This window comes from Paenibacillus naphthalenovorans, assembly GCF_900099895.1.
Classification (GTDB): Bacteria; Bacillota; Bacilli; order Paenibacillales; family NBRC-103111; genus Paenibacillus_G; species Paenibacillus_G naphthalenovorans.
Genome location: NZ_FNDY01000009.1, coordinates 1 through 115,343 on the forward strand (window position 1 = coordinate 1; position 115,343 = coordinate 115,343).

The window sequence follows — 115,343 nt, forward strand, 5'->3', positions numbered from 1 at the left end:
TTGAATTGTTTTGGCCAGAGCATTATTTAATGCTTCTTTGGGTTACACCCAGACCAGAACTTTACCAGGTCTTACCACGAACTGCATAGGTCATGATTTTTATAAGAATCATTTGTTTTCTGCATCATTGGACAGGAGGGGATCTCCGTGGAGCTCCGGCAATTGCAATATTTTCTTACTGTAGCCGAAGAGCTGAATTTCAGTCGCGCGGCGGAACGTCTTCAAATCACGCAGCCACCCTTGAGCTTACAAATTCAACATTTGGAGAGGGAATTAGGCGTTCTGCTATTTTACCGAAATAATCGGCATGTGGAATTAACTGATGCCGGGAAAGTCTTTGCAGACGAGGTTCGCAAAATGCTGGACTACCTGCGGCGTGCCATAGAAAATACGAAACGTACCCATCACGGTGAAATCGGCAAGCTAACGGTTGGCTTTGTCGGTTCTGCCACTTACGACATTCTCCCCATGGTTCTGCGGGAGTTCCGCAGTCTGTACCCGGATGTCCAAGTGCATCTTCTTGAATTGCCGACACCTAAGCAAATCGAAGCGCTGCGAGAAGATGAAATCGATGTAGGGGTGTTAAGACCGCCCGTTCATGACGAAAACATACGTACCGAAATCGTTTCGTCCGTCCCCTGTGTGTTGGCCGTGCCAAAGCAGCATCCGCTGGTGAATAAAAAAGACATTTCACTTACCGATCTCGCCCCCTACCCCTTTGTCATGTTATCCAGAAAAACGTGGGCAGGTCTTTATGATGAAATTCTGGGTTTATGCAGCCCTACCATCCAGCAGGAAGCTTTTGAGTTTCAAACCGTGATCGGTTTAGTCGCAGCGGGTATGGGGATCGCCGTAGTTCCCCAATCGGCCATGAATTTGCATACTCAGGACGTGGAATACATTGATCTCAACAATCAATTTCCTGCAGCTTCCATGGGTGTGTCGTGGCGACGGAACGATCAATCCCCTTTGGTGAAGGCATTTATCAAGATCGCGATGGAAACGGGTTGAATTCTTTATTTTTGAATTTGAATATTTGCTGCCAGATATCTTCTGCTTTGGGCGGCATAGTGCTCGGCAGACGATCGCAATGACTTCCACTCCTGCTCCGTTAATTCCCGTACAACTTTACCCGGATTACCCATCACTAAGGTTCTTGGAGGGATGACTTTACCTTGCGTAATCAGGGTGTTTGCAGCGATCAAGACTTGTTCGCCGATCACCGCATGGTTCATAATCGTTGAACCCATGCCAATCAATGCGCCATCTTTAATCGTACATCCGTGCAGGATGACGTTGTGGCCAACAGTGACTTCATTACCCACGTTAAGGGGAACATTGGCGTCTACATGGAGAATGCTCCCGTCCTGAATATTGGACCTTTCTCCAATGACAATGGGGGCGTTGTCTCCCCTGATCACCGCATTAAACCATACGCTGGACTCTTTACCTATCTTGATATTCCCGATCAACTGCGCTCCAGGGGCAATATACACGGTTGAATCCAACTCGGGATGATGATTCTCCAACGGAAAAATCATAGGGTCCTCTCCCTCCTTATTTTAAAATTTGACTTCCTAAGCAGATTGATAAACGGCTTCAACCAAGTCAATACGATCAATGGAGGAAAACCCTTTTTACCGGGTTTCCCTCCGAGCCGTTTGGATAATTTTTTCCACCAAGGCTTTCGCATCATTGGCTTCAATGGTTGTTAATTGAATCCGGCAAAAGGGCTTCTCTCTGCATTGTAAACAACGTCTGAAGCAATCGACGACGGCAACGCTCACCTCATCCCGGTAATCCCGTTGAAGCATGTCTATGGCTTCGCCGCTCCCTGCCGATTTGATGTTCCGTTCACAAAACTTGGCCACCCTCATGCCCGCTGCTCCTGTCTGTTCCTGTTATAGAGGATTCACGGAAGGGGTTTCTCTTCCTCTTGATCGTAAAAGGTAAATTGGATATCCAGGGTGCGAAGGTAGGTTTGAAGACCGGCGTCCTGGATCGGGATGATATAGGCGGGCTCCCCGGATTCATTGTGATGGGAATGCCATAATCCCGGAGGCGTCACGAAAGCCTTTCCTGTTTCCCAATCCACACGAACGGGATCGATGATCTTGGCGGTAACGGGGTCAATCTTATCGCCGACCAGCGTATACGTCCCCGGGGCGGCATAAGCTACGAAGTCGAGAGCCACCGACTTATGACTGTGCGGAGCCTGATTGGCTCCCACGGGAACGATGCCAAACATGGCCCAAAGCACATGCGTAATCGTTAAAGTCTGGTCAAATTTCCGGTTGTTTAACAAAATGGAAATCCGGTTCTTTTCATGCGCGTCCGGTGCATCAGTCACTTCTTTCAATTTGGCATTGGCTTCTTCCGCCGTAAAGAGGACCGGCGTGAATCGCGGTTCCGTCGCTTTAGCCCCAAGATAATCGAGAAGCGGGGTATCGAGAATGTAATAGATCGTCGTATCTTCCGTCGCGGTATGCCGGCTGTTCGATCCGGAAGGAAGCGTCATGAAATCGCCTTTCTTCCAGCTGATCGTCTTCCCGTTTAACTCCGTTCTGCCGGCACCCGAAATCACATAGTATAATTCACTGGTTGCGTTGGGGTGTGTCGTGATGGAATCTCCAGCATTGATTCGAATGAAATGGGCGAGAAGCGACGGACTCGTTGCCGGATATTCCGTTCTCAATTCGCTGGAAAGATCCAGCTTAACGATACGGGTTGCGCCTGAGTTATGCAAGTCGGGAGGGAATTCTTTGACGGGTATCGGACTGATGATACCGCTTCCAATCGGGTCCGCCGCGGTACTATATTCATAGAACCGGGCATCCCCCGTCCAATTTTCATTCAAGGTACCGATGGATAAATTTCCTGGCTGTGCAGTTTTAGACATATACAAAACCTCCTGCCATTTTTTGATAATCCTATCGTACCTTTATTCAGAAAAATTGTACAATATATAATTTGTATCATGATGATATGCTTGCTGTATAACTCCGCAGCCGGAAGTCAGACGTTGTCCTTCAACCCCCTACCCTTTCCCTCGGAAAATGAAAGTCAAAATCGCAGCCTTGATCCGCTTGAAGAACATGCCGTCGATACAACCACTTATAACCCGTATCTGTAAATTGCGGCGGACTCCAGCTTTCTTTTCTCCTGGTCAGCTCTTCTTCTGAAACAAGCAGCTCGAGAGATCCTCTTTCCGCGTCCAGCTCGATCCAATCTCCATCCTTCACCAGCCCGATAGGCCCGCCTACCGCCGCTTCCGGTGCAATGTGGAGAACCACCGTGCCAAATGCCGTACCGCTCATTCTGCAATCCGACAGCCTCAGCATGTCTCTGACGCCTTGTTTGAGCAATTTCTGAGGGATAGGAAGCATCCCCGCCTCCGGCATACCCGGCGCCCCTACAGGACCGGCATGTTGAAGCACAAGGATGCTATCCGGAGTCACCTCTAAATCCGGATCATGGATGCGCTGTTCCATATCCTCGATGGATGTAAAGACGACAGCCTGACCCTTATGCTTCAGCAGCTTCTTGTCGATCACAGCCTTCGGCTTGATGATCGCTCCGTCGGGAGCCAGATTCCCCCGCAGCACGGCAATTCCGCCGTTAGGATGTAATGGCGCCTTCAAAGACTTGATAATATGACTATAGTGAGGCTTCGACTGTACATCCTTCAGATTGTCCTTAAGCGTTTTTCCGGTAACCGTCAATTCATCCAGATGCAAAAGAGGAGACAATTCTTTCAGGACTGCCGGAACCCCGCCGGCATAATAAAAATCCTGCATTTGATACTCGCCTGCCGGTCTTAAATTGGCGATAAACGGCGTGGTTTGACTCAACGCTTCAAAACGGTCCAATGTAAGTCCGATCCCCAGCCTTCTGGCGATCGCGATCAAATGAATAACGGCATTGGAAGATCCCCCGACAGCCATCAGGGTACGAATGGCATTATCGAAAGCTTTTTCCGTCATGATATCCGATGGCCGGATATGCTCTTGGACGAGCCGGACAATCGCCTTACCGGTTTCCTTGGCAAGTCTCATCCGCTCATGGACGGTGGCCGGGGCCGCCGCTCCACCCGGCAGCATCATTCCGAGCGCCTCGGAACAGGCCGCCATGGTGCTTGCCGATCCCATCACCATACAGTGTCCCGCTGTCGGAGCAAGCTGTGCATTGATTTCATTGATCTCTTCTTCACTGACGGTTCCGGCTTTATACTCCTGCCAAAAGAACCGGCAATCCGAGCAGGCGCCAAGCGTTTTTCCATTATACTCTCCATTGTTCATCGGACCGCCGGTAAACATAATGGCGGGCTTATTGGCACTGGCGGCTCCCATCAGCTGGGCGGGAGTCATTTTATCGCATCCGCCGATCAGCACTACTCCGTCAATAGGCTGAGCCGTGATCATCTCCTCGGTATCCATGGCCGCCAAGTTCCGATAAAGCATGGTCGTCGGACTCGTAAACATTTCTCCTATCGAAATCGTAGGGAACTCAAGCGGAATCCCCCCGGCCATAATGACACCTTGCTTTATTGCATCCACCATAGGCTGGATGTGACTGTGACACCGGTTAATCTCACTAAAGGTATTGCAAATGCCAATGACCGGTTTGTCAAAATCCTGTTCGTCATAACCCAGATGCCGCTGAAACGCCATTCGTATGAAATGACTGAAGCCGGAATCGCCATAAGATGTATTCGTTTTCACAAATGAATCCCTCCTCATGCAAACGAAAGTTTTATGATACGCGCCATGCCTTTATATCCTGAAAAGCCGGCCAGCAATATAAACTGGTCGGCTTCTATATCATTATTCATGGACTGATTATTTTATTATTCAACAAGCTTCACCCGCAGCCCATGTTCCCCAAGCACTTCAAGCATGGCGGCCTTCGCTTCTTCCTCATCCGGACCGTGGACATGAAGCTCATGTTCTCCGGAATCCGTAAGGGTGGTATACAATCCGAGAAGGCTTTTGGCATCGACAAATTTATTATTATACTTTAATACAATAGAAGATTTGAATTGATTTGCGGCTTGGACTATCCTAACAATAGTTTCTGTATGAGTCGCCATTACCGTTACCTCCCCAATAAAATGAAATTGATCAATCTTTCAAGACCTACCCTTCCACTCCCGTGCCTGTGTTCCGCTGAACAAATTGAAGCAGCTCACGATCCGGTCCGTAGAAGAAAATGGTCTTTCCCCCGTCTGGAGCAGGTTGAGGTTGTTCGCTGTTGAATTGAATGCCTTTTTGGCGGTAATAGTTCATCGCTTCTTCCATATTGTCCACCGTAAAAGCCAAATGATTGACGATTCCCTTAACGGAGTAATCCCCCTGCGGCTCGCGATCCTGAATCAACTCGATCTCAAAGCCCGGCTGATTTTCGTGATATAGGAAAGCCATTTCCCGTACAGGGTTTTGTCCTTTGAGCCGCAGCTTATATCCGAACATATCCCTGTAATACGCGATGGACCTTTCCAGATCGGTAACGATAATCGCTACATGCTCCGCTTTTTTTATCATGTTCTTTTTTCTCCTTATCAGGGTTTTGTGAATTGCTGCTCCAATGCTTTAAGACAGTTTAATCGTACAATCGCCGAGCGTTTGTTCTCCCCATAATAGAGCCAGCCGGTCGCCGTCGGAAACAGGCCCTACTCCCTCCGGGGTCCCGGTAAAAATAATATCCCCTTCACCAAGTCCAAAATGAAGCGCAGAATAATCGACGAGCGTCTGCAGATCAAAAATCATATTTTGAATATTGCCGACCTGAACCTGCTCCCCATTCTTCAAGAGAGCAAAATTGGTAGTTTTACACCCTTCTACACCCGGGAAAGCAATAAATTTAGTCAGCACCGCAGAATTGGGAAAGCCCTTGGCCAAGAGCCAAGGATAGCTTTTTTTCTTCAGCTCGTTTTGGACATCGCGCAAAGTAAAGTCGATGCCGACAGCCATGCCGTCCACAATATCGTCTACTTTGATGCCTTTTTCATAGGGTCTGCCTATCCGAATGACCAACTCGACTTCAAAATGAATGGATCCGCGATCCCCCGGCAGAATGACCTCCTGTCCCTTCGCTTCTGCGAGTGCGTGCGTAGGTTTGGAAAACAGAAAAGGGGCTGTGGGGACTTCATTTTGTAATTCCTTTGCATGTAAAGCGTAATTGCGTCCGACACAATAAATGTTTCGAATCGAGTTCATATCGATTACACCTCTTCATCCTTTATAACTTCATTTATGATGGCGGCATCAATACATTCATACCAATGCTTTGAAACAGATGAAAGCAATTGGAAACGATAGTTCAACATTATCACAGGGTTCATTCGTTGTAAACGCTTGATTTTCCTTGAAAAACCAAACACAAAAATCCCCTTCAGGCAACCGAATCGCATCGTTCTGGCCGATGTCCTTCTTGGATACCTCAAGGGGAATGAATCTACAGCGGATAGGAGCGGTTTATTTCACGAAACGGACGCGCGCTGTCAGCGGCTGGAATTCCTTATCTCCCGGTTCCGCCGTTTTCTTGCCGAAAGGCAGTTGTGCAATAAGATTCCATTGCTGCGGAATAGTCCATGTTTGTTTGACATCCCCGTCAATCAAGGGATTATAGTGCTGCAGACTGGCGCCGAGGCCTTCCGCATCCAGGGCGGTCCAGATCACGAATTGAAGCATACCTGATGACTGGTGAGACCAGAGCGGAAAGTTGTCTTTATAGGTTGGAAACTGATTTTGCAGCGAATCGATGACGGTCTGGTCCTCGAAGAAAAGGACGGTTCCATATCCGTTGCGGAACCCGTTGATCCGCTGCTCGGTTGCCGAGAAGTCTCCGGTCACGATTTTGCGCAGCGCTTCCTTCGTGATGTCCCAAAGCCTGTTATGATGGTCACCGAACAATACGACAACGCGGGCACTTTGGCTGTTGAACGCGGAGGGCGTATGTTTTACCGCTTCATTCACGATTTCCTGAATACGTACATCGGGTACGGGAGACGCTTTGCTAATGCCATAAATGCTCCGGCGATGTTGGACTGCCGTTAAAAATTCGTTCGCCTTGACTTCAAGGGCCATCGGTAAATTCCTCCTTGGTAGTTATCCTTCATAATCTGACCAAGCGCAGGCTTTACTATTCATCAAGATTTGGCAGTTCATCGTCACGCTGCAATGCTATTCCACCCCGCTAACCAAAGGAACGGAAGGCTTATTCAGGGCTTGTAAATCCAATCCTGAAGATCAAAATCCTTCTTGATAATCCCATTATCGAACAAATATTTTTTGGTGCCTTCAAGCAGCTTCAAGCCATCCTCGGGCAAATCCTCCACAGGCCATTCGCCAATGTCAAAGGAGGCTTTCACAACGTCGACCGGATAACCGGACGATTCGGCATAAAGCTGGTAAAACTCTTCGGCGTTCGACTGAACTTCTTTCGCCGCCCTTTGGCGAATCCCGTTCCACACTTTGACGAATTCAGGGTTTCTCGAAAGATAGTCCTCGCTGACAACACTGACGCTGGAACCGCGAAGATCCGGATGGTTCTTCGCTTCATCAATCGCTTTGTAGCCTTTGCTGATGACCAGCGGACCAAAGCCTGTCGGATAAGCATAGGCTTCAATATCGCCGCGGGCCAACGCCGCTTCGGCGTCCGCCGGAAGCAAATGAACGACCTTGATATCTTTATCCAGCCCTTTCTCAAGAAGCAGGCCTCTGACATAACGGCTCATATATGAACCGTCGGCGGTAGCGATTTTCTTGCCTTTCAGATCTTCCACGGTTTGAGGGCCATCCTTCTTGGCTACAAGCCAGGCATTCATGCCGGATTGACTAATATTAATCAGCTTGGTCTTCAGCCCGACGGAACGGGCATTAATCGCAGGCGTATCCCCATAAATGCCTACATCCAGTGCTCCAGAAGCAAGGGCTTCGTTCAGGTTCGGTCCGTTCGGAAATGATTTAATGGTAATCTCGGTCACACCGTGTTTTTTTAATTCCGATTCCAGATATCCTTTTTTCTGCGCCCAGCCTTCCACCCCGGTAATGGTTCCCTTGTTATTTGGAGAAATATAACCGATACGCAGCGTCGGTTCGAGCGAGGTCCCGGATTCCTTCGTTGAAGCTTGACCGGAGGTTCCGCCTGCCTCGGGCGCTTCCGGCGCTTTGGTGCCGGAAGTTCCGCATCCAACAAGGGCAAAAGCAAATACGGCAGTAAGAAGCAATGTAAAAGTCCATTGTTTACGGAATGGTTTCATTTTCATTTCGATAACCCCTTGTCTGTCTCTTTCTAATGGCTGTGCATACGTTTGAATAAAATATAAGATTCGTCTTCAGAAGCGGTGGATCTGGCTCCTTTATTCCAGCCCACGTTTTTACGATAGCTCCCCAACAAACCGCCATGGATCAGCTCCGATTCATTCAAATCGGCGTCCCGTTCCGCGAACGGCGCTACGTATAAAGCATCCGCGGGGCAGTACAATTCGCACATAAAGCAGCTTTGGCAATCGGATTTCCGTGCGATGACAGGGACGCCGTCCGGTTCGGTTGCCGGATCGAATACGTTCGTCGGGCAAACGGTTACGCACTGGTTGCAGTTGACGCAGCGGTCTTTATTCAGAATTTCGATCACTAGATCGCAGCCTCCTTTTTAGGGTATTGCGAATATTCGGATAATGGTTTGACCCACAGTTGGTCCAGGCCTCCACTGATCAAACGATAATGCTGATTGGGGTCGGAACCCGGATAATCCTCCCGCCGGTGCATTCCGCGCGTCTCGCGGCGAACGCTCGCGCTGGCAAACATCCAGCGGGCCGTTGCTGTCATCGCTGCCGCCTCCCTGATCCGGACGATATCGCCGCCGTCTGTTTGTACCCCGCGTTTCAATTCGTTCCAGACATGGTTGAGGCGCTGAAGTCCCTTCTCCAGGCCAGCTCCCGTTCTAAACCAATTACGGTCGTATGGAAACACTTCGTTCTGGACAGCCTGAATAATCTCTTGGGTATCCGCGGCTCCTTTTTGTCCCGTTGTAACGGTCACAACTCCTGTCCGTTCGGATACTCTTTGCGCATTGCGCCTGGAAGCGTGAATCCCCTGCTTCAGCGCATAGCGAGCCGCCCCCTCGCCCGACCAATATCCTGAAGACATAGCCCAAGCTGCATTATGGCTTCCGCCGCCGGTAAACCCTCCGCATATCAATTCACGCGTTGCCGCATCCCCGGCTGCATACAGTCCCGGCACTTTGGTCGCACAGGTTTCATCAACGACGTGAATCCCGCCCGTTCCGCGCACCGTTCCTTCGAATCTTAGCGAGACAGGAAACTTCTGTGTGAACGGATCAAGGCCAAGCCGGTCGAAGGAGAGAAAAAAGTTCGGCTGGGCCTTGCGCATCGTCCGCTTAAGCTCGTCATCCGCTTTATCCAGCCGCGCATAAACCGGCTGCGTGAGCAGTGTTCGCGCAATGACCGAACGGCCGCGCTGTGAACCTGCGCCTTCGATGACCCGGCCGTCTTCATAATAAAAGGTAGCCCAGGTATAGAAGGCTGACTTGGTCACCGGGGAGAACGCAGGGCACAAAGAGTAGGCCGTCGAGAACTCCATTCCTGAAAAATCGGCGCCCGCTTCACCAGCCATGAGGTACCCGTCCCCCGTCAGTACATTCGTACCCAGCGCCTTGCTCAGAAAAGCACAGCCGCCTGTAGCGATGATCACTGCCGCGGCGTCGACACGCCACGACTGCTTCGTCTGAATATGGGTTCCTACGGCTCCGGCAACGCCATGCTCATCGGCAAGAAGCTCTAACGCCGGGCTGTGATCGAGGATTCGCACCCCTGCCTTCTTCACCTGTTTTCTCATCAGCTTCATATATTCCGGCCCTTGAAGGCTATTGCGCTGGGAAACTCCCTTGTCATCGGTAGGGAACGGGTACCCCCAATCCGCAACTTGATTCATATTGATATACGTACGATCAAGCACCCGCTTCATCCAGCCTCGGTCGGCCAAATAGCCCCCCAGGGCTTCCCGGCTTTTCATCGCAGTCTCCTGCTCCTGAGGCGTCGGGTTCACATACCACACGCCTGTACCGGACGGGGCCGTAGCTCCGCTCGTTCCGCAGTACCCTTTGTCAACCAGTATGACCTTGGCTCCTTCTTTCGCTGCCGCAACCGCCGCCCATGTGCCGGCCGGTCCTCCGCCGATCACCAAAACATCAGCACTAAGATGGACATCATATCCGCTCATTGTAATCCCGCCTTTATTGTAATAAGATTTTTTATGTGAATAAAAAAGCCCGCAGTGAACTTCCAGCTCCCCTGGTTCTTTCAATTACAGCCGGTCTAACATCCGTTATTCCAAATGAGCGAACCTGCCGCTATCCGGCGGAGCAGGCGGATCTTGGCCTCCATGACCACGCTCTGGCGATCGGCACAACACGGCCCATTTCTTTCATGACCATCGCTTCTTCCTCCTGTTCTACGCTTTATTCGCGAAGTTATGGTGCCACTGAAGCAGCCGCCGTTCGAGAAACTTGGTTACAAGATCAGAGCATTTGCCCAGCAGTGCATATAAGATGACACACAAGACGACGACATCCATCCGCATGAACTCGCGGGCATGGGAGGCCATGTAGCCAATGCCGGAATCGGCGGCTATCGTCTCTGCAACAATCAGCGTGATCCACATGATGCCTAGAGAAAACCGCACGCCAAGCAAAATATGGGAGAGAGCCCCCGGCAGGATGACATGGGTGAACAAGGAGACTCCTTTTAAGCCGTAAACGCGTCCCATTTCGATTAACCCCGGATCTACGGAACGAATACCGTGAAAGGTGTTCAGGTAGATCGGAAAGGCGACGCCCAGGGATACAAGAAACAGCTTTGACGTTTCACCAATTCCAAACCAAAGAATGACCAAAGGAATAAGAGCCAAATGCGGAATGGTGCGGAGCATCTGGACGGTTGTATCGATAAACCGTTCCGCCACCGGAAACAGCCCGTTCAACAAACCGATAAGGAAAGCAATGCTTCCGCCGATGATAAATCCCAGAAAAGCCCTCTGGGTGCTGGAACCTACATATTCCAGCAGCGTTCCGTCCAGCACGACCTCGATCAGCGCCTCCACTACCTCAAGCGGAGTCGGAAGGATGCGCTGTGAAAGAAATCCTGTGACGCCGAGCACTTGCCATACGGCCAATATAAGAACCGGCAGTACCCAGGGCTGCCAGGCGGTTGTGAACTTGCGTTCTGTCATATTCCATCCTCTCCTGGTTTAAAATCGTGTTGATAAAAACAAAGCGACTTCCTACCTTTTTAGTAACAACCTAAAAAGGTGAAGTCGCCTCTGTGTCGGGTGGACTTACTGATGTTGTCATATAATAAACAATTCTTATTGACTAACTCGGATTAATATGTTGACACTAATATATCACCCCGCTCACAGACAGTCAATATTTTTTTTACAGCAGCGGAATCCATCCGCTTCAATGCGGTACCGAAACCCTTTTAACACCTTACCGACGCCCTGCAGCCCGCCTTTATTTTCGATTCAGCAGATGGCTTGTTTCAGAATTCGTCAAAAAGTAGTAATATAGAACTTGGCAAGCATGACTTAGGAATGGATGAACAGGTTCAGACTAAGGAAAAGAGACTAGATTTTTTGGAGGGTAGTTCGTGAACAAGACGAATGATTTAATGACTGATGCCATGGAGATGCTGGCGGCAACCAGCCGGACCTTTTACATACCGATCAGCGGTTTGGTTCCCGGTTTAAAGGAAGCGGTAGCCTCTGCTTATTTATGTATGCGGGCGATTGATGAGATCGAAGACCATCCGGAGATGGCCCCTGATGTGAAAATCAAGCTGCTGCTCGGGATAAGCAAACACCTGCATGAGCCTACCGAGCTGGAGTCTCTTTTCTCTCCATATCGTCATACTTTAGATGATGTTACTCTGCGTATTAGCGATTGGGTAAGTCTGTGCCCGCCTTCTATTGCGCCGCGCGTCCTGCAAGGTACGGCGACCATGTCGGAGCAAATGGCCGAGTGGGTGGGCAGAGATTGGAATATACGAACGGAAGAGGATTTGGATTACTACACATACTGCGTGGCCGGAGCGGTTGGGGAACTTCTTTCCGACCTGTGGATGTGGTATGACGGTACCGAAACGGATCGCGCCAAATCGGTAGCCTTCGGCCGCGGCCTTCAGGCTGTAAATATTCTTCGCAACCGTATTGAGGATTCCACCAGAGGCGTGAACTTTTTCCCCGATCATTGGGGCATGGATGAAATGTTCGTCTATACCAAGCGCAATCTGAAACTGGCCGATGAGTATATCGCAGATATTCAGCCCGGCCCGATTCTCAATTTTTGCAGTATTCCGCTGGCACTAGCCCATGCTACCGTCCAGGCTCTGAGCGCCGGTGAAAGCAAGCTGAACCGGGCCGCAGTATTGGAAATCGTAAGCAGGCTGACCGGAGGAGCAAAAGCCTAGAGACTCATTCATATCGGAGAACGGAAGAGCGCGGGCCCGATGCCCGCACCCGCCATATGATGCTCCGGATGATATTTCCCGGTCAATATTCCCCTTAGGAAATTAACAGATAGAAAGCCATAAGATGGGATGCGGAATCCGAGCTGACACGCGGGTCATCGGATTCCTGAATTTCCCCGGCAACGCTGCGTTCCGAATGTCGAACCGCACAGCCGCGGCCCATCTTTGGGAAACCGCCACCTGTCTCTTTTCCCTCTTATAATAAACGAGCAAGCTATGCCGTAAGGCCCACACAGAACCTCCGGACAAGTTCCCCCGGGACGTCCGCCACCGACGGATTGCCTCCGCTAATTATTCAACCGCTGTACAAAAACTTGAACGATGACCTCTCCAGCTGTACACCTGCGTAAACACCAATAACTCCCATAAATTGTTGAAGATGATGGCTTCACGATCAATTCCGCCCCTTGTCTCTTTAAATCTTTTTTATTTCAAGTTAACAATGTTATACATCTCCGTTAACAGCCTTCTGACAAATGCTATTTATAATATATAAAAAAAGTGTGGGAGAGAGTCAGATGAAAAAAGGATTCTTGATCATGAGTTTGGCGGCATTACTGATCTCCGGCGGCTGCGGCACAAGCGGACAGCCTTCCTCTGCGCAAGGAGCGCAAGCCACTCCGCAAACAGAGCCGGTTCCGGAAGCAACCAACCCGGTTTCCGGAAAGCTGTCGTTCTATACTTCCCAGCCGGAAGGCGATGTGACCAAGCTGATTGCCGAATTCAACAAGAAATACCCTGATGTTCAAGTCACAAGCTTCCGGTCCGGAACGGAAGAAGTGACCGCCAAAATTGCGGCGGAAAACCAAGCCGGAAAAGTGCAGGCGGACGTACTTTTGCTGGCCGATTCCGTAACCTTCGAAGGCTTAAAGAAGCAGGATCTGCTGTTATTCTACAAATCGCCGGAATTATCTAAAATTCCAAAGGATTTTACAGATCCGGATGGAATGTATTCCGGCACGAAGGTCATGGCCACCGTGCTTGCGATCAATACACAAAAGGCAGCAACCCCGCCGACCTCTTGGAAAGCGCTGGCTGCCGCCGAGACCAGGGATGCCGGCATCATGCCAAGTCCGCTCTATTCCGGCGCCGCCGCATATAATGTGGGCGTCTTTACCCGCACCGAAGGATTCGGATGGGATTATTTCAAAGGCTTGAAAGCAAACAACATTGCCGTTGTCAAAGGGAATGGAGCCGTTCTGAACGCCGTAGCGAGCGGTGAAAAATCGTACGGCATGGTCGTTGATTATCTTGTAGCCCGCGAGAAGGCCAAGGGTGCTCCCGTCGATTTGATCTACCCCGCGGAAGGTGTACCTGTGATTACCGAACCGATCGGAATTATGAAACAAACGGCAAACGAAAAGGCGGCCAAAGCTTTCGTCGATTTCGTTCTGTCCGAGGAAGGCCAAAAATTAGCCTCCGATATCGGATACACGCCGATTCGCGAAGGCATTCCGGCGCCGCAAGGATTAAAGAGCATCTCCGAACTTAAAGTCATCTCCTCGGATATTTCCCAATTGACCAACGACCGCGACTCGGATAAAAAACAGTTTACAGAATTGTTCGGACAATAAGAAGCGGAGATTATCCATCATGATCGATTCGAAAAACGTTCAGCTGGCAAGGGAGGAAATCGGGGAACCCTCCCCCCTCCTCTCTTCCTTCCTTTCACTTACTAAACGAGCGGCTGTTCTGCTGGCCATTCTTTCTCTTCTCGTGTTCTTTATCGTGCCTATAGCAAAATTAATAGGGTTAAGCGCGCAGAGCAGCACCGGTTTTTCGCTGGAACATTATGCGGATATTTTACGGCAGGAACGGTTATGGAAGACGTTGAAGGATACGTTTATTATCGTAGCAGGTTCCTCTTCGGTATCTATGCTGTTAGGCGTCCTAGCCGCATGGGTGATGGCTTACACCGACCTAAGACATAAAAAAGCACTGCATATGGCAATGATGCTTTCCTTTATACTTCCTTCCTACGTGTTGACGTTATCCTGGTCTTCCTTCATGGGCACCCAGGGGATCGCCGCACATGTACTGCAATGGTTTAACCCCAATGCCAAGCCATGGAGCATGTACAGCTACGGCGGAATTATTTTCGTCATGGGCATTCATCATTTTCCCCTGGTTTATCTTTTGACCGTTGACGTGCTGAAGAAAATTCCCCGTGATTTGGAGTGGGCGACAAGGGCCGGCGGCGCGGGAAAGCTAAAGACATTTTGTCTGATCACGCTTCCCTTGGCCTTACCCGGATTGACGGCGGGAGGACTGCTTGTATTCTTATCCTCTTTGGACAATTTCGGAATCCCGGCTTTTCTCGGCATTCCGAAAAACATATCCGTATTAAGCACGCTGATTTATGAGGAAATCGTCGGCTTTGGCCCCTCCGCCTTTGCAAGAGGAGCGGTATTATCCGTTATGCTGGGAATGATCGCCGTCATTGTCACCCTTCTGCAATGGCTTGCCGTCAGAAAAATCAAAACGGCGGATACCGTTATGATCGATAACCATCCGCGCTACTCGCTTGGAAAGCACCGGACATGGATAACTGCCGCCGTTTGGGCTTTTCTCGCCATGATAACGGTTGTCCCATTGGTTTCCATGGTCGCCACTTCCTTGAAAAAAGCATACGGGCTTCCTTTTCATCCGGCCAATTTGACGCTCTCCAACTACAGATACATTCTGTTTGAAAATCCAAAAGTATGGCAATCGATTCAAAACAGCCTGATGCTTTCCGTAACAACACTGGCCGTCTGCCTGGTGCTCGGCTCTCTGCTTGCTTATGCCCGGGTGCGCAAGCCTTCATGGATAACCAAATCGGCAGAGTTGGCGGTCGCCGTACCTTACACACTGCCCGGAATTGTATTTGGTTTAGCCATGATTTTTGCCTGGATGGAGCCGATTCCCGGATGGAATCCCGGCATTTACGGCTCGATCCGCATTTTGTTTATCGCTTATGTGTGCCGTTTTCTCATTTTGCAGGTGAGGGCGGGGATCGCTTCCTTTATGCAAATCGATGTTTCGATGGAAGAAGCGGCCCGCATTTTTGGCGCCGGTTTCTGGAAAAAATGGACTTCCATCCTGCTGCCGCTTCTGCTTCCGGGACTGCTTAGCGGCGCGTTTCTTGTCTTTTTGACGGCTTTTACCGAGCTTACCGTGTCTGCATTGTTATGGTCGACAGGCTCTCAAACCATCGGGGTGACCATATTCAGCTTTGAGCAGGCCGGCGATACGCTGTACTCAACCGCCCTGTCCAGCTTGATTGTCATCATGATCATTGTGGGAATGGCGGTTCTGCACACGCTGAACAAGCGTCAATCCAAAAAAGGAGTTCAGCAGCCATGAGCATTCAATTCATCGAAGTCAGCAAAGCGTTCGGCAGCTTTCAGGCCCTGAAATCTTTAAATTTAACGATAGACAAAGGCGAATTCCTCGCGATTCTGGGCCCTTCCGGCTGCGGGAAGACGACACTCCTGCGGCTGCTCGCAGGCTTTGAACAGCCTTCGACCGGAGAAATCTACATGAATCAGACACTCGTGGCAAAGCCGGGCTACAGCCTGCCACCGGAAAAAAGAAGAATCGGGATGGTTTTTCAAGCCTTTGCCCTGTGGCCGCACATGAACGTGGCGGAGCACGTCCGTTTTCCCATCCGTCATCACAAGGAGACACCATCCCATATCCGGAAAAATGAGCAGCACCGGATCGCCAGCGTCCTGCAAATGGTCGGCTTGCCGGAGCACGGTTCACGTATGCCGCATGAGCTGTCCGGAGGCCAAAAGCAGCGGGTCGCTATCGCAAGAGCCATTGCCGCAGAACCCTCGATTTTGTTGATGGACGAACCGCTCAGCAGTCTGGATGCGATGCTTCGCATGGATATGCGCCGTGAAATCCAGTCCGTCCACAGACAAACCGGAACGGCTGTCGTGTATGTAACGCACGACCAAGGCGAGGCCTTGGCGATGGCGGACCGGATTGTCGTCATGAAGGACGGGAATATCGAACAAGTCGGGACGCCGCAAGATATTTATCTGCGGCCGCAAACGGAATTTGTCGCCAAATTCGTATCCAAAGCCAATCTCATCCGAGGCCGGTGGCATAACGATACGTTCGTACCGGCAGGCTCCGACGGTACCGTGCAATGGAGCGGCAGCCGTGTGGCAAGCTATTTTAAATCGCGCGGTCTATATCCGGCAAGACCGGATCAATTGCTGCTGGGCCCGCCCAATCAGACAAGTATTCAGGGCAAGGTGATGAACGTGCAGTTTCAGGGCAGGGAATTTATTTATCATATTCGTTGCGAGGACGGACAATGGGAAATTTGCTCTCCGCTTCACTTTCAGTTGAACGACAAGGTGTCCATTCAATTAGCGGCCGGCGAACAGCATTTGAAATATAACCATATCGGGGTGTTTGCGTGACGAAAAGGCGAAGTTAATTTGTTCGCTGCAAGATGGGATGCCGTTAGTTCGTCCGGGCGATTCAAAAAATACGTTCTGGTCTTCGCGAGAGGAAGGGGCGACTTGTGCCGGCGAAGAACTCGGCGCTTCGGCATACCCTTGCGGCTTCACCGCTGCTCTTTGCCGGAAGCTCTCTTGCGAGATCTTCGGCTGTCTGTGCTCTTCGCGCGAACGCATCGGTTTCCTCTCTCCTTTCCCGCGACTACCCAAGTCTACAGCGTCAGCCCTTGGCGGCTTTGGATTTTGCCTTGGTGTGGAGGCTCATCCGACTAACACTGCCTCAAATTGGGCTCGTGTACCTTGGCCCGTGCTTTTGCCTCCGGCATCCTTCAGATTCCGCCTCGCGGCGGACGCCCTTGCCCTTGGCTAACGGTAGGCGCTCGCCAGCCCCCGTTCGGGACTCTCACCCTAAAGATGACGCCCATGCCATGCTGGGCGTACACAGCAATAAACTGGAGGCCGATGTCCTCCGGTTTATCATCATGGCGCACTATTTTCGACGACTTCCAAGTAAAAGCCATCCACCTCTTGTTCCGCTTCTCTTAGAAGATCAAGCAATTGATCCGCGTATTCACCCAGATGACGTCTGCTGGCTTCTGGATCTATCCATCGGATCGTCAAGGGGAGCCGTACCCATCCCGTCAGGCAATCCCACAAAGCGTCCAGATTGCTGCCATAGGTGTCGGGCAGCTGCAGTTCTTTTTTTAGAAAGTCGTGTAATTGCTGCCGTTCCTTTATGTGACTTCCTTCTAACTGTACCGTATGCACATGCGTCCTCCCCTTGTTATTTTATCCGGGTAAACGTTCGATAATGATCTGTAGTCTTATAGATGAGCCCATCGTTGGAAAAGACGATCCGGTCGCTGCCGCGGGCTCCCTTTTTATAATTGATATCGGCCTCATACCATATTCTCCCGTTCTTCTTGGGAAGCAAGCCTTCGCGGTTTTGAAATACATCGCCGCCTATGCTTTTGCCGGGCGCGACTTCCGCCAGATTGCCCTTTTGCGGATCCCATCCTAATTTTCTGGCTTCATTCTTGGTAATAAAATTATCCGGAAGCTTACCGTGCTTCGAGATGTATTCCGCAACCTCATCGAAACCGGTTAGTGCTGCAGTTTGCCCCGCCTGATCTTCACGGTCAACTGCAGGTGCACAGCCGCTCAAACCTATGAATAATGAAACGATGAGCACTGTGCAAAGCCATTTCCATAACTTCATCACTTTCCTGCTTTCCCCCAAACTGATTTGATCTTCATTAATAATGTGGCATATTTTGATCATAAAAACAATTTGTGTTTCAAAGATGTCACATCATCATTAAGGATCGCAAAGTCAAAAATAATATTTGACAAAATTGTGAACAGGCGTAGAATGGAAATAAAGGAGTGAAGATCATGAACGAACCTCAACCGAAAGCGATGAAATTCACCAACACCGTTTCGGCCGCATCCGCCATTTTAGGGCTTATCGTTATTATTATGAGCTTCTTTGTAAGCGGTATCCAAACGGAATATCTTTTATTCAGCGGCATAGGCGTTATCGTCTCGTCTGTATTCGTGTATCTTTTCGGCTTAGTTCTGGGTCTGATGGAGAATGCGGCCCACGAAAGCAGCCGGAGCCTTTCCACCTCGAAAAAAAGGGCTACCCCAAGTCTTTAAGACGGGGCGCCCTCTTTTCTTGTTAATGGATATGGTCTCCAAACGACATGACCCATATGGTCCCGAGTACAATGATAATGGCCATGAAAATACCATAAAAAATATTAATGAGCTGCGATTTTCGATCCTCACCCTCATTGACATGCATGAACATGAATAATTGAAGTCCGGCTTGGATTACCGCCAAAGTGCCGATAATCCACATAATGGTATGAAACGGCAAGGATGTTTTTAAGGCCACGCCGGCTGCGGCAAAGGTGAGCACCAAGGATAATATAAATCCAAAGACATGCCCCAAGGGAAAGCCTTTCGCTTTGTTATCCATTTAAGCCACCATCCCTTTTAAATACACGAATGTAAAGATAAAGATCCAGACGACATCCAGAAAATGCCAGTACAAACCGATAATAAATGTTTTTCGAGCCGTTACCGGAGTCAAGCCTCTTTGCAGAAGCTGAATAATGATCATGATCCCCCAGCCGATCCCCAAGGTCACGTGCGCACCGTGAGTTCCGAGCAGAACGAAAAAGCTGGACAGGAAGGCGCTCGTTTGCATGGTGGCGCCCAAATGAACGTAGTGGATGAATTCGTTCACTTCCATATAGAGAAACCCGATCCCCAGCAGGAAAGTAACTGCCAGCCAACCGATCAAGCCTTTGAGATGATTTCGGCGCATTTCGAAGATAGCTAAACCGCAGGTAAAGCTGCTGGTCAACAGCAATAGGGTTTGAATCATGACTTCTTTGATCATAATAATGTCCTGATGGGTCGGACCCCCTGCATACCGTTCGTAAAGCACGCCGTACACACCGAAAAGCGTCGAGAACAAGACGATCTCAGCCCCGAGGAAAATCCAGAATCCGAGAACATTCATCCGGTTTTGTGCGGTTTGATATTCCAAAGGCTGCGTTGTGTTGACATTAGCCGACATACCGGTTCACCTCTCCTTCCCTGTTTCTCCAAGCCTGCTCCGTCATTTCAATTTCTTCCTTATGCACGTGATAACCGTCGTCGTAGTCGAAAGAGCGGACGATCATTCCGACAATAATGCCTACAGCCGCAACTGCCGCCGCCATGTGCCATTCGAATACCAGAAAGAATCCGGTAATGCCGAACACCACGCACATGATAAACGGAAGTCCCGTATTGCTGGGCATATGAATCTCTTCAATATCCTCTTTTTTAAGTGTCAGGCCTACGTTGTTCTTTTTCATATGCCAGAAGGCATCCTGTGTCGTTACTTCCGGAAGCTTGGTGAAATTATAATGCTGAACCGGCGAAGCGGTAGCCCACTCCAGCGTTCTCGCATCCCACGGGTCACTGGATACGTTGCGGTCCGCATAGCGAATACTCCAGTAAATGTTATAACAAAAGACGGCAAAACCTATCGCCAGGATCACGGAGCCGATCGCCGACACCAGGAACAGCGGAGCGAAGCCCGATTCCGCCGAGTAAGTGTAAGCCCGTCTTACCGCACCGTCCAAACCAAGGAAGAACATCGGAAAGAACGTAATATTGAAGCCGATGACAAACAGCCAGAAGTGCCATTTGCCGATTTTTTCATTCAGCATGTGACCGAACATTTTGGGCCACCAGTAGTATAGGCCGGCAAATACGGCAAATACTACACCTGGAATCAGAACGTAATGGAAATGCGCGACCAGAAAAAGCGTATTATGATACTGATAGTCGGCCGCACCCATGCCCAGCATCACGCCTGTGACCCCGCCGATCACAAAGCAGGGCACAAAAGCCAGCGCCCACAGCATCGCGGTCGTCATTTTGATGCGGCCTTTGCGCATCGTAAACAACCAGTTAAACATTTTGACGCCTGTCGGAACGGCAATCAGCATCGTCGTAATCGAGAAGAACGAGTTGACCAACGCTCCCGCGCCCATGGTGTAAAAGTGGTGCACCCACACGACCATACTGAGAATGGCAATCCCCAGAATGGAAAATACCATCGATTTATAGCCATAAAGCGTTTTGCGGGAGAAGGTCGCAATGACTTCGGAGAAGATTCCGAACGCCGGGAGTATGACAATATATACTTCCGGGTGAGCCCAAAGCCAGAACAGGTTCGCCCACAGCATATCCAGACCGCCGCCGGATAAGGTAAAGAAATGGGTGCCGTACAACCGGTCGAACGTCATCAGGGCAAGCGCCACCGTAAAGATCGGAAAGGCAGCCACAATGATCACGGATGTGATTAATGTCGTCCAGGTGAACATCGGCATTTTCATTAAAGTCATGCCTTTGGTTCTCATTTTGAGAATGGTGACGATAAAATTGATCCCTGTCATCAGCGTGCCGATCCCTGCGATCTGCAGAGCAATGGCATAATAGTTGTTGCCTATGCCGGGACTGAATTCTTTACCCGCAAGGGGGAAGTAGGAAGTCCATCCCGCATCGGGAGATCCGCCGATTACAAACGAGATGTTAAACAGCATCGCACCGCTGAAGAACAGCCAGAAGCTCCAGGCGTTCAATTGCGGGAAAGCCACATCCCTCGCTCCGATTTGCAGAGGAATAATGACGTTCATCAATCCGATCAGGAACGGCATCGCCATGAACAGAATCATAATCACGCCGTGCGTCGTAAAAATTTCGTTGTAATGCTGAGCGTTCAAAAACTGCAATTCCGGCCTGGACGTTTGCGCCTTCATTAACAAGCCGTCCATGCCTCCGCGGAAAAACATCAGAACAGCGGAGATGATATACATAATTCCGATCCGTTTATGGTCGACGGTGGTCAGCCATTCCTTCCACAGCCATCTCCACCTTTTGAGATAAGTCAGTGTTGCGACAATCCCGATTATGGTCAAAAGAATGGCAATCTGAGAACCTAGAATTAACGGATCCCCCGTTATAAAAAACTCATCCCATTTAATGCCCATGATGCCCACCTCCGTCGGTGTTACTCTGTTCTTTCTGCTCTACAGGACTGGTTTCTTTGTTCCCGGGATTACCTTTGTTCCCGGTGTTATCTATGTTCCCTGCGTTCCCTTTGCCTTTGTTCTGATAATTATCTTCTTCCTCAAACACTTTGCCCTGATAACCGTGATACCTGTACAGCTCAGGATGGGTGTACGTCAAGGAATCGGGCTCCGCATGGTTAACCCATTCCAGATGCGTATTGGAAAAAGTCAATCGTCCCAAATGAGTCGGTCTCAACAGCTCTTCATATTTTTCTTCCGTCAGCTTCGGAGCGGTATTGGCGACATCCTTTACCCATTGGTCAAAATCCTCTTGGGTTTGAGCCAACACCTCAAATTCCATATCCGCATATCCCCGGCCGTTGAAGTTGGTGTTCCGGCCTAAATACGAACCGGGATGATCCGCGACAAGATACAATTGCGTCTGCATTTTGCCCATCGTATATTTTTGTCCGCCTAAAGCCGGAACCCAGAAAGACTGCATGGTGCTGGCCGACGTTAATTTAAACAAAATAGGCGTATCCTCCGGTATATTGACATAGTTGACGGTCTCGATCCCCTGCTCCGGATAGCTGAAGATCCATTTCCAATCCGCCGAAGTGACATGAATCGTAATCGGCTTTTTTTCCTCATAGCCCTTGGGGACTTCCTCCAAATCATACAGCGTTGTTACCGTAGGGATCGTCAAGGCGACAACGATGAGGATCGGAATCGCGGTCCAAATGACCTCCAGCAGCGTACTGCCGTGCTCCTCCGGCGGCTCATAATCTTTATTTTCAGGCCTCTCGCGATATTTCCACACAATATAACCGAACAGCCCGAACACGACAACAACGACAAGCAGCATCCAAATCAATGACCAGTTAATCAGCTCCATAATGCTTCTGGCCACAGGTCCCTGGGGTTGAAAAACAACCAGATTCGGTTCGCAGCCGCTTAGCAGCACAACCAAAATGATTGCCAGTGGAGAAAATAGCAGCTTGCGGTAATTCATGGTGGCTCATCTCCTTTCAGAAACAGAGATTGCGAAAAATTTCACAATCTGTTCAAAATCTTTGTGATTCATTTCACTTGATAACTAGATCATAGCACGGCTTTTTCAAGGAAAGTGTTACAGATCGGTTAAAACTGTGACAAATCCGGGAATTCACTTGTTTCATAAAAATTCTGAAGGGAGCCAAACCGATCGAGAAAATGCCGTGTTCATGCGGATCGCCAAAACGGCAAAAAGACATCCTCTCAGGGATGCCTTTATTCTCAAATAGCCATATTAATCTACAGGTGTATATAACCCGGATCGTTCCTTCATCCATTCGAACAAGTGAGAAACAATGACTTTCAATACGGCATAGCCGGGAACGGCCAAGATCACGCCAAGCACTCCGAATAAGTTGCCTGCCGTTAAAATAACAAAAATGATCGTAATCGGATGAATCTGCAGCGTTTTGCCCATAATTTGCGGCGAGATGAATTTGCCTTCAATTAACTGAACAATGGTCCAGATCACGATCATTTTCAGCAGCATGACCGGTGAAGTCACCGTGGCCACGATCAGAGCCGGTGTGATGGCAATCGCCGGACCCAAATAAGGTACGATACTCGTACAGGCCGCTACGATCGCCAGGACAAGGGAATATTCCAAACCGATAATGCGGTAGCCCACGTATAATAAGAAGCCGATGCAGCAGCTGACGATGATCTGTCCCCGGATATAAGAACTGATCTGATTATTCATCTCGATCATCACCCGGTGCGTTTCATCGCGAAGCGCTGTAGGTATGAAGCCCAAAATATATTGTGGGAGCTTTCGTCCGTCCTTCAGCAGATAAAACAATATAAACGGTACGATAATGACAGCCAGAATGGTTTCCGTTACAGCCCCCACAAAGCTTCCGATACTCGCTCCCGCACGATTCACAATTGCGGAAACTCTGGATGACAGGCCGTTCATCCAGTCGGTTGAGCTCGTACCCAGCGTTTGCTGAAGCTGATTGAAAATCGGACTGCCTATGAGCTGCCTGAACCTGGTTTCGAACTCTTTGCTGTATCTGGGGATGTTATCCATCAGCCCGAGTACTTGTTCGCGGATAAGCGGTACAACCGTCACCAGGAGCAGGGTAATCCCACAAATAATGACCAGATACAGAAGGAAGATCGCATAAACCCGTTTGATCCTCTTTCTCTCCATCCAATTGACAATAGGATTGAGTAAATAAAAGGCGATTCCTGTGAGGAGAAGCGGAAGCAGCACGGTCTTGACCAGCACAACGAGAGGCGCGAATACGTAAGGGATTTTGTTTAGTACCAAAATGTTTAAGCCGATCAAAAGCAAGATCATTAAAAACAAGACGAATTTATTATTTAGAAAGAAACGTCTAAACGTATTCGTCCTATAACGCGGATCCCCCATGCGGTTTAATCCTCCTGACTATTCGGCAATGGTTAACTGCGGCATTCACTTTCTACATAGAATAACTTTTATTTGAGGAAAGAACAAGCGACAATTCACAAGAGCCGGAAAGCAGCATGAAATGTGCATAACTTCCATTGTGGATATGTTAGTATGTTTCAAAAAACGAACCACAGCCTCTATAGATAAGATGTTAATTTTGTGGATAAGCCTGTGGATAATGCAGCTTAAAACCCGTTATTTCTCCATAAAACAAACAGACCGCCCCAAAAGGGACGGCCTCGACAGCTATCATTTTAGACCAATGGGTTTATATGCTCACGACCGGGCCTGATCCGATGATTCCATCGGCTGCCGGATCAATCGAGCGGTTTGGTTGGGCATTTGGGCATCGCCTGATTACCCCGACTTCCTCTCGATTTTCCATTTCCATTTATCGAGGGTCATCGCGGAACCCGACATGGAAGGAACCATATGAAAGCGAACGGCCAGCATAGTCCCGAACACAATCAAAATCATGCCCGTCGCGACAAAAATCCAATGAATATTAACGAACATCCCCATGCCGCCTCCAAGCAGCGGTCCGATCATCGATCCCAATTGATTCGCGCTCTGGGTAAAACCGAACGACCTTCCACGAAAGTCCGGGTCCGTACTGCGAACAGCAAGAGTATTGACCGAAGGCACCACCGCAGCGATAAATAAGCCGAACAGGAACTGAATAACCGTAAAAAGCCATAACTGCTGGACGAAATATTGCAGGCAGACGACCCCGCCTCCGATAATCAAGCCCAGATGCAGCACCGTCCGGTAGCCGTATTTCTCTCCAACCTTCCCCCAATACGGTGAAGCGATAATACCTGCAATCCCAATAAGAGAAAAAATAATGCCGGAGGTCAGTACGGTGCCTTGCAAGTTGCCTTGAAGATCGGCAATATGAAGCGCCAGCATAGGCTGGATCATATTGATGCATAACTGAAAAACGACAAGCACGGACAACAATTGAAGAAATGTGCGGTTGCGCACAGCCATTCTGAAGCTGTCGGCCAGTTTGACACTTTCACCGGGAGCCGCTTTGCCTGTTTCCTTTATCCAGATGAGCACCGCTACCGTTGCGAGGAAGATGATGGAGGCGGAAACGACAAATGACATCCGCATTCCAAACCAGTTGGCAAGCAGCCCGCCGAACAAGGGACCGATAATCCCTCCCGTCATCGTTCCCGCCTGCATCAAACCAAGAGAGAAGCCCATCTTGTTCTCCGGAACGCTTGAAGCTACGATAGCCATGGAAGCCGGGACGAACCCTCCCACAAAACCGTGTAATAAACGGGCTCCCATAAGCTCCCATGGATTGGTTACGAGCGCGAACAGCGCATAAACGATTGCAAGAGAGAAGCCTGCCCGTATGACCATTCGCCGTTTTCCGTATTTATCCGCCATGGAGCCCCAGAACGGAGCCATGACCGCACCTACCAGGAACGATGATGAATAGATCACACCGGCCCACAAATGAACATTGCCCTGCTCCACACCCAAATCAAACAGAAACAAAGGCAGGAACGGCACCGCCATCGTATAGCTGGAACTGCAAAAAAGCACTCCTATCCACAAAATGATTAACGTTCGTTTCCATGATTCCAACATACTTCACTTCCGATTTTATAAATTGATGGACTATAATGCAAAACCCAAACCAACAGATCCAGCGATGGTTTTTGGAACTGGATCAGTATATTCCCCTCTATATTTCTATATCTTTTCAAAAGAAATTGCGTTTCTATAGTTTATGCTAACTCGAACTGTAAAAAGAAGCCATGGATATCCTTACTATGAATCATGGACAATATTACTTTTTGTAGGTAAATGCAAAAAAACCGAAAGAGACCACCTTTATCCAGGTGTTTCATCTTTCGGCTCATCAGAAATTCGTTGATGTATTTTTTTCAACCCCTTCGGAAAGTATAAAAACAGCACTTGAGGAATACGCCGCTTTTCGGGCATATTGCTAAAATAAGGTCAGGCCTGGTGAACGCTCCGTCAAATTACGCTCCAGCCTCACTCATTTTTGCCAAATGCGCAAACCGGACGCAGTTTCACGCCTATGACACTGCCGAGCATGGCGCCAATCATCCACTCCCAGCCATGCAGGCTGAAGGAAGCAATTCCTCCGAAATAGGCTCCAATATTGCAGCCGAACGCGATCCGCGCCCCATACCCCATCATAATACCGCCGATCAATAAACCTGCAATCATTCGCGGAGGAATGTTTCGGAGAAACCGATTTGGTTTGCCGCTTAGACCCAGGGCAAGCAAAGCGCCCAGCATGAGTCCAATATCCATTACGGACGTCACATCTTTGAATATACTACTGTTCAATGCCGCAGCATTGGCCGGGGTCTGCCAGTAGCCCCAATCCGTAACCTGAATACCCAGCGCCTGCGATATTTTGGCTCCCCACAAAGCAAAAGCCGATGTCACACCCCAGGGCTTGCCGGAAATATACAGCACGACGGCGTTTCCGACCGCAAGCACAACGCTCCCGATAATCAAAGGCCAAGGCCCTCTATAGACCGTCTTCCATCCGCTTTTCCAATCCAGGCGAAGCGATTCTACATTTCCATTCCGGCGTCTCTCAATATAGATCGTTGCCATAAATACAAACGCAAGCAGCGCTAAATTCAGTAAAAAGCCTCCAAGGGCGCCGAATGTTTCAATGAAAGACACAGGACCGATATTCGGAGTAGCCATCCACCATGTGAAATGAGCACTGCCTATGACCGATCCGGCCACAAAGCCGATTAAGGTCAAAATACCGCGGGAGTCTCCTCCGCCTATGTGGTAGAGTGTGCCTGATGCACATCCATCCCCCATTTGCATCCCTATGCCAAAGATAAAAGCGCCGATCAAAACGGACATGCCAACAGGAGATACATATCCCGCAACCGGATTGTCAGTCACCCCCAACAGCAGCGGCAGGAACAAAAGATTTGCAATGAAAAACAAAATCATCTGGGCCCGGATTCCAAGTCCGCGACCCGAGACAAGAAAAATGCGAAATGAGCTTGTAAAACCATAGTGGGCATGATACAAAGCCAATCCCAACACGCCTGCAATTAAATATAATGAAGCCTGCTTATAGGAAACCGTACTGCCAAGAAATACGAATCCAAGCGCGAACAGCATCAAGGCAATCATCGTGATCCGACGATTCACGCCTGGTTTTTCTATCTTGCCAGCTGGATTAAGGTTTATAATATTTGCTTCTGACGTACTCATCTGTCATTCCCTCCTGTAATGATTCCCTCCTGTAATGTAGTATTTTATACTATCACTATCCGATCGGATTTGTAAACTTTTTAAACGGCAATTCCATATTTTGATTAAACTCCAAATGAAAAAAGCTCAAGCTCCTCATCCAAGAAGTGCTTAAGCTTTTTTATGCTCGTCTTTTAAGAAAAACCCGGCTGCCTTCCCTTATCTAAACTGCATTGGGAGAGAGGGGCATGGGTTCCAGCCGCTAAGCCGCTTACAGATCACGACCCTCGGTTCGAGCCGCACACTGGCCACTGCGCTGAAAATCAACCTTACAAGTGGCCATTTTACTTTGCTGCTGGCTGTTACACTGAAATTCAACTTATCAGCCGACGATTTTACTTTTTCGCTCTCTGCTGCGCTGATTTTCAACTTTACAGCACGTTAATGTCCCGCCATCCAGGGACGGTTTGCTGTGTGATGATGGCCTCCTTGGCGATGCGGGGAATGATTGTGGCTGTGTCCATGGTGATGAGCGGCCTGTTCCCGCCTGACCACCTTCGGTACTGCGCTTTGTTCCACACGGCGGCGCAGCGCATAAGGCGTCAGAATAACACCGGGCGGCGTATACATCCGATTGGCTGGATTGTCGCAGGTGACACAAGGAATACTTTCCTTGACGCTGCTCATGCTCATCCACTGTACGAACGGTCCACAGTTTTGACATACAAACTCATATTGCGGCATATCGTCATCTCCTCTTCAGCCTGTTCATCGGTGGAGCCAAGGGGCTACCCATCGGATGGTGCCCCGCGCATTCACGATTGGTTTTGCTTTCCTCCTACAACCTTACTAACTGGGGAGAATATCCCTGTCAAAGATGGAGGTCGGTATCCAAAGGGTGCAGCAGGCATTCGGAACATCGACGATACCGCTGATCCGGCCTTCAACCGGGGCCGTACTGAGCAGCATGTAAGCTTGTTCGCCAGTTAAGCCCATTGTCGTTTTCAGATAGTCGATAGCGTTCAAGCACGCTCGGCGGTACGCGATGTGGGCGTCAAGGTAATGCTGCTCCCCCGTTGTCTCATGGACGGAAATGCCCTCAAATACGAGAAACTCCGAGTAATGAGGATCAACCGGCCCAGGCTTAAATACGGGATTTTCGATGATATTGTATTTGGCCATCCCTCCTTTGATGAGATCGACATGGAGATCCACCCAACCGGCCATTTCGATGCCGCCGCAGAAGGAGATCTCACCATCCCCTTGTGAAAAATGAAGATCGCCTAATGAAAGCTTGGCACCGTCAACGAAGACGGGGAAATAAATTCGCGTGCCCTTGGACAGATTTTTAATGTCACAGTTGCCGCCATGCTCCCGAGGCGGAACCGTACGCGCCGCTTCCCGGGCAATCCGGTTGAATTTCTGCCCCTTCAGCGAGCCGAGTACAGCGCTATCCGGTGAAGGCAGGTTAGCTAATCCGGGCACTCGGTCAGGATTCTTAGCAACAAGCTCCTTTTCCCGTTTGTTCCATTTATCCAGCAAGGCATGGGAAGGGGCGGTTCCGATTAATCCGGGATGTAAAATTCCGGCAAACTTAACGCCCGGTATATGGCGGGAGGTAGCGTAAATCCCGTGGAAATCCCATATCGATTTTGCCGCATCAGGGTAATGATCCGTCAGAAACCCGCCGCCGTTTTGCTTGGCAAAAATGCCGTTAAATCCCCATTGCGACTCCGCAAAGGTACCTATATCCAGAATGTCCACAACAAGCAAATCTCCCGGCTCCGCACCGTTGACCCAGACCGGTCCGCTTAACACGTGTACGCGATGCAAATTCACATCCCGAATATCAGACGGATCGTCGTTGTTCTGAATTTGACCATCCGTCCAGTCTTTGCACTCCATACGAAATTCCGTTCCCGGATTGACTGACACGGTGGCCGGGATATCGGGATGCCAGCGGTTATGCCCGGGAGTCTCCTGCTCCTCCATCGGTTTGTTTAAATCTACACGAAACAATACATCAGCCATTCAAATCTCCTCCTTAACGAATGAAGTCAATGAAAGGGAACGATACCATGATCAAAAAGGGGCAGGTCGAAATGAAAAGTTCGTCTGCCCCTTATATCGATCAACTCATACAAGCCCCTCTTGCCTTTCCGACATTCTCGCCCCTCAAACTATATATAGAGAATGACGGAGATATTATTTCTGTCCAATCAAATTTGTTTTTTCGTTAGGAAGTCCTTCGATTGGACATTCTTCGGTTCCAATGGTTGATCTAGTGATCGCTTCTACTTGTTCACGGGCTTTTACAGGGTCGGATACCCATGTTTTATAGAATTCGAACGGGCATTCCGCAACCCCTTTGTCTCCTTCTCCGGAATGAATGATCCCTGTATATCCTCTGTGCAGAAGTTTAAAGAGATGGTTTTGAGATTGAGCCGTTTTCCTGAAATCCCGGATCTGGGACATCGAGATCTCTGCATATTGAATACCATTTTCTTCGGTACCGCACTCTCCCAGCGTACGGCCGTCAAAGCCAATGATCGATGAATGGCCAAAATAAGAATATACTCCATCAAATCCGGAAGCATTGGCTACGGCTACATAGGTGTTGTTAGCCCAAGCCATGGACTTGGCGATCAAAATTTGTTGTTCTTTGGCAGGATACATATATCCCTGGCATCTTACGATGAGTTCCGCTCCCTTTACGGCACAATCACGCCAAATTTCCGGATAATTTCCATCATCGCAAACAATTAAACTGACCTTAAGCCCTTTAGGTCCCTCGCTTACATAGGTCTTATCTCCAGGGTACCAGCCCTCGATCGGAGTCCACGGTATAATTTTTCTATACTTTTGGACAATCTCTCCCTTGTTGTTCATAAGAATAAGTGTATTGTACGGTCTTTTATTCGGATGCTCTTCGTGTCTTTCTCCTGTTAATGAGAACACTCCCCATACATTGGCTTTTCTGCAAGCTTCCGCAAAGATTGCCGTTTCTTCGCCGGGAATCATCGATGCCGTTTCATACATTTCTTTCTCGTCATACATAATGCCATGCGTGCTGTATTCCGGAAAAATGACAAGATCCATACCGGGCAAGCCCTGCTTCATACCAACGATCATTTCTGCGATTTTCTTGCAATTCTCCAATACCTCAGATCGGGTATGCAAACGCGGCATTTTGTAATTCACAACCGCTACCCCTACTGTGTCATGACTGCTGGAAATATCCCCATGTCTCATACTGAAAAACCCCTCTCATCGTTTGAAATTTAATTGGGACCTGCTTTAAGGAACAGCTCATGCATGCAAAAACTTTTTTTTCATTTCAAAAGCTCTTCAAAGGAAAAGCTGTCCCGTTCAAGTTTTGTTCGGGTAAGAAGCTGAACGGCATTCCATGCTTCATCAAGCGACTGTACCCACACCACATGAATCGTCGGAGGAACCTCGATATGCTTGTTGGCAAGCGGGGCAAGTATCGTGCGAATGCCTCCATGCTTGGCGGTCAGCATTTTCCGACCAAAAAAGGCGCATTCTCCGACCATTCCCGCGACATTCAAACTTCCGCATACCGCTATATCCTCGGGTATGAAAACCCCGTGTTTAGCCGACAACGCCGATAGGGCCATGGCCAGGGTAAAGTCCTCCGTCCTTTCGCCGGCTGCCGCACCCTCGGTTTCAAAATAATACCGGCCCGATAAGCAATAACGATTCAAGGCTGCTTCTATAGGCAGCACATTCCATTCCCCAGACTCCATTTGAGGTACTCTGATTTCGACTTCTGCAGCGGGAACAACGGCAGTCCAGATCTGTATGATTTGACCGGCGGTTTCCTTATAATTCGACAGGACTTTGATCTTGCCCGGGGATGGCTGACGAAGCAAAGGCTTTAATCCGTTTCGTTCACGCCATACCCTCTGTTCTTCAATAGAGCGGGAAAAATGTCCGGCTCTCTTCACATGTTCCGCAAGCACAAGCGCTGCTCCTGACTGTACGGCCAAATCCCCGGCCGAACGGATCCGCCCGCCCAATTCACGGAATCGGGTGGACAAACGGTCGGGACATTCCGCTATTCGCCTCGCACACTCGATCACGGCCTCGACGGCCTCCCGTGTAAAATGCGGAATTTTGCCATCCCTTCGAATTTCCTGGGCGACAAACAAAGCCAGCTTATACCGGTTCTCCTCCGTATCCGACATCGTCTCATTCATATAGACCTCGTACCCATAACCGCGGATTCTTGACCGCAATGCGGGATGGATCTTGTCGACATCAGGCACATTTCCGGCAATCACCATCACAAAATCACTGGGAACGGGCTCCGTGCGAACCATGGTTCCGCTGGAACCGGGGGAACGCCCGGTAATGGCCAGCTTCTTTTCCTGAAACGCCGTAAGCAAAGCCTGCTGCGATTCTAACGAGAGCATCGCGACCTCATCGATGAACAGCACACCTTTATGGGCAAGATGAATGGCTCCAGGCTCAACCAAGTGATGGGGCTTGGATTCCAAGCCGCCGGATTGATACGGGTCATGGCGAACATCTCCAAGCAGCGCTCCTGCATGCAGTCCCGTTGCATCGATAAATGGCGCTTTAACCTTGCCGGAGTTATTCACCAGATAGTTGGGAATTTGCTCCGAAGGCTTAGCCTTCAGCGATTTTGCAAACCAAACGATCATGACCGTCAGAATCAGGCTGCCCATGATGTAGACGGGATTTTCCCTGGTATAAGCATAAAAGGCACCCACAATCAACGTAACGGCCCCGGCAAAGCCTAATATCCAGCGCAGAGAAGAAACATTCGTCCGAAATTCCCGTTCCCGCTGCCTGACTACCGCTTCTCCATGTCCCGCCGACAAGACCTTTACCTTGGGCATGTTGTTCGCTTTTCCCCTTGCCTCCACGATGATGTCCTCTAAGTTGGAGGCCGGCAAAAGCTCAGCCATCGCCTGCCCCAGCATACTTTTACCCGTTCCGGGTTCGCCGATGAGCAAAACCGACCGTTTTTGCCGTGCCGCCAGCCGAATGATGGCTACGGCTTCATCCTGGCCAACCACTTGATCGATCAAACGGCTGGCAACGGGGAGATCGGCAGTTGTCTTGAAATCCATGGCGGGTACAGGGAACGGTTCCTCTTCGAGTAAATGAGGAGAGAGATAGCGTTCGAACAAGGCTTTTACTTTCGGCGAAGCATCCCTGCCCATGGGTTTGACCAACGGCAGCAGCCGCTTGCGCAAAACAGGATTTTGCAACAAAGGGATTAACGTCATGGCGGCCGTCTGGCGGACTTCAGCCGAATCATCGTGAAAGGCGCTTTCCCAAAAACGCCACACCCGATCAAAATCTGCCTCCATAGCCGAGACCATTCCCTTTGCCGTTGCCTCTCTTACATAAAGGTGTTTATCCGCCGCAAGCCGCATCCAGATCCGGATCACTTCTTCCGCTTCATCATCCAGAAAACGGCCGATTTCCCTCCCCACAACATAACGAAGCACCCAGCGCGGATCATTGGCAAAATGGCGCAGCGTTTGGTACAATTGGCCCCGTTTTTCCTGATAACGGATGAATGATGAAATGGTATGTTCCAGCTGCGCGACTTTTCGTGCTTTAGCAAATCGGTCCATGACAGCAGCAAACAGATGATTGACGAAATCGCCCACGGGTAAAACCACCTTAATGGCAGGGAATAAACATTAACGCATGCCGCAATTCATGGAGCGCATCATGGACGGGAGCATATCCGGATAAGAGTGCGGTATAAAGCACCATCCCGGCCAAGAAGGCAACGGCGGTCAATTGTGCCGGAAGGGACAAAAATACCTTTTCGAAGGCATGCTTCTTTTCATGCGTGTAGCTCTGTGACATGGGAATCCCCTCCTTTGGATAAACGTTGGGCTTTCCATATGGCGGATAAGCCTACACCCGCTGCCATCCCGATGGCAATCGTCGCCAGCAGAAAAATCATGGTTTTGATTTTGACCGACATCGGAGGATGAAACGCCTCCACTCCCACGGTTGTTTTCTTTTCAGCCAGCACGGAACCATTCGCCGGATGGATCGCCTGAACGGTTATTTCATGTTCGGTGCCGTCGAAAAATTGCATCCCGAATTTATAGCTGCCATCATTCGAGCGATTTTGGAGAGACAGGATGTGCGCCCCATCTTCGAGTTTGACGGCCTGAAAACGAACTTCAACGGGGTCACTGCCGATATGATCAAAGGTGCCTTCCAAATAAAAGAGTTGACCGACCCGGGCATGATGCTCGCTCGCATGTGTCTCTTGGGATTCATGGGCGAGGACGGTTGCAGACATGAGCATCATCAATAAAACGGAACTCAAACCGAACCAATGCCTACGCCGCATGGATACCCCTCCTTCTTCTCGATAGTCCAAAACCGGCGAGCAATCCGAAGAATGCTAACATCGCCATGAAGATCAAAGCATTTTGAACCTCTTTGGGATTTTCCTCAATGGTGACGGCAAATTGACGACTGCCTTCAGGATGACCGTTCTCATCGAACCATTCGACCGATAAAGGATACTCCCCGCGAATCGGAAACATATATTGAAACGACGCCTTTCCATCCCGGATGGCCACCGTAGAATCGATTAATTCCGTCCCTTCCACCCAAGGAAAATCGGTTGAGACAAACTTCTTCTCCGGACTCCGCAGGCGAATATGCGCTGAACCGTCCCGAATGGCCGGTATGCTCAGTTCTACTGTGGCATTATCCAAATCCGGACGAACCGCTCCCGCCGGTCCATTTTTCACTTCTACATTGACTTCCTGCTCTGCAAATGCCGATGATAAGGAAATCATTCCAACCGCCAGCACCGCCAGGCATCCCACGATTAAGCCTTTTTTCATCCGCCTCAGCCCCTATAAGTCATGATTTGAGTGACATCATTAGAAAGAGAACTAGCCCATTACAGTGGCGGAACCGTTCAACATTTGCGCCTGATCCCCCGTTATGCAGCTTTCTCATTCAACACGCTCGCAAGCGATCTCCCGGAGTCTGGCTGCAGCTTGGTCGGCGCCCACAGGCTGCTCGCAGGCAAACCCCCGGCAAAGATAAACGGTCGTTCGCCCGTTTTGCAGCCGGTACTCCTTTAACCAGGGGATGGCCTCCGCCATGCGCTCGCCCTCCGCGTCCGCGGGCTTTGCAATCCACACGGCCCGGGGCAAAAACAGCGAACGCACCTCTGCCAGCAGCCTCTCTTGCTCCGGATCTTCCCGCTCGCCGACCACCACGACCTCCTGGGATGGCCCGAGAGCGATATCCCAAGCCGATAAGAGAAAGGTGTGAGCTGCGGGGAACCGTTCCACCTCCCCGGCCAAGGCCTTCAATTGCGCATCCGCCCTCTCTTCCCACCGCGTATTCCCGGTCATCCGGGCGAGCCACAACATATCCATTGCAAAGACAGCGTTGCCGGACGGCATCATCCCGTCATGACTTACCTTCGGCCGGGCCCAAAGAGACTCCGCGTCCGAACCGGTCAGAAAACAACCGCCGCTCTCGTCATCCCAGAAAAGCCCCCAGACATCTTCCGCCAGCTCCTCCGCCTTTACAACCCATTCCACCTCCCCGGACGCCTGATAAAGCTCAAGAAGCCCCCAGATATAAAAGGCATAGTCGTCCAAATAGCCGGGAATCCCTGCATCGCCGTCCCGATACCGGGCCAACAGTCGACCGTCGTTCCGACGCATCGCCTTCCACAGCCACGAGGCCGCACGGCAAGCCGCCGACAGATACCGGGGATCGCCCAACACCCGGTACCCCCGCGAAAAGGCGGCGATCATCAATCCGTTCCAGGCCGTGAGGATTTTGTCGTCCTTGTGCGGGCGCTCCCGCCCCTCGCGTGCCTCCCACAGCTTCCGCCGCGCTTGTTCCATCCGCTCCTCCAGGACTTCCGGCGCCAGCCCGAATTCCCGCGCCACCGCCTCCGAATCCGTGTCGATCGTGTGAAGCACCGAAGTGCCGCGCTCAAAATTCCCCTCCTCGGTCACGCCGTAATACCGGCAGGCCATCCGGCCCGCCTCCTCTCCCAGCACGCGGCAGATATCATCCGGCGTCCAAACATAAAACTGGCCCTCCTTGCCCTCTGTATCGGCATCCTCCGCCGAATAAAACCCTCCTTCCGGGCTCGTCATGTCCCGCAGCACATAGCTGAAAATCTCCTGTGCTACCTGAGCCCAACGGGACGTTCCTGCCGCCTGATACCCTTCCAAATAGGCCAGCGCCAATAGGGCGTTATCATAGAGCATCTTCTCAAAATGCGGGATCAGCCACAGCTTGTCGGTGGCGTAACGGGAAAATCCGTAGCCCAGATGGTCATAAATGCCTCCCCGCCACATTCCCCGCAGATTGCCCTCCACCATGTTCAATGCATCCTCACGCCCGGTTCTGGCGTAAAACCGGAGCAGAAACATCAACTCGTGGGGACGCGGAAATTTCGGCGCCCCGCCGAACCCGCCGTAAGTCTCGTCATACCTAGAACGAACGTAATCGAAGGCCAAAGCCATCGCCCCGGTGTTTACCTCTCCGCGAGCCGCCGGATGCATCCCCGTGGTCAGCTTGCGCACAACGTCACGACCGGTCTGCCGCAGGCGATCCCGATCGGTCTTCCACAGGTCGGCCGTCCTCTGCAGCAGATCCATTAACCCATGCCGCCCGTGCCGGCTCTGTTTCGGAAAATAGGTCCCGCTGAAAAAAGGTTCCTTCTCCGGGGTCATGAACACGGTCAAAGGCCAGCCTCCCTGCCCGGTCATCCCCTGGCATACTCTCATATAGAGATGGTCCACGTCCGGCCGTTCCTCCCGGTCCACTTTGATCGACACGAAATGGCGGTTGAGCAGCTCCGCCACCTCCGGGTCTTCGAAGGACTCCCGCTCCATCACGTGACACCAGTGGCACGTACTGTACCCGATGCTGAGGAAAACGGGCCGATCCTCATCCTTCGCCTTCTCAAAGGCCTCTTCCCCCCATGGATACCAATCTACGGGGTTATGCGCATGCTGCAGCAGATACGGGCTTTTTTCACGAATCAAGGGGTTCGTGTACCGGTGTTTGCGGCTGTCTTGAGCCATCTTGGTCTGCCACCTCCCTGAACGCTTTTCTTATATTCCGGCACCCGCTTGCCAAAAGAGCCATGTCTTCCACCAAAGCGAAGACGGAGCTTATCGATCCGGACAGCGGTCCTTCATTCGCTGGACACAACGCATTGGGCAAAGCCCTGCATAAACTTATCCCGGTCCAGATTGCGCCCGATGACCACGTACTCGCTATGCCGGGGTTCTTCCGGCTCCCGGTTCTCTTCCCGGCGCAGAGACGTCAGCATACGCACACTCTGGAAGACCAGCCGCTCCGAATATCCCCGGGCCCGGAAGATGCCTTTTGTACGATAGACATCCTCGCCGTGTTCCAGAAGAACCCCGTTGAACCATTCCATGAACCGGTTCATATCGACGGGACGGTCCGTCCGCAGAACAAAAGACGCCACTTCATCGTCGTGCTCGTGTTCCACATCGTCCAAAAACGCGGGATCGACCTCCAGCTTGGCGGCCAACTCGAAGGCGCTGACCCCGAGAATCTTGTCGAGTTCGATATTCGCGAATTGAGTGTGATACAGTCTGGCCATCGGATTAAGGGCTCGGATCCGCTGTTCCACGCGCTCTAATTGGGGTTTCGGCACCAGATCGGTCTTGTTCAGCAGGATGATGTCGGCGAAGGCCGACTGTTCCCGGGCCTCGACGCTGTCTTCCAAATTGCGCTCCAGGTTGACTGCGTCGGCTACCGTAATAAACGAGTCCAGTTGAAACCGGGACTTGATCTCATCGACAATAAAGAACGCAGAAGCGACCGGGGCGGGGTCCGCCAGACCCGTCGTTTCGATCAACACGGCATCGAGTTCGGAGCGCCGGGCCAGATCCGTCAGGGTCCGGACCAGGTCCTCCCGAACGGTACAACACAGACAACCGTTATTAAATTCCACCAGCTCCTCGTTATCCTCGGTGACCACCAGCTGTCCATCTATGCTGATCTCACCGAACTCATTGACGATAACCGCCACTTTGTACCCGTGCCGACCATGCAGGATATGATTGAGAAGGGTTGTTTTTCCCGACCCCAGGAATCCCGTCACTACGGTAACCGGAATCCGCTCCGGTGAATATAGCTGTTGTACCATTATCGCCACCGCCTCCATTAGCTCATTAACTTGCCTCTATCCGCCGCCACGACGCTTCCCCAAGCGGAATGGAGGATAAGCGCCGGACACGCGGGCGGCATAGGTTAGCCGCCTGCGTATCCAGCCGTTTCGGTTTACATCTCCCTGTGGGGCTAAGGGGTAGGAACCACCGTCTTGGCCATGGCCGCAATGCCCTGCTGCAGAATCTCCCTGCGGGTTGCCGGCGGAAGGACGTCGCCCTGCAATTGATCGTAAGGCACGGCAACCCAACTGTCGTCGCCCCACAGGCGCTCCCCCGCCATATCTTTCATCTGGCTGGATCGCTCCGACAGCAGAACGCCCAAGTCCAGCAGCCACGAGTGATTAAGCAGCTTTTCCTCCCTTGCCGCATTGGCGTACCGCTTGCGGGACTCCCAGAACAGACGCAGGTCTGTCTTCGCAAGACCTGGCAGAAGGATGTCAAGATAGCTGGTCAAGTGATCGAAAAATTCATGATGAAAAGTCCGCAATGTGGCTTCATCCGAGTCGAGGAGGTGCTTGTTCATCGTATCCGCCAGCTTTCGGTCCACGGACTCATTCCATACGTATCGCGGCGCGTGAATATGGACCTCGGCGTAATCCGTCTTGAACCCTTCCACTAGCCCCGACCATTCTTCCGTATGGTCAAGCCAGTCGGATAAGATCTGACGCCACTTGTTAAGCGGCTCACCCGGCAGTACCTGCACCCCGGGATGGGTCAGCTTGGCTAGATTGTAAAGCGTAAAATTCCGGGCCTTCGAACTGACGGTTTCGTGCGGCGCCCCCGTGAATCCGCACGGACGCAGAGCCCTGAATAAAGTCCGCCCCGAGTCGTGAGCGGCAAAGCGTACGAAGGAGTCGGCCAGAAACTTGTTGGTCACCTGCAGCCGCAGCCCTTGCCGCACCGCCGGCACGCCCAAGTCTGTATACCGGCTGATTCGCTGCCAGACGTGCTCCATATTGGCTACGAAGAAGCCTCCGGTGAAAGGGTTGGCGTACAAGTCTCCCCACACTTGCGTGACGCCTTTATTCTTGTCATCGTCAATCATGCAGTCGAGCTCGTTAAGGGTGGCGAATAGGCTCGCACCCCGGTACTTCTCGTCGTCGGCGCTGCACGGCATCACGCCAACGCCAATGACAGGCACACGCCGGCCGAAGTGAACCGTAGAGAGGTGCCGTGCCAAATCTACAGCGATTCCGCTGCCGGTGCCGCCTCCCATGGAAAAGCAGACCAGCACCATCGACGGCAACCGCGTCTGGTCCACACTCTGGACGAAGTCCTTCAGCTCCCGCTTAAGAAGCTGCGGACCATCATAGTAGTTTTTACCGTAAATGGCTTTGGCCAATGCCCTCGGAAAATGCTCGCCGGGCTTAGGAATCTCGATGTTATCCGGAAGCCAGGGTTCGTAGTCGGGATTCCAATCATACCGGAGAAATTCGCGCTTGAGAAATTCAGGATAGCGCGCCAGCGAGCCGAATAATTCCTCTTTGCTTGGTACCTCGAGCGAAACCGTGCGGATACGGGCGCGATCCCGCGGAATGTTGCGCTCCTCCAGGCGTTCCAGAAAGCCTTGGGCATAGTCCCGGGCCCGAACCATGTCCTGCTCGCCGATATCGATGGCCAGCGCCGAAAAACGGGCGCGGGGATCCTCCAGAAGATCCTCGACCTCCCCCTCGCGCAGCATCGCGTCCACAAAACCTACCCCCGTTCGACCGATTCCCACGACGTGTATGCTGTGAGGGGACTGCATACCGGAAGCACTGTGATACATTGAAAAACTCATCGTTTAACCTCTCCTTTCGTTCCTGTGGTACAGCGTTGAGAAACTCATGATTTCGCATCTCCTGTCCATTGGCGAACGGGCGGCAGCTTTCGTTGTCTCAGCACCACGCGCTCCTGGAGGTAAAGCCCGTATCCTCATCGAGAAACCCGAGGTCGTGAAGGATATGGGCAGCGGAGGTCGCACGGTCATCCACGATGTACACCCGGTAATCCTCAACAAACAGGCCCGGATCTCTTGAAATGACGCCTTCCTCGATTAACCTCACGCCTTCCTCCAGGTGGCTGCGCTTCACAGCGGATGTCCACAGGGGGGTTCGAATGTAAATTTGTTCATCGTCCACGCCCGTCACCTGCAGCGTCTTCCTCCCCGCGACGGTGGGAACCTGGGCTCCCTTGCCGTACTTTTGCTTCACCAACGACCAGTTTAGCGGCATGGCAGATACCTCCTTACAAGATGGCCTGGGGCAATTCTTCTCCCCGAATGGCTTCGTAGGGCACGACAATCCAGCAGGCGCAGCCCCAAAGACACTCACCGGCCATGCCTTCAAACCGCAGCGCCGGCTCGCACAGGAGCACCCCCAGGTCCAATAGCCAGGAATGAACCATGAGCTTATCTGTCCATGACAGCTGATCGTAGTCTTTCCGGGCGGCATGGAAGACCTGCAGATCCGTTTTCCTGACCCTCGGAAGCACGTACTGAACGAACGTGCCGCCCTTGCTCTTCGACCGCACCATTTCCGGCGGGTTCACAGGCGCGAAGACTTCGTTTAGCTTTCCGGCGACAGCGGCCAGTTCACTATCCAGATTCGCACCCTCCGGGGCAGCCACCCGCATTTCCAGAAAATCCGCCTTGTAACTATCCTTCAAGCCCAGTTGAGAGGCCGATACCCCTTTTTCCGGATCTCCATATCCAAGCACGTGTATCCAGCGCTCGCCATATTGCGTGCGTGCTGCCGCGTGTTGGGTTGGCGGCGCCCCGATCCAGTTGAGCAGACGGAGCGTTTCCCAGAGGTCGGTACCCTTATTCCGGGTAAGGAAACTGGCGATTTCCCGGTCTACCCGCTGGTGGGTTGCCTGAAGATTCCCGGTGCTTTCCCAAGCCGGCTGCTGCGGCACCATAATAAACCCGGCGGTAAAGGGGTTTCGATACAGGTCGCCCCAAACCTGAATAACCCCTTCGTTCTTATCCTGATCCAGCATGCAATCCAGCTCATTGAGCGCCGGAAAGAGCTGGCTGCCGCGAACTTCTTCGGGATCGCCTTCGCACGGCGCAATGCCTACACCCAGCACAAGGCTGCGGCGTCCGAACCGGACGTTGGACAAATGGCGGGCAAGATCCACTACGATACCGCTGCCTGTACCGCCGCCCAGTCCAAATACAACGCACACGACAGATTTACTGTCGGCGGCCTCCACGCTCTGCGCAAAGAGGTTGAGTTCTTCCAGCAGGGGCCGTGACTCATTGTAATAGCCATGTCCATAAATAGCCTTGGCCAATGCCCGCGGAACGTGCTCTCCGGGCTTGGGCATCTCGATGTCCGCCGGAAGCCAGGGTTCATAGTTGGGATTCCAGTAATACCGTGGATATTCCAGCTTCAGATACTCCCGATAGCGGCGCAGCATGGCAAAAAGTTCGTCCCGGGAGGGAACCTGCAGGGCGCATGTCCGCACCTGCACCTGGTCTTGCGGCAGCTTGCCGGCCAGTTCCCGGATGGGCGCCAGGTTCTCGTCACTTGTGTCGACAGCCAGAGCCGTAAAGCGTACACGACTGTCTTCAAGCAAGTCGTCGACGCCATCATGGAGCATCTCCCCGATGACGTCGGCGCCGGCCTTACCCAGGCCGATGACATGTACGGCTACGGGAGTAGAGTCCTCCTTGGCAATCCGGTGAAAGCCGCGCTTGAGCGCATCGAATCGCCGCTTCTCTACTTGAGAGATTTGTCGTTTTTCCATGGTATCTCCTCCTGAATCTTTCGTTTAAAATTTGAGTTCATCCGATCGAATAAACACCAGCCCCCGCAACCTCCATGCATCACCCCTTTTCAAGTTCGTGTTCGGGTTCTGCCGCGTCTACTGGATCATAGTATGGTCCCCCTCCTCCGGCATCGACAATGAAAGGCCGGTATTTAGGCTTTCAGTATATTTATATAGCAATTTTCATGCCAAACTTTTTGGAATCCCTTGTTTTCAAATCTTTTTTTGAAAAAAACAAAAAAAGAAATCTTAAAATACGCCAATTTTGAGATAATTTTTATAACATATAACGTTATATATTTATTATTTTTTCTTTTTTACATCCTATAAAAAACAAAAACCTATGTATTGGACAATTTTATGTTATAATAACTGACAAAGTGTTCCGTTGTTGTTCTAAATGATGATACACAGTTAATACAATGAATGGACACTTCCGACTATATCTGCACACTTTAAACCACTTTATATTTTTAAAGGAGCGTGAATAGATATGGACACAAAGGGTAAGGAACTAAAGGTTGGCATTCTATTCTCCCTCACAGGGCCTACGAGCATAACAGAGCGGGGCCAATGCCAGGCCAGTTTGCTGGCGATCAGACAAATCAATGAACAAGGCGGTATTCATGGCAAGCGGCTGGTCCCTATCGTTGAAGATATTGCGTCCGATCCTTACCTTGCAGCGCAAAAAGCGGAAAAATTAATCTTGTCGGACCAAGTCATCGCCATTATCGGATTATATACCTCTGCTTGCCGTAAAATGGTCATTCCCGTTTTGGAAAAATATGATAGACTGCTTTTTTATCCAACCCTATACGAAGGAGCGGAACAACACCGGAACATCTTCTACTGCGGTCCACTTCCCAATCAACAGCTGCTTCACTTCATCCCCTGGATTATCACCCACTTGGGCAAAACGTTTTATTTAATCGGTTCGGATTATATATACCCAAGGGAAACCAACCGGTATATCAGAAACTTGGTCCAAAGCTATGGAGGCACCATATTGGATGAAAAATATGTCGGCTTGGGCGATCAAAAATTCAGTCCGCATATGCAGCAAATCCGCCGGATCAATCCGGATGTCATCTTTTCGACTCTCGTTGGAAACAGTGCAGGCGCTTTTTATCAACAGCACCATCAATACGCTTTAAAACAGCACATTGCCAGCTCCATTACGGCCGAAACCGAAATTACCGCCATCCAGCCTTCCTATACGGTCGGTCTTTTTTCAAGCTTCCCTTACTTTAATACGGTTGAAAACCCGGTCAATCAACAGTTTGTCGCGGAATATCGCCGCACTTACGGTACAGATACGATAAGCTCCGTTATGGAAAACGCCTATAACTCTGTTTTTTTGCTGGCAAAAGCACTACGCAGCACCCGGACGGTTTCCACCGACGCGATCCGTCGTTCATTATCCGGTCTCGCTCTCGAAGCGCCGCAAGGCCAAATTATAGTCGATGAGAAAAATCAGCATTTATGGTTGAACTCGCGAATAGGCCGGGTCGATGAAAAATGCCGGTTTCAAATTGTGTGGGAATCCGATTCCCCCCTGCCCCCCGTTCCGTTTTTTGAAATAGAGGAAAAGAAAACGAAAACCGTTCCGAACGAGCTGCCCAAGGACATGCTGGAGAAACGGCTAACCCGGAATGAATTTCTTTTGAAAGAGTTAAAAAAGGCTACCCATTTCTATCCTTTTACTTTTGCTTTTTTTGATTCCGAAGGCGTTCTGTTGGATGTATTCCAAAACGGAGCGTCAAAGCATTCGGCAGCCGTTCCGCAGCTGAAAATCGGCAGCAGCAATTGGATACGCCATCCGCTTAACAAATCAGGCATTGGCCTCGCCCTGACTGGACATACGCTGTCTTATGCATGCTCGGATGAGCACGAAATACAGGAACTTCAAGATTGGATTACCACAGGGCTGCCCGTGAAAAGTAAATCAGATTCCAGCCGCATGGGGGTACTCGGTGTCTTTATACATAAAAACAAGGAAAATGCCATCCCTTTCCTGCTTGAGAGCATGTCCCGTTTAGCGGCCTATTGCGCCGAGCTTACCCATAAACACAACGATTACCTTTCCTTATCCACGATTCTGCAGGACATATCCGGTCAGCTTTCCAAAAGCTTGTTCGTACTCAAACAGGGGAAAATCCTGTTCCATAATGCATCGGCACAGGATTTGCTTGCAAGAAAAGGGGATCTTGTGCACATGTCGCTGGCGGAAATCTCATCGGACAACCGGGAAGAGGCCAACTATATCATGAGGACGGAAGACTCCGACAGCTTATTCGAAATCGAAATCACCAAAAGCCTCGATTGTCACTATGTTTATTTTAAGCAGCTGGCCCACCGCACTTCCGCCGGTCGAAAGGATAAAACCAAAATGACGACAAAGGATCTTATCGGTTCCAATGAACATTTTCTTCGAACCGTATCATTGGCCAAATCCGCTTCCAAAACCAACGCGAACGTACTGCTTCTCGGAGAAAGCGGAACCGGCAAAGAGTTGTTTGCACGCGCCATTCATAATGAAAGTTCAAGAAAGGAAAAGCCCTTTGTGGCTATTAACTGCGCCGCCATTCCAAAAGAGCTTATCAACGCCGAGCTATTCGGATATATGGAGGGGGCTTTTACCGGGGCGAAAAAAGGGGGAAATCCCGGCAAATTTGAAGCCGCGAACGGAGGAACTCTATTTCTTGATGAAATAGGAGACATGCCTTTTGAACTTCAGGCTACTCTGCTGCGTGTTCTTCAAGAGAAAGAGGTGATCCGGGTAGGAGGACATAAACCGATTCCGATCGATGTCCGCATTATTGCGGCAACCAATAAAAATTTGAATCAGGAAATTGCCTATAACGGTTCATTCCGTAGTGATTTGTTCTACAGATTGAACGTTTTTACCATCGAGCTTGTCCCTCTGCGCGAACGACTGCAGGATGTCGCCGAACTCTCATCCTATTACATTCATGAACTATCCGTGGATAACGGGGTGCCGGTTAAAGAAATTTCTCCGGAAGCATTAAAGGTGCTTACGCAGTACAAATGGCAGGGTAACATCAGGGAACTGAACAACGTCATGGAGAGAGCCTTCTATTTATCCGACAGATCTGCGTACATTACGGTCGAGCACCTGCCCTCATATATTGTGCATAATCTGCAGAACGAATTTCCTCATCAACCGAATTCGGTAGAAACCTTTCAAAACCTGGAACATATCAAGGAAATCAAGCAAAGAGAAAGAGACCGCGAACGGAATTTTTATATCCAGGCCTTGATCCAAAGAAAAGGAAATATCAGCCGGACCGCCAAAGAGCTGGGCATCTCCCGAACAACCCTTTATCGAAAACTGGATGAAAATAATATCAAATTCGATAAATAATCAAGCTGCGGCTCTGCAAAAAAACACCGTCCTTTACAAAGAGCATCGGGACGGTGCTTACAGGGATTAGATTTCCATTTTATTCATTAAAAGTCACTTAATTACTTCTTATAATAGCCTCTTTGCTCCAATAAATCCTGGATCGATCGGTTCGCTATATCCAATGCCTCTTTCGGCGACTTTTCGCCGGCCAATGCTAAAGAGATGGCTTCAGAGATCGATTCATGAATTCTCGGCCATTCCGGCAGGTTCGGTTCCGTTTTGGCTTTTTCGACGGACTTGATAATGTCCGGGAATTCCGGACGGGCTTTGACCACCTCGCTATCCTCCAGGACGCTTTTCACTGCAGGAATGCCTCCGGCAAGAGCATACTTTTTGGCTCCTTCCCCTGTCACCCAGTCCACAAACTTGAAGGCCGCTTCCTTGTTTTTGGAAACCGAATTGATGGCCAGCGTCCAAGTGTGCGTGAACGAAACGCCGCCCGGTACCTCGGCGATGCCGAATTTATCCGAAACCTTGGGCGATTTGGCTGCATCGGCCAACTGCGGGTAAGCGGCATTCCAGTTAATCGCCATTGCCACCTTCTCATTTTGGAATGCGGACAGCACTTCCGGGAATTCATAAGTCGTGATGTCCGGCGGCATCAGCTTGTTCGTACGGAAGTTATTCACCACGTAAGTCAAGGCTTTTACCCCCGCTTCGCTGTTCACGGTCGGCTTCATATCCTGATCAAAGAAGCTGCCGCCCATGGACCAGAAATATTGGTACCAATCTTTCGGCTGGGTTTCCCCGCGCTTGCCTTGGAAGGCGATACCGAATTCCGTCGGAGATTGAGGGTTCTTGCTTTTGGTGAACTTCTCCGCTAATTGTCTATACTCTTCCCATGTGGTTGGTGGCGTAGGAATGAGATCCTTCCGGTAAATCAGGAACATCGTGCTCACGTCAAACGGCATGGCATAAATTTTGTCCCCGTATTTCACGGATTCGGCGGATGCCGGAAGGAAGCGGTCCATCGACGAATTGCTTTTCTTCAAATAATCGTCGAGCGGCTCGAACTGGCCCCCGGCGCCGAATTGTCCAATGTAGTTGTTGAGCATCAGCACCACGTCCATGCCTTCGCCTTGGCCCAGAAGCTGAGTCGACACTTTCTGCAAATAGCCGTCGCGTCCGATTTCCTGAACGGTAACCTTAATCCCGGTTTCCTTCTCGAATTCCGGCGCGATTTGGCTCAGCGCATTGTAATAAATCCCGGAACGGGCCGCTACCGTAATGGCCTCCTGCTTGTTCTCTCCCTGGCCGTTCGCGCCGCCTGCGGATTGCTGTTCCGGCGCCGGTGCGCAGCCAGCGGCACTCAAAACGAGCGCCAGCAAACTTGCTATGGTTCGTTTACGCATGAATAAATTCCCCCTGTTTCATTAATTTTATGTTATTTCACGGCACCCATCGCAAGGCCTGAAACAATATGCCTTTGCACAAGCAGCGTGAAGATAAACATCGGAATCATCAGCATCGTGCCCGTTGCCGTAACCGGTCCCCACAGGATCGCGTCCTGCGTGACAAAGTTGGCGGCCATCACCGGAAGTGTTTTGGCCTTGATCCCGGTTAAGCTTAACGCAAATAAAAACTCGTTCCATGAATTCATCGCCGCGAAAATGGCCGACACCGCTAGCCCCGGCTTAGCCAAGGGAAGCACAATACGGCACATCGCTCCAAATCGGGACATTCCGTCGATCAGGGCGGCTTCCTCCAGGCTCTCAGGCAGCTCCCTCAAGAACCCCCACATTAACCAGGTTACGAACGGCAGGTTAAATGCGATGTACGCCAGCGTTAGTGAATACAAGGAATCGGTCGCGCCGATGCTGCGGAACATAATAAAGAACGGTACGACCAGAACGACCGGCGGAAACATCTTGGTGAAAAATACCGAAAAGCTGATCCACTTCTGCCCCTTGATCCGAAAACGGGCGAGACTGTATCCGGTTAAGGTACCAATCAGAAGCGATAATCCGGTAGAGAGCACGGTGACAATCAAAGAGTTCAACAAATAATAGAAAAAGGGCTGCGAACGAAATACATACACATAATTCTCGAACGTCGGCTTAAAAATCCATACGGGAGGAATTTGAAAAGCCTGTGTCGATGTTTTAATCGATGTGAACATCACCCAAAAAATAGGGAACAAAAATAATACCAGCGCAGCGTAGACAAAGCCGTTGATCCATATCTTTTTACCGGGCATTTCGATTTCCCCCTATTTTTCCGAATACAATGCGCGAATGGCAAACCAGCACAATATCCCCACAACGACCGTCAGTACAATGGCCAATGCCGCCGCGTATCCGAAATCAAATTCGACAAACGCTTTCTTATGCAGGATCATGGAGATCGTTTCCGTCGCTGTTCCCGGACCGCCGCCGGTCAGAACGAAAATCTGGTCGAACACTTTGACCGCCCCTGCAATCCTCATCACCAAAGCCACGATAATCACGGATTTCATCAGCGGAAGCGTGACATGAAGCAAGGTTTGCCACTTGCTCGCGCCGTCCATTTCAGCAGCCTCGAACGGCTCGCTCGGAAGCGATTTCAATCCCGCCAGCAGTACAATAAACATAAATGGCGTCCACTGCCAGGTATCTACCAAAATCGTGGCCGGGAGCGCGAACGCGTTGGATGTGAGCAGCGCTATTTTCTCCAGACCCAATACCGTCAGAAAATAATTGAAAATCCCGAAGTTATAATCGAAAATAAACTTCCACATCAAGCCCACGACGACCGGAGTAACCATCATCGGGAAGACAAATAATGTGGTGATGGAACCGTGCCCCCGCCGGATTCGGTTGACGGCCAAAGCCAGCGCGAAGCCGAGCACAAACTGCAGACCCACACCGCCTGCAACAAAGAGAGCCGACAAATACATCGAATGGTAAAAGCCCGCATCGCCAAGCACATGCATAATATGCCTCAAGCCCACAAAAGGAGGATCATGAAGCGTCAGGAAGGTCCAATCGTGAACGCTCAGGTAAACGTTGTATAAAACAGGATAAAGAAAAACAAGCGTCATTAGCAGTAAAGATGGAATCAGCAGAATAAACTGCAGCCGGTCATCGAGCCAGACGAGGATGCTTTTCTTTTTTTGGGTTGACGGTCGATGAGCTGCATGTTCCAATGTTTGCAGGTTCAAATTGATCACTCCTTTATTCCAGATTGCTGTGCCGATGGAAAGCAGAGCTGTGATCCTCGAGCTTCGAAGCAGCATAGCCTAGACAAATCGCATCGAAAACAATATGTGCGCACTGGTCGAATAGCGAACCCAACGGTTGGATGCTGGCACTTTCATTGGCCCTGCGGTATTTGGTTGCCGCCGGGATATGAAGAAGCAAGCTGGCCAGGGCGCCTAACTCCGATGAAGGCTCGGTCGTGACTGCAATCACCGTACAACCCAGTTCCTTGGCTTTCCTCGCTGCCCAAACCACGCTTTGGGTCGTACCGGAGCCGGAAACCGCAACCAGCACATCCTCTCTGCCGATGGAAGGCGTGATGGTCTCCCCGACAACATACACGTCGGCGCCCAAATGCATCAGCCGCATGGCAAACGATTTGCCCATCAAACCCGATCTTCCTTCGCCTATAACGAAAATCCGTTTATTTTGAAGAGCGGCGACAATCCGTTCCATCCCGCCCGCTTCCTGGCGCTCCAGGACTGTTCCTATTTCCTCGAGAATGGACCTAATATAACTCATCCAGGTTTACTCCTTTTTCAATTGATAGAATGTCTTTGCCGCTGCCGCCGGATCCTTCGCCTTCGTGATCGCAGAACCGATAATCATCACATGCGGATAGATTCGAGTCAGCGCCTGAGCCATATCAACGGTAATTCCACCGGCGAAGGCCAGCTTTCGCCCTTCCCCAGATAAACTAGGCGGCACATAAAAACCTTCCGTCCCTTGGGTACTTCCCTGCATTTCCTGCTGATCCTTGCTCACGTGAAGGCAAAAGATCGCATCGGAATATATTTGCAAGGCTTCCAGCTGCTCCTCCGATGTGTGAAGCAGGTCAATCATCACCTTCTTTCCCGCTTTGGCAGCCGTATTCATGCAAGCTTCAATCGTGACAAGCGGTGCCGCCCCCATCACAGTAGCTATATCGGCCCCTGCAGAGAAGCACATTTCAAATTCATAAACGGCATTGTCAAATGTTTTCATGTCCGCTACGATGACATGATCGGGATACGCATTCCGCAAAGCTCTCACGCTGTCCATCCCGAATTCCTTAATTAAAGAGGTTCCCACTTCAATCCAATCGATATATGGAGAGACCGGCCTCGTGACAGCGACCGCCTGCTCGATGGTCAACCGGTCCAACGCTAACTGAATCTTCATTTCTGCTGAAAGCCCCCCTTCATCTATGTAGGAATTCAATAACTGCAAGGTTCCATGCCCTTTTGCTCATCCATAAACGCTTCCAATTGAGCTTTGCTCGGTAATCCGTCGGAATCGCCGGGGGACATGACCGCAAGGGCGCCGATGGCGTTAGCCCGGGTTACAGCTTCCTCGATCGTTAAGCCGTCCAGCATGCCGCTGACAAAGCCGACTGCAAAACCGTCGCCCGCTCCTACCGTGTCGACTACCTTCGCCACCTTAAACCCGGGGATACACCCTTCAATTTCCGCAGTCCGGTAGTAGGCGCCCTCCGCGCCAAGCTTTACAACGACCACCTTTACCCCTTGTTCCAGGTAAAAAGCAGCGATATCCTCGGGACTGTCGTATCCGGTAAGTATTTTGCCTTCCGAAATGCCGGGAAGCACCCAATCGGCTTGTACCGCAAACTTGTTAATCTCCCGTACCATCCGATCTTGGCTGCTCCATAGCTTTGGCCGCAAATTCGGGTCAAAGGAAACCGTCCGGTTCGCCGATTTCATCACGGACAGCGCTTTTTCGGCGAAACCGTACATGCTTGGCGATAAAGCAGGAGGAATTCCTGTCATATGCAGATGGGCGGCGGACAGAAAACGTTCCGGCAGCAGATAGTCCACTCCTATTGTGCTTGCCGCGGAATGCTTCCGAAAATATTGGACCTGCGGATCGCCCGCCAATACCTTCGATTTCATTTGAAAGCCCGTCGGATGATTGGGATCGCTGCCGATATAGGAAATATCGACTCCTTCTTGCTGCAAAGCGTATTTGATGTATTCCCCGAGCGCATCCTCGCCTACTTTGCTTACCCAGCATACATCGTAACCTAGACGGGCTAACCCGACTGCAACATTCGTTTCCGCCCCTGCCAAACCTCGGGTAAAACGCTTCACTTTGTAGAGCGGTCCGACCTCATCGGCAATAAACATCCCCATGGCTTCTCCGAATGTAATCACATCCAAAGTCTTCATCTGCTTCGTTACTCCCATCTTTCGATATTACAAAGCTTTCATTATACCTGGGCTATAAGCTTGATATAACCTGCCGCGGTTTCCGTTAGGTTTTCTCCTTCAATAGGGAACTCTATGGCCCGCGGGATATCTTTATCGAACATGAACAGCAGCGCTCTCCAATCCTCGCCCGGGTCCGATGGAAGAGGCACCGTATGAAGCTCTCCCCGTAAGCTCTCCACATGCTTGCAGTGAACATACACCACACTGTCTTTCAGCTTCTCTGCGGCTTCGAACCGATCCGATCGCGTCCAATGCCAATTGCCGATATCAAAGGTCATCCCTACCGGAACATGATGGGCACGGCAGCTTGTAAAAAAGCGGTGAAGGTTTTCTATCGTTCCTCCCCAAGGGGTTTGGTCATTCTCTACTGTAAACTGAATGCCACGATGTCCGAGGTCGAATTCCTCCAGTAAGTGTTTCAGTTGGATGATATCGGATTGCTGCGGGTTGTAATGTCCCAGCGATACTTTGATATATTGAGCGCCGAGAGTAACCCCCTCCTCCAAGATGACCGGCAAGTCAAGGACATTCAACTGGCCGTCACTGTTCCATAGGGGTACCGGTGCCGAATAAACGGTTATGAGCGGGTACTGCCGAAGCATTTCCCTAAGCTCTTGCAAAGGATACGGAGGATTGGCAAAAAACTCCCTGCGAATTTCAATACCGCTTCCGCCCGCCTGGGCGACGACTGGAATAAAATAATGCTGTCCTAGCGACTTTACCTTATCCGCACCGAAAGCGGAGGTTGTTACAATCACTGATGTCATCGGTTTTCCCTTTCTCTGTACATATACGGTATCGGTTTCGGGAACCGGTAAACGGAACCGGTTCCACAAGAGTTCAAAAATAAACTCTCTAAAGTGAGAGAGTCCGCTTCCAAACGTTACTTCGTTTTGGACGGGGTCGATCCCCGGATGATTAATTTACCCGGAAGTTCAATGGTTTCCGCGGGGGATTGATCGCCCATAATCCGCTTAAGCACACGCTCCATGGCATTGACACCGATTTCATAGGTAGGCTGTGCAATGGTTGTAATTCCGGGAGGAATGACCGGAGCCCAGTCCAGATCGTCAAAACAGGCTACTGCAATATCCTCAGGGATCCGGAGCCCCTTCTGCTGCAGGACGTTCAGTATTTTCAGCTGCATGACACCGTTTACCGCAAACAATAATCGGAATTGGCCCTGGGAGCTTGACAGATAGGCCTCAAGCTTTTGCTCCAATTGTCCATTCTCCCGGAAATCAACGACATAAACATCCGTGATGCTGGGATGGTTCGCTTGTGCAAGAAACTGGTGAAAGGTGTTGGATCGTTCGTTGCGTGAACTCACCTTCTCAACCGGCTGTGTAAAGAACGCTATTCTTTCATATCCTTGCTGCAGGAAAAAACGCATGGCTTCCGTGGTGGCTTGAACATTATTCGTAACGACCGTATCAAAGCCGAGCTCCGGCATTTTACGGTCAACCAGTACGACCGGCGTTTGTTCCTCAGCCAGTTCGTGCAAGTACTCATTATTGTGGCCGGTTGAATTGATGATCAATCCGTCAATCCGATGGGCTTGAAGCATCATGATGTATTCCTTTTCCTTCACCGGGTCATTATCTGTATTGCACACCATCAGGCTGTATCCATGCTTCGTGCAAACATCCTCCACGCCGCGTAATATCGAAGTCGAAAAAGGGTTGGTGATATCGGCGACAATCATCCCGATGGAGAAGCTGCGATCCCGTTTTAACCCGCGCGCCATCCGGTTTGGTCTGTATTTCAGATCGGCAATCGTTTGTTCAATTCTTTTGCGGGTTTGTTCCGATATCGAATCGAATTGCCCGCTTAAATATCGCGATATGGTCGTCTTGGATACGCCCGCCTCACGTGCCACATCACCGATTGTCGACCGGTGGGATTGTTGTTTAGACGGTTTAGAAAGGCTCTTCACTGAGTTCACCAACTTTACGATAGCCATGATGTAACCGGTTTACGGAACCGGTTACATTTCCTATCTTATTTTCTTTCCGTTTATTTGTCAACCCATATTTTTGACTCCCGTTGCTATAATAGAAAAAGCCCCCTATGTTAAGGGAGCTTTTGTTGGGTACCGAGTTTGTGATGCATATTGTATCAGCGGCAAACTGTTTTTAGAAATTAGATGATAAAGCCTCTGGAAACAATGACCAGGAGAATGAAAAGAACAAGAATCACTCCAATACCAATACCAAAACCTCCGCAACTAAAACCACCACCAACAAAACTCATGGATCAGCACCTCCTTGCTCTAATATCACTACATCAACAAGTTATGAACGGATAACAAAATATGATTGGACATATGAACTATTTTTTTAAAACAAGAACAAGTCCGCCCTAAAAGTTCATATAGTGGATTAACCCGAATGCCTGCCTTTGACCTTTGATCAGCATAGGCACACTACTTTTGGAGGATGTGTTCAAATGAAAGCTGTTATAGCCATCATCGGAGAAGGCCGGTTGGCTGCCCTCGTGACCGACGAATTGTCGGAGCACTGCAAAATCGTTCATCAGGCCGATTTGAACAGAGGAGTGCCAAGAGCAGCTGAACTCGTTCTGGTGATCCGGGATGACCGGCATACCTTCGATGATCACCAGTCGGAAGAGATCCTGCAGCAGGCCGGGATACCTTGCCTCTACGGTTCCGTTTCGTTGGATGAGGGGGTAGTCGGACCGTTTGTTTATCCGGGCAGACCGGGGTGCTCCGTGTGTGCGCAGACCCGTCGTTATATGGCGGGAAGCGGCGAATCCAACGCAATGACAAATTTATTCAATAGGCCGCCGCTGTCCGGGGAGATCCCCCGCAAAACAAGAAGTTCCCCTGCAGGATTGCTTCATACGGCCCGCCTGTTTGTTTTAGAAACGATGAGAATACTGCAGAGAAGCCAAGCTTATACAAAAGAACATATGTATATCATTAACCTTGAGACGCTAAAGAGCTCGCGGCATTTCTTTCTGCCTGACCCGTTGTGCCCCGTATGCGGCCGGTTGCCTGACGATTCATCCGCTGCAGCCCGAATTTCACTGCAGCTCCGACCCAAGATAAGAGACGGAAGTTATCGCTGCCATCCGATAGAGGTGCTGAAAGATGTTCTGGACAAAGACTATCTGGACTCCAGAACAGGGCTATTGAATGCAAAAATGCATGATCTCATCTCGCCCTTTGCTTCTGTAACTGTGAATTTGCCGACGTTCACTACGAGAGACGAGGTCGCTGGGGGACGGAGCCACTCTTATGCGAAAAGTGAATGGACCGCCATTCTGGAGGGGTTGGAGCGCCGGTGCGGATTGGCCCCCCACGGTAAACAAACCGTAATCTGCGACAGCTTTAACCGTCTTGCCGATCAAGCCGTCGATCCCGCCAAGGTGGGCTTATACACCCGGGAACAATACGCTCGGCCCGATTTCCCTTTCGAGCCTTTTGACCCTGACAGCTCGATGAATTGGGTATGGGGTTATTCGTTTTTGCACGAGCGGCCCATTCTTGTTCCGGAGTCTCTAGCCTATTATAGCCCGATCTACGGCGGCAGTTTTGTGCAAGAAGGTTCCAACGGATGCGCTTTAGGGGGAAGCATAGAGGAAGCCATTTTCTACGGAATGCTGGAAGTGGTTGAACGGGACTCGTTCCTGATGACCTGGTATGCTAGGCTGGCTGTCCCCCGCCTTGACCCCTATTCCGCGAATGACCAAGAACTGCAGATGATGATCCAAAGGATACAGGCTGTCGCAGGATATGATATTCACTTATTTAACATCACGATGGAGAATGGAATTCCAAGCATTTGGGCATTGGCGAAAACCGGGGATCCGGAGAAGATGAATATCATCTGTGCGGCCAGTGCTCATATAGATCCGATACGGGCGGCAAAAAGTGCGGTTCACGAATTGGCCGGCCTGATGTGCATTCTTCAGAAAACATTTAATGCACGTCGGGAGGAATGCTTGAACATGTTCCTTGATTCCTATCGAGTGCAGCAAATGGAGGACCATGTCATGCTGTACAGTTTGCCTCAGGCGGAAGAACGGCTGCACTTCTTGTTAGATACCCATCGTCCGCTGCGTACATTTGATGAGGAATTTAAGCGAAAGGACAGTCCCCCGGATCTGACCGATGATCTAAAGGGCTTGATGCACGTGTTTCGCCGGCTGAACCTCGATGTGATTGTAGTAGACCAGTCATCCCCGGAAACCGTGCGAAACGGACTGTACTGCGTCAAAGTGCTGATTCCGGGCATGCTGCCGATGACGTTCGGACATCACCTTACCCGCTTGTCAGGGCTGGAAAGAGTGCTTAGGGTGCCTATGGAACTCGGGTATGCGAAGCAACCGCTAACGCCTGAACAGCTTAATCCATATCCGCATCCTTTTGTATAAGTCGCTCCCTGAACGAGCTGTCCTTCTTACAAACCGATAGCGTCGTCTTACTAACTTCGATAGGCTGAATGTATTCACGCCATCATTCCTTTATAAGCTTTAAATCCCCTACCTCGCCTTCGGCATCGGCTTTTGCTCCTTGTACTGCAGCTCGTACAGCCGATAATAGTAGCCGCGCTGGGCAAGCAGCTGGTAATGATTGCCGATCTCGCGGACCTTGCCCTTATGCATGACAATAATCTGATCGGCGTGCTGGATCGTGGACAACCGGTGGGCAACGATCAGCGTGGTTCGGCCGGCCGAGATATTGTGCAGCGCATCCTGGACGACCAGCTCCGTCTCCGTATCGATATTGGAGGTGGCCTCGTCAAGAATAAGGATCTGCGGACGGAACGCAATGGCGCGGGCGAAAGACAGCAGCTGGCGCTGACCGAGCGACAGATTGATTCCGCGCTCTCCCAGCATGGTCTTGTAGCCTGACGGAAGAGCACGGATGTAATCGTCCATATGCACCATGCGGGCCGCCTCGACCACCTGATCATCGGTAATGTCTTCCTGGTTCAAGCGAATGTTCGAAGCAATATCGCCCGTAAACAGAAAAACATCCTGCTGCACGATGCTGATCGCCCTCCGCAGATCGTCCAAGGGAAGCTCTCGGATATCGATGCCGTCCAGCTTGATGCTGCCCTTCTGTATATCATAAAACCGGTTGATCAGCTGGATGATCGAGCTCTTGCCCGCTCCGGTAGCGCCAACGAACGCGACGGTCTGTCCCGGTTCAATCGTAAAGCTGACATCCTTCAGCACCCATTCGCCTTCATTATAAGCGAACCAAACATGCTCGAACGCGATTTCGCCGCGAATCTTCTGCGGAAGCTTCTTCGGCTGTGCGCTATCCACAATCGCGGGTTTCTCATCCAGCATATCGAAAATCCGCTCCGCCCCGACCATCGCCGTCTGGATTTGGTTATATTTTTCCGCGAGGCTCATGAGCGGCTGGAAAAACTGCCTTACATAATGGGTAAACGCATATACAATCCCGAAGGTAATCTCTCCGTCGATCACGCTCGCACCGCCATACCACAGCAGCAGCGCAATGGCCAGGTTGCCGAGCAAGCCGATGGCCGGCTGGAAAATCGAGTTGATTACCGTTCCTCGCATCCCCGCTTGGTAATGCTCCGTATTATGCTGGTCGAACTGCTGCCCCTGCCGTTCTTCACGAATGAACAGCTGCGTGATCCGAATGCCGGACAAATTTTCGGCCAGAAACGAGTTCAACCGGGACAAGAGGGCCCTCGTCCGCCGCTGTGCATCCCTGATCACGGAACGATACCAGAAGGTCAGCACGGCGAGAAACGGCAGCACCGTGAAGGACAGCAGCGCCAATTCCACGCTGAGCTGCAGCATAACAACGACAATTCCGATAAGCACGATGACGTCCTTGATCAGATTGACGACCACCTGGGAGTATAATTGGTTGAGCGACTCGGTGTCCTGCGTCACACGCACCACCAGCCGGCCTACCGGGTTCCGGTCAAAATAAGACATCGACATCCGGCTTAAATGATGAAATAGCTGCTCCCGGATATTAAAAATAATCGTTTGGCCGATATACTGCAGCAGGTTGCTTTGAAGATAACTCAGCAGCGCGGCACCAACGACCGCAGTAAGGAATACGGCCCCCAAGAGAAAGAAGCCGGTATAATCCTGGCTGCGGAACGTTTCCATTGCCGTTGAATCCAACGGCTCGGCGCTCAGGGTCGCGCCTGCCGCCCGAATCGCAGGCCTGCCGCCCTCCTCCATTATCGCGGCCTGCTCCTGCCCTTCCCGGAGCCAGCCGGCAATCAGCCAATCCTTGCCCTCGATGCGGACGATTTGAGCTTTCTCCGTACCCGGAGGCATAGCAGCCGCGGCGGCTTCCGCTTCTTCAGGCTCCAGACGCACATAGGCTTTTCCGTTCCATTCCGTCACGCTGCCGTATGCTTCGAAGAGCTCCGATCGGGAAGCTTCTGCCGACAGCATCGGTTTATGTAACCCGTTGATGTGTCCGTCAATGGCCACTTTAATGAGATAAGGCCGCGCAAGGTCGGCGACCACAATTAAAAAAGACAGGAAAATACAAAACAGCACCATTCGCCAATACGGCTTGGCATAAGAGAGCAGCCGGACCAGCAGCTGTCTGTCTTTAAATGTTTTGACGTCTTTCTCTACATGAATATTCATGCACCCGTACCTCCCTGAAGCAAAACAGAGGAGCCTTGCCGCCGGGTCTTCACGTCCTGGCGTTCGGCTTCCTGATCCAGGAGCTGTTTATGATACATATCCGCATAGATGCCGTTTAAGGCTAAGAGCTGCTCATGATTGCCTTGCTCGACGATCCGGCCCTCATCCATGACGATAATCCGGTCAGCGTGCTGCACCGAGGAGATCCGGTGACCGATAATAATGGTTGTCCGTTGGTTCATAACGGATTTCAGCCCTTCGAGAATCCGATCCTCCGTAATCGTATCTACAGCAGACAGGCTGTCGTCGAAGATGAGCACCGACGGCTTCTTGATGACCGCCCTGGCGATGCTGACGCGCTGACGCTGTCCGCCGGACAGCGAAATTCCCCGCTCCCCGAGAGGCGTATCGAACTGATGAGGAAACTCAACGATATTATCATACACCTGTGCGATTTTGGCCGCTTCCGCCACCTGCTCGTCACTGTACGGCTTGGGGTCAAAACCGATATTGTCGCGGATCGTAGAAGAGAACAGGAACTGGTCCTGCGGGACGATGCCAATCTGGCCGCGCAGCGTTTTCAGCGGTATTTCATGGATGTCATGACCGTCGATAAACACCGTGCCCCTGGGCGGATTGTAGAGCCTTACGAGCAGATGCACGAGCGTGCTCTTGCCGCTGCCTACCCTTCCGACGATCGCAAGACTGGAGCCTTTGGGTATCGTCAAGGATATATCCCTCAACGCGGGACGTTTGGCTTCCGGATAGGCGAAGGTCAGATTACGGATCTCAATGTCCCCGTGAATCCGGTCAATGTCCGGTTTGGCGATGACATCATCCACAATATCCGGCTGAGTATTGAAGATTTCGAGCAGCCGAAGCTCGGACGCTTTGCCGCGCTGCAGCAAATTGACCACCTTGCCCAGGTTCTCGATAGGTCCCATGAGCAGCGACAGGTAGGTATTGAAAGCTACGAATTCACCTAGCGTGATGACATCTTTGAGCACCATGATGCCTCCGACGACGACGGAGACCAGAAAGCTGAAGCCTACAATGCCGGCGCTAAGCGCCCCGAACAGCGAATTCGAACGGACGAACCTCCGGTTCATATTGACCGCATGCTGGTTGTCTTGGGCAAAAAGCTTTCTCACCGCCTGCTCCTGTACAAATGCCTTAATCACCCGAATACCGGCCGTAAATTCCTGTACACGGCTGGTTAAATCGGAGATGGCCGCCTGCATGTCGGCCGATTGCTGCATGATTTGTTTATTGAAACGGTACGCAAGCAAGCTGAGCAGCGGCAATGGGAGCATCGTAAGCAAAGTCAGCCACGGATTAACGAAGCTCACCATGGCCGTAACCGATACGACGATCAGGAAAAGGGCCTCCATGACGTTATAGTACCCCTGCATCGTCACCTCTCGAATGACACCCACATCACTGATGGCGTGGGACATCAGGTCCCCGATCCGGCGATTGTTGAAATATTGGGCCGACAGCTTTTCCCAATGCGCAAACAACTCTCCGCGCACACGCATCTCCAGCTGACGGGATAAACGAAACATGTAAATGCGGGACGCCGAACGGAAGAATGCGATACCTAGACCTGCTGAAGCCATCCATACCGCAAAGTTGACGGCCTGCCCGTAAGTTAGTCCCCCGATTTGCAGGCTATCGGTAAAGCGGCCGAGCAGCCATGGAATAATCAGTTGAAGCATGGATGATATGGACAATAATGCAAACCCTATGACATAAGGCCAACGATTGGCCTTAATGTGATCCCAAAAAATATTTTTCCTCTCCATCGGTATCCTCCGGCGGTATGATCATATCTATAGTAAGGTTACCGTGATCGTGATAAAGAAACCATGGATTTCTTTACTACAAACAATGGACTATTCTACTTTTTTAAAATGCCATATATGCAGTTTGGCTCTTCCTCCCTTAATCCAATGATCAAGAGGCTTCCAGAGATTCGAATCATCCTCTGCAGCTTCAGCGCCGGCTCTCGCCTGCTTCATCGAATGGTACTCCTCCTCGCTGAGCCCGTTCCAAATCTCCACAAACAGGTTCGGCTGGTCGGTCCCTTCATACAGCTCCAACTGCTGATGCTGCCGCCTGATTCCATCCGACCACTCAAGATATTTGTTCCTGCAAGCCTCTTCAATCCGGTATTCAACAAAAACGATGTACATTTTTTCACCTGCTTTGCTTTATTTTGTTGAAGAAAATGATACACTAATATTGGTCGGCTGCAATAAACTAATGAAAAAAAGTGTTTGGAGGTTAGACATGGACACCGGAACCCATCTAGTGGTTGGACTTGGACTGGCAGGCCTCGCCTATGTCGACCCCGTCGTTGCCGCCAACCCGTCCGTTGCCACGGCAGTATTAATCGGAACGGTGGCAGGCTCGCAAGCCCCCGATTTAGACACGCTTCTGCGGTTCAAAGGGAATGCCGTGTATATCAAGAATCATCGGGGGTTGTCACACTCGATTCCTGCGCTTTTTATATGGACAGCGCTCATTTCCGGCTTGCTGTGGCTTTTTTTTGACGGCTTGCCCATGGCTCATGTCACGATGTGGGTATTCATCGCCGTTGCCTTTCACGTATTTACGGATTTGTTCAATACCTACGGTACGCAGGCGCTGAGGCCGTTCTCGGACCGCTGGGTGTCATGGAATATTATCCATATTTTCGATCCCGTTATTTTCCTGTCCCACATACTGGCGATATTTTTATGGGCTCTCCAGCTAGCAAGGCCGGAGGTTCTCTTTCCGTTATTGTATGTATTTATTGCCGTCTATTATATATGGAGGTCCTGGGTTCACCACGACCTGGAATCACGGCTTTACAAAAAAGATGCGTCTTACAAGCCCGGCGACCGTTACACGCTGATTCCGACGGTTCATCTGCACCATTGGCAAATCATTAAGCAGGGATCGGATGGCTGGTTCACCCTAGGCGAGTACAAAAATGGTATCATTAAATGGATTGACCGGGTAACCTGTGATAACCATCCCGCCGTCGATGCCTCCAAAAGTCATCCGAATATTGCGTCGTTCCTGTATTTTACCTCTTTCGCCTGCGCGGAAGTCAAAGAGCATCCGTGGGGGTATGAGGTCCGTTGGATGGATGTGAGATACCGGCACCGCAAGCAGTATCCTTTTGTTGCCGTTCTGATGATGGATACCAAGTTCAGGACGCTGGATTCCTATGTCGGCTGGGTCAGCGAATCCCGGCTGGAGAAAAAACTGCGTGTGGACTTGTATTAGGCGTAGGCGTAATATGGAGATGGTGATTCAGATGCTTATTGCGGGGCTTTGGAGGGATTTCCAGCGGAATCGTCGAATTCTTTTTTGATCCACGATAAAAAAGCTCAAGGATTTCTCCTTGAGCTTATATTGATGAAGCTTCTCACTATTAGCGAGCTTGGCCGCCAGCAATGGCTTGCTCGGCGATTTGCACCAGGCGGCGAGTGATGTGGCCACCGATTGCGCCGGTGTCGCGAGTTGCCATATAACCGTAGTAACCGTCTTGAGGAATTTGGATGCCTAATTCTTGGGCTACCTCATACTTTAATTGATCCAATGCCTGAGAAGCTTGTGGCACTACCAAAGCGTTGCTGCTGCGGGATTGTCCTGCGCCCATGTTCAGCACTCCTTTCAATTGAATGATTTCTTTGATGTAATTTTGCAAGCTTGCAAGCTTATTATGTGTTACAGCTTTAGAACTATACGCATCTTTTGAAAAAAACTTTTTAAGTTTCAAATGTTGTTGCGAAAGGCAGGTGTTATGCGTTATGAGTAAAGGGCTCGCATTGTTTTTTGCAATCGTCGGGACGGCCCTGCTGGCGGCCATCAGCTACTTTATGTCGGCGGGAAGACCTTGGATGGCGGTTCTTTTTGCGTTCATTTCATTAGCGTTTATCGGCTCGGGATTTGTAGTAAAAGCAAAGCAGAGAAAATCAAAAGAATAGGAGCCTGCCGGCGGACAAAAACCGTCGTCCGGACAGACTCCTTTATCCAAAAAACTACAGCACCACAAATCCCATTTTTTCTTTGACCTGACGAAGTACCCGGTTTGCTTGCACTTCGGCCTTCTCCTTGCCTTGACGCAAGACCTCATACAGCTCGCCGGATCCTCTGATTTCGGCGTACCGCCGCTGAATCGGCTCAAGCACCGCGACAACGGCTTCGGCTAAATCTTTTTTGAACGGCCCGTAGCCTTGTCCCTCGTACTGCGCTTCGATTTCACTGATCGATTTGCCAGCGCACTGCGAATAAATGCTGATCAGGTTGCTTACTTCCGGCTTGTTTTGCGGGTCGAATTTTACCTCGCGCCCTGAGTCGGTGACGGCACGGCTGATTTTTTTGCGGATCACATCAGGAGCGTCCAGCATGGCGATATAGCTGCCTGCATTCGGATTGCTCTTGCTCATCTTCCTGGAAGCATCGTCAAGTGACATAATGCGCGCTCCCACCTCCGGAATGTAAGGCTTGGGTATGGTGAACGTCTCCCCATAGCGGCCGTTAAATCGTTGGGCCAGATCACGGGTTAGCTCCAAGTGCTGCTTTTGATCGTCACCTACCGGCACCAGATCCGCGTTGTACAGCAAAATATCGGCGGCCATCAGCGACGGATACGTGAACAAGCCCGCGCCCACGGATTCCTTGCCCGCAGATTTGTCTTTGAACTGCGTCATGCGCTCCAGTTCGCCCATATACGTGAGCGTCGTCATCAGCCATCCGAGCTCGGCATGAGCGGTCACCGTCGACTGAAGAAATACCGTCGCCTGCTTAGGATCGATCCCTGCCGCCAAATAAAGCGCCGCGACCGCCTCCGTCTGCTCCTTGAGCGCGGCCGGGTCCTGCGGTACCGTTACGGCATGCAAATCCACCACCATAAAATAACATTCGTGCGAATGCTGAAGCTTGACATAGTTTTGAAGCGCACCGATATAATTCCCCAGCGTCAGCTGGCCGCTCGGCTGCATCCCTGAAAGTACTCTTAGTTTGGACATGTTTCGTTTGCCTCCCTTTCATTATGCGACCTCATTCCATTGACAATACAAAAAGGCCTTCCGCCGCAAGGGACGAAAGACCGTGGTGCCACCCTAATTCGCTCGACCAGCCATCCGGTATAATAACGCAGGCATAGGACGAGCCTTGATCTCCTGTAACGGGGAGAAGCCGGAACGGCATACAGGTGTACCGGATGCATAGCCATGACTGCCCCGACAGGGGTTCTCCAGCGCACGTTCAACCGTCAGCTCAAGGATCCATTCGTACGGCCGCCGCCCGCCGGTTCACACCTCCCACCGGCTCTCTGGAGGGCTTGACTCCGTCTACTTGTTCCCGTCATCGCTTATTAGAGGTCATTGTACCTAACCGCCATTCCTCTGTCAACCGTAACTCCCAAATTCTTGTCCTATATACGTCTTCTCCGGCATACGATATAATAATTATTACGAAATACAAGGAGACATGACCCGTGCAAACGATTATCACCCGATGGATAACCAACATCCTTGCTGTTCTGTGCATCATGATGCTGTTTCTTATTTATACCCAAAAACAACCCCCCGATCTGTCTTTCATTACAGCCGACAGCATACAAAATTTCAAAACGCTCTTCATCAGCATCATACTCGAGGCGCTGCCTTTCGTTCTCCTTGGGGTCTTCGTCGCGGCCCTGCTTCAGATGTTCGTCTCGGAGCAAACGATCCGCCGCTTGACTCCGAAAAACCCGGTGCTTGGCGTCATCTTCGCCTGCGTAATGGGCATCATCTTCCCGCTGTGCGAATGCGGCATGATCCCGGTCATCCGCCGTCTGGTCCTTAAGGGGATGCCGGTTTACATAGCCGTTGTGTTCATTCTGGCGGGTCCGATCATTAATCCCGTCGTGTACGCTTCGACCTTCATGGCGTTTCGCAGCCGGCCGGAAATCGCTTATTCGCGGATGGCGCTGGCTTTTATTGTGGCCGCGACCATCGGACTGATCATTTACCGTTTTGTCAAGAGCAATCCCATGCGCGGATTCTCCAGCGCTCCGACAGCTCGCGATCACAAGCATGACCATTCCCATGAACACATACATACTCATGAGGACAGTCATCATCACAGTCACGGCCATGAGCACCACCACGCACACGGGCATGGCCAAAGCCAGACCGGCCGCATGTTTGCCATTCTGGGGCATGCATCCGACGAGTTCTTCGACATGGGCAAATATCTGATTTTCGGCGCGTTTCTCACGGCCGTTATCCAGACCTTTATGTCCAGGGAAAGCCTTGTCACGATCGGAGAAGGAGCCGTCAGCTCCCATCTTTTTATGATGGCGCTTGGTTATGTCCTGTCGCTTTGTTCGACCTCCGACGCTTTTGTGGCCTCGTCCTTTACAACGACCTTTCAGGCCGGATCCCTTCTTACGTTCCTTGTCTTTGGACCGATGCTCGACGTGAAAGGAACGCTTATGCTGTTGTCCGCCTTCAGAGCCAAATTCGTGGCTCTGCTCTCGATATTGATCGTTATCGTCGTACTCGCCGCTTCGCTTTTATTTGAGCGTATTTTTTTCCTATAGCTGCCAATACAGAAACAAGGGGTGTGCGCTGTGAATTCTCGTGTGCTTAGCCTGCATCATCTGGTAAAAGCGGTCATTTTATTAGGTTTCGCCGTCTATATTGCCTATCTCGTCAAAACAGACCTGATCCTGCTGTACATCGCGCCGCGCATGGTCGGCTATGTCAAATGGTCCGCGATCGCATTTTACGCCGTTGCCGCTTATCAATTGTATCGGGGAATAAAAGCCTTTCGCGGGCCGGCGGCGGCCTCCTGCGATTGCGGCCACGACCACCTTCCGTCCCGCTCGCTCTTCAAAAACGCGATCATTTACGGACTGTTTGCTTTCCCTCTGCTGATCGGGTTTCTCCTCCCTGATACAACGCTTGGCAGCAGCCTGGCCGCCAAGAAGGGGATGAACCTGAGCAGCTCGAGCTCCGTCAAAAAGGACGGTCTTGCCTTGGATAGCGCCTCCGGAGCCGAAAGCAGCGAAGCGGATTCCGGTGAGACGAAGACAGAAGACCCCGGCCCCGGCGATTCCGGTACGGTTTCCGGAACTGCAGCGTCGGAAAACGAAATGTTCCCGTCCGACAAATTTACGGAGCAGTATGCCAACTATGCGAAAAAGCTGTATCAGGAAGAGCTGATCCAGGTCAGGGAAGAATTTTTCATTGAAACGTTGACATCCGTGGATCTGTATCTCGACCGGTTTATCGGCAAGAAGCTGGAAATGACCGGATTTGTCTACCGTCAGGAAGAAATGAAAAACAACCAATTCGTAGTCGGGCGCTTCTCAATTCAATGCTGTTCGGCCGATGCCGCCCCGTTCGGGGTGCTGGCGGAATACGACCGGGCGGCTGCGCTTGCCGACGACAGTTGGGTTACGGTAACAGGGACGATCGGCAAAACCACATTCAACGACATCGAGATTATGGTATTGAAGGTGGAGAAGGTAGCCAAAGCGGAGCCGTCGAAAAATCCTTACGTGTATCCGAACTTCGATTTTGGGGCTTAAGCCCGGAAAATCAACTCTGACATAGCACCCAAGTAAAAAAGGGCTCCCCAACCACCCCCGATTCATGGGGTGGTTGGGGAGCCTCGCTTTCTACGCTTGAGGAATATTATGATGCCGATCCATTCCGGGCCGGCGGCTCCAACCGCTGAAGAAGGCTTTTTACGGTTTCCACGGTATCTTTGTAATACGGCCGGTAGCCGTCCAGATCTTTCGTAAAGCGGAGAAACTCCAAACCGATGGCACGAACCTGGCTTACATATTCCGCTTCATCCACCACATAGCCGGCCAGCTTGCGAGGGGGCATATCCTGCCGCTCCTCCACCTCCGTCAGTTCCAATTCATTCTCAGGAAGATGACGGACAATGAAGGAATACGCCCGGCACTCCGGATCGCCGCAGCCGCAGACGAAAAAAGGCACCTGATGCCAGCGCTCCGCATCCGTCCAGCGATTGGGCTCAACGTCCTCATGCATACTTAACAGCAGGGCCGGCAGGCCCACATCCACACAAAGCGGCTCCTCGATCAATATTTCCCCATCGATTTCCATCCGCACATCCGCCTGAATGATCTGTAAATCGGCGTCAAACGACCAGCCGCTGTAAACCAAATGAAAACTCATCTATTCCATCAACCCCCATATGGTGACATTTACCAATTTTTCTTGTGGGTATTATTTTTACCTTGGAACATACTACCTAATGAACGGAGGTGAGATCGATGGGCGCAGGACAATCCCGCAGCAGCAACACTTTAGTAGTTCCTCAAGCTTCTCAGGCTTTGGACCAATTGAAGTATGAAGTTGCTCAAGAGTTGGGCATTCAAATTCCTCAAGACGGGTACTATGGCTTCATGGCAACTCGTGACACCGGAGCAATTGGGGGCCACATCACACGTCGTCTGGTTCAAATTGCCGAGCAGCAGCTTGCAGGCAAATTCACAAGATAATGACTACCCGAATACTTATCAATGGCGGCTCCAGGACGGGGTCGTCTTTTTTCGCTTCATTCTATTATAACGGAAATCTGAATATAAAGAACAGGCCTCCGGGAACGCCGGAAGCCTGTTCTTTATAACGAATAATGGGTTAAAAAAAATATAAAGTCCTGAATCTTAGTCCTACCGCTTCGAGCCGTTATACAAGCTTGCCATATTATAATTCGATTCGAAGATGACGCTTGTACACAACAAATTTTGGCGCATAGCAAACTCAAATTGAATTTCCCCATGCGTCCAGCACTTTAGCTTTAACGATTCTAACGCGGTTTGGCGAAAAGAATGCTGGTGGGTTTCCGACAGTCCGCGTTCGTTTTTCTTCAGTTCCGTCCCCTTCGTTTCCAAAGGAAAATGGCGAATTCCGAATTTACCGATCATGTTATTCCGAATTTGGACGAATACTGTCCCAGAGGTGAGCTGCGCGAGTTCCTCCTTCAACTCGCGGAAAACCAAGTCCAGCTGTCGGGCCAAAGGCAGCTGCTCCAACATCACAATCCTCCTTTCTTTTGAATTAATGGTATATTATGTATTTCTGAGACTGTAGACCTATTATAGGATATTTTAACTATTTATTCAACAGAATTTTACAAAAATTTGATAAAAAATACAGGTACCTCAGTTCCTGTCATAAATCGTCAATCGATATCGCAGATATCGCTATTCAGCTCGATAATGTTTCGGTCCGGATCCAATATGAAGATTTGCGGAAACCCGGCTCTGGGATGCGGCCTGGCGTCGTATTCGATGCCACAGGATTCCAGCCAGGCCAGCGCTTCCTTATAGCTCTTCACCCTCAAAGCCAAATGACCGTCCCGCGTATCGATCCCGCTCTTCCTGATCGTTTCTCCCGGATGAACAATCAAATGCAGCTGCTGACCGCCGCTGCCGACGGCAAACCATGCTCCGGCAAAATCAAACGGAGGACGCTCCAGCTCCTCGAGCCCCAGCACCTCTTTATAGAATGCTTTGGCCCGCTCCAAATCCGTGACGCACAGGCTGACGTGATGTATCGAGTGAATGGACAGCATGCTTTTGCTTTGCCCCCTTTTTTCTTACCGGATATCACTACTATATTTAAAATCTTATTTAATGACAACACTTCTTTCTTCCGAGTCCGGCCATAATAAATGGGACAGTCCACTTATTTCCGTTAAAAATTCTTAGCGATTGCAATAAAGAAGTTTCCATCAGCCTACTCAAAACAAATGTTAAGATAATGGGTGCCATGGGGACGTCCAATTTTTTCAGCAAATAACCAACGATTCCAAAAATCGGATGATTTTACTAACGACTCCCCTCCATCAACCCCATCATTGACGATGGATAACATAACGCCAAAGAAGCAGAACCCTCAACCTGCTGGTTCTGCTTCTTTGTGTACATAGATAACCCTTGGAAATTCCCCCTACTCGGTCAACCGCAGAAATTCCTGCACATCGGCGACGGAGAGGTCCATGGCCTGCTGCCAGAAGTCCGGCTTCCGCAGATCAACGCCAAGGTGCTTATGCGCCAATTCTTCAACGGTCATGCGGCCGGTATCGCGGAGAAGCGCTACATATTGGTCCTCAAAAGCGGCTCCTCGGCGGAGCGCTTCCGCATACAGGCCGGTGCTGAACATATAACCGAACGTGTATGGGAAATTGTAGAAAGGCACTTCCGTAATATAAAAATGCAGTTTTGACGCCCAGAAGTGCGGGTGGTATTGGTCCAGCGCATCACGGAATGCCGTTTTTTGCGCCGAAAGCATCAGCTCGTTCAGGCGGTCCGTGCCGACAAGCCCTTTGCGCCGTTCTTCATAGAACGCCGTTTCGAACAGAAAACGCGCATGAATGTTCATATAAAATGCGACGGAACGCTGAATCTTGTCTTCGAGCAGGGTCAGCCGCGCTTCTTCCGTCTCTGCCGCTTTTACCGCCGCATCGGACACGACCATCTCTGCGAACGTAGACGCCGTCTCCGCCACGTTCATGGCGTATTCTTGGGCCAACGCGGGCAAATCGTTCATCACATGCTGATGATAACCGTGACCCAGCTCATGGGCCAGCGTCGACACGTTCGATGCCGTACCCGCATAAGTCATAAAAATGCGCGTCTCCTTATGGATCGGGAACGAGGTGCAAAATCCGCCGGGCCGTTTGCCTGGACGGTCCTCCGCTTCAATCCACCCGTTCTCGAATGCCTTGACGGCAAAATCGGCCATTTTCGGACTAAAGCGGTGGAACTGCTCCACAATCAGCTGTGCGCCCTCATCATAGCTATAATGGATGCTTCCCTGCCCGACCGGTGCGTCGACATCGTGCCAGCTCAGCTTCCGAACGCCGATCAGCTTCGCTTTCCGTTCCAGATAGCGGACAAAAACGTCTTTGCCGCCTTCTATAACCCCCCACATCGCATCCAGCGTTTCTTTCGACATCCGGTTAATGGCGAGAGGCTCTTTAAGAATCGAGTCCCAGCCGCGGCGCTCGTACAGCTTGATGCGGAAGCCTCCCAGATGGTTAAGCGCATCGGCGCAGTAATCGGCATGCTCCGCCCATCTTTCCTCCCAGCTATGGAAAAGCCTCTCCCTGACGGCGCGGTCCGGGCTGTGCATCTTATTGGCGGCTTGGCCTGCAGACAGCTCGACGACGGCGCCGTTCTCCTCGAACGGTACACGGAACTTGCTGACGGTCGTATTGTACAGTTCGCCCCAGCCATGATATCCGTCGACGGCCAATTCGTTAACCAATGCTTCCTGCTCCGGCGGAAGCTTTTCTGCCGCCAATGCCCTACGCTCCGCAAGAGGATAGGCAATACCCTGAAGCTCCGGGTGCTGCAGCAGCGCTTTCCACTCCACGCTCCCGATTCGGGTCAACAGGTCGTCGAACCGTGTACTGGCGGAAGCATAGGCAGCACCGATAGTTCTGACCTGTCCCGCCAGAATAACCGCCTGCTTGTCGTTCTGATTTTCCGCAGCCAAACAAGCTGTGAATGAATCCGCCTCGCGGATTTTAAGCAGAGCCTTTTGCAGCAGCCCGGCTACTGACGGCAGCGATGCTGCCAAATTCGACGCCTGGCCGGACGCCAGCCTGCCGAGCTCCTGCTCCAAGACGGCAATATCCGCACGAAGCCCTTCCAAAAACTGCACAAAAGCCTGAGAATGGCTTCCTCCCTCAAAAAAACGATTCAAGTCCCATGTTTGTGGCAATGGACTCCGCATAGGGCAACACCTCACCTTTCGTATTTTATGTATTCCTTTCCATTAAACCATAATTCAGGCTCAGGCCCAAATGTGCGGATGCCCTATTTTTCAGTTGAATTGCAGGCCGCGAATATGATTAAATGGAGTCTAAAGATCTTTAGACTGGAGGGTGCCGCTGTATGAGACCACTTCCCATTTCTCCGGAGACTGCCCAGAGACTGGCCAGGGAACTGAACGTTCCGATCGAGCATTTAATGCATATGCCCCAACACATTTTGATGCAAAAGCTGGCTGAGCTGGCCAAGAAAAAACCGGACGAATCCGCAGCAAAGAACGATGCGCCGGAATCCGGCCGTCCGACCTCGGAGTAGCCCATGATTCCATTTGCCCATACTTGGCCTTATGATCGGATCGGACAAGACGTATATGTACAAAGCTGCCCCTTCTGCCAGGCCGCCAACGTGCTGCTGAAACTCAAAGCGAAAGACCTGGCGGAACTTCGGGAAGGGGTAAAAAAACTGCTCGTCTTCCCGTGCTGCCGAAACAAATTGACTCTGGTTGATGCCGACCAGGACTACCTGCTGGCGGACCGCCCGCTTCGCCGAAACAGCTGAACCGCATTCCCGCTTTTCTTGCGAGGGAAAAGAATAAAAAGCTTAAAGCTCCGACAGACCATGGTCATGCGGGAGCTTTAAGCTTTTTCGGGCCTCTATTTTTCCTGAACTTCTTCGATATCGAACTCCACCTGATCCGCCAGCATGTTCTCACGGGTAACCGCCCACTGCTCACGGCAGGCATGAATCATCGCCGCATCCATAATACTCTTGTCGTTAATGACACGGCCAAACCACTTCACAGCCTCCTGATAATTTTTCAAACGCCGGTTAAGTTCCCCCAACAAGTACATCAGCCGGGCGTTATTCATCTCTCCCGCTTCCGTCTCGAATGCGCGGGTATATTCCGCAAGCGCATATTGAAGAAACCGCTTCTCCTGCTCTTCGTCTCCCTTCTCGCGATACAGCCAAACGATGTGGTGCAGCAGCCCTGCGGTTACTCTTCCCTGTTCACCCACCGTTTGAGCGCAAAGAAGGGCAAGCTTGAAGCTGTATAAAGCTTCACTCCATGTTCGAACGCCGCCGTAATCCTTGTAGCTCCATTGTGCGGCCACCTTCTCTTGGAACGCCTTTTTTTGGGCGGGCGACAACCGGTCCTTCGAGTTCTCCGTGCTGGCGAAGCCGCATTGGGGACAGATCCGAACCACGTAAAAATTCGGATTGATGCCTTTATAGCGTACGCCAAAATCCGTATCCGTGCCGGCTGCCTTCTTAAAGCTCGGACGGACGCGAGAAGTATGAAAATGCGTTTCACAATGGGGACAAGCCACTTTCACTTGAAATAACGGTTCGACCATGGACAAATACCCTTCCTTCAATTACTTGAGCTGTTGATAAAATGAAAAGCGGGCCCCTTCAGCCTCTCCAGCACGGCCATCTGCAGATCCGGTTCCCATCCGGTTTCCTGAAGCGCTTTTTTCATGCAGCCGAGCCAGGCTTCAGCCCGCTCGGGCGTAATGGGGAAGGCCATGTGCCTTGCCCGCATCATCGGATGTCCATATTGTTCGGAAAACAACGGAGGTCCTCCGAAAAACTGCGTCAAAAACATATATTGCTTCTCCATCACCGGAGCAATATCTTCCGGAAACAAAGGGGCAAGCAGCGGATGCTCCTGAACCTTCGGATAGAACGCCTCCACCAGCTTCCGGATCCCATCCGCCCCTCCCATCGCTTCATAGAACTCGGACATCAGCGAACGCCTCCCCGTAATCAATAAACTGCGCAATCCTGCAAGGACGCAAACCGTAATCCATGTAGCAAAAAAAGATGCTAATGCATAAGCCTTAGCATCGGATACTGGCCAAAACCCTATACATATGGACATGGGTACATGCTATACATCCTCTTCACCGGAAGACATCAGCGATTCCCTTATGACGAAAACAAAAGCGCATACGAGAATTCCAGCAATTACACCCGACATAAGGATCACTCCTATTCTCATATAGGTACTATTGTACCATAGGATGCCGTACAATTCAGCACCTTATATCCGCTTTCTTGAACATTTCCGAAAATTCAGTATAACGGGCGGGCATGTCTCCACACACCCCTTCATATATCAGAATGACAAGCTTTTTACAGAACAGGAGGTGGGGACCGATGCGTACCAAAGACTCTTTGATGATCGCGGCGGCGCTTCTCGCCGCTATGCTTGCCTGCTTGATGCTGGCTTTTCCGGCCGAATCCTTTCATGCGTCGCTAAGGGGCATAGCCATCTGGTGGGATGTGCTGTTCCCGGCGCTGTTTCCTTTCTTCGTCATTTCCGAAATCATGCTCGGTGTAGGCATGGTTCATTTTTTCGGCACCCTTTTGGATCCGTTGATGCAGCCTCTGTTCCGCGTGCCGGGCATCGGCGGCTTTGTAATGGCGATGGGCTTTGCCTCCGGTTATCCGATCGGAGCACGGCTGACCTCCCAGCTGTGGGAACAGCGGCTTGTCAACCGGGAGGAAGGTGAACGGCTCGTAGCCTTCACGACGTCGTCCGATCCGATTTTCCTGATCGGTGCCGTATCGGTCGGCTTCTTTCACAATGCGGCGCTGGCAACCGTACTTGCCGCCGCGCATTACGGCTCCGCCATTCTGATCGGCCTGCTGATGCGGTTTCACGGCAAGCCTTCATCGGGTAATCCAAGTCAGTCGAGCGCTTTAAGTGCGGGATATTCCGTTCAGAAGTCCCGGACCGGTATTTTGCGCCGTGCCTTTGAGGCCATGCATCACGCCCGGCTCATGGACGGACGCTCTTTGGGAGTCATGCTGCAGCAGGCGATCTACTCCGGGTTAAAGCTTATGTTTGTCGTCGGCGGTCTGGTCGTTTTTTTCTCCGTCGTCATGGAGGTGATGACTTCATCTCATGTAATGGTCTTCTTTTATGCCGCGATCGACTCCGTGCTTCAATTATTCGGCATGCCCCCGACCCTTTCCCAGGCTGTCGTCAATGGATTTTTCGAGGTGACCCTGGGCGCCAAATCGGCCGGGGCCGCAGAAAACATCCCGTTGATGTTCCAAACCGCCATCGCCGCATGGGTTTTATCTTGGGCAGGTCTTTCCGTTCACGCACAAATTGTCAGTATCCTGCATCATACCGACCTTCGCTACATACCTTTTATCGTTGCCCGGTTTATCCACGGCCTGATGGCCGCCGTGCTTGTAATTGTGCTTTGGAAGCCGCTGGGGCCGGACCGCGCGAACCTGACCGCCTTTATCCCCTTACCTGATGTTACGCGTCCCTTGACTACGCTGCTGCAGCACACGCTGCCTGCCGCGGCTCTGACGTTCACCTCGGTACTGGGCCTTCTGCTTCTGCTGTCTTTTGGTTGCTTCATAGGAAAACGATTCATAAAGAGAATGTAATCATTAGAAACCGGAGGAACACCGAAGCCCGGGCTGCTTGATCTGTTGAATTTGTGAAAATTTTGGTTAGAGGTGAAACCATGCATACCAAGTTTCATTCGAAAAGCATTGAACTGCCTCCCGCCATCAACCGATTGTCGGAGTTGGCCTGTAACGTATGGTTCAGTTGGAATGACAGCGCCAAGTCGCTGTTCTCTGCGATTGATCCGGAGCTGTGGGAGCATTCCGGACACAATCCTGTCCGCTTGCTGATGGAGGTCCAAAGGCCCGTGCTCGATGCGCTCGCGCATAATGGTGAATTTCTGAACAAGTACGGGACGGTGATGGAACAATACGACCATTATTTCCGTACCCCCACATGGTTCGAGCAGCGCTGCCCCGAATATGCGCAAAAGACCATCGCTTATTTTTCGGCCGAATTCGGCTTCTGCGAATCCCTGCCGATTTATTCGGGCGGTCTTGGTATACTGGCGGGCGATCACTGCAAATCGGCCAGCGATCTCGGCGTTCCTCTTGTGGGCATCGGACTCTTATATAAAAAGGGCTATTTCCGTCAAAAATTCGATGCCCAGGGCAGACAGCTTGCCGAGAGCGCCGCCTGCCATGTCAGCCGGCTGCCTATCGTTCCGGCCTTGGCGCCGGTTCAGTCCAATCCCCCTGCCGAACGGACGCCGGAGGAACTCTATGTGTCCTTGCCTATGGCGGACCGCACCGTGCGGCTGAAAGTATGGCAGGTTCAGGTGGGCCGGGTGCCTGTCTTTTTGCTTGATGCGGATTTGGAGGACAACAGCTCCTGGGACCGGGAGCTGACCTCGCAATTATACGGCGGCAACCAGGATGTCCGCATCGCGCAGGAGATTCTGCTTGGCGTAGGCGGCGTGAAGGCGCTGAGAGCTCTGGGCATAGCTGCGGGTACGTATCACATTAACGAAGGCCATGCCGCCTTTTTGTCTTTTGAGCGGTTGAAAGAGCAGCTGGATAACGGGCTGCCGTTCCACGTTGCGCTCGAGGTTGTTCGCGCAAGCACCATTTTTACGACCCATACCCCGGTTCCAGCCGGGCATGACGCTTTCCCCTTACCGATGTTCGAATATTACTTCAGCCGTTTGTTTGCGGAATACCCGCACGCCAAGGCGGCTTTGACAGAGCTCGGATGGGATGTTCACAAGCAATTGTTCAACATGACCTATCTGGCCATGAACACGGCGGCTCTCCGCAATGGCGTCAGCAAGCTGCACGGCCATGTCTCGCGCGATATGTTCCGCGCGTTTCACGGGAACATTGATGTGCATGAAGTGCCGATCGGGCATATTACGAACGGCGTTCACCTCCAGACTTGGCTCGCTCCCGAGCTTAAGGAGCTGTACAGCCGGTTTCTCCCGGAAACATGGATTTCCCGACACACGGACAAGGAGGTATGGAAATCGATCGATTCCATTCCGGAGGAGTCCTTATGGTCGGTCCATCTGACACTGAAAAAACGTTTGTTTGCACACGTACACGCCAACCTCCGCGAGCAGCTGCGCCGAAACGGAATGCCGTCCGAGAAAATAGAGGCGGTTCAAACCTTCTTGTCTCCGGAGGCTCTTACGATCGGGTTCGCAAGACGCTTTGCCACTTACAAACGGGCCACACTGATCTTTACGGATCTGGACCGGCTGAATCGGCTTGTCAATCATCCGGACCGGCCCGTACAGTTCCTGTTTGCGGGAAAAGCGCATCCGGCCGATCACTCCGGCCAAGAGATGATTCGAGAAATTTACAGGGTATCCCGGATGGAATCGTTCCGCGGCAAAATCATTCTTCTCGAAAATTATGATATGAGCTTGGCGCAAAGCCTGATCCAGGGCGTAGACGTCTGGCTCAATAATCCGCGCCGGCCGTACGAAGCGAGCGGCACCAGCGGCCAGAAGGCGGCAATGAACGGGGTCATCAACTTCAGTGTGCCGGATGGCTGGTGGGAGGAAGGGTATGACGGCACGAACGGATGGAGCATCGAAAACCATGATCACGCCGACCCGTGGACTCAAGACCGGGAGAACACGGAATCGATCTATCGGCTGCTGGAGCAGGAGATCGTGCCGCTCTATTATCAGCATGGTCCCCTGCCCGCTCAATGGGTCGCCCGGATGAAGCGCTCCATTCGTACTCTGGCCCCTGTGTACAACACGGACCGCATGGTGATGGATTACGTGAATGAAACCTATATTCCCTCACTGCAGAGAACGCAGCTTTTTGCGGACAATGATTATGCCGAAGCGACCAAGGTGGCCGATTACAAGAAGTTCATTCATCAATCTTGGCACCATGTCCGTGTCCTCGAGGTGAATGATACGCCTCCGCGGACCTTGAACTCTCCCTCGGGGACAACCTCGACGGCTCCGCTCAAAGAAGTTACGGCCACGGTCCGATTCGGCCCCATCTGGTACCAGGATACCGCTATCGAGCTCATCCACTACGAAGAGAGACCCGACGGCTGGCACCAGGTCGTCGTACCTATGGAGCCTGCGCGGCAGCTTGGCGACGGCGCCGTGGTCTACCGCGCCATGATTCCTTCACATTTGAAGCACGGTCCGCATTTCAGCATCCGCGTGCTTCCGGTCAGCGCCAATTTCGCCCGCCGTTTCGAGGTGCCGTTCGTGACTAAGTTTTAAGGTCCAAAGGGCCTTGCTGCAGATGTCCGGTTGAACGCCTGCGCAGGGCCCTTGCTCATTTGAACCATCCCTTCACTTTAAACCACCAAAACATTCCGAGTCCGATCGAGAACATGATGAATAATACGACGAAATATCCGAAGCTCCACTCCAGCTCAGGCATATAGCGAAAGTTCATCCCGTAAATGCCGGCAATAAACGTTAGCGGCATGAAAATGGTGGTGATGACGGTCAGCGTTTTCATAATGGTGTTCATCCGATAAGAGTTGATGGAAATAAAGCTGTCCCTGATGTCCGAAGTCAAATCGCGGTTCGCCTCCACCATATCCGACAGCTTCAGCAGATGGTCGTGAATATCTTGAAAATAAGCGGCATGCTGCTTCACGCCTTCGATTTTTTCCGAATAAATAATCCGGTACAGCAAATCGCGCATCGGAAAAATCGTCTTCCTCAGCTTTAACAGGTCCGATCGGATTTCAAACACCCTGTCCATTACTTTTTCAGACCAAACGCCCCGAGAGCTGTCTTCCAGTTCATTCAGGCTGTCCTCCAGGTGATATACGCTTGGAAAATATTGGTCTACAATTTTGTCTATCAGCAGATGGGAAGCGTACACCGGCCCATTCTCCAAATATTTAGGGTCCGACAGCAACTTGCCGCGGAAATCCTCCAGCTCGGATTGAGGCTTGGAATGGTACGTAACGATATAGTTTCTGCCCAGAAACAGGTCTACCTCGTCTGAATCCAACGTCACGGGATTAATTGTATGCAGAACAAAAAAATGATGATCCTCATAGTGATCAAGCTTGGGTCTTTGCAGAAACTGCATACAATCCTCTATCGCAAGCGGATGAAAGTGGAAAAATGTATCCAATAACGCAGCTTCTTCGCTTGTAGGACAATCAAAATCAACCCAATACCAGCGGATTTCAGGGCTGTGCAATCTTTCCAGCTCCAAATCCTGCTCGATCGCAGATTGGTGAGTGACGGCAAACGTATGAATCATCGGATCAACTCCTCTCAAGGCATCCTTTCCATATCATAACATAATCGCAGAGGACTCATACCGTAGCCGCCTGCGGTCTTGGCATTGTTTTCTTTTCCATTATTGATTATGATGTAGTTACACAGATACAAAAGGGGTGTCGAAAACCATTTCCGGTAGGTGTCGCATATGCATTGGAACCAAGCATTGGCATGCGGGACGGTCGTTATCCCTGCAAGCTGCCGCCTCATCATTGTCGGCGAAACCAAGGAGGGCCTGCCCTTTTGCTATGAGGACAGCTTCACACTCTCGAAAGCGGACGGCGAGCAAATGACCGTCACTCTGGAAACGATGGCGATCCACCCTTTGGAGAAGCTGCATCATGTGTATTTCATCGAATTTTCATTTTTTAAGCGGGGGATTCTGTATTATGCCCTCGTTGACCTGCTCCATTTGGAAACGAAACGATGCCTTTGTACATTGACGCTTACAACTCCGCCGCAGCTTCTTAAAGCAGAGCAGCGCCAATATAAGCGAATCGTGCCTCAGGTGCGCACACCGTTAACCTGTCGGATTATAGGCGTGCGGGGGCAGAGAACGCATCAGGGAAATGCATTTTTTACCGGGCAAATCCTGGATCTGTCTGCGGGCGGCGTGTCATTCATGACCTCGACCCGTCTATTTTCTCCATTGGAATTGGAGTTATCTTTTGTGCTGCCCGGACTTGCCCAGAAACTCACGCTCCATGCCGAAGTTATCCGTATCGCTCCTTTCGGCAGCGACGCATACCGGGTTGCGGTCAGGTTTAACCAAATGCCGGAAAGCACGGCGATATGGATTGAAGAGTATTGCAGCGCTTCGGACGGCTGAGCATAACGAAGCGTACAGATATAGGAGGACAACCGTTTGAAATACAATGTGGTTCATCGCGGCGATGAAATATCCATCCAATTGATGCATTCGTTCCACGAACTGATTCAACAGTTCGGTCTCGTTCACGAAGAGACGGCCCCCGACATTGTTCTGTCCATCGGAGGAGACGGAACGCTGCTGCAAGCCTTTCACCGCTATAAGGATCAGCTGGATCACATTTCCTTTGTCGGCATTCATACCGGGCGGCTCGGTTTCTTCGCCGATTGGAAGCCGGATGAAGTGGAACTGCTCGCGCAGCTGATGGGCGAAAGCAGCAGGCAGAATGATCTGAGGGTAGTCAAATATCCGCTTGTGGAGATCCAAATCACGACGCCGCACGGGATTGAAACCGAACTGGCACTGAATGAATTCACGCTGAAGGGCGTCGATGCCACGCTCGTCGCACAGCTTCACATCAACGACGAGTTGCTCGAGACGTTCCGCGGCGACGGCATCTGTATTTCGACGCCCTCCGGAAGCACAGCTTACAACAAGAGCCTGGGCGGAGCCATCGTCCATCCGTCTCTGGATGCCATTCAAATTGCGGAGATCGCATCGATCAACAACCGCGTATACCGTACGTTAGGCTCGCCGATTCTGCTGCCGAAGCATCACCACTGCGACATCTATCCGAGGGCGAATCAGAACATTCTGCTGTCTCTTGACCACGTATACATGCAGCGCAACGACATCATTTCGATTCGCAGCATGGTAGCGGCAGGCAGGAAGGTGAAGTTCGCCAGGTTTCGCCCGTTCCCGTTTTGGAGCCGCGTTCGCGAAGCCTTTATCGGCTACGATATGATATAAGCGGAGTCCGCTGAACCTAAGAAAGCCCTGCACTCTCTAAAGAGTGCAGGGCTTTCTTGCTGTGCCGCCCTATTCATCGGCAGCAGCGCGAGCCTAGTCGGATTTATTCTTTTGCCGCTTCCATTTCTTCCTCGCTTAATGCCATAGATGCATATACCTGCTTATCCAATTTTTTAGCGGCCTCTATGTTATAGGTTTTCTTATACACCGGCTCTTGAGCTATTTCCGCTCCATAGAACATAATGTCGTGCAGTTCATTGGTTGACAATTCAATAAGGGTCAGCGGAAACGGAACGCCCGGCATTTTTTTGGTCAAGATCCTGGCTTTGTTTTGGAAGGATACGATCGACTTGTTATAAAAAAAGGAGAAATTTACATTGGCGTTCGACTCGATATTGCTGACGATGTCCGATTTGGTGGAAACGGCTACGCGAAGGACTTTCGGTTTATAGCCATAAATCCAGGAGACGGCATTTTTTTGAATCGCTCCCGATTCTTTATGGATCGTAGATAGAAACCCCAAACGCTCATCGGCAAAAATTTGAGTGAAATCAAATTCTGTCGTTGTCATCATGCCATCCCCTATCCATTTTTAAAAATCATGTGACGGTAATATGTGAATCAGTCAGGTTTGGCTTGCTCTCGGAAATAGCAGTCCTCGTCTTGGCGTTTTTCATGCTGTCCTTTAAGCATAGTTTTCCCAATAAAGGGTTAAACATGAGGCCAGTCCGCCATGGCCGAATTTCAGTCTTCCGTTTTCAACCGGATGATGAACACAGTCCAAAAAATGGATAATCCGTTTTCTTCGATCCGCTATATCTGTAGCTCCCTTTTGATAAAACCAGGAATCCACCGTATTATAGACTCCGCGATTCAAACCATATGTTTTTTGACAAAATTGAACAAAGTTTAAATCAGGCAGATGAATGACCTTCTCGGCATCTAACGTAAATCCCATGATTGAACCTTCCCCCCAAACTCCTCCGGTCCCCGGACAATCAGGCTGTTAAACGTAACTGAATTTTTTTTGATACCCCAGAGAATGGGATAACGATAAACATTGTTCCATGATGATGGGGATCGTTTCGGAATTTTCCGAAACATCCAGTGTATCAATTAATCCGACGACCGTAATCGCAGCTATGATTTCACCGTTTTGGCCAAATACAGGGCAGCTGATCGCGGAAATTCCCGGAATTAACGTGCCTTGCGTGACGGCATATCCTTTTCTTTTGACTTCTTCCATCTCATTATAGAAAGCCGCCTGCTCCAGTTCGCCGTTCGGCAGTTCCCGCTTAATTAATTCCAGCGTTCGTGACTGAGGCAGATAGGCGGCAAATAACTTTCCAGGCGCACTGCGCGTAACACTGACTTGAGAACCGGCGCGAATGCCGAGATTAACCGCCCGGTTGCTCTCCTCCCACCGGAGAAAGAAAGGTCCGTTCTCCCCCCAGATAGCAAGGGCGACCGTCTCATTTAATCTTTCTCTAAGGGCCGTCAAATAGGGTCCTGAAATTTCCTTTACATCCAATTTTTCAGATGTTTTTAATCCTAATAAAATCAATTCGGTGCCAAGGGAATAGCGTAAATCATCCTGCTTTGCCAGGAAACCACATCGGCAAAAGCTGGTGAGATACCGGTGCAGCTTGCTTTTGGACATTCCGCATAAATTGGCTATTTCCGTAATCGTGAGCGGTTTGTCCTGGTCCGCAATTTTTTTCAAGATATCCAATCCCAATTCAAGGGATTGGATACCGTGTCCTTTAAGGTCGTTCGTCGTCATTTCTTTTAAACCTTCCCTCCGCGTTTCATTTATTTGAATCATATCACTCCTATGGAAATGATATCAACAATAGAGGGAAGCTGATCCGTTTTAAGCATTCACGACATTTTGATTAAAATGAGGCAGCACATGCTTGGCAAAGCGTTCCATAGATTTCATGGTATCTTCATGCGACAGGCCGCCGAAGTCAAAGTACAGGATGACTTCTTCCAGACCCGCCGCTTCGCATTTCTTCAGACACTCGGTTACATATTCCGGATCCCCTACAATAATGCTCCTGTCGCTCAAATCGTCGGTCTTCATCTTTTTCAGCTTCTCTACGATATCCACAAAATAACGGATATGAGGAGGCGCCGTCGTCGGATCGGACGGGAAGGCCGGTACCAGACCGGTGAAGTATTTTAGCATACGCTGTTTCGTCTTCTCCGTCTCTTCCTTCGTTTCGGTCACATTAATGAAATACGAACAGCGGGCGCCTTTGCCTTTAAAACCGTGCTTTTCGGAGAGCTCCTTAAAGGATGAAACCGCTCCTTCCAGACTTCCGAACACCATATTGGCGGCAAATGGGGCAAAGATCACATTCTCTCCCATCTCGGCCGCTTTCTCCAAAGAAGGACGGCTGAATGCCGCTACATAGATCGGAGGATGCGGATCCTGCACCGGTCTTGGCGTCAGCTCCACTTCAGGGAACGAATAGAACTTCCCTTGATAAGAAAACGCTTTCTCTGTCCACGCTTTTTTAATGATATCCAGCCCTTCAAAGAAGATTTCCCGGCTTTGGTTGAAATCGGCGCCGAATACATCGTATTCACGCTTGTCGTATCCTCTTCCTGCAGAGAAAATCGCTCTGCCGTTGCTCAAGAGATCCAGCAATGCATATTCCTCAGCCATACGAATCGGATGGCTCGCCGGCAAAAGCACCGTTGCAGGAGCCAAGGTAATTTTTTTGGTTCTTGCCGCGATGTTGGCCAAGAACAAGGATGGTGAAGGCAGAACTCCCAGCACACTAAAGTGATGCTCCGGAACCCAAACGGAATCGAATCCGAGCTCCTCCGCGTATACGCATTGCTCGGCCAAATCCCTGATCATCTGGTTCGCATCTTTCCTTGTGCTGCCGTACTCAATCGGGTTGTCAGTCAAAGTAAAATAACCAAGTTTCATGATTAGTACCTCCCGTTGTTCACGATTAGTGAATATTATTTATTTATTGTTTACACTTTTTATATTACCAACAGATTTTTCATTTGTAAATACTATTTATCTTAAATTTGTTTAAAATCGTATTAAAATGGTCAAAAATAGCCGAAATCATCAATAAACCATTGATTTTCGGCTATTATCCTTTTTTATTTAGCTATAGCGTCAATACTCTTCGATTGCGGACTGACTTGTTCTTCCGTTGCTGCCGTGCTGCGCATGTCGGCATATTTTTCCTGAACAAACCAGATGGCCAAAGCGGCAATCAGTCCGGGCACAGCAAAGGCTATGAAATTTTGCATTAACGGCAGATTCAGCGACAGCAAAATCCCTCCCATCATCGGGCCGACAATGGCGCCTAACCGGCCTATCCCTAATGCCCAACCGATACCGGTGGATCTCATATGAACCGGATAATATTGAGAAACATAAGCATTGGCAATAATTTGTGTCCCGATCGTAGCTGCACCGGCGATAGCCACCAGAACAAACAATACGACCATGTTGGCTTTAAAGCCGAGCAATGTTAATGAAACCGCTGCCAGCAAATAAAACGCGATCAATACTTTCTTTGAACCCCAACGATCGGCCGCCCATCCTCCGAATATCGCGCCAAAGATGGCTCCGAAATTTAAGACAAACAAGAACATGAGGCTTGACCCCAACGGGTAATCCGCTTTATCCATCAGTTTAGGCAGCCATGTATTCAATCCGTAAATCATCAGCAAGCACATGAAAAACGAAATCCAGAACATGATTGTGCTTAAACTACGGCGATTCTCGAACAGCGTGATAACCGGCATCCCTGTTTTTTTCGGGATAACCATTTCATATTTGTCGTCCTTTTGCGGAGTAAACTCCGGATTGATTTTAGACAAGATTTCACCAAGCTTTTCCGTCTGATTTTTGGCCAGCAAAAAGCTGGGGGAATCAGGCAGCGTCTTAACCATAAACGGCAGGGCGAATAACGGGAGAGCTCCGACAAAGAAAACAGCTTCCCAACCGAACCGGGAAATTAATAGAATACCCAGACCTGCAGAAAGCATCCCCCCGACGGAATAACCGCTAAACATAATCGAAACGAGCGTACTCTTCAGCTTTTTGGGTGAATATTCCGTCATTAATGCAACCGTATTGGGCATCACCCCGCCCAGGCCTAAGCCGGCCATAAATCGATAGATCCCGAATTCTGCGGGGGTCTTGGCCCATCCGATGATCCCCGTAAAGATGCTAAAGAGTGCAATACAGAACAAAATGACATTTTTACGGCCGATCCTATCCGCCAGAGGACCAAAAATTAAAGCCCCTAACAGCATCCCGAACAAAGCATAGCTTCCCAGCGAACCGGCTTGAATAGGGGTCAACCCCCAGGCTTGCATCAAAACAGGAACAACCGAACCATATACGACAAGGTCATATCCGTCAAAAACAATGATGAAACCGCACCAAAACAAAACAAGACCATGAAAGCGGTTAAATTTTGATTCATCAATCATCCGATTAATATCAATTGAACGCAATGTATTCTCCCCCTCTACTCACAAGCTAAAATTCAGTACAGGATGGCTTTCTCCAGACCCGCCGCTTCGCCAGTCCTCGGCAGTCTGTCACAGTAAAATAACCGAATTCATGATTTGCACCTCCTGTTGTTCACTATTGGTAAATCAAGTTCAATATTATTTATTCGATCACTGTTAATATACCTAAAATCATTTTTTTTGTAAATGCTTTCTTCGGAAAGTTTCACATTTTTTAATTTGTCTTTACAACAAGGAAGCACTTTTGATATATTCACATTGTACGATATTAATAAATCATATTTACTAATTGTGAACAAAAAGGAGAGATGGATGGTGCGTTTAGTCCATTATCGCATTCATGGAGAAAGTCGAATCGGATGTATTGAAGACGGCAAAGTGATTGATTTAAATACCGCTTATGAACTCATGCTGCAAGCCAATGGCTCTATTCGGGCAAAACAAATTGCCGAAGCATTTATACCGGCCAATATGGTGGAATTTCTTCAGGGCGGAGATGAAAGCCTTTCCTTGGCGAAGAAAGCGGTTCAATTCATTCTCCAATCCCCGGGGCCGTTCGAACGAAACGTCATATATGAATACTCCGACGTTAAAATTGAAGCTCCCGTTTTAAATCCGGGAAAAATCGTTTGTGTCGGCCATAACTACCGGGAGCATATTTTAGAAATGGGCCGAGAGCTTCCTCCATACCCTGTTGTCTTTGCCAAATTCAGCAACACCATCATTGGTCCCCAGGACGATATTCCTTTCTTTCCGATCTCGGAACAGCTGGATTATGAGGCGGAATTCGCCTTTGTTATCGGTAAACGCGCCAGAAACGTCTCCCGGGACAACGCTTTAAATTATGTCGCCGGTTATACCGTGGCTAACGATGTTACCTACCGGGATATTCAAAGAAGAACACTTCAATGGCTGCAGGGAAAAACAGTGGAAGGAAGCCTGCCGCTGGGTCCCTGGTTGATCACAGCCGATGAATTGGGCGATCCTTCAGGGCTTGAGGTGGTCTTGACCGTCAATGGCGAAGAGCGCCAGCGTTCGAATACCGCCAACCTGGTATTTACCGTCCCCTATTTGGTGGAGTTTTTGTCGAATCTGATGACGCTTGAGCCCGGCGATCTCATCCTTACCGGTACTCCGGGCGGTGTCGGAGTGGCGCGTGATCCCCAAGTATTCCTCAAAGACGGTGATGTGGTGCGCGTTGAAATCGACCGCATCGGCGTCCTCGAAAACCGGGTAAAAAAAGTACAGGAGGGATAAACTCATGAGCGAATTGCAGGACCGGATCCAGTCTATTCACCGATCCATCGATCAAATCGTGGAGATTACCCAAGACCTCGACGAAGAAATTCTCTGCTTTAAACCTGCGGATGACGCATGGTCGGTTATGGAGATTCTCTGTCATGTGGAAGAAGCCACCCCTTATTGGCTGAATGAGCTGACGCAGGTCATTGCATCTCCCGGCATCGAATGGGGACGAGGCTTGCAGCATGAAGGAAGGTTAAACGCGGTCGCTCAAGCCGGACAGCGAACAAAGGACGAAGTATTGAAGGGCATTATCGCTTTGAAATCAAAAGTACGGGATGTGCTCGGTCCGCTGACGGCCGAAGATTTAACTGTCGAATCCCCGAGCCGAAACCCGAGATTCGGAACCAAGCCGATGGCGTTCATTGTAGATCACCTGCTGGTCGAACACGTGGAAACGCATTTAAAACAAATCAAAAGAAATCTGCGGCAGTACGAAGACGCAAAAGGAAAGTGAGGGGCAAAGTATGGCAGAAAAAAACGAATTTTTTCAAAGTGAAACCGTCCAAAACTTTAACAAAGAGATTGAAAAATATTACCTTGGGCCGCTGTGGAATGCGATACCCGATTTAATGCATAAACAGCCTGCGCCTCATGCGCAAGCCTATCTTTGGAAATGGGAAACGCTTTATAAGAAATTGATGGAAGCCAAAGATATTTTCACGCCGGACCGCGGCGGTGAACGCCGGGCGATTTATTTGCAAAATCCCGGACTGACCAACCGCCAGCCTTGGGGATGGGCTTCAACGACACAGACGCTTTATGCCGCTGTCCAACTTATTCTTCCCGGGGAAACGGCCCCTTCCCATCGGCATACGCAAAGTGCGCTTCGGTTCATTATTGAGGGCCAAGGCGCTTATTCCATCGTGCAGGGCGAACGGATTTTCATGGAGGAAGGAGACTTCCTGACCACGCCCCAAACGTTATGGCACGGGCACTCCCATCCTGGCGATAAGCCGATGATCTGGATGGATTGTCTGGATATCCCAACAATCTATGCCCTTGGAGGCACCTTCTTCGAATCTTATCCGGAGAAAATCGAACAGCCTTCCGTACCGGATAACTATAGCGCGATGCGGTACGCAGGCGGAATGGTCCGCCCGATTTCCGACCGCAGCTCCAAAATCGCACCTTTGGGCTCGTTCAAATGGGCGCAAACGCTTGCCGCTCTGCATGGACTGAGCCGGTTCGAGCCTGACCCGTTTGACGGGTATGCCGTCGAATATATCAATCCATCCAATGGATTAACGGCAAACCCGACGATTGCCGCCTGGATGCAAAAGCTGCCCAACGGTTTCCGCTCTAAGGCTCATCGCCATACCCATTCAACCATCTATCAGGTATTTAAAGGAGCCGGCTATACCGTGATCAACGGGGAACAGTTCCATTGGTCCAAAGGTGATTTCTTCGTCGTACCGAATTGGGCTTGGCACGAGCACGTCGTTACCTCTTCCGAAGACGCCTACCTTTTCTCCTGCAGCGATCTTCCGATTATGGAAAAATTCAATCTCGAAAGAGAAGAGGCATACGAAGAGAACCAAGGTCATCAGCAAATTGTCAAAGAATTTGTTCCATTGCTTCCTTGATACGTAAACCCGCAGGGTGTTCCGAGAGTCAAGCGACTCAGGCACCCTGGTTTATTGTTAACCCGTAAAATTCAATCCCCCGCGTTTATTTCAACACATACCAAAAAAGCCGACCAACTTTATCGCTAATCGGCTCCCGCTTGTAGGAAGCACCCATTCATTTAACTCGATCCTGATCATATCGTTCGGTAAATTCGTAATCACTTCATCGTGATCGAAGAAAAGTATGGCGGTCACCTTCACGTTCTGCAGCTGATTGGAGTAAAGAATGTCCACACCGTAGGTTGGCTCCGATAAAATAACGCTGAATTGTTTCTTCCCGGCCAGCTGCGGCATACGGAAGCCGAGCTTGATTTTGTTGTATTCGTCAGGGTTTTGGGTGATCTCTTCGGAAGCAGCGAAGCCAAGAACGAAGCCGTTGGCCTCATCATGCCTGGCGTAAAGACACTGCAGTCGAACACCGTCAATTTCGAGATGAAACTGCAAATCCTTCTCGGCAAAAGCTTTTAACTGCTCCTCGCTGTACCCCCTTCACCGTCTCAAGCAGTTCCTGATCCAACCATAGATTTTCTCGAAAAATGATGCTTTCATTCCGGAAAAAGGTTTCAAGCTTTTGCTCGTCATAGCTAAATCCGACGATCAGCTCCCGGTTTATCAAATTGCACCCTGCCGTACATAAGCCCCATCGATTTCTGTGGGAATGTTCATGGCGTAATAGTACGGACGAACGATCATTCGATGGGTTAATCGGTTCAAGGAGACCAGTTGTTCATGATTTTCTTCAATCGGTATCCTCTGCCACCCGTCGACCCCCGGGCCAGCAGGTATTGGAGAAAGGTCCTTCATGAAGGCATCCTCCTTAAAGCGCTATTTTTTAGTGCCCAGCTTGCCGCCGCCTTTGCCCTGCAGCGCCAACAGATTGGTGTCGTAAGAGAAGGTGAGCTGCGCCCGTTCCCGGCTCCGCTTGAGCGCGAGCTGGATCAGGTCGTCCGTCAGCTGCTCGAAATCCTTCCCTTTGGGCTGCCACAGGTAAAAGGAGAGCGAGCCCGGAATGGTGTTGATTTCATTAATATACACGCTGTTGGTGTTCTGATCGATCAAAAAATCGATCCGTGACACACCGCTGCAGCCCAGCTCCAGGAAGGTTTGCTTCGCCAGCTCCTGCACCCGGCGTGTGGTTTCCTCCCCGATCTCCGCCGGGATAATCCGGCTCGTACCGCCCATTCCTTTGGCGGCCTGGTTCATATATTTATCCTGATAGCTCAGGATTTCGTCCGATTTCAGCACTTCTTCACACTCGGAAGCTTCCACATGCTCATAGTCGCCGATGACCGAACAGTTGACTTCCTTCAAATTGGTGACCATTTTCTCCACAATAATTCTGGGAGAATAGGATGACGCTGACTCTATCGCTTCGACCAGTTCTTCCCTGTCGTCCGCTTTCTGTATGCCGACACTGGACCCCAGGTTTGCCGGTTTTACGATCACGGGATAACCCAGCCTTTGCTCTACCAGCTCCACACACTCCTGCTGCGCGTCAAACCAACGTTTGCTGTAAAACCACACGTAATCGATCACCGGCAGACCGGCGCCGCGGACGATCGTTTTCATCATGATTTTGTCCATACCGACCGCAGAGGAGAGCACATCGCAGCCGACATAAGGGATCTTGTTCAAATCAAGCCAGCCCTGCAAGGACCCGTCCTCTCCATAGGTCCCGTGCGTGACCGGAAAGGCGACATGAATTTCATCGATGATTTTTTTGCGGAACAGCCCGGATGCGGCGTTGATCAGAAGATGCTTTCCTTCCTGATTCGTATGTAAAATCACTTGCTCGCTCTTTTTCAAGAGCTCCGGAAGCTGCTTGTAATTGTCGATATCCATCAGCCCTTCCCCGGTATACCAGTGCCCCTGCTTGTCGATATAAATCGGTACGGGCTCGTATTTATCCCGGTTCAACGCGTGAATAGCCTGCAGAGCGGATATGATGGATACCTCATGCTCTACCGACATGCCTCCGAACAAAACCCCTACTTTTACTTTCATTGCGAGTCCCCCATCATTCATTATAATTATCGGGCAGGTCATTCTCGAGCAGCACAATGCTTCCCTGTTCGGCTACAAGATGCATTTGCCTGAGCGCATCCTGAAGATCCCTGGCGATATACAGCCGCTCCTGCGGGTAGCCTGCTTCACGCAAGCCGTCCTGAATCGGCTTGGTTTGTTTCTGCCCGACCAGTATAATATAATCGCAGGCTCCCGCCGCATGAATGCCAAACTTGCGGTTAAGCTCATATTCCTGCTCCCCGAGCTCGATCATCCCCGGCGTAATCAGGATCCGTTTGCCCGGCATCTGGGCCAATACATCCAGAGCCGCTTTGGAACCGACCGGATTGGAATTGAAGCTGTCGTCCAGTATCGTGATTTTGTCGGATAATTTCTTGAGCTCCAGCCTGTGTTTTACCGGCTTGATCCGCTTCACGAGCAGCGCCAGTTTTTCCTCGGGAACCCCAAGCTCAAGGCTGACGGCCATGCTCAGAAGAAGGTTATAGATATTATGCTCGCCAAGCAGGCTCGTCTCACAGGCAAGAACCGATCCGTCCGGCTTCACGAGCTCGAACGCTGCGCCTTTGCCGGTGTATTGTATATTTTGGGCACGATAATCGACATCCTGCCGGTGAATTCCGATACTTACTTTTCTTGCCGCAATATTCCCGCGGTAGGATGCGATATTCTCGTCATCCATGTTCATAAACAGGATGCCGTCCGGCGGAAGACTCTCTCCAAGCTCGAATTTGGTCCGCTGCACATTCTCCAGTGTCTTGAACGTCTCCAAATGCTGGGGCCCGACGGCGGTCAGAATGCCGATCTTGGGACTGACCAGTTCGCACAGCTCGCGGATATCGCCGGTTTGCTTGGCCCCCATCTCGGTAATGAAAAACCGGTGCGTAGGACGCAGCATCGACCGGATCGTCTTGGTTACGCCCATCGGCGTATTGTAGCTTTCCGGCGTCACCAGCACCTCGTACACTTGACTGAGCAGTGTATTCAGAAAATGCTTCACGCTTGTTTTGCCATACGAACCGGTAATGCCGATCACCGTCAAATGCTTCATCTGCCGCACAATCTGCGCGGCATCGTTCAAATAGTAGCGGTTGATCCGGTTTTCGACAGGCAGGTTCATCGTATTGGCCAACAACACCACCATGTCGGACAACAGCGCGACGGCGAACAACAAGATGAACGGTGCAAGGCTGTCTCCGGCGGATGCAAAGGTTAGGGAAACCGCCAAAGCCGCCGCTACCAGAACGCCAATCGTCACAAGCAGCCGCTTGACCCTGGCCGTATAGACCAGCTTCTTTTTCTCCTGTTTCCTGGGCCGCAGCCATATCAGCATCGCATATAGCAGCGTCCAAAGAATTAAACCAAGCACCGGCGCTTGGAACAGCAGGGCGGCAAAAGACAATAACGGAAGCCACTCTCTTAAGGACAGCCGTTCCTTCACGTGGCCTTTAAACCAGCCCATAAACCGCTCATTGCGGTAAGAATTCAATTGAAGCATATGTACGCCGTTTAGAAGACGCAGGACAGCATGCCCCAGCCATAACAGCGACGCTAACGCAAGAACAAGCTCAAACATGGCTGCCTCCCTTATCCTTCGCCAAAAAATGGTCTACGATGACGATGAACTCGCGGCCTTTTTCCAAATAGCAAAAATGACCGGCGTTCTTCAGCACGACCAGACCGGCATCCGGTATCATTTGTTCCATCAATTTTCCGTCCGCAACAGGGGTAGCCGTATCGTTCTCGCCCCAGATCAATAAGGTCGATGCCTTGATATGAGGAAGATGGTGCCGCAGATCCTCGTTGACGACTTTGGTCAGCGTCTGCTGCATTACGCCTGATGCATTCTTATAGTCGCTGGAGCCGAATTTGGCTCGCATCCGGTTCAATATGCGCTCCGAATACCGGTTTAGGCCCGGGAGCTTGAGCAATTGTTTGGCCGTTTTGAACGAATATACCTTTACATAATAATTCAGGCTGCGTTTCGGCTTGATTCCCGCGCTTCCGGTCAATATCATTTTCCTTACAGGATTCGCAGCGGCATATCGAATTGAGACCCTTCCGCCGAAGGAATGGCCGATCAGTATCGGATTATCGATCCCCATCGACTGTATGAATGAAGCGAGCAGATTCGTATATTCAGTAACCCCCCACGGCTCGGGAGGAGTATCGCTTTCTCCGAAGCCGGGAAAATCGAATGCATACACTTTAAAATGCCGGGATAAATGCTGCTGAATCGCATGAAAGGTTTGCAGATTGGTTCCCCAACCGTGCAGCATCACTACCTCATGCCCTGTGCCGACAACGGAATAATGGATGTCAAGCCCATTTATGTTTACTTTAGTCAACTCCATCAGCATCCTTATGTCTCAATGTCTCAAATAAAATAATCATAACACTCTCCGATATTTGTTATCAAGCCTCGCATGGCATCCGTGCAACTTTGAAACGCTTGAAAGACAATGCTTTCCGTATTGTATATGCGCGGACAAACTTGGCTTATGTCAGGTATACGAAAGAATCCCGTGCTTTACGTTTCCCCGTAAACGCCGAAAAAGAGCCGCAATGGCTCTTTTTCACAAGAATGGCTTTCATTTTTTGAAAAACTGTATCGAGCCGAACGCCTCCGTCAGCCGTTTCCACTGCGCATCGGTCTTGACTGCGTCGTTAATCCGGATCGTCACGGTATAAATCTTTCCGTTCTTTTCAAACACGTATTCGTTCAAAGTGTACGGAATATAAATTTGTTTAGTCTGTTATCGTGCTCGCTTTCGTAGCCGCTGAACCACAATTCGGGTGCTTCATCATCCATTTCTCCCTACCATTCATTTCCACGTCCACTAAAATCTATCATATCCTCTAATGATCATCAACAGTAATTTAAAAGGCTGCCGTGGGGAGACCACGACAGCCTGGTTCGTTCTTTGTTCCCTATCAGGCATCGGCAGCACAGCGAAAACCGATATTGCCCGTGGAACTATCCGGTGTATTTTTACTGCGCGCAGCGACTCTGTACCGGTTACAATACGATTTGTGGCACAAATAGGAACCTCCGCGCAGCACTTTTTCCTGACCCGTCGCCGGACCAAGCGGGTTAACAAGCGGGTCTGCCGTATGATTCGCAGCAAACCAATCCGAGCACCATTCCCATACGTTCCCGGAAACATTATATAATCCGTAACCGTTGGGTTTAAACGCATGGACAGGCGCGGTTCCCGCATACCCGTCGCTGCAGTTGTTTTTATCCGGAAACTTGCCCTGCCAAATATTGCAGCGATGCTCCCCATCCGGTTTGAGGACATCTCCCCACGGATAACGTTTTTGCACAAGACCGCCTCTTGCCGCGTACTCCCATTCCGCTTCGGTCGGCAGCCGTTTGCCGGCCCATTGGCAGTAGGCATTCGCATCATTCCAGGAAACATGGATCACCGGATGGTCCATGCGGTCATCAATGTGAGAATCCGGACCTTCCGGATGCTTCCAGCATGCGCCGTTCACAACCCACCACCAGGGGGTCTGCTGAACCGCTTGCGTCACACCTTTCGCCGTTTCGGCGGAAACGAACAAATGAAACACAAAGGACCAGCCAAAAACCTCCGCTTCCGTGCGATAACCGGTAGCATCGACAAATGCTTTAAATTCTGCATTGCTCACCGCGTAAGGATCGATATAAAAAGAATCCAGTCTAACCGAACGAACGGGGCCTTCGCCATCTTGGGCAAACCCTTCCTGATCCGCGGTTCCCATTAAAAATTCACCGCCGGGCAAATAAATCATGCCTTCTTTAGGATCTTTGGCCGAGCGTTTGCCCTGCAAGGGCAAAGAATGAGAATCCGGCTGGCCCGAAACCTCTCTGCCGGCCGTGCAGCAGCACGGTTTTTTTCCATTCATTTCAATCCTCCTCCACCGTTCAACGGAGGTCTTATCCCTTCGGACGGCCATGACCGAATTCCGCAGGATGTCTCCGTTTTAGCTCTGTAATCGCATGACCGCGTCCTGTCTGTTCCAACCACTGCGCATACTTCGGCAAAAATCCTTTGGCATGATAAGGTCCTCCCTCTTTCATTACCGTCCAGAGCAGATCTGTATCGAAAGGCATCGTCTCCATCATGTGGTCATGCCACTCATTTAAATAATATACCGCATCTCGGCAAACTTGGCGATGCTCCGCAGCCAGATTCGTTTGCTCATAAGGATCGCTGTCGAGATCGAATAGCATCTCTTGATCGAATAAATGGTACCCGTCATGATACGTTCGGACATAGAGCCATGACCCGAAACGAACGCTTCTTTGGCAGACGTGCGCACATTGCGAAACGACCAGATAGTCGCGTCCCGCCTCCTGACCCTTCAGCAGGGAGGCTGCAATCCACGCCGGCAGAGGATCGCCGGCAAACGGATTGCCGAAATCTTCCGGGCATTGTGCTCAATCCAATTCAGTACGGCAGGCGTCACTTCCTCGGCCGATTCCATTCCGCATTTGCCGGTATTATGGATTTCATTGAAGCCTGCATAAAACGTCCAGGACGAATGCCGTTCCGCAAAAGGACTGACCAATACCGTCTTTAATCCGGCAGAAGCTATGTCGCATTAAAATATCATGGCAAACAAAAGGACTGCTGAGATATTCTCAACAGCCTGTTCTTCTAGTCCGAATTAATTTTTGATAAACATCTGTACCCACACGCCATTATAATAAGCCACTCCGATTTTGTTGAAGTTCGGGCTCATAATGTTTTGACGGTGTCCCGGACTGTTCATCCATGAATCCATTACCTCTTGCGGTGTTCTTTGCCCTTTGGCAATATTTTCACCCGCGTAGGTATAACGGATGCCATAAGAGCGCATCATATCAAAAGGAGACCCATAGGTAGGAGAATTATGGTCAAAATAGCCTTTTTCATACATGTCCTTTGCCTTGTCTAAAGCCACCTTCGTCAATGCACTGTCGCTGGCAAGCGGGCTTAAACCGGCTTTGGCACGTTCCTGGTTCACCAAATTTACCACTTGGCTGGCATAAGAAGACTGTGTCGTGCTGTCTGTTCCTGTTCCCTGCTGCGATCCGTTACCCGAACCGTAACCCGAGCCTGTACCGTAACCTGAACCTGTACCGTAACCCGAACCTGTACCCGTTGACTTACCGGGAATATTAAGCACAATTCCTGGCCATATTAGATTTGGGTTAACCAATTGCGGATTCACCGTAATAAGCGATTTCAGGCTGATACCGTATTTCTGGGAGATCGCCCACAGGGTATCGTTGCTTGATACCGTGTGCGACGGAGCAGCTGAAACCGCGCCGGCGCCAATGATCGGGCCAAGTGCCAAAACACCTGTCAAAACCAACTTCTTAAAACCTTTCACTGCATTCCTCTCCTTTTTACGGCCTGCGAGGTTAGCTGACGGATTCGGGTCAAAGAGCAACCACCCGGCCACCATAGTGGCTTCACCCCAAGGATATGGGTTCCCCCGCGCTTACGAATTAAGCTTCGGCCTTTTTGATGTCGCATTCCTAAACAGGAACGGAAACCATTGTAACACGGATACAATGAGATTTCATGACACAAAGTTTACCAACTGTCCCCTAAGCTAGCGAATTTTTGAGAGAAACCCCCGGCGGCAGCACAGCTTCAACGCGGGCCCGCAGCATGGGCTGCCAGTGCAGCTCTGCACATAGAATGGCCACGATCCCCCGATCCTCACGGGAGCGAATCAATCGTCCCATCCCTTGCCGGAGCCTCAGCAGCATATAAGGCAGATCGACCTCTTCAAAAGGAGACTCCGCCGCGCTGCGTTTGGCCATAAAGACCGGATCTTGAGGCGGAAAAGGCAGCGACCATATGATGACATTGGACAAGGACGGCCCCGGTACGTCGAGTCCCTCCCACAAGCTGACGGCGCATAGAACACTCGTTTCGTCATGCTGAAAAGAAGCGATAAGATGGCTGATTTCCTGATCGCCTTCAAACAAGAAGCGCATTTTCCCGAAGAGTTCGGGATACGACGCAATCTCCCGTTTAAACCGCTGCAGTTCGGCTTTCGCCGGAAATAACAGCAGCGCTCTTCCTTCCGTTCGTTCGAGCAGCGAGACAGCGGCCTCCATTTTCTCCGAAAATGTCCCGCCGGCAGACCAAAGAGGCGCGATCGCTTCCATTTGCCGTTCGTATTCATATGGAGAGTCAACGGAAAAGGACAAATATTGCTCGATCCCGAGACTTTCCGCTACATAACGGAAGGAGCCCTCCACGGATAGTGTGGCCGATGAAAAAACGATAGGCATGTTCGAGCCAAACACCCGCTCCCGAAGCACTTCCTTGACGGTTCTCGGCATGATCACCAAAGCCGCTCCGCTCCCGCTTTCCGTCAACCAGCATACCAATGACTCCGATCGCTGGAAAAGACTCAATGCTTTCTGCATCATTTCAAGATGCTCTTCGACAATGCGGAGCTGATATTCATTCAAGGTGTGAAGACCGCTTTCAAACACGAGCTCTTCTTCAATCGCTGCAAGCACCGTCCGGAACCGGTGTATTTCCTGAAGCAGCCGATCGTCGAGCAGAAGCTCCTTCCGGTCCGAACCGGGAATCTCTCTGCTCCGGCGTCTTAACCAGTCAAACATCGTCTCGCTTTGCGCAATCGCCTCGTCAATGAGCACAGCCAATGATTCGCGTATTTCCCCCTGCAGCAGCCGGGTAATCAGTTCTTCAAACACGTCATGCTTTAATTTATAGGTCAGCGCCTTCTGCGCGGCAGATTCCAGCAAATGCCCTTCATCAAATACGACCGCACAGTGATCCGGCAGCAGCGGCAGCTGCCCTTCCCGCTTCCTGCTCTCATACGTCCACACATGCTCCATGTAAAAATCGTGCGAACAAATGATCAAATCGGCAGATCGGCGGTAATGCTCGCGGGAGAGCGTTTGCCCGCAGCGGTGCCTTTTGTCGCATACGAAGCAATCCTGGAAAGCATCCCAATTGATCTTGCTCCATTGCTCGTCATTCAAATGCGGATATTGCTTCCGGTCGCCGTAAGCATAAAACGATTGCAGGGTTTCATGAGAATGAACAAACCCGGGCAACTCTTCGTATAATTGCTCGAACATTTCCGCATCCTCGTCCCTGAATCTCGCTTTGTCCAGCTTGACCAGACAAAGATACTGGTCCGCAGACTTCCCCAGCCTGGCGTCAACGGCCAGGCTCAGGTGCTTCGCCAGCTTTGCGATATCCCCTTCCGGCTTGACCAGTTGTTCAATTAAAGACTCGTCCGCACAGGCGATCACAGCCGGCTTTCGCATATAACGGGCGTAACAAATCGCATATAACAAATAAACAAGCGTTTTCCCCGTCCCCACTCCCGCCTCCGCAAAAATGGTTTGTTTCTCGGCAAACGCCCGTTCCAATTGGAAAGCCATATAAATCTGTTCATCGCGGACTTCGAAACCGGCTTCCGGCAGAATATCGTAAAAGACATCCGCTATCCATTCGCCGGCCTGCCGGATGAACGGTTGAGAATGATCATAAGTAAAAGGGTAACGCTCCACTATGATTTTGCCTCCATGATAATCAAAATCGAGAAGACTTTTCTTCCATATGACAACCCCATATTATCACACGGTCCCGGCAGATATGCAACAAAAAAACAGTCCAAACCTCCTATAAAAAAGGTTTGGACTGCCGGATCAGGACATTACATGGCTATCTTCTGGTCCAGTTTGCCCTGTAAATGAACAAGTCTCATCAGAGCGGTTGCCGCTTGGGCTTTGGTCACTTCTCCCTGCGGATTGAACTTCCGGACGGAACCATCGAGCACACCCAGCTGAGTGATCAGCCAGACGGCGCCTTTCTCGGCAATGAGTTCCGAATCCTCGAAATTCAACTGCGGATTCTGCTGCAGTTGTTCCGCAAGTTTATTGTACTTGATCATTTGAGTCAGCAGAACCGCCAGCTTTTCCTTCGTTAGAGCTTCCTCCGGACGAAGCTGCGGCGTTTTCTTCGGATCAAGCCACTTCAACTGAACAAAAAGCTGGGCGGCTGCATAGTAAGGACTCTGCTCGTCGATATCTTCGAACGCCGGCTTGGCATTTCTGTCATAATAGGAATTCGCATAATGCGGATGTACCGCCTGAGACACCATAAGAAGCCAATCGCCTAACGTGATCGTCTTATCAGGATGCAATTGGCCGCTTGAATCTGCGGATAAGATGTTGTGCCGGATCATCGTCTCCAAATCTTTCTGTGCCCAATGCCCCGCAATATCGACAGGCATTTCCACCGGGCTTTCAACGGTGCTCACAGGATTGACGAAGGTAGCCCGCCACCGGCCGTTCGCCGCATCGATCACATAACCGTTTTTCGCACTGTCTTTGTACGTTTGTTGATAGACCAGCTTGATATCGGGCTCCACATATTGACTTTCCGTATAAAAACCGCCAAAGTTTTTGTACTGCAATTCCTGTGATATGCCCTCCAAAAAGATGGCTTCAGCCTGAGCTTTCGTTATATTCGCTGCAAGGGAAGCCGTACCCGCTTCCAATTGATCTGAACGCGTGCTCTGATAGCTCTTCAATTGGCCCTGGGCATCCAATATAATGCTCACGGAATCCCCTCCGACAGGGATCCCCTTATAGAATCGCTGGAATCGGAATCCAAAGGTTTGTTCATCTCCCGCCGGTGCGGCATACGGATCGGGGGACAGCCATTTTAATTCTTCCGACGCATTCGGATACAACTCGTTAATCAGAGCCAAAGCCTTCTTTTCGGCTTCAGCCTGAGAGATTGCAGCCGTTGTCTTCTCCGTATCCGGCTTTGGATTCGTCCATGGGGGAGCCATACGATCCACGCGGAACTCCAGAATTTGTCCGGTTCGCGCATCCACCACGGCGTTTGTTTGACCGCTATAAGGATAAGGACCGGCAGGCGCCGCTTCCATCCAGGTAATATTCCAAACCTTCTTATTCACGTCCGACCAATATGTATTAAGGCTCTGCGTGGATCTCGTGCGATTGCCCGGAATGGACGCCACTCGCTCGACAAGCTCCGCCGCCTGCTCACCTGTTAATAATTGGTTTTCACCTTTGCCCGTTGTCACGGTAAACAGTTTATCCGTCTTTTGAATGTCTTTATATTGAACCTTTTCAGGCTGAACGACTGCACCCGTGAAGTTAATGTATTCACCGGTTTGTGCATCGATACTTAAGTCGGCGTAAAAAGGCTGCACCCAACCGAGAAACCAGCTCTTGCCCTTGAAATTCGGCTGATTCACCGGGACATACTGCAGGGTTAAATCCCTTAGGGGCACGAACTTCTTGGCGGCCTCTTCCGGGGTGATGGCGGGCTCAGGAGATGGATAATCGGCAGTAACCACGTTCCGGTAATAGCCTGTGACCTCTCCGTTGCCGTTGATCGTTACTGAAATATGTCCCCCGGGATGGGCCAATCCATGAACTAAAGTGGTAAAAGAAAATTCATACTGCACCGGACCGAAAAGCACCTGATTGGTGTATGGAGACTGGTCCACGGGCTTCAGGCTGTCAAGCGATAAGGTCGGTGAAGCCTTCTGAATAAATGCTTTGGCCAGCCCCAGCGCCTCTTCTTTGGAAACCTTCGGCGGATAGTACGCTTCATTGCCCTCATCCGTCGGGAAATGCAGATGGGTTTGCAGAAGATCGCCGGTGATCGAGTCGACTTTACTGTCGAAGCCGTAGCTGCTGTTGCCGAATGTAATCTGCCAGCCGATGGTCCAAACGTTCTGATATTGGGGAGGATACGAGTGGGAATCTCCAAGCTCCACACGTACCGGCTGCGCATCCTGCAATTTCGGAAAAAGTTTTCTCACGATGGCGACCGCTTCATCCTTCGTAATCTTGGCCTCCGCTTTCACCTGTTTTGCTTCCTTGGCAGCAGAAGGTGCAGTTCCGGAGGAAGCATTAAAACCGCTGACGGAAGCTGCAGCCGCCGAACTGGTGCCCGTACTGATCTCGTTCGCATGAGCCGTTAACGGAAGAAGACTTAAGCTGAGCGCGGACAGCATCACCAGCTTGCCTTTGAATCTCCCGCGATGGGGCCGTCGATTCATCCCTATCACACTCCGTATTTGTTATTTTTTTCAATGGCTTTCTGAAATCTATTTACGCAATCCGTTCCAAAAAGTTCCGAAATTGCATGATTTTATATTAAGTCTATGTCATGCTTCATGTTGATTCGGGAGAATACATTGAGCCTGCCTTGTTCCAGACAAAATAGCAATCTAAAAGAAACCGTATAATTGGTTAGGAGATATAATAGCAATAAAAAAATCCCTTAACATAGGCAGCTGTTAAAGGATTGAATAAACGGAGTTTTTGCTTTGTAATTATTTTCCTAAAAGCGATAAAACGCCGCGAACGACCAATGTTCCTCCAAAAACGATGACGGCCAGAGAGCCGACTACGTCGAGGATTGTATTTAAACCGGACAGTGCTGTGATTTCTTCTACCGGCACTTTAATCAGTGCATATCCACCTATCAACCCGCCTACATAGGTCAGAAATTTATCCATATATCCCACCTCCTATGTTTTATAGAAATATCATATGATCAGGAGATTTATATGGTTCTAGACCTGTGTATCGATTACAACGGCAGATTGTAAAAGCGCCGTGTATTTTCGAATAACACCATCGCTGCTTCTTGTTCCGGCATTCCCTTCAGCATAGATATTTGCCTAATGGATTCACGAATCATACGCGGATGGGTCGTTTGACCCTCGAATACGCCTCGAAAAGGCCACGGACCGTCCGTTTCCACCATCAGAAGTTCGAGCGGGTACGCACGAACCACCGCTTGAATCTCCGGCTTGTATACCACATCAGGCGTTACCGAAACGTAATAGCCTCTCTTCATCATCCTTGCCATTGTCTTCCCGCTTCCCTTGAACCAGTGGAAATGAGCTTTCTCTGCTCCTTGCTTCTCTAGCAAATCGCATACCCTCTCCGCATCCTCATATACGGCATGCAGCACCACCGGTTTATCCAGCCGGACAGCCAACTGAACAAAGCGTTCCAACAGAAGCAAATAGGGCTCATCATTGAAATGCTCGCCTCTGTTCTCCGCCGCTTTACGCATGTAATAGGGAAGTCCGATCTCGCCGATCGCCACCATTTCATCCCGGTGCCGATCCATCCATTCGAATAAATTTTCCATATCTTCTTCGGCAGGCGGCGCCTGCTCCGGATGATAGCCGAATGCGGGAAAAACAGCATGCGGGAGCTGACGCTTCAACCGGAGATTGCGCAGGCACGATTCCGCATTCATCGAAACCGTCAGCAGCCCTTGAATCCGATATAAATCACAGGATTGAAGCAGTTTCTCCAGCACCGCCGGTTCATATAAATCCAAATGCACGTGAGCATCAATGATAGGATACATGGTTCATCCAACTCCAATATGGGAGAGTTCTTACAAGCATCCTGCTGCTTGTACGGTTTTAGGTATCTGAAATAAACGCAATCCGGGAAGAAAACTGCTGCCAGAGGCTATGAAATCCGTATGCCTTTCTTGAGCGATTTCAGATCGCCATTCGAATTTACAAGGAGAGGCAGCATCTTCATGCTGCTAGTCATGGGGGAGAGGCACTTCCAGCAAGTTGGCACATGCTCGAAAGCAAAGTTGTCCCGTATCCATCCATTACAGCCTTCCGTCTCGCAAGACCAAATCCTTGTGTATTCCTCAGGGATTTCCTCTAATGACTTTTTGCGAAAATTCATCGTTTTCCTTCTCCTTTGGTCCAAAAAAGAAAAGCTGCTCTCAACACTTGTTAAGAGCAGCTTGCTTTTGGATTCGTTTATCACAGCTTTATTACATCTTATCACAGCCTGCACCGAATGGCAAGTTCGGATTATTTTTCCTGATCCGCCGGGAATTGAAGTCCGATTTGTTGTCTGGCCTCGTCCATAATTTCCAAAGTGGTCATGGAATGGGCATGAGAATTCGTCGCCGATTCCGTTCTCCCGGCTTTCAACAAGTCGATAAATTCTTTGACCTCATAATACATCGATTGGCTTCTTTGGGGCCGCGTCAGCTCTTCAACCTTGCCGTCTCTATAGCGGATTTCCACTTTTTCCGGCTGGTTGATTTTATCGATGATCATGGTGCCGTATTCTCCTTGAATTTCGGACGGCAGGTAAGAGCTTGAAATTTTGGAGTGCATGATGACCGCCTCCATCTCCTTGTACTTCATCAGTATGCTTCCTTCCCCGTCCACCCCGGACCCGAGCAGGATGCCGGAGGCCTTGATCTGTTCCGGCTTCCCGAACAGCACCGCCATAGGATAGATGCAATACACGCCTAAATCCATCAAAGAACCATTAGAAAAAACAGGATTGAACGCATTCAAAACGGTTCCCTGCTTATAGGCGTCATAGCGCGAGGAATATTGACAATAGCCGGCAAAATAACGGCGTACCGGACCTATTTTATGCAAGTGCTCCCGGATGGCCTGAAAATTCGGAAGCAGCGTTGACTTTAAGGCTTCCATGAGCAGGACATGATTCTCTTTCGCCGCCGCTATCATGTTACGAAATTCTTGGGTATTGGAGGCTATCGGCTTTTCGCACAATACATGCTTGCCGTGACTCATGCAGAGAATCGCTTGCTGCGCATGAAATGAATTCGGGCTGGCAATATAAACCGCATCGAACACATCGCTTTGCGCCATCTTCCCCAAGTCCGTAAATAGGTGAGGAATATCATGCTTGGCCGCAAATTCCTTGGCCTTCTCTTCCGTACGGGAATACACAGCCGTCAAGGCGAAGTCTTCGATTTCCCGGGCCGCCTTGATGAGCTCCTCCGTGATCCAGTTGGTTCCGATAACAGCAAAACGTATCATATGGACTTCCTTTCCGATATTTATTATGTCATCTTGGGATAGCGCCTGACAGGCTTCCCGGCGATCCCCATTTCATTCTATATCTCTTGCCGGGCTGCGTCCACTTCGGCCGCGAAGCGTTAAGATACCAGCCATTTTACCGATTGCGGTTGTACGGAGTCTATGATACATTTGTTCTATATACAAGATTAGTGTTCTTTTATATGCAACAATATGCGACAGCGCTAAAGGGAGAGACTGCTCCATGGACCATTCGAACCATAACGATTATGTACTTTCGTCCGTTAAAAACGCCCTTCGTATTTTAAACAGCTTTTCCTTGGATGAGCCGGAGAAAAAAGTAACCGATTTGGCCAAATCGCTGGGGTTAGGAAAAAGCACGGTCAGCCGACTGCTGAGTACGCTCGCAAGCGAGGGATTCGTCACCAAGGATCATGAAACGCAAAAATATCGGCTGGGGTTGTCGATTTTGAATTTGAACACGATCGTCACCAGCAATCTGGAAGTTGAAAGGGAATCCTTGCCGGTACTGCAAAAACTCGTGGACGACATTCAGGAAACGTGCCATATTGCGGTATTGGACGGCACGGATGTCATCTATATTAAGAAGGTTGAGTGTAAACATCCCATCCAAATCCTGACCCATATCGGCAGAAGGAATCCCGCTTACTGCACAAGCTCGGGAAGGGTGCTGCTCGCCTATCAGGACGAGCAGGTCGTCCGGCGTATTCTTGGGGGTGAGCTGAAAGCCTACACGACAAAAACGAATACCGATCCCGAAACGATCCTCAACCTCATCAAAAAAGCCAGAGAGCAAGGGTACACCGTATCGGTTGAAGAGTTGAGAGAAGGGGTCACATCGATTTCAGCACCCATCCGGGACTATACAAACCAGGTGGTCAATACATTGACCGTCATCGGCCCTACCCATCGCATGAATCCCGCCAACCTGAAGGGATACATCCACAAAATCATTAGCGCCGCCAACGAAATCTCCGTCAGGCTGGGCTATAGAAAGCGGCATTAAACGTTGTTGCGTTAAAGACCTCTGTCAGCTAAAAGCCGCAGCGAAACAAAGGAGACTGCCGAAGCCGTCTCCTCGCTCGCTTACACTCCCAAATATTGATGCTGAATGTCCTCGTTTGCCAACAGCTCCTCCGGCGTACCCTTCCACACGATTTGCCCTTTGTTCATCACCAAGACTTCATCGGCCGCATCGCATGCCAAATAAAAATTTTGTTCTACCAACAGAATGGATAGGCCGGTTTCCTTCAATTTTTTAATGATATCCCCCACCTGTTCAATCATGACGGGAGCTAATCCTTCCGACGGCTCATCCATCAGGATAAACTGCGGATTGGTCATTAATGCTCTTCCGATCGCCAGCATTTGCTGCTGCCCGCCTGACAGTTGGGTACCCATGTTGTGTTCGCGCTCCCTGAGAACCGGGAACAATGCATACACGCTCTCCAAATCCCAGCTCTTATGCCCCTTATCCTTCTGCCGGCTGTCTTTGGCGGGCACCGTCAAATTCTCCCGGATGGTCAACGAAGGGAAAATGCGCCTTCCCTGGGGCACCAATCCGATGCCAAGGCGCGCGATTTTGTAAGACGGCAGCCCGGAAACCGGTTTGCCCCTATACGTAATGGTTCCCTTGCGCGGGGGCGTCAAGCCGGCGATGGAATGAATCGTGGTCGTTTTGCCCGCTCCATTCCGGCCGAGAAGAGCCACGCACTTCCCTTGGGGCACTTCAAAGGAGAGGCCCTGCAAAATATGACTGTTTCCGTAATACGTATGAACTTCGTCAAGCTTCAGCATGCTGCAGCTTACCTCCCCCGAAGTAAATATCCCTGACCCGCTCGTCGCCGCGAATTTCCTCCGGAGCGCCGCTTAAAAACACTTCACCGTGGTGCAAAACGGTGATGCGGTCGGCAATCGAAAACACCACTTCCATATCATGCTCAATGACCAGCAGGGTAATGGAACGCGGCATGCTCTGAATGAGCTTGGTGGTTTGAACCGTCTCCGCGGGAGACATGCCCGATGTCGGCTCGTCGAGGAGCAGAATTTGCGGTTTGCAGGCCAGGGCGAGCAGCACTTCCAGCAGCCTTTGTTCGCCGTAAGAAAGCTCATTGACGATGCGGCCGCGGCGTTCCCAAAGATTCCACTGCTTCAGCAGTTCTTCGGCTTCTGTTAACAATTCATTATATTGGTAGTAGGGCTTAAAAAAGTTAAACCGGTACGGCTTGCATGCGATGATGGCCAGATGCACGTTTTCTTCAACGGTCAAGCTGCCGAACAGATTATTTTTTTGAAAGGTTCTGGACATCCCGACACGGACAGCCGTAAAGGCGGGAAGGCCGCTGATTTGTCTGCCGTTCACCTCAACGCTTCCTTCATCGATCGGCAAAGTCCCGGTAATACAATTAAAAAGCGTCGTTTTTCCGGCTCCGTTTGGTCCGATCAGGACATGACGCTCACCGGCCTGCACTTCCAGAGATACATCCTTCAACACCTGCAATCCTTTAAACGATTTGTACAGACGTTCAACCTTTAGCAGACTCAAAGCCGTTCTCCTCCTTTGGAAGCACAGGGTTATCCCGTTTGGTACTCCGTTTGGGTCTGATTTTGCTCCATACCAAATCTGCGATGTGAATGACCCCTCCCCGTCCATAAAGCACGATGGCGACAAAAATCAAGCCCATCACGATCGGCCAACGGTCCGTATAGGAGCTGATATAATTTTGCAGAATGACGAAAAAGCCCGCGCCGACAGCCGGCCCGATCAAGGTTCCGACGCCGCCTACGATAACCATGATCAGCGCTTGGCCGGAGTAACCCCAATGCAGCAGATCGGGCGAAACGTATTCATTAAAGTAGGCATAAAGTCCGCCCGCAAAGCCGGCCATCATGCCGGACAAGGAATACACGATCAGCTTGTAATGCCGCGTATTGTATCCGAGCGCCGTCATGCGCAATTCGTTTTCCTTTATCCCTTTAATGCCTTTTCCTAACGGTGATGAGATCAATGCGCGGAGCAAAAAATAACTCACAAGAAATGCCACAGCGGCTGCATAGTAAAATCCCAGTCGGCTGTGAATTTCGCCTGAACCTAGGTTGAAGCTCGCCGCAACCGCCTTACCGTCAACCCCCCCGGTCAAATTCTCCATTTTATACGCAATGGCGTACAGCATCTGCCCGAACGCCAACGTAATCATTAAAAAATATGCTCCCGACGAACGGATAAACAGCAATCCGGAAACGAAAGCGGCGAACCCCGATAAAACAATAGCCGCAAGGAGCAGCACATAAGTATTGTCCAAGTGTTCGCCAATCAATGTCACCGCATAAGCGCCTACTCCAAAAAAAGCGGCGTGCCCCAGCGATACAAGCCCCGCAAAGCCGATAATCAGCCCGAGGCTCATGACAAAAATGGCCATAATCAGCACTTCGCTTGTCAATTTCAGGCCATACGACGAAAGAACAAGGGGCAGCAGCAGGGTAAAAACGACAAGGGCGGCGCTAAGCGATAAGGTGCTTTTTTTCAAGCATGAGCCCCCCTTCCAAACAGGCCGTTAGGCTTCAGCAATAAAACAATGATCATAATGGCAAAAACCATGGCCATCGTAAACGAAGGGAACCAGACACGTCCCAACGTATCGACGACGCCGATTAAAATCGCCCCTATAAAGGCCCCTTTCCATGTTCCGAGACCGCCAACCACGACAATGACGAGGGATGAAATCAAGATTTCCGAATCGATGCCCACATACATCCCCATGATCGGCCCGCCCAATACACCACTTAAACCAGCCAGCGCGGCTCCCACCGCGAATATGGAGGTAAATACGACTTTAATATGAATGCCAAGCGCGGACAGCATTTCCCGATCATCCACTCCGGCCCGTATGATGGCGCCGATGCGCGTTTTATTTTCCATAAACCACAGCAGAACCGCAAGAAGACAGCCGACGAAGATAACAAAAATCCGGTACGCCGGGAACGTGATCACCCCCAAGTTCATTGAAGCATCCAGCGCAGCCGGAACAGGCAGTGTCAAAGGGCTCGTTCCCCAGATCCACTTCACCAGATCGGCAAATATAAAGGCAAGCCCGAACGTCAGCAGTACCTGCTCAAGCTCCTTGCCGTACACCCGTTCGAGCAGAAATTTCTCCATCAGGATGCCAAGGATGGCAACAATGATTATCGATATGAGCAAGGAAGGCCAAAATCCCATGTTCTGCTTGACAAAAGTATAGGCGATATATACTCCCGCCAAGTAAAAAGCACCGTGTGCCAAATTGACGATATGCATTAATCCGAAGATAATGGACAGCCCCGCGGCGATCATAAACAAAAGCATGCCGTAGGCCAAACCATTCAAAATATGCATGAGCAGCGTTGTACCAGCCATGGTATCCTCCTCTTTCCTTCAAGGCCATAGACGCATTGGATAATAAAACGGGGGGACAAGCCCCCCCTTGGATATGGCTTGTTAATTCGTCTTAGCCGGCGGCGTTTCCGGTATTTTGAGCCCTTTTGCGGCTATTCCCATGATTTCCTGCGCAATCTTTCCGTCTTTCCATACGTTTTTCGCCAAATACATATCCAAAGCCAGATTGTGCGTTTTCGGATCCATTGCCAGTTCGCCGCGCGGGCTGCTGAAAGTGATATCCTTCAACACCTTGATTAAATCCTCGGACTTCGTACTGCCCGCCTTCTCTATGGCTTTGCTGATGACCTGCGCCGTATCGTATCCTTGAACATTAAAGTAGTTCGGTGTTTTGTTGTATTTCTTCGTAAACTCTTCGACAAACTTATGGTTGGTCGGATTATCCAGTGAAGCGGTATACATCGTGGCCCCGATAATTCCTTTAGCGGCTTTTCCGGCCGGGTCGGTCACTAACGGGTCCAAAAACTCCTGGGTTCCGGTTAATGGAATCTTGCCTTTTACGCCGAATTGCTCGTATTGCTGCACGAAGCGGATGGCGTCGGTTCCGGCCAGGAAAGGGAAGACAAGATCGGGCTTCGTGTTTAAAATATCCGTCAGGTAAGTGGCGTAATCATTCGTCCCCAGCTTTGGCCAGGCTTCCTTGACAATTTCGCCGCCCGCTTGAATGAAGGCCGCCTTAAAGGCCTCTATCGTTTCGTGGCCGGCCGGATAGTCAGGTGCAAGGACGTAGGCCCTTTTCCCGATATTTTTATAAATATATTCGGCTCCCGGCGTACCGTCCTGCCAGTTGGATATGGAGACGCGGTAAATATAATCGCTTTTCTTGTCCCACGAAATATCGTTGGCAGCCGCATTGGCATCAATCAACACCACTTTGTCCTTCTCGATCACATCGCGCAGTGCGTAAACAACGGCGGAGGAAATAGGGCCCGCAAGGATATCGACTTTCTCGCTTTCGACCAGCTGCCGGTATTTGCGGAGGGCGACTTGAGGACTGGCTTCGTCATCCTCGTATTTGATGGTTACAGGACGGTTGCCGATTTTATTGCCGTTCAGCTCAAAATACAGCTCCATTCCTTGTTTAATACTTTCAGACAATGGAGCAAAATTTCCGGAAAAGGACAGAATAGCCCCTATCTTTACAGGCTGATCCCCGCCGCCGGAGGATGATGAGCTGCCGGCGGGACCGGTACTGTTATTGCTGCCGCAAGCGGCAAGAAACATCAGCATCACGGCCAGCATGATCGCAACGATTTTATGTTTTTTTATTTTCAATCCCATTGCATGTGCCCCCCTCAATTCAAAATGTAAGACCGCATGATAAAACCCTAAGCGCTTTACTTTTGTCCCCCCTAAATCATTCCAAACGTGCTTTGGTTCATAAAAACATACTTAAATTCATCACATTTAATACGGTTTGATCAGGATAGATCGTCCTCGAAGCGATTTTCCATTGCCCGTTTACTTTCCGGAGCACATCGAGCCGCTCTCCAAAGATTTCTTCCGTTGCAATATCTCCCGCTCTGCTTCGTTTGAACAAAAAATAGCTTCTGACCTCGAACCCGTTCTCATCAGAACCCGATTCGACAAAAATATTCGATATAAAATGACGGGTTCTCGGAGCCGGATTCTCCGCCCAGGCCGATGCGGTATCCAGCCTTTTCACGCGCGTGGTCAACGATGTTTTGGTTTCTTCAAAAAAAGTCATCTCTTCCACAATGCTGGAGCCCTCTTTATTTTCGCGTGTCGCCCTAAGAGGCATTCGATAAATGATGTCGTCCGTAAATAAATCCAGCCATTCCCCAAACCGCCGGTCGTCCAGCAAAAAGGCTTCCCGGTGAAGAAAGCGGGTAATTTGGAGTTGCAGCTCACTATTCATCGCCATGGCCCCCCGCATATTCCTTTCGCATCATTTCCTGTTCACTTTCCGGTCCTTCCCCGGTAAGAAGCTCCAACCAATACTCATGGGTTGCTCTGGATATCGCATCCAGATAACAAGTCGGATAGGCAACGCCGGGTCCGGGCCACGTGTCATCCGGCAGTACCCGGTCAAGACCCATTAAATAATTGAGCAGATTGTTATAGCTGTGGTCTTTGCTTCGGGCCATGATCCCTTTGCTTGATTGGGTCACGCGGATCCAAATCTCCGTATCGTCCTGCTCCAACGTGCCCGAAGGGCCGAAGGAGCTGATATAGCCTTTATAGGCGTCTTCTTTGTATTCGTCCGATGCGGCCTTATCGATCATAAACCAGGACCAAATCTCAATTTTCTCCGGACCTAGCGGGCGCCATACGCGGAAATTCAAGTAATTGTGCAAATGCCCTTCACTTCCATGCACCGGACTGACGAACGACAAATTCGGGAAAATGGAACCTACAAGAACGGTTGCTTTCGAGAAAACCTTTAATTGATCCTCATTCAAGTTTCTTTCGAACATCGGCCACATCTCTTGGGGTAAGCCTTGATACGGGGGTCTTTGCGGTTTGCCCGGAGCGGAGGCCGTGATTACGTTCACTCCATGTCCATGCTGCAGCACCACTTGATGCCCGTAACCGGCATACAGCGGGTCCTGCGGACTGATGCCCATTTCAACCGTCGAACGGTGCGTGGTTTGGACATGATAGGGATCTCCAGAGAAGTTCTCCAATACCAGCTTCCAATTGGTATTCACTACCCATCGCTGCGGGAGCCCCCTGACCTCCATGCCTCCGTCGCTGCGACCCAGCATGATGTCCATATACCATTTCATATCTCCAAGATAATCTTCCAACGGCATGGCATTCGGGTCCAAATTGCCAAAAATCATGCCTTGGTACACGCCGACCTGAGGAATGGGACGCAGCCCCCACTCATCCTTTTTCATTTCTCCGCCATACACCTTGTCACCGGCTACGACGCCAATGAGGTCGCCGTTCAAGTTAAAGCTCCACCCATGGTATGGGCAAGTAAGCGTTTTCTTTTTTCCGAAATCAGCAGTGCATAATTGTGTTCCCCGATGCGGGCAGGAATTGAGAAATGCCTTCAGCTCCCCGCTATTGGTCTTCACCAGCAAAACCGGATCATTGACCATCCATCTTGTCACATAGCTTCCGGGTTCCTTCAGTTCCGTTTCATGCGCTAAAAATTGCCACGTATGAGCAAATATCTTGTCGATTTCCATCTCGTAAATTTGAGGATCCGTTAATATCCACTGGGGAAGCAAGCCCTGCTTCATCTTTTCTTTGAGTGCCTGAAATACGTTTTTGTCTAACTCCTGTTTCAGCATCATTCCCAATCCTCCTTGCAGTTTGCGGATTCACAAGAAGCGGAAGATCTATTCGGGTCTGTTCCGGTTCTTATGCCGTGATATGGGCGGATTCTGTCGATCCGGGCTGAAAAGTCATCACCACATTGGCGCTTGCCGAGGATTGCCCGTATCCGTAATATTTGCTTGTATAATTTCCTTCCAGCACTCCGAGCAGCATCGCCAGATGGCGGCCCCCGGACTCAACGGACGCCGCTTTGGCATATTGGGGAAGCATCTTCCATGCCGATTGCAAATCATTGTGATTGAGATAGTCCAGGAATTGTTTATCCAGCGCCTGTTCGGATATGGACGGCATGACCTCGGGACCTCTCACAAGATTGTGGGAAAGCGCTCCGCTGCTTACAAAAACGGCCCGCTTTTCACTTTCCCGCAATACCTTTCCTACTTGCTGCCCCCACTGATAGGTTTCTTCCAAATTTGCCGCCCATGTCACGGAAAGATCGATAACCGGGATGTCCCCCTTGGGCACGAGATACCGGAGAGGGACAACAGTTCCATAATCCCACACATAGGTCGGATCATTTACTTTTACGACGGAAAGTCCGGCCTGCTGGCCCGCCTCCACCAACCGGCTCCCCAGCTGCTCGTCTCCGGGATATTCATAGGGAACATCGGAAATCAATTCGGGACATTCAAACGCCGTTAGAATGCCTTTGTGATGCGGTGTCGCATCCACAAGATGGTGAAAGCTCGACATCCAATGGCAGGAGATGAGGACGATGACATCCGGTTTCAGGCTTGCAATCACATCTGCGGCTTCATGCATGGATCGAACCAATTCTTTTTGAAACGCCGGTGCTTGCTCCTCATGGCACATACGAGGCGTGTGGGGTACCAGTAAACCCAATTCAATGGACATTTACATTTCCTCCTCCATGTTCATTCACAATTTATCTGCCCGGAATATCCGACACGGATACTCCGCCGATCCCCCAGTGTGTTTTCGGTATTTCAGTGACAATCACACGGACGCTTTCTTTTTTTACTTCCAGTGTATGGCATACCGTCTCCGTAACATTCCGAATCACTTCCTTGACCTTCTCTTCGGATCTTCCTTCCAGCAGTTGAATATTCACAATGGGCATCGTATGGAATCCTCCGCTTACGGTATAGTTTTATTCTGTCACCCTAAAGCCAACCTGCCCCAATCCGTCAAACTTTGCCGTTATCGTATCGCCGGCGTTCAAGATCAGGGCGCCTGTTATACCTCCGGTCAAAATGATGTCTCCCGCTTTTACTTTCTCGCCTTTTCTGGCCAGCATATTGGCCAGCATAGCAACCGAATTGGCCGGATGTCCCAGGACGGCGGCTCCCACCCCCAAATCCTTGATTTCCCCATTGATCGAGAGGGTCACGCCGACCAAATCCAGCTCCAGGTTATCAGGCCGTTGAAGCACGGTTCCAAATACCACCCGGGAAGAGGAAGCATTGTCGGCAATGACATCCGGCAAGGTAAATTTAAAATTTTCGTAACGGCTATCGATAATCTCGAGCGCCGGCACCACATACTCCGTAGCGGCAAGCACCTGGGTTCCCGTAACGGCCGGGCCTTCCATATCTTTGCCCATGACAAAGGCGATCTCCGCCTCCACTTTAGGATGGATCAATTCCCGCATCGAAACCGTTCCGCCTTCGGGAACCGCCATATAGTCGAATATATATCCGTAAATCGGCTCTTCCACGTTCATTTGCTTCATTTTGGCCTGGCTGGTTAGACCCATTTTCGGTCCGATGATCCGATGCCCCCGCTGACGTTTGATCGCGACCAATTCAGCGAGCACTTGATAGGCATCCTCTATGGTCATGTCAGGATAATCAGCCGTAATTCGAACAACTTCACGTTTCTCCATTTCGGCCCGGTGCAGAAATTCGGCTGTAGATTTAAAATCGAGCGCGCGCATCTTCTTCCCTCCCCTAACGGACAGCAGGCTCCTGCCTGGATTTGGCGATTTCCGCCGCTACATCCACAATCATATCTTCTTGACCGCCGACCACTTTCCGCCTGCCAAGTTCAATTAAAATGTCCCGCGAATCAATATTGAATTTTTGGGCTGCACGCTTTGCATGAAGCAGAAAACTGGAGTAGACGCCCGCATACCCCATCACCAGGCTGTCTCTCGTGATCTCCTGCGGCACCTGGAGGATAGGCGCTACAATCTCTTCCGCCAGGTCCATCATTTTGTACAAGTCAACCCCTGTAGATAAACCTAATCGTTCCAAAACGGCAATTAAGACTTCCGTTTGGGTATTTCCGGCTCCCGCTCCCAGGCAGCGAACGCTGCCGTCGATTCGGGTAGCCCCTTCTTCTATAGCCACCAACGTATTGGCCATGGCAAGCGATAAATTGTTATGTGCATGGAATCCGATCGGAATGCCCAGATGCTGCCGAAGGGCCCGAATCCGCTCTTTCACTTCATGAGGGAGAAGGGCTCCCGCCGAGTCGACGACATAGACGGTATCCGCTCCGTAGCTCTCCATCAATTTGGCCTGTTCAACAAGCTTTTCGACCGGAGCCATGTGGGACATCATCAGAAATCCAACCGCTTCCAATCCAAGCTCCTTGGTTAAAGCGATATGCTGCGCCGACACATCCGCCTCTGTCACATGGGTAGCAATACGCGCCATTTTGACGCCCAGGTTTGCGGCCTGCCTCAGCTCTTCCATCGTACCGATGCCGGGCAAAAGCAGTACGGCTATCCGGGCTTGCCGGCATACCGCTACCGCAGCCTCAATCAATTCCAGCTCATGGGTGCGGGATAGGCCATACTGCAGGGACGAACCGGCCAGCCCGTCTCCGTGAGACACCTCAATATAAGGGATGTTCGCTTCATCCAGCGCTTTGGCCACTTTGGACACCTGGTCTACGGTATACTGGTGGGCGATCGCATGGCTTCCGTCACGCAATGCCACTTCGGTGATTAAAATCCGCTTATCTTGCGTCATGAATGCTCCCTCCTTTATATCGCTTTTTGCGTCAAACGGTGCTGCGCCAATTCTTCGGCCACCTTCACGGCTGCGGCCGTCATGATATCGAGGTTGCCCGAGTACTTCGGCAGGTAATCCCCCGCGCCTTCCACTTCCAGAAATACGGTGACTTTATTTCCTTCAAAGATGGGCTCCGTTCTCAGCCGATAGCCGGGAACGTAAGATTGTACCGATTTGACCATAGCGTGAATCGAATCCTTGATTTTGTCCTCGTCCAATTGTTCTTCCGCCACTAAAGCATACACCGTGTCCCTCATAAGAATAGGTGGCTCGGCCGGATTCAAAATAATAATGGCTTTTCCTTTTTGCGCCCCTCCGATAACTTCAATCCCCCGTGCCGTTGTTTGCGTAAATTCGTCAATGTTCGCACGCGTTCCCGGTCCTGCGCTTTTACTGGATATTGTCGCAACAATTTCCGCATATTGCACCGGACTGACCCGGTTGATCGCATGAACGATCGGGATGGTCGCCTGTCCTCCGCAAGTCACGAGGTTAATATTGTCCTCTGCGATATGCTCGCCAAGGTTGACCGGAGGAATGACCAAAGCGCCGACGGCGGCAGGGGTCAAATCAAGCACGCGCTTTCCCGCTTCCTTCAATAATTTCGCATGGCGGATATGCGCTTTGGCGGAAGTCGCATCAAACACAATGTCCGCAAGCTCCGGACGCTCCAGAAATCCCTTGATCCCCGTAGTAATCGTTTCGAATCCCCGCTCTTTGGCGCGAAGCAGACCGTCGGACTCCGGATCAATACCGATCATGGCGGTTAACTGCAGTATGTTGGAGCGCTCTAATTTCAGCATCAAATCCGTGCCGATATTACCTGATCCCAGAATGGCTGCTTTGATTTTGGACATGGAAGCCCACTCCTTTCATATCTTCGGTACCCTTCATGCTTGAACGCTAAAATCGAACCTTGACTTCGCCTAAATGGGCAAATCTCGCCAGGAAAGAATCTCCCGGCCCGGCATTTACGGCAGCGGAAAGAGCGCCTGAGAGAATCACTTCGCCTGCTTTGAGTACAATGCCAAACTCGGATAATTTATTGGCCAGCCAAGCCACGCATGCAGCCGGGTGTCCCAAAGCGGCCGCGCCCACCCCTGTGTTCATGATTTCGCCGTTCTTATACAGAACGACGCCAAGCTGTGCAAGATCGATCTGATCTACGGAATGAGGCTTTCCCCCTAACACATAAAGTCCGGAAGAAGCGTTGTCGGCGATCGTATCCTGCAGTTTAATTTTCCAGTCGGCTATCCTGCTGTCCACAATTTCCAGAGCAGGAATAATATAATCGGTGGCTTTCAAGACATCCATCACCGTAATCCCCGGCCCCGCCAAGTCCTGCTTCAGCACAAAAGCAATCTCGGCTTCGACTTTAGGCTGTAGTACCCGGTCCAAAGTGATTTGGCTCCCGTTTTCCGCCGCCATACTATCCAATAAGTGGCCGTAATCCGGCTGATCCACGCCTAGCAATTGCTGCATGGCAAGGGAGGTCAGGCCGATTTTCTTTCCGACGATGCGCTGTCCGGCGTCCACTTGCTTTTGAATGCCATAAAGCTGAACCTGATAGGCCTGCTCCACCGTCAAATCCGGATCAAGCTCCGTAAGGGGCGAAACCCCTTGACGTTCTGCGACCGCCTTCTCAAGATGTTCGGCATATTGTATCGTTTTCCGATCAAACCTGGAACTCAACGCCATTCCCTCCTATAGTTTGATACAAACATTCGTCAATTCGGTATAGAACTCGAAGCTGTGAATACCGCCTTCACGACCAATGCCGCTTTGCTTCATACCGCCGAACGGAGTCCGTAAATCACGCAAAAACCACGTGTTCACCCAAACGATACCCGCTTCAATCCGGCCTGCTACCCGATGGGCCCGGCGCAGATCATTGGTCCAGATCGACGCGCTCAAGCCGTAGTGCGTATCGTTGGCCTGGGCAATGACTTCTTCTTCTTCATCAAACGGCATCACCGTTACCACCGGCCCGAAAATCTCCTCGCGCACGACGCGGCAATTGCGGTTTAATCCTGTGATGATCGTCGGCTCAAGAAAATATCCCCTCTCCAATCCTTCGGGACGCTTGCCGCCGATCAGAATTTGCCCTCCTTCTTCCTGGGCCAGCCGGATATAGCCGGTTACACGCTCATAATGCTCCGCCCCTACAAGCGCCCCTACCTTTGAATGATGATCAAACGGATCTCCGACAACAAGCTCTTTGGCTTTCGCCGTAAATTTGTGCAGGAATTGTTCGTATACGGGCCGCTCTACATAAATGCGCGACCCGCACAAACACACTTCTCCCTGGTTAATAAAGCTCGATTTCAACGTGGTTTCAATGACTTCATCCAGATCCGCATCGGCAAAGATGATATTCGGATTTTTGCCGCCGAGCTCGTAAGAAAGCTTTTTTAACGACCGGGAGGCCGCCTTCATGATGATTTTCCCGGTTTCCGTTTCCCCCGTGAAGGAAATGGCGTCTACATCGGGATGCTCCGATAATGCCGAACCGGCGGAATCGGGGCCAAAGCCGTTGACAATGTTCACCACGCCGTCGGGCACGCCCGCTTCGCGGCAAATTTCCCCCAGGATCGTAGCCGTCATCGGGGTTAATTCGGCCGGTTTGATGACGCACGTATTGCCAGCTGCAAGACAGGGAGCCAGCTTCCAGGTCAGCAATAGCAGAGGCAGGTTCCAGGGATTAATCAAGCCGACGACGCCTACTGGACGACGAATGGAATAGTTGATAGCAACGTCATCCGTATGGTAAGCTTCGTTGCCGACAGAACGCAGATAATCGGCAAAGAAATGAAAGTTAAAGGCGGAGCGCGGAATATCGACCGAGCTTGAAAGCCATAACGGTTTGCCGGTGTCCAGCGATTCCAGCCTGGCTAACTCATCCTTTCGCTCCAGAATAATATCTCCGATCCGGCGAATCACGGCAATACGGTCATTGAGGGTCATGGTTTTCCACGGTCCGTTTAACGCTCTTCTCGCCGCTCCCACAGCGAGGTCAATTTCTTCCTTCCCGCCTTCGGAGACCTTGCCCAATACTTCTTCCGTTGCCGGATTAATATTATCAAAGGTCCTTCCGTTGAAGGATGAAATATATTGTCCGTTTATGAAATGCTTGCAATCCATAGATCTTACTTGATCTTGTACAGCCGACATAAGTAAACCTCCTTATTTTTGGAAGGAATTTTTGGAATAAAATTGAAATACAGCGCTTACATATTGCTTTTTTATTAGCTTACCTGAATACAATTTTATATACAACACCATTGTTCCTCTATACGCAACAATTAAATTTATTTTTTAAAGTATTTTTTTGTGATCCCGGCTGTGCTAAAATAAGTACATTTCCTTATACAAGACTATCGTTCTTGTATATGCAACAATTTGGCGTCGATCACCGTGGCTTATGAAGCGGACGATGCAAGGAGCGTGGTTTGATGTTTGATGTACACACCCACTTTATTCCCCCGGATGTGATGCTCTGGCTGAAGGATCATCAACAGACCGTCCATGCCAAGTGGGAAAGAAGAGCACCGGATCAGGAAGATTTTCTAACGGTGAACGGCAAATGGAGCTTTGAACTGAAAAAGGCTTTTATTGAACCCCATCGATACCTGCAGGAACAGGAAGCGGCCGGCGTTGCTCATTCCCTGGTTTCACCGATCCCCCAGCTTTTTATGTATGACTTTCCCGATGAAATCACAGATGAACTCTCCGCCGTCTATAACCGATCGCTAGCCGATTGGGTCCAGGCCCATCCCGACAGAATTTCTGCATTGGCCACCGTTCCGCTGAACAATCCCGTTCTTGCGGCAAAAGAATTAAAGCAGGCGATGGAGTGGGGATTAAAAGGGGCCATTATCGGGCCCGGCCTATCCCATCGGATGCTGACGGACGATTTTTTTACCCCGTTCTGGGAGGAAGCCGATGCCCGGAGAGCGATTATTTTTATCCATCCGTTACTGTGCGAAGACCCTCGTCTAAAGAAGCGAATGATGCCCAATCTCATCGGCGTTCCCTGGGAGACGACGGTGTGTGCTGCGGATTTATTGCTGAGCGGAATGCTGGACAAATATCGGAACGTCAAAATATTACTGGCCCATGGAGGCGGATTTCTGCCTTACCAGATCGGGCGCTTGAATGAAGGCTATACCAAATGGAAAGCGGTTTCCTCTATGCTGGAAAGCCCTCCCGGCGATTATTTGCGCCGTTTCTGGTTTGACACGGTGCTGTGGAATGGAGCAAGCTTGCGCTGCCTGATTGATTTGGTAGGTGAAGAACAAGTGGTTCCCGGCTCCGATTTTCCATTCGATCTTTGCTCATGGCCCCCCGAATTCGACGGCGGAACCGGCATTAAGGGACTAATGGGATGACAGCTTCGGGCCGGCATTTTTTTGCCGGAATGAACGCGTTTGCGTTACGGTGGTAGGTTTTGATTTTCATAGATTTGGGATTTAAGCCAATAACATCATTACAGGAGGTCTCAACCATGCGTACACAAGTGGGAATTATCGGGGCGGGACCGGCAGGTCTCATGCTTTCGCATCTTCTGCATCTCCAGGGAATAGAGTCGGTCATCATCGAGAACCGGACCCGCGAAGAAATCGAGGGAACGATCCGTGCAGGCGTACTTGAGCAGGGCACCGTCGATCTCATGAAAGCAACGGGCGTCGGCGAACGGCTTAGCAGGGAAGCGCATTTTCACCATGGGATCGAGCTTCGCTTCAACCGCAAGGGCCACCGCATTAACATGCATGAGCTTACCGGCGGAAAGAATGTGACGGTATATGCCCAGCATGAGGTCATCAAGGATCTGGTTGCCGCCCGTCTCCAAGCCGGCGGGGAATTGATTTTCAATGCGGGCGACGTCAGCCTGCACGATCTGGACACCGCCACACCGAAAATCCGTTACCGCAAGGACAAAGCTGGAGAGCTCCAGGAAATCGTTTGTGACTTTATCGCCGGATGCGACGGCTTCCACGGCCCGTGCAGAGCGGCGATCCCGGGA

115 protein-coding genes, 1 riboswitch and 1 other annotated feature (1 of these 117 running past the window's edge) are annotated in these 115,343 nt (G+C 50.6%); of the genes, 26 read left to right on the top strand and 89 right to left on the bottom strand.

The window, feature by feature from the left end; translation table 11 throughout:
- The first annotated feature begins 147 nt into the window (after window positions 1–147).
- Window positions 148–1,011 (top strand): LysR family transcriptional regulator, encoded by an 864-nt coding sequence (locus BLT35_RS10960; protein WP_074727952.1) that lies wholly within the window; start codon window positions 148–150, stop codon window positions 1,009–1,011.
- A gap of 5 nt (window positions 1,012–1,016) precedes the next feature.
- Here BLT35_RS10960 and BLT35_RS10965 read toward each other — a convergent pair whose 3' ends face one another.
- The 12 genes from BLT35_RS10965 to BLT35_RS11020 form a co-directional block, all read right to left on the bottom strand.
- Window positions 1,017–1,541 carry a gamma carbonic anhydrase family protein gene (locus tag BLT35_RS10965; RefSeq protein ID WP_054819277.1) on the bottom strand — a complete coding sequence of 175 codons (525 nt, stop codon included), beginning with the start codon at window positions 1,539–1,541 and terminating at the stop codon, window positions 1,017–1,019.
- A 96-nt stretch (window positions 1,542–1,637) separates the two neighbouring features.
- Window positions 1,638–1,877, bottom strand: coding sequence for a DUF1450 domain-containing protein (locus BLT35_RS10970; protein ID WP_054819276.1), 240 nt, complete (start codon window positions 1,875–1,877; stop codon window positions 1,638–1,640).
- Between the two features lie 35 nt (window positions 1,878–1,912).
- Window positions 1,913–2,899: a cupin domain-containing protein gene (locus BLT35_RS10975; RefSeq protein WP_074727954.1), complete on the bottom strand. Its 987-nt coding sequence runs from the start codon at window positions 2,897–2,899 to the stop codon at window positions 1,913–1,915.
- Between the two features lie 130 nt (window positions 2,900–3,029).
- Complete coding sequence (locus BLT35_RS10980) at window positions 3,030–4,721, bottom strand: dihydroxy-acid dehydratase (RefSeq protein WP_249929621.1); 1,692 nt, start codon at window positions 4,719–4,721, stop codon at window positions 3,030–3,032.
- A gap of 125 nt (window positions 4,722–4,846) precedes the next feature.
- Entirely contained in the window at window positions 4,847–5,089 is a 243-nt protein-coding gene (locus BLT35_RS10985) for an HPr family phosphocarrier protein (protein WP_054819275.1), read from the bottom strand.
- Window positions 5,090–5,135: 46 nt separating this feature from the next.
- Complete coding sequence (locus BLT35_RS10990; protein WP_062406535.1) at window positions 5,136–5,540, bottom strand: VOC family protein; 405 nt, start codon at window positions 5,538–5,540, stop codon at window positions 5,136–5,138.
- A gap of 48 nt (window positions 5,541–5,588) precedes the next feature.
- Window positions 5,589–6,215, bottom strand: a complete 627-nt coding sequence (locus BLT35_RS10995) for a fumarylacetoacetate hydrolase family protein (protein WP_062406532.1) — start codon at window positions 6,213–6,215, stop codon at window positions 5,589–5,591.
- Between the two features lie 258 nt (window positions 6,216–6,473).
- The gene (locus BLT35_RS11000) at window positions 6,474–7,085 is read right to left on the bottom strand and encodes a nitroreductase family protein (protein ID WP_054819273.1); all 612 of its coding nucleotides are present in this window, start codon (window positions 7,083–7,085) and stop codon (window positions 6,474–6,476) included.
- A 134-nt stretch (window positions 7,086–7,219) separates the two neighbouring features.
- On the bottom strand, window positions 7,220–8,266 hold the full coding sequence (locus tag BLT35_RS11005; protein ID WP_083351273.1) for an ABC transporter substrate-binding protein: 1,047 nt from the start codon (window positions 8,264–8,266) through the stop codon (window positions 7,220–7,222).
- A 26-nt stretch (window positions 8,267–8,292) separates the two neighbouring features.
- Window positions 8,293–8,634, bottom strand: a complete 342-nt coding sequence (locus tag BLT35_RS11010) for a 4Fe-4S dicluster domain-containing protein (RefSeq protein WP_074727959.1) — start codon at window positions 8,632–8,634, stop codon at window positions 8,293–8,295.
- Window positions 8,634–10,241: an FAD-dependent oxidoreductase gene (locus BLT35_RS11015; protein ID WP_074727961.1), complete on the bottom strand. Its 1,608-nt coding sequence runs from the start codon at window positions 10,239–10,241 to the stop codon at window positions 8,634–8,636. The genes BLT35_RS11010 and BLT35_RS11015 overlap by 1 nt, the downstream gene beginning before the upstream one ends.
- A gap of 231 nt (window positions 10,242–10,472) precedes the next feature.
- On the bottom strand, window positions 10,473–11,249 hold the full coding sequence (locus tag BLT35_RS11020; protein ID WP_062406519.1) for an ABC transporter permease subunit: 777 nt from the start codon (window positions 11,247–11,249) through the stop codon (window positions 10,473–10,475).
- 452 nt (window positions 11,250–11,701) lie between these two features.
- Between BLT35_RS11020 and BLT35_RS11025 the strand changes: the two genes are divergently transcribed.
- The 4 genes from BLT35_RS11025 to BLT35_RS11040 all read left to right on the top strand — a co-directional run bounded on the left by BLT35_RS11025 (window position 11,702) and on the right by BLT35_RS11040 (window position 16,965).
- On the top strand, window positions 11,702–12,487 hold the full coding sequence (locus BLT35_RS11025) for a squalene/phytoene synthase family protein (protein ID WP_062410810.1): 786 nt from the start codon (window positions 11,702–11,704) through the stop codon (window positions 12,485–12,487).
- Between the two features lie 578 nt (window positions 12,488–13,065).
- Window positions 13,066–14,121: an ABC transporter substrate-binding protein gene (locus BLT35_RS11030; RefSeq protein WP_083351274.1), complete on the top strand. Its 1,056-nt coding sequence runs from the start codon at window positions 13,066–13,068 to the stop codon at window positions 14,119–14,121.
- A 19-nt stretch (window positions 14,122–14,140) separates the two neighbouring features.
- A complete protein-coding gene (locus tag BLT35_RS11035) occupies window positions 14,141–15,892 on the top strand; it encodes an ABC transporter permease (protein ID WP_074727965.1) in 1,752 nt (583 codons plus the stop codon).
- Entirely contained in the window at window positions 15,889–16,965 is a 1,077-nt protein-coding gene (locus tag BLT35_RS11040) for an ABC transporter ATP-binding protein (protein ID WP_074727967.1), read from the top strand. The genes BLT35_RS11035 and BLT35_RS11040 overlap by 4 nt, the downstream gene beginning before the upstream one ends.
- Here BLT35_RS11040 and BLT35_RS27535 read toward each other — a convergent pair.
- The 3 genes from BLT35_RS27535 to BLT35_RS11055 form a co-directional block, all read right to left on the bottom strand.
- On the bottom strand, window positions 16,912–17,181 hold the full coding sequence (locus tag BLT35_RS27535; protein ID WP_074727969.1) for a hypothetical protein: 270 nt from the start codon (window positions 17,179–17,181) through the stop codon (window positions 16,912–16,914). The two genes, BLT35_RS11040 and BLT35_RS27535, sit on opposite strands and share 54 nt — an antisense overlap.
- 303 nt (window positions 17,182–17,484) lie before the next feature.
- Window positions 17,485–17,772 (bottom strand): barstar family protein, encoded by a 288-nt coding sequence (locus BLT35_RS11050; RefSeq protein ID WP_062406510.1) that lies wholly within the window; start codon window positions 17,770–17,772, stop codon window positions 17,485–17,487.
- Window positions 17,773–17,788: 16 nt separating this feature from the next.
- Window positions 17,789–18,223, bottom strand: coding sequence for a ribonuclease domain-containing protein (locus BLT35_RS11055; protein ID WP_074728115.1), 435 nt, complete (start codon window positions 18,221–18,223; stop codon window positions 17,789–17,791).
- Window positions 18,224–18,399: 176 nt separating this feature from the next.
- Between BLT35_RS11055 and BLT35_RS11060 the strand changes: the two genes are divergently transcribed.
- Complete coding sequence (locus BLT35_RS11060; protein WP_074727972.1) at window positions 18,400–18,663, top strand: thioredoxin domain-containing protein; 264 nt, start codon at window positions 18,400–18,402, stop codon at window positions 18,661–18,663.
- A gap of 22 nt (window positions 18,664–18,685) precedes the next feature.
- Here BLT35_RS11060 and qoxD read toward each other — a convergent pair whose 3' ends face one another.
- The 19 genes from qoxD to BLT35_RS11155 form a co-directional block, all read right to left on the bottom strand.
- The gene (gene qoxD / locus BLT35_RS11065; protein ID WP_054819267.1) at window positions 18,686–18,988 is read right to left on the bottom strand and encodes a cytochrome aa3 quinol oxidase subunit IV; all 303 of its coding nucleotides are present in this window, start codon (window positions 18,986–18,988) and stop codon (window positions 18,686–18,688) included.
- Window positions 18,989–19,594: a cytochrome aa3 quinol oxidase subunit III gene (gene qoxC, locus BLT35_RS11070; RefSeq protein WP_054819266.1), complete on the bottom strand. Its 606-nt coding sequence runs from the start codon at window positions 19,592–19,594 to the stop codon at window positions 18,989–18,991.
- Window positions 19,584–21,560: a cytochrome aa3 quinol oxidase subunit I gene (qoxB, locus tag BLT35_RS11075; protein WP_062406504.1), complete on the bottom strand. Its 1,977-nt coding sequence runs from the start codon at window positions 21,558–21,560 to the stop codon at window positions 19,584–19,586. The genes qoxC and qoxB overlap by 11 nt, the downstream gene beginning before the upstream one ends.
- A complete protein-coding gene (qoxA, locus tag BLT35_RS11080) occupies window positions 21,550–22,593 on the bottom strand; it encodes a cytochrome aa3 quinol oxidase subunit II (RefSeq protein ID WP_062406501.1) in 1,044 nt (347 codons plus the stop codon). The genes qoxB and qoxA overlap by 11 nt, the downstream gene beginning before the upstream one ends.
- Before the next feature lie 276 nt (window positions 22,594–22,869).
- The gene (locus BLT35_RS11085) at window positions 22,870–24,009 is read right to left on the bottom strand and encodes an AI-2E family transporter (protein ID WP_074727974.1); all 1,140 of its coding nucleotides are present in this window, start codon (window positions 24,007–24,009) and stop codon (window positions 22,870–22,872) included.
- 399 nt (window positions 24,010–24,408) lie between these two features.
- On the bottom strand, window positions 24,409–25,653 hold the full coding sequence (locus BLT35_RS11090) for an MFS transporter (RefSeq protein WP_074727976.1): 1,245 nt from the start codon (window positions 25,651–25,653) through the stop codon (window positions 24,409–24,411).
- A 411-nt stretch (window positions 25,654–26,064) separates the two neighbouring features.
- Window positions 26,065–27,285 (bottom strand): YeeE/YedE family protein, encoded by a 1,221-nt coding sequence (locus BLT35_RS11095; RefSeq protein ID WP_054819264.1) that lies wholly within the window; start codon window positions 27,283–27,285, stop codon window positions 26,065–26,067.
- A 420-nt stretch (window positions 27,286–27,705) separates the two neighbouring features.
- Window positions 27,706–28,008, bottom strand: coding sequence for an FmdB family zinc ribbon protein (locus tag BLT35_RS11100; RefSeq protein ID WP_054819263.1), 303 nt, complete (start codon window positions 28,006–28,008; stop codon window positions 27,706–27,708).
- Window positions 28,009–28,113: 105 nt separating this feature from the next.
- Complete coding sequence (fmdA, locus tag BLT35_RS11105; RefSeq protein ID WP_074727978.1) at window positions 28,114–29,295, bottom strand: formamidase; 1,182 nt, start codon at window positions 29,293–29,295, stop codon at window positions 28,114–28,116.
- Between the two features lie 174 nt (window positions 29,296–29,469).
- Window positions 29,470–30,516 (bottom strand): aliphatic amidase, encoded by a 1,047-nt coding sequence (locus BLT35_RS11110; protein WP_062406487.1) that lies wholly within the window; start codon window positions 30,514–30,516, stop codon window positions 29,470–29,472.
- 80 nt (window positions 30,517–30,596) lie between these two features.
- Complete coding sequence (gene lonB, locus BLT35_RS11115) at window positions 30,597–32,933, bottom strand: ATP-dependent protease LonB (RefSeq protein WP_083351275.1); 2,337 nt, start codon at window positions 32,931–32,933, stop codon at window positions 30,597–30,599.
- A gap of 13 nt (window positions 32,934–32,946) precedes the next feature.
- Window positions 32,947–33,138 carry a CbtB domain-containing protein gene (locus BLT35_RS11120; RefSeq protein ID WP_062406482.1) on the bottom strand — a complete coding sequence of 64 codons (192 nt, stop codon included), beginning with the start codon at window positions 33,136–33,138 and terminating at the stop codon, window positions 32,947–32,949.
- Window positions 33,116–33,637 (bottom strand): hypothetical protein, encoded by a 522-nt coding sequence (locus tag BLT35_RS11125; protein WP_062406479.1) that lies wholly within the window; start codon window positions 33,635–33,637, stop codon window positions 33,116–33,118. The genes BLT35_RS11120 and BLT35_RS11125 overlap by 23 nt, the downstream gene beginning before the upstream one ends.
- Window positions 33,627–34,142, bottom strand: a complete 516-nt coding sequence (locus tag BLT35_RS11130; protein WP_054817646.1) for a hypothetical protein — start codon at window positions 34,140–34,142, stop codon at window positions 33,627–33,629. Before BLT35_RS11130 ends, BLT35_RS11125 begins: the two co-directional genes overlap by 11 nt.
- A gap of 114 nt (window positions 34,143–34,256) precedes the next feature.
- A complete protein-coding gene (locus BLT35_RS11135; protein ID WP_062406477.1) occupies window positions 34,257–36,362 on the bottom strand; it encodes a thioredoxin domain-containing protein in 2,106 nt (701 codons plus the stop codon).
- 113 nt (window positions 36,363–36,475) lie between these two features.
- Window positions 36,476–37,462 carry a CobW family GTP-binding protein gene (locus BLT35_RS11140; RefSeq protein ID WP_054817645.1) on the bottom strand — a complete coding sequence of 329 codons (987 nt, stop codon included), beginning with the start codon at window positions 37,460–37,462 and terminating at the stop codon, window positions 36,476–36,478.
- Between the two features lie 152 nt (window positions 37,463–37,614).
- Window positions 37,615–39,264, bottom strand: coding sequence for a tubulin-like doman-containing protein (locus BLT35_RS11145; protein ID WP_062406474.1), 1,650 nt, complete (start codon window positions 39,262–39,264; stop codon window positions 37,615–37,617).
- 97 nt (window positions 39,265–39,361) lie between these two features.
- Entirely contained in the window at window positions 39,362–39,697 is a 336-nt protein-coding gene (locus tag BLT35_RS11150) for a hypothetical protein (protein WP_054817644.1), read from the bottom strand.
- Between the two features lie 13 nt (window positions 39,698–39,710).
- Window positions 39,711–41,216: a tubulin-like doman-containing protein gene (locus tag BLT35_RS11155; protein WP_054817643.1), complete on the bottom strand. Its 1,506-nt coding sequence runs from the start codon at window positions 41,214–41,216 to the stop codon at window positions 39,711–39,713.
- A gap of 514 nt (window positions 41,217–41,730) precedes the next feature.
- Between BLT35_RS11155 and BLT35_RS11160 the strand changes: the two genes are divergently transcribed.
- Window positions 41,731–44,622 carry a transporter substrate-binding protein gene (locus BLT35_RS11160; protein WP_074727980.1) on the top strand — a complete coding sequence of 964 codons (2,892 nt, stop codon included), beginning with the start codon at window positions 41,731–41,733 and terminating at the stop codon, window positions 44,620–44,622.
- A 101-nt stretch (window positions 44,623–44,723) separates the two neighbouring features.
- Here BLT35_RS11160 and BLT35_RS11165 read toward each other — a convergent pair whose 3' ends face one another.
- From BLT35_RS11165 to BLT35_RS26220, 9 genes are all read right to left on the bottom strand, one after another.
- Window positions 44,724–46,016: a sugar ABC transporter substrate-binding protein gene (locus tag BLT35_RS11165; RefSeq protein WP_062406468.1), complete on the bottom strand. Its 1,293-nt coding sequence runs from the start codon at window positions 46,014–46,016 to the stop codon at window positions 44,724–44,726.
- A 32-nt stretch (window positions 46,017–46,048) separates the two neighbouring features.
- Entirely contained in the window at window positions 46,049–46,861 is an 813-nt protein-coding gene (locus tag BLT35_RS11170) for a carbohydrate ABC transporter permease (protein WP_062406465.1), read from the bottom strand.
- 12 nt (window positions 46,862–46,873) lie between these two features.
- Complete coding sequence (locus BLT35_RS11175) at window positions 46,874–47,803, bottom strand: carbohydrate ABC transporter permease (protein ID WP_062406462.1); 930 nt, start codon at window positions 47,801–47,803, stop codon at window positions 46,874–46,876.
- Window positions 47,804–47,816: 13 nt separating this feature from the next.
- Window positions 47,817–48,362, bottom strand: a complete 546-nt coding sequence (gene hxlB, locus BLT35_RS11180) for a 6-phospho-3-hexuloisomerase (RefSeq protein WP_074727982.1) — start codon at window positions 48,360–48,362, stop codon at window positions 47,817–47,819.
- A 6-nt stretch (window positions 48,363–48,368) separates the two neighbouring features.
- Window positions 48,369–49,001: a 3-hexulose-6-phosphate synthase gene (hxlA, locus tag BLT35_RS11185; RefSeq protein ID WP_074727984.1), complete on the bottom strand. Its 633-nt coding sequence runs from the start codon at window positions 48,999–49,001 to the stop codon at window positions 48,369–48,371.
- Between the two features lie 35 nt (window positions 49,002–49,036).
- The gene (locus BLT35_RS11190) at window positions 49,037–50,005 is read right to left on the bottom strand and encodes a sugar kinase (RefSeq protein WP_074727986.1); all 969 of its coding nucleotides are present in this window, start codon (window positions 50,003–50,005) and stop codon (window positions 49,037–49,039) included.
- A 41-nt stretch (window positions 50,006–50,046) separates the two neighbouring features.
- Entirely contained in the window at window positions 50,047–50,814 is a 768-nt protein-coding gene (locus tag BLT35_RS11195) for a sugar phosphate isomerase/epimerase family protein (protein WP_074728119.1), read from the bottom strand.
- A 116-nt stretch (window positions 50,815–50,930) separates the two neighbouring features.
- Complete coding sequence (locus BLT35_RS11200; RefSeq protein WP_062406453.1) at window positions 50,931–52,010, bottom strand: LacI family DNA-binding transcriptional regulator; 1,080 nt, start codon at window positions 52,008–52,010, stop codon at window positions 50,931–50,933.
- Window positions 52,011–52,189: 179 nt separating this feature from the next.
- On the bottom strand, window positions 52,190–52,300 hold the full coding sequence (locus BLT35_RS26220) for a sporulation protein YjcZ (RefSeq protein ID WP_082660603.1): 111 nt from the start codon (window positions 52,298–52,300) through the stop codon (window positions 52,190–52,192).
- Window positions 52,301–52,495: 195 nt separating this feature from the next.
- Here BLT35_RS26220 and BLT35_RS11205 point away from each other — a divergent pair, with 195 nt between their 5' ends.
- Entirely contained in the window at window positions 52,496–54,445 is a 1,950-nt protein-coding gene (locus tag BLT35_RS11205) for a TOMM precursor leader peptide-binding protein (protein ID WP_074727988.1), read from the top strand.
- Between the two features lie 108 nt (window positions 54,446–54,553).
- Here BLT35_RS11205 and BLT35_RS11210 read toward each other — a convergent pair whose 3' ends face one another.
- The 3 genes from BLT35_RS11210 to BLT35_RS11220 form a co-directional block, all read right to left on the bottom strand.
- On the bottom strand, window positions 54,554–56,668 hold the full coding sequence (locus BLT35_RS11210) for an ABC transporter ATP-binding protein (protein WP_074727990.1): 2,115 nt from the start codon (window positions 56,666–56,668) through the stop codon (window positions 54,554–54,556).
- On the bottom strand, window positions 56,665–58,473 hold the full coding sequence (locus BLT35_RS11215) for an ABC transporter ATP-binding protein (RefSeq protein WP_074727992.1): 1,809 nt from the start codon (window positions 58,471–58,473) through the stop codon (window positions 56,665–56,667). The genes BLT35_RS11210 and BLT35_RS11215 overlap by 4 nt, the downstream gene beginning before the upstream one ends.
- Before the next feature lie 90 nt (window positions 58,474–58,563).
- Entirely contained in the window at window positions 58,564–58,863 is a 300-nt protein-coding gene (locus BLT35_RS11220) for a hypothetical protein (RefSeq protein WP_074727994.1), read from the bottom strand.
- A 97-nt stretch (window positions 58,864–58,960) separates the two neighbouring features.
- Between BLT35_RS11220 and BLT35_RS11225 the strand changes: the two genes are divergently transcribed.
- Window positions 58,961–59,944 (top strand): metal-dependent hydrolase, encoded by a 984-nt coding sequence (locus tag BLT35_RS11225; RefSeq protein ID WP_062406445.1) that lies wholly within the window; start codon window positions 58,961–58,963, stop codon window positions 59,942–59,944.
- Between the two features lie 148 nt (window positions 59,945–60,092).
- Here BLT35_RS11225 and BLT35_RS11230 read toward each other — a convergent pair whose 3' ends face one another.
- Entirely contained in the window at window positions 60,093–60,320 is a 228-nt protein-coding gene (locus tag BLT35_RS11230) for an alpha/beta-type small acid-soluble spore protein (RefSeq protein WP_054817650.1), read from the bottom strand.
- Window positions 60,321–60,471: 151 nt separating this feature from the next.
- Here BLT35_RS11230 and BLT35_RS26920 point away from each other — a divergent pair, with 151 nt between their 5' ends.
- Window positions 60,472–60,648 (top strand): DUF5325 family protein, encoded by a 177-nt coding sequence (locus tag BLT35_RS26920; RefSeq protein WP_171005951.1) that lies wholly within the window; start codon window positions 60,472–60,474, stop codon window positions 60,646–60,648.
- A gap of 54 nt (window positions 60,649–60,702) precedes the next feature.
- Here the strand turns inward: BLT35_RS26920 and trpS are convergent, their stop codons facing one another.
- Window positions 60,703–61,692 carry a tryptophan--tRNA ligase gene (gene trpS / locus BLT35_RS11235; protein WP_074727996.1) on the bottom strand — a complete coding sequence of 330 codons (990 nt, stop codon included), beginning with the start codon at window positions 61,690–61,692 and terminating at the stop codon, window positions 60,703–60,705.
- A gap of 65 nt (window positions 61,693–61,757) precedes the next feature.
- Window positions 61,758–62,042: a binding site (T-box leader), on the bottom strand.
- A 174-nt stretch (window positions 62,043–62,216) separates the two neighbouring features.
- On the opposite strand from trpS, the gene BLT35_RS11240 reads away from it, so the two are divergent.
- Window positions 62,217–63,251 (top strand): permease, encoded by a 1,035-nt coding sequence (locus BLT35_RS11240; protein ID WP_074728121.1) that lies wholly within the window; start codon window positions 62,217–62,219, stop codon window positions 63,249–63,251.
- A gap of 30 nt (window positions 63,252–63,281) precedes the next feature.
- Window positions 63,282–64,244: a TIGR03943 family putative permease subunit gene (locus BLT35_RS11245; protein WP_074727998.1), complete on the top strand. Its 963-nt coding sequence runs from the start codon at window positions 63,282–63,284 to the stop codon at window positions 64,242–64,244.
- 106 nt (window positions 64,245–64,350) lie between these two features.
- Here BLT35_RS11245 and BLT35_RS11250 read toward each other — a convergent pair whose 3' ends face one another.
- Window positions 64,351–64,863, bottom strand: a complete 513-nt coding sequence (locus BLT35_RS11250) for a hypothetical protein (protein ID WP_074728000.1) — start codon at window positions 64,861–64,863, stop codon at window positions 64,351–64,353.
- Between the two features lie 98 nt (window positions 64,864–64,961).
- Here BLT35_RS11250 and BLT35_RS11255 point away from each other — a divergent pair, with 98 nt between their 5' ends.
- Entirely contained in the window at window positions 64,962–65,189 is a 228-nt protein-coding gene (locus BLT35_RS11255) for an alpha/beta-type small acid-soluble spore protein (RefSeq protein WP_054817624.1), read from the top strand.
- A gap of 171 nt (window positions 65,190–65,360) precedes the next feature.
- Here BLT35_RS11255 and BLT35_RS11260 read toward each other — a convergent pair whose 3' ends face one another.
- The 3 genes from BLT35_RS11260 to BLT35_RS11270 all read right to left on the bottom strand — a co-directional run bounded on the left by BLT35_RS11260 (window position 65,361) and on the right by BLT35_RS11270 (window position 68,433).
- Window positions 65,361–65,729, bottom strand: coding sequence for a hypothetical protein (locus BLT35_RS11260; protein ID WP_054817623.1), 369 nt, complete (start codon window positions 65,727–65,729; stop codon window positions 65,361–65,363).
- A gap of 143 nt (window positions 65,730–65,872) precedes the next feature.
- The gene (locus BLT35_RS11265) at window positions 65,873–66,265 is read right to left on the bottom strand and encodes a VOC family protein (RefSeq protein WP_054817649.1); all 393 of its coding nucleotides are present in this window, start codon (window positions 66,263–66,265) and stop codon (window positions 65,873–65,875) included.
- Between the two features lie 377 nt (window positions 66,266–66,642).
- Window positions 66,643–68,433 (bottom strand): M3 family oligoendopeptidase, encoded by a 1,791-nt coding sequence (locus BLT35_RS11270; RefSeq protein WP_074728002.1) that lies wholly within the window; start codon window positions 68,431–68,433, stop codon window positions 66,643–66,645.
- Window positions 68,434–68,594: 161 nt separating this feature from the next.
- On the opposite strand from BLT35_RS11270, the gene BLT35_RS11275 reads away from it, so the two are divergent.
- On the top strand, window positions 68,595–68,786 hold the full coding sequence (locus BLT35_RS11275) for a YycC family protein (RefSeq protein ID WP_062406427.1): 192 nt from the start codon (window positions 68,595–68,597) through the stop codon (window positions 68,784–68,786).
- A gap of 3 nt (window positions 68,787–68,789) precedes the next feature.
- Entirely contained in the window at window positions 68,790–69,029 is a 240-nt protein-coding gene (locus BLT35_RS11280) for a hypothetical protein (RefSeq protein WP_054817610.1), read from the top strand.
- A 95-nt stretch (window positions 69,030–69,124) separates the two neighbouring features.
- Here BLT35_RS11280 and BLT35_RS11285 read toward each other — a convergent pair whose 3' ends face one another.
- Both BLT35_RS11285 and BLT35_RS11290 read right to left on the bottom strand, forming a co-directional pair.
- A complete protein-coding gene (locus BLT35_RS11285) occupies window positions 69,125–69,826 on the bottom strand; it encodes a DUF2225 domain-containing protein (RefSeq protein ID WP_062406425.1) in 702 nt (233 codons plus the stop codon).
- Window positions 69,827–69,843: 17 nt separating this feature from the next.
- Window positions 69,844–70,218, bottom strand: a complete 375-nt coding sequence (locus BLT35_RS11290) for a globin domain-containing protein (RefSeq protein ID WP_062406423.1) — start codon at window positions 70,216–70,218, stop codon at window positions 69,844–69,846.
- 413 nt (window positions 70,219–70,631) lie between these two features.
- Here BLT35_RS11290 and ylbJ point away from each other — a divergent pair, with 413 nt between their 5' ends.
- Window positions 70,632–71,882, top strand: a complete 1,251-nt coding sequence (ylbJ, locus tag BLT35_RS11295) for a sporulation integral membrane protein YlbJ (RefSeq protein WP_074728004.1) — start codon at window positions 70,632–70,634, stop codon at window positions 71,880–71,882.
- A gap of 80 nt (window positions 71,883–71,962) precedes the next feature.
- On the top strand, window positions 71,963–74,536 hold the full coding sequence (gene glgP / locus BLT35_RS11300) for an alpha-glucan family phosphorylase (RefSeq protein WP_074728006.1): 2,574 nt from the start codon (window positions 71,963–71,965) through the stop codon (window positions 74,534–74,536).
- A 55-nt stretch (window positions 74,537–74,591) separates the two neighbouring features.
- Here the strand turns inward: glgP and corA are convergent, their stop codons facing one another.
- A complete protein-coding gene (gene corA / locus BLT35_RS11305) occupies window positions 74,592–75,542 on the bottom strand; it encodes a magnesium/cobalt transporter CorA (RefSeq protein WP_074728008.1) in 951 nt (316 codons plus the stop codon).
- Between the two features lie 168 nt (window positions 75,543–75,710).
- On the opposite strand from corA, the gene BLT35_RS11310 reads away from it, so the two are divergent.
- Entirely contained in the window at window positions 75,711–76,391 is a 681-nt protein-coding gene (locus BLT35_RS11310) for a PilZ domain-containing protein (RefSeq protein WP_074728010.1), read from the top strand.
- Between the two features lie 36 nt (window positions 76,392–76,427).
- Complete coding sequence (locus BLT35_RS11315; RefSeq protein WP_054817608.1) at window positions 76,428–77,240, top strand: NAD kinase; 813 nt, start codon at window positions 76,428–76,430, stop codon at window positions 77,238–77,240.
- A 103-nt stretch (window positions 77,241–77,343) separates the two neighbouring features.
- Here BLT35_RS11315 and BLT35_RS11320 read toward each other — a convergent pair whose 3' ends face one another.
- The 5 genes from BLT35_RS11320 to BLT35_RS11340 all read right to left on the bottom strand — a co-directional run bounded on the left by BLT35_RS11320 (window position 77,344) and on the right by BLT35_RS11340 (window position 81,740).
- A complete protein-coding gene (locus tag BLT35_RS11320; protein WP_074728013.1) occupies window positions 77,344–77,814 on the bottom strand; it encodes a PNPOx family protein in 471 nt (156 codons plus the stop codon).
- 111 nt (window positions 77,815–77,925) lie between these two features.
- Window positions 77,926–78,198 carry a hypothetical protein gene (locus BLT35_RS11325; RefSeq protein WP_062406411.1) on the bottom strand — a complete coding sequence of 91 codons (273 nt, stop codon included), beginning with the start codon at window positions 78,196–78,198 and terminating at the stop codon, window positions 77,926–77,928.
- 48 nt (window positions 78,199–78,246) lie between these two features.
- A complete protein-coding gene (locus tag BLT35_RS11330) occupies window positions 78,247–79,065 on the bottom strand; it encodes an IclR family transcriptional regulator (protein WP_074728015.1) in 819 nt (272 codons plus the stop codon).
- 48 nt (window positions 79,066–79,113) lie between these two features.
- A complete protein-coding gene (locus BLT35_RS11335) occupies window positions 79,114–80,184 on the bottom strand; it encodes an LLM class flavin-dependent oxidoreductase (RefSeq protein ID WP_074728019.1) in 1,071 nt (356 codons plus the stop codon).
- Between the two features lie 185 nt (window positions 80,185–80,369).
- The gene (locus BLT35_RS11340) at window positions 80,370–81,740 is read right to left on the bottom strand and encodes an MFS transporter (RefSeq protein WP_074728022.1); all 1,371 of its coding nucleotides are present in this window, start codon (window positions 81,738–81,740) and stop codon (window positions 80,370–80,372) included.
- Between the two features lie 333 nt (window positions 81,741–82,073).
- Between BLT35_RS11340 and BLT35_RS11345 the strand changes: the two genes are divergently transcribed.
- The 3 genes from BLT35_RS11345 to BLT35_RS11355 are packed head-to-tail and all read left to right on the top strand — an operon-like array spanning window position 82,074 to window position 84,646.
- Window positions 82,074–83,015, top strand: coding sequence for a fumarylacetoacetate hydrolase family protein (locus tag BLT35_RS11345; protein WP_062410806.1), 942 nt, complete (start codon window positions 82,074–82,076; stop codon window positions 83,013–83,015).
- Between the two features lie 4 nt (window positions 83,016–83,019).
- Window positions 83,020–83,517 (top strand): DinB family protein, encoded by a 498-nt coding sequence (locus BLT35_RS11350; protein ID WP_062406403.1) that lies wholly within the window; start codon window positions 83,020–83,022, stop codon window positions 83,515–83,517.
- Window positions 83,518–83,527: 10 nt separating this feature from the next.
- Complete coding sequence (locus BLT35_RS11355; protein WP_062406402.1) at window positions 83,528–84,646, top strand: cupin domain-containing protein; 1,119 nt, start codon at window positions 83,528–83,530, stop codon at window positions 84,644–84,646.
- Between the two features lie 90 nt (window positions 84,647–84,736).
- Here the strand turns inward: BLT35_RS11355 and BLT35_RS11360 are convergent, their stop codons facing one another.
- The 8 genes from BLT35_RS11360 to BLT35_RS28045 all read right to left on the bottom strand — a co-directional run bounded on the left by BLT35_RS11360 (window position 84,737) and on the right by BLT35_RS28045 (window position 90,929).
- A complete protein-coding gene (locus BLT35_RS11360) occupies window positions 84,737–85,132 on the bottom strand; it encodes a hypothetical protein (RefSeq protein WP_074728024.1) in 396 nt (131 codons plus the stop codon).
- Window positions 85,133–85,300: 168 nt separating this feature from the next.
- Window positions 85,301–85,492 carry a hypothetical protein gene (locus tag BLT35_RS11370; protein WP_074728028.1) on the bottom strand — a complete coding sequence of 64 codons (192 nt, stop codon included), beginning with the start codon at window positions 85,490–85,492 and terminating at the stop codon, window positions 85,301–85,303.
- 21 nt (window positions 85,493–85,513) lie between these two features.
- On the bottom strand, window positions 85,514–86,692 hold the full coding sequence (locus BLT35_RS11375) for a D-alanine--D-alanine ligase family protein (RefSeq protein ID WP_062406398.1): 1,179 nt from the start codon (window positions 86,690–86,692) through the stop codon (window positions 85,514–85,516).
- A 13-nt stretch (window positions 86,693–86,705) separates the two neighbouring features.
- Window positions 86,706–88,286 carry a UDP-N-acetylmuramoyl-tripeptide--D-alanyl-D-alanine ligase gene (locus BLT35_RS11380; RefSeq protein ID WP_062406397.1) on the bottom strand — a complete coding sequence of 527 codons (1,581 nt, stop codon included), beginning with the start codon at window positions 88,284–88,286 and terminating at the stop codon, window positions 86,706–86,708.
- On the bottom strand, window positions 88,279–89,058 hold the full coding sequence (locus tag BLT35_RS11385; protein WP_235594226.1) for an alpha/beta fold hydrolase: 780 nt from the start codon (window positions 89,056–89,058) through the stop codon (window positions 88,279–88,281). The genes BLT35_RS11380 and BLT35_RS11385 overlap by 8 nt, the downstream gene beginning before the upstream one ends.
- A 243-nt stretch (window positions 89,059–89,301) precedes the next feature.
- The gene (locus BLT35_RS27810) at window positions 89,302–89,436 is read right to left on the bottom strand and encodes a hypothetical protein (protein WP_302848194.1); all 135 of its coding nucleotides are present in this window, start codon (window positions 89,434–89,436) and stop codon (window positions 89,302–89,304) included.
- Between the two features lie 208 nt (window positions 89,437–89,644).
- Entirely contained in the window at window positions 89,645–90,601 is a 957-nt protein-coding gene (locus BLT35_RS11390; RefSeq protein WP_054817597.1) for a formylglycine-generating enzyme family protein, read from the bottom strand.
- Between the two features lie 31 nt (window positions 90,602–90,632).
- Window positions 90,633–90,929, bottom strand: coding sequence for a hypothetical protein (locus BLT35_RS28045; RefSeq protein ID WP_256846845.1), 297 nt, complete (start codon window positions 90,927–90,929; stop codon window positions 90,633–90,635).
- A gap of 90 nt (window positions 90,930–91,019) precedes the next feature.
- Here BLT35_RS28045 and BLT35_RS28050 point away from each other — a divergent pair, with 90 nt between their 5' ends.
- The gene (locus BLT35_RS28050) at window positions 91,020–91,226 is read left to right on the top strand and encodes a hypothetical protein (protein WP_437438530.1); all 207 of its coding nucleotides are present in this window, start codon (window positions 91,020–91,022) and stop codon (window positions 91,224–91,226) included.
- A gap of 140 nt (window positions 91,227–91,366) precedes the next feature.
- Here BLT35_RS28050 and BLT35_RS11410 read toward each other — a convergent pair whose 3' ends face one another.
- From BLT35_RS11410 to BLT35_RS11440, 7 genes are all read right to left on the bottom strand, one after another.
- Complete coding sequence (locus BLT35_RS11410) at window positions 91,367–92,074, bottom strand: CAP domain-containing protein (protein WP_062406394.1); 708 nt, start codon at window positions 92,072–92,074, stop codon at window positions 91,367–91,369.
- Window positions 92,075–92,079: 5 nt separating this feature from the next.
- A riboswitch (cyclic di-AMP (ydaO/yuaA leader) is annotated at window positions 92,080–92,215 on the bottom strand.
- A gap of 79 nt (window positions 92,216–92,294) precedes the next feature.
- The gene (locus BLT35_RS11415; RefSeq protein WP_074728031.1) at window positions 92,295–94,250 is read right to left on the bottom strand and encodes an ATP-dependent DNA helicase; all 1,956 of its coding nucleotides are present in this window, start codon (window positions 94,248–94,250) and stop codon (window positions 92,295–92,297) included.
- Between the two features lie 146 nt (window positions 94,251–94,396).
- Window positions 94,397–96,784, bottom strand: a complete 2,388-nt coding sequence (locus tag BLT35_RS11420; protein ID WP_074728034.1) for a YcdB/YcdC domain-containing protein — start codon at window positions 96,782–96,784, stop codon at window positions 94,397–94,399.
- A 276-nt stretch (window positions 96,785–97,060) separates the two neighbouring features.
- Window positions 97,061–97,246: a hypothetical protein gene (locus BLT35_RS11425; RefSeq protein WP_054817590.1), complete on the bottom strand. Its 186-nt coding sequence runs from the start codon at window positions 97,244–97,246 to the stop codon at window positions 97,061–97,063.
- 74 nt (window positions 97,247–97,320) lie between these two features.
- Complete coding sequence (locus BLT35_RS11430) at window positions 97,321–98,115, bottom strand: TatD family hydrolase (protein ID WP_062406388.1); 795 nt, start codon at window positions 98,113–98,115, stop codon at window positions 97,321–97,323.
- A 107-nt stretch (window positions 98,116–98,222) separates the two neighbouring features.
- Complete coding sequence (locus BLT35_RS11435; RefSeq protein ID WP_074728037.1) at window positions 98,223–98,453, bottom strand: cold-shock protein; 231 nt, start codon at window positions 98,451–98,453, stop codon at window positions 98,223–98,225.
- Window positions 98,454–98,584: 131 nt separating this feature from the next.
- On the bottom strand, window positions 98,585–99,574 hold the full coding sequence (locus BLT35_RS11440) for a Gfo/Idh/MocA family protein (RefSeq protein WP_074728039.1): 990 nt from the start codon (window positions 99,572–99,574) through the stop codon (window positions 98,585–98,587).
- A gap of 244 nt (window positions 99,575–99,818) precedes the next feature.
- On the opposite strand from BLT35_RS11440, the gene BLT35_RS11445 reads away from it, so the two are divergent.
- Window positions 99,819–100,601: an IclR family transcriptional regulator gene (locus BLT35_RS11445; RefSeq protein WP_074728041.1), complete on the top strand. Its 783-nt coding sequence runs from the start codon at window positions 99,819–99,821 to the stop codon at window positions 100,599–100,601.
- Window positions 100,602–100,681: 80 nt separating this feature from the next.
- Here BLT35_RS11445 and BLT35_RS11450 read toward each other — a convergent pair whose 3' ends face one another.
- The 14 genes from BLT35_RS11450 to BLT35_RS11515 all read right to left on the bottom strand — a co-directional run bounded on the left by BLT35_RS11450 (window position 100,682) and on the right by BLT35_RS11515 (window position 113,491).
- Window positions 100,682–101,392: an ABC transporter ATP-binding protein gene (locus BLT35_RS11450; protein WP_074728043.1), complete on the bottom strand. Its 711-nt coding sequence runs from the start codon at window positions 101,390–101,392 to the stop codon at window positions 100,682–100,684.
- Window positions 101,379–102,140: an ABC transporter ATP-binding protein gene (locus tag BLT35_RS11455; protein ID WP_074728045.1), complete on the bottom strand. Its 762-nt coding sequence runs from the start codon at window positions 102,138–102,140 to the stop codon at window positions 101,379–101,381. The genes BLT35_RS11450 and BLT35_RS11455 overlap by 14 nt, the downstream gene beginning before the upstream one ends.
- Window positions 102,121–103,122, bottom strand: coding sequence for a branched-chain amino acid ABC transporter permease (locus tag BLT35_RS11460; RefSeq protein WP_062406377.1), 1,002 nt, complete (start codon window positions 103,120–103,122; stop codon window positions 102,121–102,123). The genes BLT35_RS11455 and BLT35_RS11460 overlap by 20 nt, the downstream gene beginning before the upstream one ends.
- Window positions 103,119–103,988, bottom strand: coding sequence for a branched-chain amino acid ABC transporter permease (locus BLT35_RS11465; RefSeq protein WP_074728047.1), 870 nt, complete (start codon window positions 103,986–103,988; stop codon window positions 103,119–103,121). The genes BLT35_RS11460 and BLT35_RS11465 overlap by 4 nt, the downstream gene beginning before the upstream one ends.
- An 81-nt stretch (window positions 103,989–104,069) precedes the next feature.
- The gene (locus BLT35_RS11470) at window positions 104,070–105,308 is read right to left on the bottom strand and encodes an ABC transporter substrate-binding protein (protein WP_074728049.1); all 1,239 of its coding nucleotides are present in this window, start codon (window positions 105,306–105,308) and stop codon (window positions 104,070–104,072) included.
- 97 nt (window positions 105,309–105,405) lie between these two features.
- Window positions 105,406–105,906, bottom strand: coding sequence for an aromatic-ring-hydroxylating dioxygenase subunit beta (locus BLT35_RS11475; RefSeq protein ID WP_054817587.1), 501 nt, complete (start codon window positions 105,904–105,906; stop codon window positions 105,406–105,408).
- Window positions 105,899–107,293: an aromatic ring-hydroxylating oxygenase subunit alpha gene (locus BLT35_RS11480; RefSeq protein ID WP_074728123.1), complete on the bottom strand. Its 1,395-nt coding sequence runs from the start codon at window positions 107,291–107,293 to the stop codon at window positions 105,899–105,901. Before BLT35_RS11480 ends, BLT35_RS11475 begins: the two co-directional genes overlap by 8 nt.
- Window positions 107,294–107,363: 70 nt before the next feature.
- Window positions 107,364–108,194, bottom strand: coding sequence for a DODA-type extradiol aromatic ring-opening family dioxygenase (locus tag BLT35_RS11485; protein ID WP_054817586.1), 831 nt, complete (start codon window positions 108,192–108,194; stop codon window positions 107,364–107,366).
- Window positions 108,195–108,225: 31 nt separating this feature from the next.
- The gene (locus BLT35_RS11490; protein ID WP_054817585.1) at window positions 108,226–108,420 is read right to left on the bottom strand and encodes a 4-oxalocrotonate tautomerase; all 195 of its coding nucleotides are present in this window, start codon (window positions 108,418–108,420) and stop codon (window positions 108,226–108,228) included.
- A 30-nt stretch (window positions 108,421–108,450) separates the two neighbouring features.
- Complete coding sequence (locus BLT35_RS11495; RefSeq protein WP_074728051.1) at window positions 108,451–109,236, bottom strand: 2-keto-4-pentenoate hydratase; 786 nt, start codon at window positions 109,234–109,236, stop codon at window positions 108,451–108,453.
- A 13-nt stretch (window positions 109,237–109,249) separates the two neighbouring features.
- Window positions 109,250–110,278: a 4-hydroxy-2-oxovalerate aldolase gene (gene dmpG, locus BLT35_RS11500; RefSeq protein ID WP_062406367.1), complete on the bottom strand. Its 1,029-nt coding sequence runs from the start codon at window positions 110,276–110,278 to the stop codon at window positions 109,250–109,252.
- Window positions 110,279–110,292: 14 nt separating this feature from the next.
- A complete protein-coding gene (locus tag BLT35_RS11505; RefSeq protein WP_062406366.1) occupies window positions 110,293–111,177 on the bottom strand; it encodes an acetaldehyde dehydrogenase (acetylating) in 885 nt (294 codons plus the stop codon).
- 46 nt (window positions 111,178–111,223) lie between these two features.
- Window positions 111,224–112,012, bottom strand: coding sequence for a 2-keto-4-pentenoate hydratase (locus tag BLT35_RS11510; RefSeq protein ID WP_437438531.1), 789 nt, complete (start codon window positions 112,010–112,012; stop codon window positions 111,224–111,226).
- 12 nt (window positions 112,013–112,024) lie between these two features.
- The gene (locus tag BLT35_RS11515) at window positions 112,025–113,491 is read right to left on the bottom strand and encodes an aldehyde dehydrogenase (RefSeq protein ID WP_062406362.1); all 1,467 of its coding nucleotides are present in this window, start codon (window positions 113,489–113,491) and stop codon (window positions 112,025–112,027) included.
- A gap of 281 nt (window positions 113,492–113,772) precedes the next feature.
- On the opposite strand from BLT35_RS11515, the gene BLT35_RS11520 reads away from it, so the two are divergent.
- Both BLT35_RS11520 and pobA read left to right on the top strand, forming a co-directional pair.
- Window positions 113,773–114,708 (top strand): amidohydrolase family protein, encoded by a 936-nt coding sequence (locus BLT35_RS11520; RefSeq protein WP_074728055.1) that lies wholly within the window; start codon window positions 113,773–113,775, stop codon window positions 114,706–114,708.
- Window positions 114,709–114,824: 116 nt separating this feature from the next.
- Window positions 114,825–115,343: the 5' portion of a 4-hydroxybenzoate 3-monooxygenase gene (pobA, locus tag BLT35_RS11525; RefSeq protein WP_074728057.1), read on the top strand. The gene runs 666 nt beyond the window's last position; only the first 519 of its 1,185 coding nucleotides appear in the window; its start codon is at window positions 114,825–114,827; its stop codon lies off the right edge, out of view.

Coding starts and splice junctions, on each gene's coding strand:
- BLT35_RS11060 (WP_074727972.1), top strand. CDS start 18,400: ATGAACGAACCTCAACCGAAAGCGATGAAATTCACCAACACCGTTTCG.
- BLT35_RS11335 (WP_074728019.1), bottom strand. CDS start 80,184: ATGAAACTTGGTTATTTTACTTTGACTGACAACCCGATTGAGTACGGC.
- BLT35_RS11270 (WP_074728002.1), bottom strand. CDS start 68,433: ATGCGGAGTCCATTGCCACAAACATGGGACTTGAATCGTTTTTTTGAG.
- hxlA (WP_074727984.1), bottom strand. CDS start 49,001: ATGAAGATTCAGTTAGCGTTGGACCGGTTGACCATCGAGCAGGCGGTC.
- BLT35_RS11445 (WP_074728041.1), top strand. CDS start 99,819: ATGGACCATTCGAACCATAACGATTATGTACTTTCGTCCGTTAAAAAC.
- BLT35_RS11085 (WP_074727974.1), bottom strand. CDS start 24,009: ATGGGGGATCCGCGTTATAGGACGAATACGTTTAGACGTTTCTTTCTA.
- BLT35_RS11450 (WP_074728043.1), bottom strand. CDS start 101,392: ATGCTGAAGCTTGACGAAGTTCATACGTATTACGGAAACAGTCATATT.
- BLT35_RS11015 (WP_074727961.1), bottom strand. CDS start 10,241: ATGAGCGGATATGATGTCCATCTTAGTGCTGATGTTTTGGTGATCGGC.
- BLT35_RS11035 (WP_074727965.1), top strand. CDS start 14,141: ATGATCGATTCGAAAAACGTTCAGCTGGCAAGGGAGGAAATCGGGGAA.
- BLT35_RS11390 (WP_054817597.1), bottom strand. CDS start 90,601: ATGAATGGAAAAAAACCGTGCTGCTGCACGGCCGGCAGAGAGGTTTCG.
- BLT35_RS11420 (WP_074728034.1), bottom strand. CDS start 96,784: ATGAATCGACGGCCCCATCGCGGGAGATTCAAAGGCAAGCTGGTGATG.
- BLT35_RS27535 (WP_074727969.1), bottom strand. CDS start 17,181: ATGCGTTCGCGCGAAGAGCACAGACAGCCGAAGATCTCGCAAGAGAGC.
- ylbJ (WP_074728004.1), top strand. CDS start 70,632: ATGCGTACCAAAGACTCTTTGATGATCGCGGCGGCGCTTCTCGCCGCT.
- BLT35_RS11190 (WP_074727986.1), bottom strand. CDS start 50,005: ATGAAGACTTTGGATGTGATTACATTCGGAGAAGCCATGGGGATGTTT.
- BLT35_RS11225 (WP_062406445.1), top strand. CDS start 58,961: ATGGACACCGGAACCCATCTAGTGGTTGGACTTGGACTGGCAGGCCTC.
- BLT35_RS28045 (WP_256846845.1), bottom strand. CDS start 90,929: ATGCTATTCGATCTCGACAGCGATCCTTATGAGCAAACGAATCTGGCT.
- BLT35_RS11515 (WP_062406362.1), bottom strand. CDS start 113,491: ATGTCGGCTGTACAAGATCAAGTAAGATCTATGGATTGCAAGCATTTC.
- BLT35_RS11000 (WP_054819273.1), bottom strand. CDS start 7,085: ATGGCCCTTGAAGTCAAGGCGAACGAATTTTTAACGGCAGTCCAACAT.
- BLT35_RS11210 (WP_074727990.1), bottom strand. CDS start 56,668: ATGAATATTCATGTAGAGAAAGACGTCAAAACATTTAAAGACAGACAG.
- BLT35_RS11370 (WP_074728028.1), bottom strand. CDS start 85,492: ATGAAGGACCTTTCTCCAATACCTGCTGGCCCGGGGGTCGACGGGTGG.
- BLT35_RS11155 (WP_054817643.1), bottom strand. CDS start 41,216: ATGGAAAAACGACAAATCTCTCAAGTAGAGAAGCGGCGATTCGATGCG.
- BLT35_RS11380 (WP_062406397.1), bottom strand. CDS start 88,286: ATGTTTGAGCTTGTTCTTGCGTTAGCGTCGCTGTTATGGCTGGGGCAT.
- BLT35_RS11320 (WP_074728013.1), bottom strand. CDS start 77,814: ATGATGACAACGACAGAATTTGATTTCACTCAAATTTTTGCCGATGAG.
- BLT35_RS11350 (WP_062406403.1), top strand. CDS start 83,020: ATGAGCGAATTGCAGGACCGGATCCAGTCTATTCACCGATCCATCGAT.
- qoxB (WP_062406504.1), bottom strand. CDS start 21,560: ATGGGCATTAAATGGGATGAGTTTTTTATAACGGGGGATCCGTTAATT.
- qoxA (WP_062406501.1), bottom strand. CDS start 22,593: ATGAATTACCGCAAGCTGCTATTTTCTCCACTGGCAATCATTTTGGTT.
- BLT35_RS11285 (WP_062406425.1), bottom strand. CDS start 69,826: ATGGTCGAACCGTTATTTCAAGTGAAAGTGGCTTGTCCCCATTGTGAA.
- BLT35_RS11465 (WP_074728047.1), bottom strand. CDS start 103,988: ATGGCTGGTACAACGCTGCTCATGCATATTTTGAATGGTTTGGCCTAC.
- BLT35_RS11425 (WP_054817590.1), bottom strand. CDS start 97,246: ATGGATAAATTTCTGACCTATGTAGGCGGGTTGATAGGTGGATATGCA.
- BLT35_RS11250 (WP_074728000.1), bottom strand. CDS start 64,863: ATGAGTTTTCATTTGGTTTACAGCGGCTGGTCGTTTGACGCCGATTTA.
- BLT35_RS11430 (WP_062406388.1), bottom strand. CDS start 98,115: ATGTATCCTATCATTGATGCTCACGTGCATTTGGATTTATATGAACCG.
- glgP (WP_074728006.1), top strand. CDS start 71,963: ATGCATACCAAGTTTCATTCGAAAAGCATTGAACTGCCTCCCGCCATC.
- BLT35_RS26220 (WP_082660603.1), bottom strand. CDS start 52,300: ATGAGTTTTGTTGGTGGTGGTTTTAGTTGCGGAGGTTTTGGTATTGGT.
- BLT35_RS11055 (WP_074728115.1), bottom strand. CDS start 18,223: ATGAAGTTATGGAAATGGCTTTGCACAGTGCTCATCGTTTCATTATTC.
- BLT35_RS11505 (WP_062406366.1), bottom strand. CDS start 111,177: ATGTCCAAAATCAAAGCAGCCATTCTGGGATCAGGTAATATCGGCACG.
- BLT35_RS11160 (WP_074727980.1), top strand. CDS start 41,731: ATGGACACAAAGGGTAAGGAACTAAAGGTTGGCATTCTATTCTCCCTC.
- dmpG (WP_062406367.1), bottom strand. CDS start 110,278: ATGACGCAAGATAAGCGGATTTTAATCACCGAAGTGGCATTGCGTGAC.
- BLT35_RS11355 (WP_062406402.1), top strand. CDS start 83,528: ATGGCAGAAAAAAACGAATTTTTTCAAAGTGAAACCGTCCAAAACTTT.
- BLT35_RS11520 (WP_074728055.1), top strand. CDS start 113,773: ATGTTTGATGTACACACCCACTTTATTCCCCCGGATGTGATGCTCTGG.
- BLT35_RS11030 (WP_083351274.1), top strand. CDS start 13,066: ATGAAAAAAGGATTCTTGATCATGAGTTTGGCGGCATTACTGATCTCC.
- BLT35_RS11230 (WP_054817650.1), bottom strand. CDS start 60,320: ATGGGCGCAGGACAATCCCGCAGCAGCAACGCTTTGGTAGTGCCACAA.
- BLT35_RS11275 (WP_062406427.1), top strand. CDS start 68,595: ATGAGACCACTTCCCATTTCTCCGGAGACTGCCCAGAGACTGGCCAGG.
- fmdA (WP_074727978.1), bottom strand. CDS start 29,295: ATGGCTGATGTATTGTTTCGTGTAGATTTAAACAAACCGATGGAGGAG.
- BLT35_RS11220 (WP_074727994.1), bottom strand. CDS start 58,863: ATGTACATCGTTTTTGTTGAATACCGGATTGAAGAGGCTTGCAGGAAC.
- BLT35_RS11265 (WP_054817649.1), bottom strand. CDS start 66,265: ATGCTGTCCATTCACTCGATACATCACGTCAGCCTGTGCGTCACGGAT.
- BLT35_RS10985 (WP_054819275.1), bottom strand. CDS start 5,089: ATGGCGACTCATACAGAAACTATTGTTAGGATAGTCCAAGCCGCAAAT.
- BLT35_RS11440 (WP_074728039.1), bottom strand. CDS start 99,574: ATGATACGTTTTGCTGTTATCGGAACCAACTGGATCACGGAGGAGCTC.
- BLT35_RS11020 (WP_062406519.1), bottom strand. CDS start 11,249: ATGACAGAACGCAAGTTCACAACCGCCTGGCAGCCCTGGGTACTGCCG.
- trpS (WP_074727996.1), bottom strand. CDS start 61,692: ATGTCCAAACTAAGAGTACTTTCAGGGATGCAGCCGAGCGGCCAGCTG.
- BLT35_RS11140 (WP_054817645.1), bottom strand. CDS start 37,462: ATGGTACAACAGCTATATTCACCGGAGCGGATTCCGGTTACCGTAGTG.
- qoxD (WP_054819267.1), bottom strand. CDS start 18,988: ATGGATAACAAAGCGAAAGGCTTTCCCTTGGGGCATGTCTTTGGATTT.
- corA (WP_074728008.1), bottom strand. CDS start 75,542: ATGATTCATACGTTTGCCGTCACTCACCAATCTGCGATCGAGCAGGAT.
- BLT35_RS11490 (WP_054817585.1), bottom strand. CDS start 108,420: ATGCCCATTGTGAATATTCAACTGCTGGAAGGAAGATCCGAAGAGAAG.
- qoxC (WP_054819266.1), bottom strand. CDS start 19,594: ATGTCGGCTAATGTCAACACAACGCAGCCTTTGGAATATCAAACCGCA.
- BLT35_RS11240 (WP_074728121.1), top strand. CDS start 62,217: ATGATGCTGTTTCTTATTTATACCCAAAAACAACCCCCCGATCTGTCT.
- BLT35_RS11005 (WP_083351273.1), bottom strand. CDS start 8,266: ATGAAAATGAAACCATTCCGTAAACAATGGACTTTTACATTGCTTCTT.
- BLT35_RS11475 (WP_054817587.1), bottom strand. CDS start 105,906: ATGAATAGTGAGCTGCAACTCCAAATTACCCGCTTTCTTCACCGGGAA.
- BLT35_RS10965 (WP_054819277.1), bottom strand. CDS start 1,541: ATGATTTTTCCGTTGGAGAATCATCATCCCGAGTTGGATTCAACCGTG.
- BLT35_RS11100 (WP_054819263.1), bottom strand. CDS start 28,008: ATGCCGCAATATGAGTTTGTATGTCAAAACTGTGGACCGTTCGTACAG.
- BLT35_RS11215 (WP_074727992.1), bottom strand. CDS start 58,473: ATGGAGAGGAAAAATATTTTTTGGGATCACATTAAGGCCAATCGTTGG.
- hxlB (WP_074727982.1), bottom strand. CDS start 48,362: ATGAGTTATATTAGGTCCATTCTCGAGGAAATAGGAACAGTCCTGGAG.
- BLT35_RS11165 (WP_062406468.1), bottom strand. CDS start 46,016: ATGCGTAAACGAACCATAGCAAGTTTGCTGGCGCTCGTTTTGAGTGCC.
- BLT35_RS11330 (WP_074728015.1), bottom strand. CDS start 79,065: ATGATTCAAATAAATGAAACGCGGAGGGAAGGTTTAAAAGAAATGACG.
- BLT35_RS11195 (WP_074728119.1), bottom strand. CDS start 50,814: ATGACATCAGTGATTGTAACAACCTCCGCTTTCGGTGCGGATAAGGTA.
- BLT35_RS11485 (WP_054817586.1), bottom strand. CDS start 108,194: ATGTCCATTGAATTGGGTTTACTGGTACCCCACACGCCTCGTATGTGC.
- BLT35_RS11025 (WP_062410810.1), top strand. CDS start 11,702: ATGGAGATGCTGGCGGCAACCAGCCGGACCTTTTACATACCGATCAGC.
- BLT35_RS11200 (WP_062406453.1), bottom strand. CDS start 52,010: ATGGCTATCGTAAAGTTGGTGAACTCAGTGAAGAGCCTTTCTAAACCG.
- BLT35_RS11090 (WP_074727976.1), bottom strand. CDS start 25,653: ATGTTGGAATCATGGAAACGAACGTTAATCATTTTGTGGATAGGAGTG.
- BLT35_RS26920 (WP_171005951.1), top strand. CDS start 60,472: ATGAGTAAAGGGCTCGCATTGTTTTTTGCAATCGTCGGGACGGCCCTG.
- BLT35_RS11040 (WP_074727967.1), top strand. CDS start 15,889: ATGAGCATTCAATTCATCGAAGTCAGCAAAGCGTTCGGCAGCTTTCAG.
- BLT35_RS11170 (WP_062406465.1), bottom strand. CDS start 46,861: ATGCCCGGTAAAAAGATATGGATCAACGGCTTTGTCTACGCTGCGCTG.
- BLT35_RS11135 (WP_062406477.1), bottom strand. CDS start 36,362: ATGGCTCAAGACAGCCGCAAACACCGGTACACGAACCCCTTGATTCGT.
- BLT35_RS11095 (WP_054819264.1), bottom strand. CDS start 27,285: ATGAGTACGTCAGAAGCAAATATTATAAACCTTAATCCAGCTGGCAAG.
- BLT35_RS11495 (WP_074728051.1), bottom strand. CDS start 109,236: ATGCGCGCGCTCGATTTTAAATCTACAGCCGAATTTCTGCACCGGGCC.
- BLT35_RS10990 (WP_062406535.1), bottom strand. CDS start 5,540: ATGATAAAAAAAGCGGAGCATGTAGCGATTATCGTTACCGATCTGGAA.
- BLT35_RS11480 (WP_074728123.1), bottom strand. CDS start 107,293: ATGCTGAAACAGGAGTTAGACAAAAACGTATTTCAGGCACTCAAAGAA.
- BLT35_RS10975 (WP_074727954.1), bottom strand. CDS start 2,899: ATGTCTAAAACTGCACAGCCAGGAAATTTATCCATCGGTACCTTGAAT.
- BLT35_RS11130 (WP_054817646.1), bottom strand. CDS start 34,142: ATGAAAAAAGGCTTAATCGTGGGATGCCTGGCGGTGCTGGCGGTTGGA.
- BLT35_RS11125 (WP_062406479.1), bottom strand. CDS start 33,637: ATGCGGCGTAGGCATTGGTTCGGTTTGAGTTCCGTTTTATTGATGATG.
- BLT35_RS11120 (WP_062406482.1), bottom strand. CDS start 33,138: ATGTCACAGAGCTACACGCATGAAAAGAAGCATGCCTTCGAAAAGGTA.
- BLT35_RS11110 (WP_062406487.1), bottom strand. CDS start 30,516: ATGAGACATGGGGATATTTCCAGCAGTCATGACACAGTAGGGGTAGCG.
- BLT35_RS11280 (WP_054817610.1), top strand. CDS start 68,790: ATGATTCCATTTGCCCATACTTGGCCTTATGATCGGATCGGACAAGAC.
- BLT35_RS11435 (WP_074728037.1), bottom strand. CDS start 98,453: ATGAATTTTCGCAAAAAGTCATTAGAGGAAATCCCTGAGGAATACACA.
- BLT35_RS10995 (WP_062406532.1), bottom strand. CDS start 6,215: ATGAACTCGATTCGAAACATTTATTGTGTCGGACGCAATTACGCTTTA.
- BLT35_RS11290 (WP_062406423.1), bottom strand. CDS start 70,218: ATGTCCGAGTTCTATGAAGCGATGGGAGGGGCGGATGGGATCCGGAAG.
- BLT35_RS10970 (WP_054819276.1), bottom strand. CDS start 1,877: ATGAGGGTGGCCAAGTTTTGTGAACGGAACATCAAATCGGCAGGGAGC.
- BLT35_RS11325 (WP_062406411.1), bottom strand. CDS start 78,198: ATGGGATTTACGTTAGATGCCGAGAAGGTCATTCATCTGCCTGATTTA.
- BLT35_RS11255 (WP_054817624.1), top strand. CDS start 64,962: ATGGGCGCAGGACAATCCCGCAGCAGCAACACTTTAGTAGTTCCTCAA.
- BLT35_RS11310 (WP_074728010.1), top strand. CDS start 75,711: ATGCATTGGAACCAAGCATTGGCATGCGGGACGGTCGTTATCCCTGCA.
- BLT35_RS11375 (WP_062406398.1), bottom strand. CDS start 86,692: ATGAAAGTAAAAGTAGGGGTTTTGTTCGGAGGCATGTCGGTAGAGCAT.
- BLT35_RS11205 (WP_074727988.1), top strand. CDS start 52,496: ATGAAAGCTGTTATAGCCATCATCGGAGAAGGCCGGTTGGCTGCCCTC.
- BLT35_RS11145 (WP_062406474.1), bottom strand. CDS start 39,264: ATGAGTTTTTCAATGTATCACAGTGCTTCCGGTATGCAGTCCCCTCAC.
- BLT35_RS11470 (WP_074728049.1), bottom strand. CDS start 105,308: ATGGGATTGAAAATAAAAAAACATAAAATCGTTGCGATCATGCTGGCC.
- BLT35_RS11150 (WP_054817644.1), bottom strand. CDS start 39,697: ATGCCGCTAAACTGGTCGTTGGTGAAGCAAAAGTACGGCAAGGGAGCC.